Annotated in this window: 72 protein-coding genes and 1 pseudogene (2 of these 73 only partly in view); 3 read left to right on the forward strand and 70 right to left on the reverse strand. The window is 47.2% G+C overall.

Annotated elements, in window-relative coordinates:
• The 11 genes from ACXN9U_RS05965 to ACXN9U_RS06015 all read right to left on the reverse strand — a co-directional run.
• A protein-coding gene (locus tag ACXN9U_RS05965; protein ID WP_489202313.1) for a type I polyketide synthase crosses the window boundary here: on the reverse strand, window positions 1-9,324 show its 5' portion. 1,182 nt of this gene lie to the left of the window's left edge; the window shows 9,324 of its 10,506 coding nt (coding positions 1-9,324); its start codon is at window positions 9,322-9,324; the stop codon falls past the left edge of the window.
• 16 nt (window positions 9,325-9,340) lie between these two features.
• A complete protein-coding gene (locus ACXN9U_RS05970) occupies window positions 9,341-22,744 on the reverse strand; it encodes an SDR family NAD(P)-dependent oxidoreductase (RefSeq protein ID WP_489202314.1) in 13,404 nt (4,467 codons plus the stop codon).
• Window position 22,745: 1 nt separating this feature from the next.
• Window positions 22,746-37,679, reverse strand: a complete 14,934-nt coding sequence (locus tag ACXN9U_RS05975; RefSeq protein ID WP_489202315.1) for an amino acid adenylation domain-containing protein — start codon at window positions 37,677-37,679, stop codon at window positions 22,746-22,748.
• A gap of 28 nt (window positions 37,680-37,707) precedes the next feature.
• A complete protein-coding gene (locus ACXN9U_RS05980) occupies window positions 37,708-38,457 on the reverse strand; it encodes a polyketide synthase (RefSeq protein WP_016936044.1) in 750 nt (249 codons plus the stop codon).
• A 9-nt stretch (window positions 38,458-38,466) separates the two neighbouring features.
• The gene (locus tag ACXN9U_RS05985; protein ID WP_489202316.1) at window positions 38,467-39,240 is read right to left on the reverse strand and encodes an enoyl-CoA hydratase/isomerase; all 774 of its coding nucleotides are present in this window, start codon (window positions 39,238-39,240) and stop codon (window positions 38,467-38,469) included.
• Window positions 39,237-40,499: a hydroxymethylglutaryl-CoA synthase family protein gene (locus ACXN9U_RS05990; RefSeq protein WP_489202317.1), complete on the reverse strand. Its 1,263-nt coding sequence runs from the start codon at window positions 40,497-40,499 to the stop codon at window positions 39,237-39,239. Before ACXN9U_RS05990 ends, ACXN9U_RS05985 begins: the two co-directional genes overlap by 4 nt.
• Window positions 40,500-40,550: 51 nt before the next feature.
• Window positions 40,551-40,799, reverse strand: coding sequence for an acyl carrier protein (locus ACXN9U_RS05995; RefSeq protein WP_060962743.1), 249 nt, complete (start codon window positions 40,797-40,799; stop codon window positions 40,551-40,553).
• Window positions 40,800-40,866: 67 nt separating this feature from the next.
• Window positions 40,867-43,083, reverse strand: a complete 2,217-nt coding sequence (fabD, locus tag ACXN9U_RS06000) for an ACP S-malonyltransferase (protein WP_489202318.1) — start codon at window positions 43,081-43,083, stop codon at window positions 40,867-40,869.
• 1 nt (window position 43,084) lies between these two features.
• The gene (locus ACXN9U_RS06005; protein ID WP_489202319.1) at window positions 43,085-44,059 is read right to left on the reverse strand and encodes an acyltransferase domain-containing protein; all 975 of its coding nucleotides are present in this window, start codon (window positions 44,057-44,059) and stop codon (window positions 43,085-43,087) included.
• Between the two features lie 134 nt (window positions 44,060-44,193).
• The gene (gene fabD / locus ACXN9U_RS06010) at window positions 44,194-45,063 is read right to left on the reverse strand and encodes an ACP S-malonyltransferase (protein WP_489202320.1); all 870 of its coding nucleotides are present in this window, start codon (window positions 45,061-45,063) and stop codon (window positions 44,194-44,196) included.
• A 314-nt stretch (window positions 45,064-45,377) separates the two neighbouring features.
• Window positions 45,378-46,055, reverse strand: coding sequence for an MBL fold metallo-hydrolase (locus ACXN9U_RS06015; RefSeq protein WP_489202321.1), 678 nt, complete (start codon window positions 46,053-46,055; stop codon window positions 45,378-45,380).
• 701 nt (window positions 46,056-46,756) lie between these two features.
• Between ACXN9U_RS06015 and ACXN9U_RS06020 the strand changes: the two genes are divergently transcribed.
• The 3 genes from ACXN9U_RS06020 (at window position 46,757) to ACXN9U_RS06030 (ending at window position 49,396) form a co-directional block, all read left to right on the forward strand.
• Entirely contained in the window at window positions 46,757-46,966 is a 210-nt protein-coding gene (locus ACXN9U_RS06020) for a hypothetical protein (protein ID WP_489202322.1), read from the forward strand.
• Between the two features lie 421 nt (window positions 46,967-47,387).
• Window positions 47,388-49,100 (forward strand): ribonuclease YeeF family protein, encoded by a 1,713-nt coding sequence (locus tag ACXN9U_RS06025; RefSeq protein WP_489202323.1) that lies wholly within the window; start codon window positions 47,388-47,390, stop codon window positions 49,098-49,100.
• An 11-nt stretch (window positions 49,101-49,111) separates the two neighbouring features.
• Window positions 49,112-49,396 carry a hypothetical protein gene (locus tag ACXN9U_RS06030; RefSeq protein WP_060962750.1) on the forward strand — a complete coding sequence of 95 codons (285 nt, stop codon included), beginning with the start codon at window positions 49,112-49,114 and terminating at the stop codon, window positions 49,394-49,396.
• 200 nt (window positions 49,397-49,596) lie between these two features.
• Here ACXN9U_RS06030 and ACXN9U_RS06035 read toward each other — a convergent pair whose 3' ends face one another.
• The 59 genes and pseudogenes from ACXN9U_RS06035 to pyrH form a co-directional block, all read right to left on the reverse strand.
• Window positions 49,597-49,944, reverse strand: a complete 348-nt coding sequence (locus ACXN9U_RS06035) for a DUF8602 domain-containing protein (protein ID WP_060962751.1) — start codon at window positions 49,942-49,944, stop codon at window positions 49,597-49,599.
• A complete protein-coding gene (locus ACXN9U_RS06040) occupies window positions 49,941-50,195 on the reverse strand; it encodes a hypothetical protein (protein ID WP_235588396.1) in 255 nt (84 codons plus the stop codon). The genes ACXN9U_RS06035 and ACXN9U_RS06040 overlap by 4 nt, the downstream gene beginning before the upstream one ends.
• A 153-nt stretch (window positions 50,196-50,348) precedes the next feature.
• Window positions 50,349-51,083: a S1 family peptidase gene (locus tag ACXN9U_RS06045; protein ID WP_060962753.1), complete on the reverse strand. Its 735-nt coding sequence runs from the start codon at window positions 51,081-51,083 to the stop codon at window positions 50,349-50,351.
• A 574-nt stretch (window positions 51,084-51,657) separates the two neighbouring features.
• Window positions 51,658-51,930, reverse strand: a pseudogene (locus ACXN9U_RS06050) (tyrosine-type recombinase/integrase); the annotation flags it as partial.
• A gap of 88 nt (window positions 51,931-52,018) precedes the next feature.
• Window positions 52,019-53,896 carry a DNA mismatch repair endonuclease MutL gene (gene mutL, locus ACXN9U_RS06055; RefSeq protein WP_060962754.1) on the reverse strand — a complete coding sequence of 626 codons (1,878 nt, stop codon included), beginning with the start codon at window positions 53,894-53,896 and terminating at the stop codon, window positions 52,019-52,021.
• A 15-nt stretch (window positions 53,897-53,911) separates the two neighbouring features.
• Window positions 53,912-56,497: a DNA mismatch repair protein MutS gene (gene mutS / locus ACXN9U_RS06060; RefSeq protein WP_489202324.1), complete on the reverse strand. Its 2,586-nt coding sequence runs from the start codon at window positions 56,495-56,497 to the stop codon at window positions 53,912-53,914.
• A gap of 117 nt (window positions 56,498-56,614) precedes the next feature.
• Entirely contained in the window at window positions 56,615-57,160 is a 546-nt protein-coding gene (gene cotE / locus ACXN9U_RS06065; RefSeq protein ID WP_016936056.1) for an outer spore coat protein CotE, read from the reverse strand.
• A 253-nt stretch (window positions 57,161-57,413) separates the two neighbouring features.
• Entirely contained in the window at window positions 57,414-57,845 is a 432-nt protein-coding gene (gene ricA, locus ACXN9U_RS06070; protein WP_060962756.1) for a regulatory iron-sulfur-containing complex subunit RicA, read from the reverse strand.
• Between the two features lie 2 nt (window positions 57,846-57,847).
• Window positions 57,848-59,377, reverse strand: a complete 1,530-nt coding sequence (miaB, locus tag ACXN9U_RS06075; RefSeq protein ID WP_003154116.1) for a tRNA (N6-isopentenyl adenosine(37)-C2)-methylthiotransferase MiaB — start codon at window positions 59,375-59,377, stop codon at window positions 57,848-57,850.
• Window positions 59,378-59,518: 141 nt separating this feature from the next.
• Complete coding sequence (locus tag ACXN9U_RS06080; protein WP_489202483.1) at window positions 59,519-60,697, reverse strand: glycine C-acetyltransferase; 1,179 nt, start codon at window positions 60,695-60,697, stop codon at window positions 59,519-59,521.
• A 12-nt stretch (window positions 60,698-60,709) separates the two neighbouring features.
• A complete protein-coding gene (gene tdh, locus ACXN9U_RS06085) occupies window positions 60,710-61,756 on the reverse strand; it encodes an L-threonine 3-dehydrogenase (RefSeq protein ID WP_060962758.1) in 1,047 nt (348 codons plus the stop codon).
• Between the two features lie 256 nt (window positions 61,757-62,012).
• On the reverse strand, window positions 62,013-62,273 hold the full coding sequence (gene spoVS / locus ACXN9U_RS06090; protein WP_003154135.1) for a stage V sporulation protein SpoVS: 261 nt from the start codon (window positions 62,271-62,273) through the stop codon (window positions 62,013-62,015).
• Between the two features lie 199 nt (window positions 62,274-62,472).
• A complete protein-coding gene (locus ACXN9U_RS06095; RefSeq protein WP_489202325.1) occupies window positions 62,473-63,267 on the reverse strand; it encodes a TIGR00282 family metallophosphoesterase in 795 nt (264 codons plus the stop codon).
• Window positions 63,268-63,327: 60 nt separating this feature from the next.
• Complete coding sequence (gene rny / locus ACXN9U_RS06100) at window positions 63,328-64,887, reverse strand: ribonuclease Y (protein WP_016936061.1); 1,560 nt, start codon at window positions 64,885-64,887, stop codon at window positions 63,328-63,330.
• A 292-nt stretch (window positions 64,888-65,179) separates the two neighbouring features.
• Window positions 65,180-66,361 (reverse strand): serine hydrolase domain-containing protein, encoded by a 1,182-nt coding sequence (locus tag ACXN9U_RS06105; protein ID WP_060962760.1) that lies wholly within the window; start codon window positions 66,359-66,361, stop codon window positions 65,180-65,182.
• Window positions 66,362-66,527: 166 nt separating this feature from the next.
• Window positions 66,528-67,571, reverse strand: coding sequence for a recombinase RecA (recA, locus tag ACXN9U_RS06110; RefSeq protein WP_015417498.1), 1,044 nt, complete (start codon window positions 67,569-67,571; stop codon window positions 66,528-66,530).
• A gap of 171 nt (window positions 67,572-67,742) precedes the next feature.
• The gene (locus tag ACXN9U_RS06115; RefSeq protein ID WP_060962761.1) at window positions 67,743-68,993 is read right to left on the reverse strand and encodes a competence/damage-inducible protein A; all 1,251 of its coding nucleotides are present in this window, start codon (window positions 68,991-68,993) and stop codon (window positions 67,743-67,745) included.
• Window positions 68,994-69,010: 17 nt separating this feature from the next.
• On the reverse strand, window positions 69,011-69,592 hold the full coding sequence (gene pgsA / locus ACXN9U_RS06120) for a CDP-diacylglycerol--glycerol-3-phosphate 3-phosphatidyltransferase (RefSeq protein ID WP_016936065.1): 582 nt from the start codon (window positions 69,590-69,592) through the stop codon (window positions 69,011-69,013).
• A gap of 73 nt (window positions 69,593-69,665) precedes the next feature.
• Window positions 69,666-70,553, reverse strand: a complete 888-nt coding sequence (locus tag ACXN9U_RS06125) for a helix-turn-helix domain-containing protein (RefSeq protein WP_047474929.1) — start codon at window positions 70,551-70,553, stop codon at window positions 69,666-69,668.
• Between the two features lie 18 nt (window positions 70,554-70,571).
• On the reverse strand, window positions 70,572-71,363 hold the full coding sequence (locus tag ACXN9U_RS06130; protein ID WP_007409819.1) for a DUF3388 domain-containing protein: 792 nt from the start codon (window positions 71,361-71,363) through the stop codon (window positions 70,572-70,574).
• 129 nt (window positions 71,364-71,492) lie between these two features.
• On the reverse strand, window positions 71,493-71,750 hold the full coding sequence (locus tag ACXN9U_RS06135; protein WP_060962762.1) for a DUF3243 domain-containing protein: 258 nt from the start codon (window positions 71,748-71,750) through the stop codon (window positions 71,493-71,495).
• Between the two features lie 75 nt (window positions 71,751-71,825).
• Complete coding sequence (ymfI, locus tag ACXN9U_RS06140; protein ID WP_489202484.1) at window positions 71,826-72,554, reverse strand: elongation factor P 5-aminopentanone reductase; 729 nt, start codon at window positions 72,552-72,554, stop codon at window positions 71,826-71,828.
• A 58-nt stretch (window positions 72,555-72,612) separates the two neighbouring features.
• A complete protein-coding gene (yfmH, locus tag ACXN9U_RS06145; protein WP_016936068.1) occupies window positions 72,613-73,899 on the reverse strand; it encodes an EF-P 5-aminopentanol modification-associated protein YfmH in 1,287 nt (428 codons plus the stop codon).
• Window positions 73,896-75,176, reverse strand: a complete 1,281-nt coding sequence (gene yfmF / locus ACXN9U_RS06150) for an EF-P 5-aminopentanol modification-associated protein YfmF (protein WP_489202326.1) — start codon at window positions 75,174-75,176, stop codon at window positions 73,896-73,898. The genes yfmH and yfmF overlap by 4 nt, the downstream gene beginning before the upstream one ends.
• A 151-nt stretch (window positions 75,177-75,327) precedes the next feature.
• Window positions 75,328-78,447 (reverse strand): MMPL family transporter, encoded by a 3,120-nt coding sequence (locus ACXN9U_RS06155; RefSeq protein WP_489202327.1) that lies wholly within the window; start codon window positions 78,445-78,447, stop codon window positions 75,328-75,330.
• Window positions 78,447-78,902 (reverse strand): MarR family winged helix-turn-helix transcriptional regulator, encoded by a 456-nt coding sequence (locus tag ACXN9U_RS06160; protein WP_060962765.1) that lies wholly within the window; start codon window positions 78,900-78,902, stop codon window positions 78,447-78,449. Before ACXN9U_RS06160 ends, ACXN9U_RS06155 begins: the two co-directional genes overlap by 1 nt.
• 105 nt (window positions 78,903-79,007) lie before the next feature.
• Window positions 79,008-80,237, reverse strand: coding sequence for a bacillibactin exporter BcbE (bcbE, locus tag ACXN9U_RS06165; RefSeq protein WP_489202328.1), 1,230 nt, complete (start codon window positions 80,235-80,237; stop codon window positions 79,008-79,010).
• A gap of 111 nt (window positions 80,238-80,348) precedes the next feature.
• Entirely contained in the window at window positions 80,349-81,074 is a 726-nt protein-coding gene (locus ACXN9U_RS06170) for a GntR family transcriptional regulator (protein ID WP_060962767.1), read from the reverse strand.
• 124 nt (window positions 81,075-81,198) lie between these two features.
• On the reverse strand, window positions 81,199-83,565 hold the full coding sequence (locus ACXN9U_RS06175) for an FtsK/SpoIIIE family DNA translocase (RefSeq protein ID WP_489202329.1): 2,367 nt from the start codon (window positions 83,563-83,565) through the stop codon (window positions 81,199-81,201).
• A 134-nt stretch (window positions 83,566-83,699) separates the two neighbouring features.
• The gene (locus ACXN9U_RS06180; RefSeq protein WP_016936075.1) at window positions 83,700-83,909 is read right to left on the reverse strand and encodes a YlzJ-like family protein; all 210 of its coding nucleotides are present in this window, start codon (window positions 83,907-83,909) and stop codon (window positions 83,700-83,702) included.
• Entirely contained in the window at window positions 83,906-84,643 is a 738-nt protein-coding gene (locus ACXN9U_RS06185) for a ClpP family protease (RefSeq protein WP_047474942.1), read from the reverse strand. The genes ACXN9U_RS06180 and ACXN9U_RS06185 overlap by 4 nt, the downstream gene beginning before the upstream one ends.
• A gap of 117 nt (window positions 84,644-84,760) precedes the next feature.
• On the reverse strand, window positions 84,761-86,428 hold the full coding sequence (gene rnjB, locus ACXN9U_RS06190; RefSeq protein ID WP_016936077.1) for a ribonuclease J2: 1,668 nt from the start codon (window positions 86,426-86,428) through the stop codon (window positions 84,761-84,763).
• A gap of 178 nt (window positions 86,429-86,606) precedes the next feature.
• Window positions 86,607-87,476, reverse strand: coding sequence for a 4-hydroxy-tetrahydrodipicolinate synthase (dapA, locus tag ACXN9U_RS06195; RefSeq protein ID WP_003154166.1), 870 nt, complete (start codon window positions 87,474-87,476; stop codon window positions 86,607-86,609).
• 30 nt (window positions 87,477-87,506) lie between these two features.
• Window positions 87,507-88,721, reverse strand: a complete 1,215-nt coding sequence (gene dapG, locus ACXN9U_RS06200) for an aspartate kinase (RefSeq protein ID WP_060962769.1) — start codon at window positions 88,719-88,721, stop codon at window positions 87,507-87,509.
• An 88-nt stretch (window positions 88,722-88,809) separates the two neighbouring features.
• Entirely contained in the window at window positions 88,810-89,850 is a 1,041-nt protein-coding gene (gene asd / locus ACXN9U_RS06205) for an aspartate-semialdehyde dehydrogenase (RefSeq protein WP_060962770.1), read from the reverse strand.
• A 136-nt stretch (window positions 89,851-89,986) separates the two neighbouring features.
• Complete coding sequence (gene dpaB, locus ACXN9U_RS06210) at window positions 89,987-90,574, reverse strand: dipicolinate synthase subunit B (RefSeq protein WP_060962771.1); 588 nt, start codon at window positions 90,572-90,574, stop codon at window positions 89,987-89,989.
• A 2-nt stretch (window positions 90,575-90,576) separates the two neighbouring features.
• Window positions 90,577-91,467 (reverse strand): dipicolinic acid synthetase subunit A, encoded by an 891-nt coding sequence (gene dpaA / locus ACXN9U_RS06215; protein WP_016936081.1) that lies wholly within the window; start codon window positions 91,465-91,467, stop codon window positions 90,577-90,579.
• A 154-nt stretch (window positions 91,468-91,621) separates the two neighbouring features.
• On the reverse strand, window positions 91,622-91,879 hold the full coding sequence (locus ACXN9U_RS06220) for a YlmC/YmxH family sporulation protein (protein ID WP_003154176.1): 258 nt from the start codon (window positions 91,877-91,879) through the stop codon (window positions 91,622-91,624).
• A 74-nt stretch (window positions 91,880-91,953) separates the two neighbouring features.
• Window positions 91,954-93,189: a M16 family metallopeptidase gene (locus ACXN9U_RS06225; protein ID WP_016936082.1), complete on the reverse strand. Its 1,236-nt coding sequence runs from the start codon at window positions 93,187-93,189 to the stop codon at window positions 91,954-91,956.
• 40 nt (window positions 93,190-93,229) lie between these two features.
• Window positions 93,230-94,189 (reverse strand): polysaccharide deacetylase family protein, encoded by a 960-nt coding sequence (locus tag ACXN9U_RS06230; protein ID WP_060962772.1) that lies wholly within the window; start codon window positions 94,187-94,189, stop codon window positions 93,230-93,232.
• Between the two features lie 111 nt (window positions 94,190-94,300).
• Window positions 94,301-96,424, reverse strand: a complete 2,124-nt coding sequence (gene pnp / locus ACXN9U_RS06235; protein WP_016936084.1) for a polyribonucleotide nucleotidyltransferase — start codon at window positions 96,422-96,424, stop codon at window positions 94,301-94,303.
• Window positions 96,425-96,598: 174 nt separating this feature from the next.
• On the reverse strand, window positions 96,599-96,868 hold the full coding sequence (gene rpsO, locus ACXN9U_RS06240) for a 30S ribosomal protein S15 (RefSeq protein ID WP_003154182.1): 270 nt from the start codon (window positions 96,866-96,868) through the stop codon (window positions 96,599-96,601).
• A 165-nt stretch (window positions 96,869-97,033) separates the two neighbouring features.
• The gene (gene ribF, locus ACXN9U_RS06245; RefSeq protein WP_016936085.1) at window positions 97,034-97,975 is read right to left on the reverse strand and encodes a bifunctional riboflavin kinase/FAD synthetase; all 942 of its coding nucleotides are present in this window, start codon (window positions 97,973-97,975) and stop codon (window positions 97,034-97,036) included.
• Between the two features lie 19 nt (window positions 97,976-97,994).
• Window positions 97,995-98,924 carry a tRNA pseudouridine(55) synthase TruB gene (gene truB, locus ACXN9U_RS06250; RefSeq protein WP_060962774.1) on the reverse strand — a complete coding sequence of 310 codons (930 nt, stop codon included), beginning with the start codon at window positions 98,922-98,924 and terminating at the stop codon, window positions 97,995-97,997.
• A gap of 83 nt (window positions 98,925-99,007) precedes the next feature.
• Window positions 99,008-99,361 carry a 30S ribosome-binding factor RbfA gene (gene rbfA / locus ACXN9U_RS06255; RefSeq protein ID WP_003154185.1) on the reverse strand — a complete coding sequence of 118 codons (354 nt, stop codon included), beginning with the start codon at window positions 99,359-99,361 and terminating at the stop codon, window positions 99,008-99,010.
• Window positions 99,362-99,377: 16 nt separating this feature from the next.
• Window positions 99,378-99,656, reverse strand: a complete 279-nt coding sequence (locus ACXN9U_RS06260; protein WP_016936087.1) for a DUF503 domain-containing protein — start codon at window positions 99,654-99,656, stop codon at window positions 99,378-99,380.
• Window positions 99,653-101,806 carry a translation initiation factor IF-2 gene (infB, locus tag ACXN9U_RS06265; RefSeq protein ID WP_489202330.1) on the reverse strand — a complete coding sequence of 718 codons (2,154 nt, stop codon included), beginning with the start codon at window positions 101,804-101,806 and terminating at the stop codon, window positions 99,653-99,655. Before infB ends, ACXN9U_RS06260 begins: the two co-directional genes overlap by 4 nt.
• A 19-nt stretch (window positions 101,807-101,825) precedes the next feature.
• Complete coding sequence (locus ACXN9U_RS06270) at window positions 101,826-102,128, reverse strand: YlxQ family RNA-binding protein (RefSeq protein ID WP_003154192.1); 303 nt, start codon at window positions 102,126-102,128, stop codon at window positions 101,826-101,828.
• 1 nt (window position 102,129) lies between these two features.
• Window positions 102,130-102,405 carry an RNase P modulator RnpM gene (rnpM, locus tag ACXN9U_RS06275; protein WP_003154193.1) on the reverse strand — a complete coding sequence of 92 codons (276 nt, stop codon included), beginning with the start codon at window positions 102,403-102,405 and terminating at the stop codon, window positions 102,130-102,132.
• Window positions 102,406-102,418: 13 nt separating this feature from the next.
• Complete coding sequence (nusA, locus tag ACXN9U_RS06280) at window positions 102,419-103,540, reverse strand: transcription termination factor NusA (protein ID WP_047474959.1); 1,122 nt, start codon at window positions 103,538-103,540, stop codon at window positions 102,419-102,421.
• A 39-nt stretch (window positions 103,541-103,579) separates the two neighbouring features.
• Entirely contained in the window at window positions 103,580-104,050 is a 471-nt protein-coding gene (rimP, locus tag ACXN9U_RS06285) for a ribosome maturation factor RimP (protein WP_489202331.1), read from the reverse strand.
• A gap of 240 nt (window positions 104,051-104,290) precedes the next feature.
• Window positions 104,291-108,604: a PolC-type DNA polymerase III gene (locus ACXN9U_RS06290; protein ID WP_489202332.1), complete on the reverse strand. Its 4,314-nt coding sequence runs from the start codon at window positions 108,602-108,604 to the stop codon at window positions 104,291-104,293.
• A 111-nt stretch (window positions 108,605-108,715) separates the two neighbouring features.
• Window positions 108,716-110,410: a proline--tRNA ligase gene (locus ACXN9U_RS06295; RefSeq protein ID WP_060962776.1), complete on the reverse strand. Its 1,695-nt coding sequence runs from the start codon at window positions 110,408-110,410 to the stop codon at window positions 108,716-108,718.
• Window positions 110,411-110,441: 31 nt separating this feature from the next.
• The gene (gene rseP / locus ACXN9U_RS06300) at window positions 110,442-111,710 is read right to left on the reverse strand and encodes an RIP metalloprotease RseP (RefSeq protein ID WP_095240712.1); all 1,269 of its coding nucleotides are present in this window, start codon (window positions 111,708-111,710) and stop codon (window positions 110,442-110,444) included.
• A gap of 6 nt (window positions 111,711-111,716) precedes the next feature.
• A complete protein-coding gene (gene dxr / locus ACXN9U_RS06305) occupies window positions 111,717-112,868 on the reverse strand; it encodes a 1-deoxy-D-xylulose-5-phosphate reductoisomerase (protein WP_438421938.1) in 1,152 nt (383 codons plus the stop codon).
• A gap of 55 nt (window positions 112,869-112,923) precedes the next feature.
• Window positions 112,924-113,721, reverse strand: coding sequence for a phosphatidate cytidylyltransferase (locus ACXN9U_RS06310; protein WP_016936095.1), 798 nt, complete (start codon window positions 113,719-113,721; stop codon window positions 112,924-112,926).
• 3 nt (window positions 113,722-113,724) lie between these two features.
• Window positions 113,725-114,507: an undecaprenyl pyrophosphate synthase gene (gene uppS, locus ACXN9U_RS06315; protein ID WP_060962778.1), complete on the reverse strand. Its 783-nt coding sequence runs from the start codon at window positions 114,505-114,507 to the stop codon at window positions 113,725-113,727.
• A 125-nt stretch (window positions 114,508-114,632) separates the two neighbouring features.
• Window positions 114,633-115,190, reverse strand: a complete 558-nt coding sequence (frr, locus tag ACXN9U_RS06320) for a ribosome recycling factor (protein ID WP_016936097.1) — start codon at window positions 115,188-115,190, stop codon at window positions 114,633-114,635.
• Window positions 115,191-115,192: 2 nt separating this feature from the next.
• On the reverse strand, window positions 115,193-115,343 hold the final stretch of the coding sequence (gene pyrH, locus ACXN9U_RS06325; protein WP_003154213.1) for a UMP kinase. It continues 572 nt past the right edge of the window; the window shows 151 of its 723 coding nt (coding positions 573-723); the start codon falls outside the window, past its right edge; its stop codon occupies window positions 115,193-115,195.

The raw sequence follows: 115,343 nt of genomic DNA on the forward strand, positions 1-115,343 counted from the left end.
CGTAATGAGATATGTGCCCCCGGTTCTGATCCTGCTGTTTTCTTTTGTCAATCCAGTCGGTTCAGTGTGATAGACATATCGTTTCCCTTGTTCCAAGAAAACGGTGTGGTCTGTTTCAGCTTTCAGCTCGTCCCAAATGGTTCCCATCCAGTCTGTCATGGCTGCGCCGGCTTTTCTGAAGAGGCCGGTAATGTCCGTTTTCGGGAGAACCATGCCGAGCGAACGCTCAAAGCCGATCCATGATTCCAAGTAGCATTTTTCCAGACCGGATGCATATTCACCCGCCAGTAACAGTCTTTCCGGCTGCAGACCGGTCTCAGCCATAGCCTTGAGAATATAGACGATACATGAAAAATCTTCGATGCAGCTTTTATCTTCAAGCGCCCATAAATACAAAATGGCAGATGCTTCACCGTACTCTTTTTGAATGTCCGCAAAAGCGTCTACATATGATTGCGGATCTTCCCGCACCACTTGGCAGCGGCCGGCTGTTAAGCCCTCGTACCGGTTTCCCTGAGCGATAAAAATAACGTCAGCTTCACTGTCATACGATTTGATCACAGAGACGGCTTCCTGCTGCTTCTTCTGATCCGTTAAGAAAGAAATCACCGTTTTGATTTTCTTTTCTCCGGCAGCAGGCAGAGCCTGTTCTTTAAGGACTTCTCTAAAAGCCATCACTTCAAACTGCTCGGCCGGATCACTTTCATCAGCCGGCGCCTTAACGGGCGCTGTTTTACTTTGTACAGGCGGCTGATGCCAAAAGCGTTCTTTCGCAAACGGATAAGCAGGCAGGCTGATGCGAACCGGAGGACGGTCTCCGTATAATTTCGCCCAATCGATGTCCAATCCTTTTACCCAAAGCTCAAGCAGCTTAGAATATTTCCGTTTGCTGATCCAAGCGTCTATGATGGTTTCCATGTCATCATCGGCCGCAAATACGGCAAGCATCCGTTTGTTTTCTTCCGTGCTGTCGCGGTGCAGTCCGGCGCTGTCTTGTCCGGCGATAAATCCATTCAGTTTTTCTTCAAGTTCAGGCAGTGAATGAACAATAAAGCCCAGGCGCTCTTCCATCGGCACACGGCCCGTCTGGAGAGTATAGGCTATGCTCATAAGGTCACGGCCGCTGTATCTTTTTTCACGGACGGCGTCTCTAAGCTGTTTTGCTTTTTCGGTGAGCCGTTCGCTGTTTTTCGCAGACAGAACGATGATGGCAGGCTGATCTGCCGGCGTCTCATCAGGTTCTTTGTCTGCCATATATTCTTCTATGACGAGGTGGGCGTTTGCTCCCCCCGCGCCGAAGCTGCTTAACCCGGCCCTTCTCGGAAGCTCTTTTCCGCCGATGACGGGACGCTTCCACTCACCGAGCTCCTGTTGAACGGCAAACGGCGTATACGCGAACTCAATATTCGGATTCAGCTCTTTCGCGTGCAGGGACGGCGCAATTTGGCGGTCTTTCAGCTGGAATAATATTTTTGTCAGACCCGCAATGCCTGCGGCGCTTTCACAATGGCCGATATTTGATTTCGCAGAGCCGATGGCGCAAAACTGTTTGTCTGTTGTATCCTCTTCAAATGCTTTCGTTAATCCGGCGATTTCAATCGGATCGCCTAATGCGGTCCCCGTGCCGTGGGCTTCAATATAACTGACGGTGCGCGCCGGGACGTTTGCCCTTTCGAAAGCTTCTTTTATTAAGGCGGCCTGCGCATTCGGATTCGGAACGGTGTAGCCGTTCGTTTTGCCCCCGCTGTTAATGGCGCTTCCTTTAATTACACCGTAAATGTGATCGTTGTCGGCGATCGCTTGCTCCAGCGGCTTTAATACGACCGCGCCAACCCCTTCTCCGTCGACAAAACCGTCCGCGCGGTCTCCGAACGATTTGCACGTGTCGCTTGCAGAAAGCATGTTCATGACTGACAGATTCATATAATGGACCGGGTCGGTTACAAGGTTTACGCCGCCGGCAATCGCGCATTCGCTTGAACCGCTGTATAGGCTCTCAAGCGCCAGATGAATGGCCGTCAAGGAAGAAGAGCAGGCTGTATCAACGGCAATGCTCGGCCCTTGGAAATCAAAAAGGTAAGATACTCTATTGGCAATGGACCAGTAGCCGTAGCCTGTCGGGTAGTTTTTGTTCATGGCTCCGGCAAAAACGCCGATTTTTCTGCTTTGGCACAGGTTGTCAGGCGTATAGCCGGCATCCTCGATACTCGCATACGCCGTTTCTAAAAATAATCGCTCCTGCGGGTCCATTCGCTCCGCTTCCAAAGGAGAAATCTGAAAGAACAGCGGGTCGAACTTGTCCATATCCTCAATGAAGCCGCCCCATTTCGTATAAATAGAGCCTTCTTTCCCTTTTTCTTCATCGTAGTAATCCTGCCAGTTCCAGCGCTCCCGCGGGATTTCTTCTATGCAGTTTTTTCCTTTTTTAATGTTTGCCCAAAGCTCAGCCGCGGTTTTGGCCTGCGGGTAGCGGCCGGATACGCCGATAATCGCCACGTCGCGAACTGAACTTTGCCGGACGGTCTCTTTGGCTGTCTGTTTTTCTTTCCGCCGCCAGTCAGTGCGAAGCGGCTTAGCCGGCTGTACAGCCTGCGGTTTTGATGCCGCCGGTTCTTCCTGAACAGGCGTTTGTCCCGTCAGTTTGATCATCTCGTCTTTTTTCGTTTTGATTAAGTGGCCGACGAGAGCCTCAATCGTCTGGTATTCAAAAAATAAGGTACTGCTGACTTGGTCTAACACATTTCGTAACGCATTTGTCAGCTGTACGACGACGATAGAATCAATTCCGAATTTTTCAAGCGGCGCTTTCGGATCAATTTGAGCCGGCGGAATTTTTAACGTTTCTCCGATTAACGTTTTCAAGTACTCGGTGCTTTTTTCTGTTAAGGCTGTGCTTTTTTCGGCCGTTGTTCGCGGTTGAAGTTCGGGCGCTTTTGGCGGTGCGGTCCGTTTTCCGGCCTCAGCTTTAAGCGTTTTTTGGCGCACAATGCCATTGCTTTTTGCCGCTATAATCTGATGGCTTAATTCATGTGCCGCTTCTGCCGGGAAGAAGACAGAATGCCAGCCTTCACTTTCTAACACGCGCTTCCAGCTTTCCGGATACAAGCCCGGGCATCCCGGAATTCGAAGGCCGGAATCTTCATGCAGCCACCAGCCTTCAAGCAGACCGAAAGTAATATGCGGGAACAGGCTGTTGCCCGCCATCTCATTTAAGAGCAGCAAACCGTTGTCTTTTAAAACGGCTTTGGCGTTTCTCAGCGTCTGTCGTATGTCTTTTGTCGCGTGGAGCACATTGGCGGCAACGGCGATGTCGTATGCGCCCGGCTCTATGTCCTGACCGGAAAGCGGTTCTTCTGCATTAAAAAGTTTATAAGTCAGATAAGGATTCTGTTTGCCGTATTCTGTCTCCGCATGCACGAGAAAAGCTTTCGATACATCGGTGTAACAGTACTCTTTGATATGGTTTTGATACGGCTTAAGCTTTTCAAATATGCCTGCGCTTGTGCCGCCAGTGCCCGCTCCGATTTCCAGGATGCGGATCTCGGCTTTTGGATTTTTACTGATGTTTTCTTTCACATAGGCCGTTAAAGTATCTGACAGGGCGCCGTTGAAGTAATCCGCAACTTGGTTGTGTTTATAAATTCCTTCAACGAGTTCCATTGAAGAGTGCGGGAACATGATGTCTGTCGCCGGCACGTTTTTGCGAAGAATGTCCGGCAGTGCTTTAAGCATCGTCTCGGCCAAAACAGTCATCGCTTTTGTATCGGCATGATTGAGCCATTCCGCCTTTTCCTGCTCCCACTTCCGCCATAACGAGGCGGTTGTGTTTTCAGCGCGGGCTGACAGTGTAAATGAATCGGCATCCCCTTCCAGATAGCCGTGTTCCAGCAGAAAGGCGATCGTTTGATTGAGCCATTTTTTAAAATAGCCGTGTTCAGGCTTATACGCTTTAAGGCTTTGCGGCGTCAGCAAGTCCGCCTCTTTTAGCTGGGCGATCAATAGCTGATACAGAAAACCATCAAGCTCCTGATGCCCGGTCTCTCTTACAAGACGTGCGCCCGGCGGAGCAACCTTCAGCTGTTGTCCGGATACAAGCGGCTGAGGCGGATAAACAGACATCTTTTCTCGTTCATTCATACCCTCTACTGCGACAGGTTTTGTCGTATGAATGAAAGCAGCCTGCTCAACCCGAAGCGTCATAAGGGTTTCAAGCGCCTCCATCGCTGCGTCCGGTTCGATCAATCCCAATCCGATCTGATCCATCAGCTGAATAAAATTGCCGTCTTCAGCCGCCTCGCTGCTGCCCCAGTAGCCCCAATTCATGACTTTGACCGGGCAGTTCCATTTCTGAGCAAGTTCCTTCGCAAATGCGTCACTGAAGGCGCACCCTGCGGCATAATGGCTTTGTTTCACATTATGGATAAATGCCACAAGCGAGGAGAAGAAGAGCGCAAAGTCAAGCGGCTCCCGTCCAAATACCTCCGCCATGGACACACTTACATCGGCTTTTGCCCGCAGCACCGATTTGAACTCTTCCGTCTCCATATTATTTAAGCTTTGCTCAGACAGATCCATTGCCGAGTGGATGACACCGTTAATTTTTGTGTGACGCTCTTTTATGAGCCGATAAGCCCGCTCTAAGGAAGCCCTGTCAGCGGCATCGGCGGAAACATATTCAGGCGCCGGGCCGAATGCGCTGAGCCGGTCGAGTTTCGCCTGTATCGAATCATTCAGCGTGCTTCTTCCGATCCAAATGACGCGCGCTTTGTAGCGGCGGATCATATATTCACTCCATGCCTCACCGAGATACCCGGCGCCTCCGATCACGGCATAAACCCCGCCTGTTTGGTACAGGGTGCCGTTTTTCGGCATATTGTCAAGCGGTATCAGCTGCCGCTCATACAGCTCTTCATTGCGGTATGCCCAAACTCTTCCGTTTTTCCCGGCAGAAAGAGAAAGCGCCTCGCCGATCGGCCAGATGCCGTCCGTCTCTGTGTCAATCATGCGGATATTCCAATGCGGATATTCTTTCGCCATTGTCCCGGCAAGTCCGCTGACCGCTGCTTGTGACGGATCAGCGCTGTCCTGATCTGAAAACGGCTGGGCATTTGCTGTGACGAAGCACCAGTCCAAATGTTTCTCTCCGTATCCTAAGGCAAGCAAAGCTTTCATCAGCTTGAACACATGAAAAACGTTGCGCTCCTGTTCCTTAAGGATGTCAGCACTCTCAGCCTGCGGCGCGAGCCAAATGATTTGCTCCAGTTCTTTTTGTCCTTCAAGCAAGTGCGTAAGAGATGTGATATCATCCGTGCTTCTGATTGGATAGTAAGAAGCATTCGGCAGATGCTCTTTGATGCGCGCATGGCTTCTGTCAGTTCCTCCGAAAACAGCAGTCTGCTTATCCGCCGTTATCGCTTTCCCGGTATTTATAAGTGCAGCGGGCTCCCATGCCGGAATCATCATCGTATGGCCGACAGGAGCCTCTGGGGTTTTACCGACTGCTGTTTGGCTTGGTTCAAGCGCCCGGACGGATGCGCCTTTCATTCGAACATAAACCGTACCGGCATCATCGCACATATCAATATCAAATTTTCTTACGTTGTCATCTGCTTTGCTGCCTTCTGTGTACCGGATATATGACCAGATCTGTTCAGGACACGGCCCGAACACTTCCACTTCCTGCATCGCAAACGGCAAAGAAAGCTCGTGACTGTCTGCATCGTCATGAATCGAGCGGACAAGCAGACCGACGGAGGCGTGAAAAGCGGCGTCCATTATACTCGGGTGAAGCGTATACAGCTCTTTATCGTCTTGAACGGAAGCCGGGAGTGAAATACGGGCCAGTAACCGGTCTTCCCCGATCAGCAATTGCTGTACGCCCCTGTATGCCTCTCCGTAATCCAGGCCGATCTTTTCAAAAGCACTGTAACATTCTTCCTCCGTCACGATCCCTAAATCGCAGGAAGCCTTGACAGACTCAATATCTAACTGAGCACTGCCCTGTGCAGTAATGACCGCTTCACCTTGGCTGTGAATAACCGGATCTTCGCCGTTTACTTCTGCCTCACTGTATATTTCATAGGTAATCTCACCGTTATCTTCTGGATAAAGGGCAATATGTATTTCCTTCGGTTTGTTTTCAATCATGACCGGCCGGACCCAAACGACCTGTCTGAGTGTGACGCTATGGCCTTTGTCCGTCACAGCCGCGGCCTTTTTCACCGCCTCTGCGGCCATTTCTAAATAGGCGACACCGGGCAGAATTTTTTGACCGTTGACGACATGGTCAGACAGGAAAAATTCATCTCCCGTAAAAAGAGAAGTAAAACGCTGCTGTGAAAAATCTGACGTATTTTCTTGTAAAAGCGGATGCAGCACAGTGCCTGACAGGCTTTTCCCGTGTTTTTTCTGCTGCGGAATCCAATAGCGCTCTTTTGCAAACGGATATGTCGGAACGCTTGTTTTACGCGGTTTATCCGCATCGTACAGCTTATTCCAATCTACTGTTTTCCCTTCTGCCCATAAACCTGCAAGCTGTATCGGATCATCTGTTTCAGGAGCAGGTTCGCTCAGTTCCGGCATCTCGGCTTGTCCGCGCCAAAATCCGGGGATGTTTTCATTTCCTTTTACGAAATCATTCAGCTTTTGCTTCAATTCGCTGGTGTCATTTGCAAGGAAGACAGCTCTCTCCTCCATTGCTTCGCGTCCTGTCTGAAGCGTGTAAGCCAGTTCAGACAGCACCGTCTTTTCGGAAAGCGACCCGGCTATTTTTTCCGCATAGGCCAGAAGCCTGTCTTTATTTCTTGCGGACAGCGGGATGATTTTGGCTGCATCGTTCTCAGGTGCAGGCGCTTTGTGTTCCGGCTGAATGTATTCTTCTAAAATGATATGGGCATTCGAACCTGATGCCCCGAAGGAACTGAGCCCGGCCCGGCGCGGATAATACGTGACTTTTCCGTTTTCTTCCGCTGCCGGCTGCTTCCAAAGAGCAGTCTGCTGCTGTACGTAAAAAGGAGACTTCTCCAATTTCACGTATGGATTTAATTCCGCTGAATGCAGAGATTTGACAAGCGTTTTGTGATGAAGCTGCAGCGCCGCCTTTGTTAATCCGCTGATGCCCGCCGCCGATTCTGCATGGCCGATATTTGATTTGACTGAACCGATGGAACAAAATTGCTGATCCTGCGTCCCTTCGCTGAACGCTTTTGACAGACCTTCAATTTCAATCGGGTCACCTAACGAAGTGCCCGTTCCATGAGCTTCCACATAACTGACGGTCCGCGGGCTGATCCCTGCTTTTTTCAGACATGTCTTAATGACTTCTGCCTGTGCAGCAGGGCTCGGGACGGTAATCCCGCTTACTTTCCCGACGTGATTAACGGCGCTTCCTTTAATGACCGCGTAAATCCGGTCGCCGTCCTGTTCGGCTTTTTCCAGCGGCTTGAGTAATACCGCACCGACTCCTTCTCCGGAAACATAGCCGTCACCGCCCTCGCCGAACGTGCGGCAGCGGCCGTCGCTTGAGTGCATGCCGACGCTTCCGTAGCTCAGATATTTCGCCGGGTGGAGCGACAAGTTCACCCCTCCCGCAAGCGCGGCTTCACATTCGCCGCGGCGGATGCTTTCAATCGCCAGATGAACGGCGGTCAATGATGAGGAACAAACGGTATCGACCGCGATGCTCGGCCCGTGGAAGTCACAATAATAGGACACTCTGTTGGCGATCTGCGCATAATTCAGCGAAACCGGAAAAGGATCCGTTTCCGATAATTGTTCTGCGCCGATTAAGGAATAATCTTTATGCATCACTCCTGCAAAAACGCCGATCGGATGCTGTTTCGCCCCTTTATTTCCAAGCGTTTCAGGCGTATACCCCGCGTCTTCAATCGTTTCCCAGCAGGTTTCTAAAAACAGGCGTTCCTGCGGGTCCATCATTTCCGCCTCACGCGGTGAGATTCTGAAAAACTGCGGATCGAAGCAGTCGGCATCGTCGATGAAACCGCCCCATTTTGATACGGTCTTTCCAGATGGGGACGTTACGTTTTTATATGTTTTCCAATCCCAGCGGGACTTCGGAACTTCAGTGATGCAATCCGTGCCCGCCTTTAGGTTTTCCCAAAACTCCGCCACATTTTTCGCTTTCGGATAGCGGCCGGCCATTCCGATAATCGCAATGTCACCGGTGTTTTCATGATGTTCTGGCACGCCCGGTGATTCGGCTGCACGTTCCGCATATTCAAATGAAACGGTCTTTTTCAGATAGGCTGCCAGTTCTTTTATATTCGTATATTCAAAGAGAAGAGTGGGCGCGAGTTCCGCACCCGCCTTTTTACTGATATCCTGCACAACCTCAAGCAAAGAAGATGAATCCAGCCCGAGCTCGTAGTAGCCGGCAAGAACGTCCAGCGTCTCCCAAGGCTGACCAAGCTTATCAGCCAAAAGCTTCTTCAAAAACAGAATGATGTCTTTTTCATCTGCGCTTTCCGGCTCTTTTGCATCCTGTTTATTCTGTCCTGCTGCGTACCCGTTTTCTTCGAGCCGAACCGCTTTTCCCGTCATGTTTTTAAGCTCAGCCACCTTCTGTCCGGAACGGCTGAAGTACTCGATTGTCATCGTTGTAAGTTCTTTTTCCTGACGGACGCCGGAAGCGGCAATACGCGCCGTGCACTCTGATTGAAGCCTGCCGGCGGCTTTGAACGATTCATAATATAAAGGCAGGTGAAGCCGGTTTGTTTCAGAAAGCAAACCGCTCGCCCCGATGCCGCTCGCATCCAAAAGGGCGGGATGGAATAAAAAGAAATCCTTTCCTTCTTCGCAAGAAAGCTCAGCCAGCATGCCGTCTTCTGTTTCGTACAATCGTCCGCTCGATTTCATCATCCCGGAATGGACCAGGTCATGACCCAGGCAGCGGTTATACATGTCATCAAGATCCAGAGATCGGACTGACTGCTTCAGCTCGCCGAAATTAATGGTTTCGTCAAATGTGACTGCGTCTCTTTTTACCATTTCAGCCGTCGCATATTGTATATTGTCTGACAGCTCGTCATCTTGCTGTTTCTGTCCGGAAAGGGAGATGAGCCACTTTCCATCTCCGCTTTCAGAACATTGAATGGTCAGAATGATTGCAGCCGTTTCACTGACGGTTAAAGGCTGATAAATCGTGACATGCTTCAGTTCGAGCTCATTGTATAAATAACCGTGCTCCTGAAAAACCTGATAAATCAAATCGATATAACTAAGACCGGGCAATACCGCTTCACCAAAGACCGTATGGCCCTTCATGATAGGATGATCCAGTGAAATATTGATTTTTTCCGATATCATTTCTTCCCACTCCTCTCTATTTAAATGCTTTCCAGAACATTTTCTTGGCAGGAAGCTCTTGTTTCTTCACCGGTGCATCAGGTTCTTTTACGAGACCCTTACGTCTTAATGACGGTGCAGGCAGCGGCTTTCTTTTCAGTCGGGTATCTTTTTCTTCCCAAGCTTCCAGAATGACGTGGGCGTTCGTTCCGCCGTCGGCAAAGCAGTTGATGGCCGCAGACGGTCTGGCTGCATCCCATTCGCCGGCTGTTTTATCAAAATACAAATCGGTCTTTGTTATATCAAAATGCGGCATCGGTTCATCCCCTGAGAGAAACGGAACCGTTTGCCTGTGTTTCAGCATTAATACGACTTTAATGAAGCTTGCGATGCCTTCTGCGCAAAGCGGATGCCCGATGTTCGGCTTGATTGACCCGATGCCGAGCGGAACATGCTGACCTGAGCGGTATACAGATTGAATCGCCTTCAGCTCAAGTAAATCAGTCACAGCGGAACCCGATCCGTTTGCTTCGATATAAGTGATATCCTCCGGCTTTTTGCCGCTTTTTAAAAGCGCGCTTTTCATAACGTCTTTTTGCGCCTGAACATTAGGGGCTGACGGTCCTGCCGTTCTGCCGTCATTATTCATGGCGGCGGCCTTAATGACTGCGTGTATCGTGTCGCCGTCTTTTTGCGCCTGGCTTACCGTTTTTAACAGCACCATGCCCACGCCTTCTCCGAGGACAACGCCGCCTGAACGCTTATCAAATACATGAAATGCCGGTTTTTCGTTTAACAGCCCGCGCTCTTGGAACATTCGGTGCGCCGCATCCGTGTTCAGCATACTGACACCGCCGACTACCGCTATTTTGATATCGCCGCTTCTCAGTGCCTGTACGGCCATATTCATTCCTGTCAAAGCCGATGAACAAGCCGTATCAAGCACGATGCTCGGCCCCCGCAGGTCAAAAAATTGCGAAACGTTTGCAGCTAAATAGTTCTGCCCGCCCGCAACGATCGGATTGCGGGTATTCGCAAGAATTTCAGGATCAGGCTGATGCTGGCTGCGGCCTCCGATATACACACCGGCTTCTATGCCCTTGATTTCTTCACGGGTATAGCCGGCATGACACCAAAGCCTTACGCTTTCTTCCAGCACCGCCAATGCCTGAGGATCCATCGCTTTCGCGTCGTTTTCCGGTATGAAAAAGAAATCGGAATCAAAGTGATCCATATGTTCAATCAAGCCCGCAACATACTGATTTTCGTAACCGAATCGTTCGGCCGGCACGGAGCCGATCGCGGACCTGCCGTTTCTCAGCAAATCCCAATATTGTTCTAACGATTCCGCTCCCGGAAAGCGGCAGCTCATTCCAACGACGGCAATGTCTTCATTTTCGGCATATCGGTTTTGTTCAGCTTGAACGGTTTGCACATTGGCGGGAACCGCGGTTTCTGTGACAGATTCCTTCCTTGTGAGCAGCGGCTGACTGTTGGATACAAGCCATTCGGCAAACGCGTCAATCGTCGGATGTTCATATAAAACAGACGGATCTAAGTCCTTTTTGAGCGCTTGATTCATTTGCTGTAAAAGCTGCGCTAAAATGATCGAATCAACCCCGTAATCCTGAAACGGTTCGTCTGTTTCCAGTTCATCCGGAGCGATTTTCAGCTCATCAGAAAACAGTTTTACAAGCCATGCCTTCGTATCAAAAAGAAGGTCTGAGTCTGATTGTTTTTCCTCGATTTGACCGTTTATTTCTGCTTCAGCCTCTTTTTGTTTTTTCTTTTGACTGAGCAGCCTGTCAGGATGCCATCCGCTTCGATCAACGATGGCCGGCAGAACGGCCGGGCGGATGTTTTCAGACAAAATGCGGTCCAGCAAGTCAATCCCTTCCGCATTCGTCAGTCCTAAAAGTCCGGTCTGCTTCAGGCTTTCTGTGCGGACTTCACCCAATCCGGTTTCCTTCCAATTCGGCCATTGAATGCTGACCATCGGATATTGATGCTGATGAGCAGCCGCGAAATAATCCATGTACGCATTTGCCATCGCATAATCCGACTGCCCTGCGGCAAGCGCCGGTATGACAGCAGATACGGAAGAAAATAAGACGAAGAATCGCAAAGGATCATTTGTAAAAAGGCTGCTTAAGGTTTGAAGCCCGGCGACTTTCGGTTCCAGCACTTCTTGTATGTCGTCAGCAGTCTTTCTGATAAACGCCGGATTTACTGAATTAACCGAGCCTGCACAGTGAATGACCCCGCCGATCGGTCCCATCGTGCGCCGGATCGTTTCAATTTCCGCAGCCGCCGCATCACGGTCAGACAATTTCAGACTGATGACCGCTACTTGCACACCTTTTGCTTCTAGCGCTTCAATCGCCCGTATTTTCTCTTTCAGCCGTGTATTCACAGCTGACCGTTCATGGCGGGGAGGAATCGGCTCCCTGCCTGTCAGCACCACTTTTTTCACGCCGTGTTTTTCTGTGAAATGACGCGCGCATAAAAGACCGAGCCCTCTCGTCCCTCCGGTAATGAAAAGCACATGATCTTCCGGGAACGGTGCGGGCTGTTGTTCTGATCGCTCCCATTTTGGAATCTCCCTGAATGCAGCGCGGTATCTCTGTTCGTTTCGGAGGCAGACTTCCGGTTCTGTGCTGTCCGCTGAAAATTCATCCGCAATCTGTTTGGCAAGTGTCTGCTGATTTGTATCGGTGTCGGCATCCATGTGTCTTGATGTCACGTTTTGATACTCACTTTGCAGCATTCTGTACAGGCCGCTTTTTGCCGCTCCTGCGAGATGAATCGTTTTCTGCTGAAACGGCTCCAAGCCTTTTGTTACATACAGCAGCGTCAGCGGCCGCGCTTGACGGCGGCTTGTATCAATCAGAGTCTGGAGCCGGCTGATCCCTTCCAGTGAAAGGTCTTCGTCTCCGCATCCCGTCAGATCGATTGCGCCATCTATGCGATTCCAATCGCTAGCTGCAGTGTCAGCCGAATCGACCGGGAGAATGAACGAGTCATCGAAATGCTTTGCAGTCTCTTCGGCAAGTCCCCTTGTCCTTGCATCAGCCAGAATCATGACCTTCTGAACGCTTTTTTCATCGGCAGACTTGATCTTACACGGAACCCACTGCTTTTCTAAAAGCACAGCTTCGCGCCGGTCTTCCGTTTCCTCCGATGCGGATTTCACTTGAGGCAGCCAGTACGGCTCCTTGGCAAACGGGTAAGCCGGCAGACTGATTCTGCGTGGTTTTTCGTCTTGATAAAGCCTGTTCCAGTCCACGTGAAGCCCTTTTGCCCACAATTCCGCTATATTGCCGTATTTTTTCTTATCGAACCATGACCTGACAAGCTGCTTCAGATCATCGTCCGTTTCAAATGCTTTGATTTCTTTTTTTGCCGTTTTGATGTGGGCTTCATATATCCCTTCACCCGTATTGCCGTATACAAAATCGGTTAAACGGCTGATCAGCTCTTCTCTCGAACCAGCTGTAACCGCAAGACGGCAGTCCATTGCGTCACGCCCGGTTTGAAGCGTGTACGCCATATCTGAAAGATGGATATCCTGATTGGCTTTTGCAAAATCGATCATCGACTCGGCATAGGCTTTTAGCTGCGGCGCTTTTTTCGCCGACAGTACAAAAATGTTTGTCTCATCAGGCTTTCGGCTGCCCCGGTCTTTCGGCTGGTACTCTTCAATGACGAGATGAGCGTTTGTGCCGCTGTAGCCGAATGAGCTGACACAGGCCCGCCGCGGTGCTCCGCCTGTTTCCCAAGGTTTGAGTTCGGTATTGACAAATAAAGGCGAGTCATCGAAATCAAAATGTTCATTCGGCGTGCTGAAATGAAGACTCGGCACAAGCTTTTGATGCTTCATCGACAGCAGGACTTTCTGCACGCTTGCTACGCCTGCCGCCGCCGACGTATGTCCGATATTCGATTTAACCGAACCGATGGCGCAAAATTGTTTTCGGTCCGTTTTTTCCTTAAATACAGAAGATAAAGCTTCTAATTCAATCGGATCCCCCTGCTTTGTGCCGGTGCCGTGCATTTCCGCATAGGTGATGCTCTCAGGGTGGATGTTGTGCGTTTCATACACTTGGCGCTCTAAATCCATTTGGCTTTTCGCGCTCGGCGCGGTAATACCGTTTGTTTTTCCGTCCTGGTTAATTCCGGATCCGATAATGACTCCGTAAATATGGTCTTGATCGGCTTCCGCATCTTTCAGCCTTTTCAGAACGAGCGCCCCCGCGCCTTCGCCAGGCACAAATCCGTTTGCGCTGTTATCAAATGCTTTGCATTGGCCGTCAGGAGACAGCATTCCGGCTTCACACATGCTGATGTATGATTCAGGCGTTATATACAAGGTGACGCCGCCGACAAGCGCCATGTCAATTTCATGATTCAACAGCGCCTGACGCGCCAAATGAGTCCCGACAAGAGACGATGAGCATGCCGTATCGATCGGAATCGCCGGCCCTTTCAAGTTGAGATAATACGCCAGGCGGGCCGCCGCGATGCTGAAACTGTTGCCCGTTGCGCTTCCTCCTGTCTGATGTTTATTTAACATCATGCCGTATTCATTGTTCATAATCCCTAAATAAACGCCGCAATTTTTCCCGCTTAATTCTTTTGAGCTGTAGCCAGCATCTTCAAAGGCTTTAAAGCCTTCCTGTAAAAATATCCGGTGCTGCGGGTCCATAAGTTCCGCTTCAGACGGAGAAATATTAAAAAACAGCGGATCAAAATCTTCAATGCCGTCAAGCATACCGATTGATTTGCAGTATACTTTGCCCTTCTTGTTTAAGGCCGGATCATAGTATTGGTTTACATTCCAGCGGGAAAGCGGGATGTCGCGAATGGCGTTTTTCGCACGCACTAAATTGTCCCAATACGTCTTAAGATCCGGTGCGTCGGGGTATTTGCCCGACATGCCGACGATAGCTATCGCGTCCGCCATCTCGTCATTAGGCTCCTGTTTGGCCTGCACCGGTTCAAGTTCCTTTTGAACCGTTAATCTCTCCGGCTCGGCAGGTGTTTTCTCCTGCGGGGCGTCTTGCTGCGTAAGCGGCTTCGGACGTACGGGAACCGCCTGTTTTTTTCTACCGCGGACGGACGGCTGCGTGCGCAGAAAATCGGCAAATTGACGGATTGTCGGATAATCATACACTTTCGTTACGTTACAGTCCGTGCCGTACCGTTTATTGACGGCTTTTATCCATTCAAGCCCGGTAATCGAATCCATGCCCAGATCAATAAAGGCCTCATCAATATCTACTTCATGCCGCTCCATGTACAATACATCAGCAAGTGCTTTTGATAACTCGTCATGCACCGCTTCAATCTGTTCTTCCGGTTCGGCGGAAGCTGCCGTTTCAGACATCGCCTCGAGAATAGCCGCTTCTGCCTGTATCACCGGCTGCTTATGAGCGTTTAAAGGCTGCAGAAGTATGTTGGACGGTTTGTTCACGGCCTCCGTTTTCTTCGGTTCGGTTACTTCCTCAAGGATCGGTTCTGTCCCGAGCTCTTTTTGCAAGAAGACCGCAAACTGGCGGATTGTCGGATAATCATATACTTTCGTCACCGTAAGGGACGTGCCGTACGTTTTATTAACGGCCTTTATCCATTCAAGACCGGTGATTGAATCCATACCGATATCAATAAAAGTGTCGTCTGCGTCGATATCGCCAGGATCCATATATAAAACGTCCGCCAAACTTTCCGTTAATTCGGCACTTACTTTTTCAGCGGAAACCGCCGGACGGTCAGCGGACTGTGCCATTCTTTTTGGTCCCGCGCCGCTCAAAGGCTGCAATGTAATATTTGACGGTTTTTCTTTTGTAATCTCCTCGGAAAGAGGTGCTGCTTCAATGACCGGTTCCGGGACGGCCGCCGGTGCGATCGGTGCAGGCTTTGTTTCCACCGTTTTTTTGACAGCTGCATCAGCTGATGTGTCGATCCAATAACGGTCCGTTGCAAACGGGTAAGCCGGGAGACTGATTTTTTGCGGTCTGCCCATTTGATACAGCTTATCCCAATTCAGCGGAAGGCCCTTTACCCAAAGCTCTAATACCTTTGCGGCTTTGCCTTTTTCAAGCCATGCCTCAATGGTTTTTTCCATGTCCTCATCAGCCGCAAACAGCGCCATCGTGTCTTTATTCTGTTTGACTTGTCCGCGGTAGAGCTGATCAATTGAATCTTTGCCTCCCGTAAATCCGTCAAGCTTTTCTTCAAGCTCGCGCAAATTGCTGACAATCAGACCGAGACGCTCTTCCATCGCTTCACGGCCGGTTTGAAGCGTATAGGCGATCCGGCCCAGATCCGCTTCCCTGTAACGCCCGCTCCGCAGTGCATCAAGAAGGCGTTTCGCCCGTTCTTGAAGCCGTTTCTCATTTTTCGCGGAAAGAATGATCATCGATGGATGAGGTGCGGCAAAAGCCGTCTCCTTATCCACATCAGCGGTATATTCTTCGATGACGATGTGAGCGTTGACGCCGCCGGCTCCGAAAGAGGAAAGCCCCGCGGTTCTCGGCAGTTCCTTATCATTTATGACCGGTCTTTTCCACTCTTCAAGCGTCTGCTGCACTTTAAACGGCGTACTCGGAAAATCAATATTCGGGTTAAGCGTCCGGGAATGCAGTGACGGCGCAAGCTTCTTGTGTTTCATTTGCAGCAGCACCTTCGTCAGCCCCGCGATGCCTGCTGCGCTTTCACAGTGCCCGATATTGGATTTTGCTGAGCCGATGGCGCAAAACTGTTTATCCTGTGTTTGTTCTGAAAAGACTTTTGTCAGACCCGTGATTTCAATCGGATCGCCGAGTGAAGTTCCGGTGCCGTGGGCTTCGATGTAGCTGACCGCCCTCGGATCGGTTCCCGCGTCTTTTAACGCCTGTTTGATTACCGCAGCTTGGGCGTTCGGATTCGGGACGGAATACCCGTTTGTTTTTCCATCATGGTTCACGGCCGTTCCTTTGATCAAGCCGTAAATATGATCACCGTCCGCTTTCGCTTTAGAAAGCGGCTTGAGGAGTACGGCGCCCACTCCTTCACCGGGCACATAACCGTCTCCGCCTTCTCCGAAACTTTCACATCTGCCTTTGCTTGATAAAAATCTGTTCTGGCCGAGCATCAAATATTTATTCGGATGGATGGATACATTGACGCCCCCGGCAAATGCCGCCTCGCATTCCCCGTTCCGCAAGCTTTGACACGCCAGGTGAATGGCTGTTAAAGAAGAAGAGCACATCGTATCAAGAGCCATGCTCGGACCGTTAAAGCCGAATACATAGGAAGCCCGATTCGCGATGGATGACGGATTTCCGGTCAAAGCGAGCGATTTTCCGCGCGCCTGTTCTTCGGCTCCGTAAAGCTGGTATTCCTCATACATGACGCCGACGTAAACACCGACATTGGCGCCCTGCAGGTCACCCGATTTTCCGGTCAGCTTTTTGCGCGTATAACCGGCATCCTCCATTGTTTCGTAGACACATTGCAGAAATAACCGCTCCTGCGGGTCCATCAATTTTGCATCCCGGGGTGAAATAGAGAAGAATTGCGGATCAAATTTGTCCACGTCTTTCAAAAATCCTCCCCATTTTCCGTACGTCTTGCCTTCTTGATCTTTATCAGCGTCGTAATAAAGGCTGTGATCCCAGCGGCCGCTTGGAATTTCGGTTATGCAGTCAACGCCTTCACTTAAGTTCTTCCAAAATTCCTGGAGATTTTCGGCCTGCGGATATCGTCCTGATATACCGATAATCGCGATATCCTCACGCTCCGGCACTGGATTTTCCCGCGTGTCTGTGCGGACTTGCGCAAAGCCTTTTTTGCCTTCACTGCGATAGGATACAGGCTTTTCTTCTGTTTTCTCCTGCAGATCCGTTTTGGCTGCAGGGGGTTCTTCCGTTTTCATCCCGGTCGCTTCCAGCAGCGTGCCGCGGTGAGCTTTCATAAAATATTGCGCCAGCGATTCAATATTCTGGTACTCGAAAAACAATGTTTTTGATAATGAACCGAAGCTCTTTTCCAGCCGTCCCGTCAAATGCATAATCATAATCGAATCAATTCCGTAATCTTCCATAGGTGCCTTGGCGTCAATACTGCCGACAGGAAGTTTGGTTACTTCCGAAAGCACCTGTTTCAAGAAATGCTCCGTTTTTTCCGCAAGCATGTTTTCTCTGCCTGATGAAAAGCCTGCCGGTGCTTCTGGTTCGCTTTCCGTTTCTTCTTGATCTTCCGCTGATTTTTTCAGAAACGCCCGGATTTTTGCAGCGTAGCCTTCCGTCACCATGATCTGGGATGTCTTTGCTGCCCACCCGCGGTACAAAGCTTGAATGCCGTTTTCTGTTTTCATAGGGACCATGCCGCTTTCTTTTGTCAGCATGGCTTCCGTTTCGGCGTCAACCGTCATCCCGCCGTCTTTCCAAAGCGGCCAGCAGATTGAAAGAGTGTGTCCATGGCGTTCATTTCGGGCCTTTTGCCGGTTTCTTTTTTCACTGAAAGCGTTCATAAACGCATTGGCCATCGCATAATCTGCTTGGCCCGCGCTTCCGGCGCTTCCCGCTCCGGAAGAGAAAAGAATCAGAAAATCAAGCTCTATGTCCTTACATGCTTCATCAAGGTGAACCAGCCCGGAGACTTTCGGTGCCAGCACATCATGGATTTCATCCTTGTGCTTTTTCAGAATGTAGTTGTCTTTTATCGTTCCGGCGCTGTGTATGATGCCGTTTAAGCCGCCGTACTGCCGGCAGATATCCGCTGTGAGCGATTGGACTTCTTGTTTTTCCGTCATGTCCGTTTGTTTGTATACGGCTTGCGCGCCAAGATCGGACAGCTCTTGCAGCTGGGCTTTTTTACGGTTATCCAACAGAGAACGCCCCGTTAAAATAAGAACGGCGCCTTTTGCATGCCGGGCGATTTCTTTGGCGAACAAAAATCCGAGACCGCCCGCACCGCCTGTGATCAGATAAACACCTTTATCCTTCCACGGCTTTTCGGCGCCCAACTGTTCAAGACCCGATTCCTGCCATTGCGCCGTATAGCGCCTGCCGTTTTCATAGCGAATATGCTTGTCATCAGGATGAGCGCTGCATTCTTTTACATATCGTGACAGCGTGTCTGCCTTGACGTCCGGCTCCGCTTCAATCAGCTGGCCGGTCAGGTTCGGGTTTTCAAGCGCCGCTGTTTTCAAAAGCCCCGTTAAGCCGCAAAGGAGCTGCGTATCAGCTTCTTGAGGCACGACAATCTGAATAAGCTCGCGCCCGCCGGATTTTGAAGCGAGGATTTTCTTCACTTCTTCAAAAGCCTGAAGCGCACAGGCTTCAAACCGTTCGTCTTCACTCTTATGCTGATCACGGAGCACGTGACAGCTGAAGTCTGTCTGTATGCTGTTCATCTGTTCTGTAAACCGGTCAGATATCATCACGTGACGGGCTTTGAAATGGATTGGCGCTTTTTCATGTACAGCAGCCTTCTCTTCCCATACGTGCTCAAAAAATAGTGTATCTGTTTTATTCGTTTCAATTTCCCGTGCGGAATAACCAGTCATTTTCACACATACATTGCCTTGTTCGTCACATACATCAATATCCAGCTTCTGCACGGCATCTTCAGGCTTGCTATCACCGCTGTACGCAATGGAAACCCACATATTGCTTTTACAGCTTTTCAGCACATCAATCTGTTCGAGAGCAAACGGCAGCATCGGCCTTATGTCAGTCCCGTCTCTATCAAGCATCAAACCGATTGTCGCGTGGAATGCCGCGTCTAAGAGACTCGGATGGAGGACAAACTGATCTTTTGTATAAGAAACAGATGACGGGAGGGAGAGTTTTGCGAGCACTTCGCTGTCTTTTGCATAGATTTCCGTGACCGCTTTATGAGCATCCCCGTATTCAATCCCCATCTGTTTATAAGCTTGATAGCAAGCGTCAGGTGTGATCAGACGGCGTGATTCTCTCAATTTGTCAATCTCGATTTTCGCCGGTTCGCCCGCCCGGACAAACGCCGCGCTTCCTTGCGCATAGAGAACGGGCTCTTGTTCTGATGAAACCGATTCACGATAAACCGTAAATCCCATCTCCCCATTTTCTTCGTCATAAAGACGAAGATACAATTCTGCGGACTCATCCGCCGCTGTAAACGGGCGTATCCATACGACATGCTTCAGGCGGACTGTTCCTTCTTCCTTCGTTTCTGCCGCGTGTTCAACGGCTGCCCGGACCATTTCCAGATAAGCCGCGCCCGGTAACGTCCGCTCGTTTTTGACGACGTGATCTTTCAGGAAAAACTCTCCGCCGCTAAAAGAGGACCGAAAACGGACGCCTGACATGTTTGATACATTTTCATGCAGGAGCGGGTGCAGCATGCCTGCATTTTTTTGCGGCAACGAATCTCTTTTCTCCGCCTCGGGCACCCAATACCGTGTTTTTTCAAACGGATAAGTCGGCAGGCTGATCCGATTCGGTTTGTTTTCACCGTATAAGAGATTCCAATCCATCGTTCCTCCGCCGGACCACTTCTCAGCAATCATCTCCAGACTTCCGGAAGAAAGCCATTTATGTATCAAGTCCGGAGCAAGCTCTGCCTGTTTCGTTTTATCAGCTCTGTTCCGCCAGCATCCGCCGGCCGTTTGACCCGCCAGAAAACCTCCCAGCCGTTCTTTAAGCTGTGTTATATTCTGTGCGGTGAAAACAACCCGCTCCTCCATCTGCTCACGGCCGACCTGAAGTGTATATGCCGCATCCTCAAGCGGCACGCCGGGATGAATAAATGCAGACAGCTTCGCAACATACGCTTTAAGCCGTTCTTCATTTCGGGCGGAAACCGGGAAAATGAATGTCTGTCCTTCCGCAGGTTCAGCATTTGTTTTGTGTGATTCTTCCGGAATAAATTCTTCCAGGATGAGATGCACATTTGAACCTGTCGCCCCGAAAGAACTGATCCCAGCACGCCGCGGATATACGGTTTCGTTTCCGTCTTCCGTCACTGAAGGCTGCTGCCATGCTTCGGTTTGATGCTGGACATAAAACGGTGATTGTTCAAAATCTAAATACGGATTCAGCTCCTCGGAATGCAGAGACGGCACCAGCGTTTTATAGTGAAGCTGCAGGGCGACCTTGCTTAAGCCGCTGATGCCCGCCGCCGATTCAGCATGGCCGATATTGGACTTCACTGATCCGATGGCGCAGAACTGCTTGTCCTGTGTGTACTGGCGGAACGCCTTGACAAGGCCTTGAACTTCAATCGGATCGCCGAGAGACGTTCCGGTCCCGTGCGCCTCAATATAACTGACCGTGCGCGGATCGATTCCCGCTTTATCCAGGCATTCCTCAATTAAATCGGCCTGCGCGACCGGGCTCGGCACGGAAATTCCGCTCACTGTCCCCACGTGGTTGACGGCACTGCCCTTTACTACCGCGTAAATCCGATCTCCGTCTTTTATCGCTTCTTGCAGCGGTTTTAATAAAACGGCACCGATTCCCTCAGCCGGTACATAGCCGTCTCCGTCTTTCCCGAACGTATGACAAACCCCGTCTGTTGAAAACATGTCCCATAAACCGTATGTCAGATATTTATTCGGATGCAGCGACAAGTTGACGCCTCCGGCAATCGCCGATTCACATTCTCCGCGCCGAATGCTCTCCGCAGCAAGGTGAACCGCAGTCAGCGAAGATGAACAGACCGTATCAACCGCCATGCTCGGCCCGTGAAAATTGCAAAAATATGAAACTCTGTTTGCGATCTGCGCATAATTAAGAGATAGCGGGAATACATGATCTTCAGAAGAAGCCTCAGCTCCGACCAACGTATAGTCCTTGTGCATCACCCCGGCAAAGACGCCGACGCGCTGTCTCTTATTTTGTCCGCGCGCCTCCGCGAGCGACTTCGGCGTATATCCGGCATCCTCAATCGTTTCCCAGCATGTTTGTAAAAACAGCCGTTCCTGAGGGTCCATTGTTTCAGCTTCCCGCGGCGTAATCCTGAAAAATTGAGGATCAAAGCAATCCGGATCATCAATAAATCCGCCCCATTTTGAAATGCTCTTTCCGGAAGGCGACTTTACATTTTCAAATCGGCGCCAGTCCCAGCGAGACTCCGGAATTTCGGTGACACAGTTTTTTCCTTCTTTCAGGTTTTCCCAGAATTCGTGAATATTTTCGGCCTGCGGATAGCGGCCGGCCATCCCGATAATGGCGATATCTTCATCTTGCGCCACACTGATTTTCCGCCTTTTTTCTGTTTGCGGCTGCTTCTCCATTTTTGCCGGAGGTGCGCTGAAATGGCTCCCGTGCTGCTCAGTCAGGAAAACCGCAAGCTCTGCTGCCGTCGTATATTCAAACAGCAAAGTCGGTGAAAGGGTTTCGCCGATTTTTTCGCTGATCGTTTCGACGACGTCAAGCAGTCCGGACGATGTCAGCCCCATTTCATAGTAGCCGACTTGAGAATCAATCTGTTCAAGCGGCTTGCCGATTTTTTCCGCCATCAGATTCATGACATACCGTTCTGCTTCCTCATGCGGGTGTCCGCCTTCAAGCGATACCGCAACTTCCGGTAAACCGGCTTTTTCAGGAGGTTTCTCAGCAGGCTTTCGGTCTGTATTAATCAGCTCGGCATCCCGCACGAGCTTGCTTGTGAAATCTTTCAGCTCGGCTACTTTCCGGCCGGATGCGTTAAAAAACTCCAGTGTAATGTAAATGAGCTCCTTTTCCGGCCGGAGCGACGAACGTTTGATTCTCGTGATGCAGCCGCCCTGCAAAGGTTCGGAAGCTGTAAAAGATTCATAGAAAAGAGGCAGAAACAGCCTCTTTTCCCCATTTATCAGCGATGAAATCAATAGGTTTGCGCCGACGCCGCTTCCGTCAAGAAGAGTCGGATGGAACAAAAACCCTCCGGCCTGTCCCATCGCGTCTTTTCCGAGTGATAAATCAAAGGTGACGCCGTCCCGCTCCTCAAACACTTCTCCTTCTGCTTTCATATATCCGCTGTGAACCAATTCCTGACTTCTGCATTGTGCATACAGCTCATTTAAATCGATGGTGCGTTCCGCCTCGCGTTTGACAGAGTCAAGATCAAGCGTGTCACTGAATACTGCGGGAGCCGTCTCATGCATTTCCGCTTTGACGTAAATACGTTCGTCCGGCTGGACTCGTCCGCCGCCCATCTCAGTCCCTTTTGCGGTCAGTTTCCAGCGCCCTTCTTTTACCTTTGTACATTCAACCGTAAGCTTGACGGCGCTGTTTTCTTTCGCAATAAGCGGCTGATATATGGATAAATGACGCAGCTGAAGCCTGTCATATAAATAGCCGCGCTCTTTGAAAATCTGATAAAACATATCAATATAAGCCAATCCCGGAAGGACTTTTTCTCCGTAAACGTCATGATGTAAAATAAACGGATTTTTCAGCGATAAAGTGATTTGCTTATTGAAGTTCTTCACGTTAAACCTCCACTTCATAGGTATCCCAGATGTTTGCCGCAGCTTTTTCGTTCGTTTCTTCTTTGCCCGGCGAAATCAGCCGCTTATTTAGTGCAGGCGGTGTTAAAGGATGGCGCTTGATTCGTCGTCCTTCATCTTCCTGCCACGCTTCCACAATGACATGGGCGTTTGTTCCGCCGTCGGCAAAGCAGTTTATTCCTGCCGCCGGTATCGATGACGGCCAGTCTGTCAGAGTGCGGCTGAACTGGATATTGGCCTTTTCTCTGTCGAAATGTGTAAGTTCATGCTTACCTGATAAAAACGGGATAAAGCTCTTTTCTTTCAGCATGAGCACAACTTTTATGAAACTTGCAATTCCTTCCGCACAAAGCGGGTGCCCGATGTTCGGTTTCACAGATCCGATTCCGAGCGGTCCGCCATCTGTTGTGCGGTAGACGGATTGAATGGCCTTCAGTTCTAACAGATCAGTGACGACCGTACCTGAACCGTTCGCTTCAATATGAGTGATGTCTTCCGGCCGTTTTCCGCTTTTTTCAAGAGCTGTCTTCATGACGGCCTTTTGCGCTTCAAGGCTCGGCGTAGCCGGCCCCGCTGTTCTTCCGTCATTATTGACAGAAGCCGCCTTCACCACGGCATAAATGGAATCTCCGTCTTTAACGGCCTGAGACACGGTTTTTAAAAGAACCATTCCGACACCCTCGCCCAGTACGACTCCATCGGCGCGTTCGTCAAATACATGGAACGACTGCGCTTTACTTAAAATGCCGCGCTGTTCAAACAATTTATGGGTTTCTTCAGATTCAAACAGGCTTACACCGCCGACAACGGCCGCTTTTATTTCTCCTGTTGTAAGGGCGTGAACGGCCATATTCATTCCGACTAAAGCAGAAGAGCAAGCCGTATCGAGGACAACACTCGGGCCGCGCATATCAAAGTATTGAGAGAGGTTTGCGGCCAAATAGTTCTGGCCCAGCGCGACGATCGGATTTTTCGCGTCCAGCAGTTTCTCTTCACCCGGTCTGTGCCGGCTCCGTCCGCCGAGATACACACCAATTGCCTCTCCCTTTATCTCATCCGGCGTATAGCCGGCGTGATACCACAGGTTAAGGCATTCTTCCAGAGCGGCCAAAGCTTGAGGGTCCATTGCCTTTACATCTTCTTCAGCCAGTAAAAAGAAGTCCGGATCAAATTGATGAATTCCATCAAGCATTCCCGCATAATAAGGCGTCTTCAAACCCCAACGCTCATCCGGGACAGGACGGACGGCCGAACGGCCTTCAGCCAAAAGCGACCAGTACGCTTCTAAGGAAGCCGCCCCCGGAAACCGGCAGGACATGCCGACGACCGCGATATCTTCCCCGTGAATCTGTTTTCCGGCCGGCTCTTCTTCCGCCTTAACGGCTTGTGTTTCAATGACCGGCTCAGCCGGTGCCTTCATAACAGGCCCCGCCGCCATATCAAACAGATCTGACAAAACTTCTGTATATCCATCGAGAAGCCAATTTGCGAAAGATTGAATCGTCGGATATTCATACAGAATGGACGGGTCAAGCGATGCTGAGAGATTCCGATTGATCCGCTGCAAAAGCTGGGCAAGGATAATGGAGTCCACTCCGTAATCTTGGAATAATACGTCTGTCTCAAGCTGATCCTGGTCAATCCGCAGCTCTTCAGAAAATAATCCTGTCAGCCACTCTTCTGTTTTCTTTGTTAATTGTTCGCTGTCCGCGGCCGAATCAGCTGTTTTTTTCGGTTTTACCGCAGCCGGACTTATCGGCTTATCCTGGCTGCTTTGCCGCATGAACTGCTCCGGTTTCCACAGCTTAGGATTCAAAACGGCCGGCAGCACCGGGCCCCTTGCTGATGCAAGAAGTATGCCGGCAAGAAGCTGTAATCCTTCTGCATTCGTGATGCTGTATAACCCGCTCTCTTTATAAGCTTTGTTCGTTACTTCTCCCATTCCGGTTTCTTTCCAGTTCGGCCACTGAATGCTTACGATCGGCAGCTGCTCTTTGTATGAGTTTGCAAAATAGTCCATATACGCATTAGCCATGGCATAGTCGGCCTGTCCTGCTGAAAGCGCCGGTATCGCAGCTGACACGGAAGAAAACAGGACGAAAAACTTGAGCGGTTCTTCGCTTACAACATTGTATAACGCCTGAAGCCCGGCTACTTTCGGCTCAAGCACACGCTGTATATCCTCATCGGTTTTTCTGATGAATGCGAGCGTCTCTTTATCGGTCACACCCGCGCAGTGGATAACCCCGCCGATCGGTCCGAGCGTCTGTTTGATCTGATCCAGTTCTTGTCTCAGTCCGGCTTCATCCGCTAACGGGACGGACAATACCTTCACTTGTACACCTTTGGATTCCAAGTCGAGAACAGCTTCAATTTTCGCTTTTACAGAATCCGGCACCTCATTCAGGCCGCCCGTCCACTCATTTCGCGGCGGAAGGGTCTCACGGCCGGTAAGCACCAGTTTTTTCACTCCGTAATGTTCGGCAAAATGGCGTGCGCATAAAAGACCGATCCCCCTCGTGCCCCCGGTAATCAACAGCGCATGGCTGTACGGAAAATCAATTCGCCCGCCTTTCATCTCTATGTTTTCTGAGGCTCTCAATATGGCACGGTAACGCACGCCGCCTCTTCGGCAAACTTCCGCATCATCAGCACGGGCATGAAACTCATCGGCAATTTGCTGCGCCAATATGTCGTCCGAAAGCGCTCCTTCAAGATCGAGATGCCTTGATGACAGATGGCTGTATTCGTACGCCAGCATTCTGTACAGACCGGCCCGTTTTGCTCCCGTTATTTGATTGGCCTCTTTTTCTATTGACTCAAGGTCTTTTGTGACACAAAGCAGTGTCATCCCTTCTTTATGTCCATGCTCAATCAATTGCTGAAGCCATTGGATAGCGGCCATGTCTTCAGAATCTTCTTTCGCTGCGCCGAGGAGGTCGATGACTCCGTCAAACGCCTGCCAGTCATATTCACCGCTAAAGCCTGATGCGGTGATGATACGGTGATTCGGGATATGCGCTGCGACCTCTTCTGCGAGATTGATCATGTCCCCGCCTGTCAAAATCGCAACGGGGCGTGCACACGGTTCACGCAGTTCGAGCGGGCTCAGCTCCCATTGTTTCGTCAGAATACGTTTGATCCGTTCTTCTATATGGACCTTATTATTTTTGTCACGATTCTCCGGCACCCAATACGTGTCTGTTGCGAACGGATAAGACGGCAGACTGAGTAAACGCGGTGTGCCTTTTTCATACAGCCGGTTCCAATTCAACACGCCGCCTTTCACCCATACCTCGGCCAGCTTGGCGAATTTTCCTTTTCTGACCCAGGCATCAATGACGATGTCCATATCTTCATCCGCCGTAAACAGAGCGAACGTATCTTTGTTGCGGTGAGACTGGCCAGTATACAGTCCGGCGATGTTTTTCTCATTTTCCGTAAATGCTTCCAGCTTTGTTTCCAATTCCGCCATCGTCGCTGCAAGAATGGCAAGGCGCTCTTCCATTTCGTCTCTTCCGGTTTGCAGCGTATAAGCGACAGCCGCCAAGTCTTGATCTGTGTACGGCGTTTGGCGGATCGCTTTTTGCAGCTGCTGCGCCTGTTCAAACAGTTTTTCTTTTGATTTGGCGGACAGAAGGATGATCGCCGGGTTTTCCGGACCGTGCTCAGGCTGAGCGGTTTCTTTCGGGACATACTCTTCAATGACAATGTGGGCGTTGACCCCGCCGATGCCAAATGAGCTGACCCCGGCCCGGCGCGGAATCGCATTTCCGTTTCTATCTTCAGCAGCGGTCCACTCCTGATTTTCCCGCACGATGTAGAAAGGACTGTCATCCAGCTGAATGTAAGGATTGATCGTCTCGCAATGAAGGCTTTTCACCAGCGTTTTGTGCTTCATTTGCAAAAGCACTTTCATGACGCCTGATACTCCCGCGGCAAGCTCTAAATGGCCGATATTGCTTTTGACCGAACCGATGCCGCAGCGATGACCGGAGACTCCAGGCTCTTGATTTGTTTTCGCCAGCTCGTGAAACGCTGCTTTCAAACCGTTTATTTCAATCGGATCACCCAATTCCGTTCCTGTACCGTGCGCTTCAATATAAGTGACGGTGCTCGGGTCCACTCCCGCTTTCCGGTATGCTTTCACCAATAAGTCAGCCTGCAGTTTCGGATTCGGCGAGGTTAACGTATTCGCCCGGCCGCCGTGGTTTTCAGCCGTCCCGCGAATCACGCCGTAAATCGGATTTCCGTCCCGTTCGGCATCTGTCAATTTCTTCAGCATCAGAATGCCCGCGCCTTCTCCTCTGACATACCCATTGGCGTCTTTGGAAAAGGTTTTGCATTTTCCGTCTTTGCTGAGCATGCCTGCTTTGCTGTAGCTGATATGCGCTTCTTCAGTCAAAATCGTGTTGATCCCTCCGGCAATCGCCATGTCGCATTCTCCGTTTTCTATGGCGGATACCGCCCGATGGATCGCCACAAGCGAGCTTGAGCATGCTGTTTCAATCGGCTCGCTCGGCCCGTGAAGATTTAACAGATAACTCAGACGGTTCGGACCTATGGAAGGAATCATGCTGCCTGTCGCCGCATGTCCTTCCGGCGCAAGACCTGCTCTTGTGAACAAATCTTTATAACCGGTATTTCCGGTTCCGATGAAGACGCCAGTATTTGTGCCGGAAAGGCTCTCCGGCTTACAGCCCGCATCTTCTATCGCCCGCCACGCATAAGTCAATAACAGCCGCTGCTGCGGATCTAAATATTGGGCTTCCCGCGGTGAAATTCCAAAGAACAGCGGATCAAATTCAGCTATTCCGTCGATAAAGCCGCCCCACTTGATATTCGTTTTATTCCCTTCAAGATTCGGGTCGCCATCAAACACTTCCCAATCCCAGCGGTCTTTCGGAATCGTTGTGATAGAATCTTTTCCTTCTTTCAGATTGCGCCAAAATTCCTCTATATCTTTTGCGCCAGGGAATCTGCCGCTGATTCCGACAATCGCAACCGGATCAAAGCGGCGCGGTTCTTTTGTCTCTGCCGCAGCGTGCATTACCGTCGCGAAACGCTTTCTTCTCTGCGTTTTCGGCTTATGGGCTTTTAGCTGCTCTTTTTTCGGCGACTCTTTCTTCTTTTCGCCGAAACGGCCCGGATGCTCTTTTGCCAAATATCCGGCCAGATCGCTGATCGTCCCGTGCTCAAAGAAAATCGTCGGCGCCAGCTCCAGCTGATACGCTTCATTTAATTGATTTGTAAAGACGGTGAACGTTACGGAATCAAAACCGTATTCACTCAATTCCGTCTCAATCTCAATATCCTCACGGCCGACTTTTAAAATTCCGCTTACCATGTCTGTCAAAGCGGTATGAAGCATCGGAAGAGCTTCCTCTTCATCTTGTTTTTCTTCCGGCTGAGAAGGAAGGCCGGCATCCTCACCTGTCAAATATTCCGCTAAACTGCGGATCGTACCGTGCTCGAAGAAGATCGTCGGCGCCAGCTCCAGCTGATACGCCTCATTTAATTGATTCGTAAAAACGGTAAATGATACAGAATCAAAGCCGTATTCACTCAGCTCCGTATCGATATCAATCTCATCTTGGCTGACTTTTAAAATCGAACTGACCATTCGGATAAGCGAATCGTGCCATTTGCCTGATGAAACGGCTGATACAGGCTCTGCCGTCTTCTCCTGCTGCTTGTCAGCTTCAGAAATGGATAGGAACGTCTGTTTTAATTTTGCCTTGTAGCCTTCAGCTGCTAAAACTTGCGGCTTTTCCTGAGCCAGGCCTTCATAGAATGCAGCAAAGCCGGCCGCCTTTTGAAGCGGAACCATGCCGAAAGCTTTTTTCATCATTCTCTCCGTCTCGTCTCCCGCCTGCATGCCGCCATCTTTCCACAGCGTCCAGTTGAAGGCGATCGTTTTTCCGTGCCGCAGGCCATTCTCCGTAAGGGACTGCCTGTAAGCGGCGTACGCATCCATAAACGCGTTGCCGGCTGCATAATCAGCCTGCCCGACATTGCCGAGAACGCCGGAAACACTGGAGAACAATACGAAAAAGTCAAGCCTGCAGTCTTTGCTGGCTTCATCTAAATAAGCGGTGCCGATCACTTTCGGATCCAGCACTTCCCGGAATTCTTCCTTCGTTTTTTGCAGCAGGAAGCGGTCTTGTATCACGCCCGCAGCGTGAATAATTCCGTTAAGCTCCCCGAATTCCGCCGTAATCTCTTTTATCAGCGCCTCATTTTCCCGCCGGTCTGCCGCATTCAGCTTTTTGTACACAACATTTGCGCCCGCATGCCGAAGCATGTCGAGCTCACGCTGTTTAGCTTCCGTCACATTTGAGCGGCCGGTCAGAATGATCTTCGGGTGTTTTACGCGATCAGTGATTTCTTTTGCAAACATCAAGCCTAAGCTTCCGGCGCCTCCGGTAATCAGGTATACGCCTTCGTCCTTCCAGACGGTGCCGCCACATGCAGGATACATTTCTTCCCAGGCCTTCACATACCGTTTCTCTCCTTTATAACGGATGTGTTTATCATGCGGCCGATGACTGTCGTTTTTCAGTTTTTGAGCGACAGCCGGCATTTCGCCGATTGAATCTATTTCGAGGAGCTGACAGTCAAGTTTTCCGTATTCCAGCTCGGCTGTTTTTAGCAAACCGGTTAACCCCGCAAACAATTGCTGGCTGCCGTCTGCTGAAATAACGGTCTGAATCAGAATGCGGCCCTGCCTTTTTTCGCTCATGATCCGCCGAATGTGTTCAGCGATCGTCTGCGCATAGGTTTGGAAGCGTTCAGCGGCTGTTCCGCCCTCACCTTCCGCAATCAGCAGTTCGGCGTCTTTCAGACCGGATGCCGCTTCATTTTTTAGATGGACTGCATCTTCACAAAGAATGATCAAATGCTCATCAGCATGGACAGAAGCTTTCTCGGATGCCGCAGCTTCTTTCCACACCGGTGCAAACAAGGCCTTTTCCGAGCCGGATGGCTGAGCCGATTCTGCATCGCCTTCAAGCACTCTCGTAGAGAAGCCTCTCACCTTCACGCAAAGCGCTCCTGTTTCGTCATACAGGTCAATGTCGGCTTTTTGCACGGAATCGCCGGCTTGATATCCTTCGCTGAAGCGTGCATGCGCCCGCATAGTCGGCGTGCATGCTTTGATGACTTCAAGGTATTCCAGCGCAAACGGCAGAATCAGCTTTTGTCCGGAAAACTCCTGCATAATGCAGATCGTCGCCGTCTGAATCGCCGAATCAATGATGCTAGGATGAAGCGTAAATTGTCCGTTCGTATGAGAAACAGAATCCGGAAGCTGTATGGCAGAAAGCACTTCTCTTTCACCGATAAAGGCGGACTTAATGCCTTGGAAGGCTTTTCCGTGGAACATTCCCCTGCTCCTGCCTTCCCGATAAAAGGCCGCCGGATCAAGAATGTCCGCTGTGCACCTGCTTTGTATGGCAGAAAGGTCTGCCTCAGGCTCTCGGTCTGCCTTTATGATTTCAGCCCGGCCTTGGCTGTGCAGCACTTCTTCATCGTCAGCGTTTACGCTGTAAATGTCATACGAGATGATGCCGTCTTCTTCAGGAAACAGCGCAATATGGACTTGGCGCTCTTGTTCGTGAACGACGATCGGTTTCATCCAGACCGTATGATGGAGCGTTATTCTATCTTGGTCTTTTAATAAACCGCCAAGCGCCCGTTTTACCGCTTCATAAGACATTTCCAAATATGCCGCTCCCGGCAGCACCGCTTTTTCTCTGACCACATGATCCTTCAGGAAAAATTCAGAGCCTGTAAACCGTGAGCTGAACCGCTGAACGGCCAAGTCTGACGTATTTTGCTGCACGAGCGGGTGTAAAACTGAGATTCCGGTATGTGCGGCAGATGTTTTCGTTTCAGCTTTTTTCGGCCAGTACGGTTCCTTTGCAAACGGGTAGACCGGCACACTGATCCGCTTCGGATACTTGTCTTTGTAAAGCTTGTGCCAATTGATGGCGACACCTTTACTCCACATTTCACATAGCTTCGAACCTTTTCCTTTCGCAAGCCATTTCTCAATGAGTTCAGCGCTGTCATCATCATCAGAAAGCCAGGCGATGTCTTTTGCCTGCTGTTTTTCTCCCCTGAAGCAGCCTGTTACAGCCGGCTTATCATTGATAAAATCGGCAAGCTGCCGCTTCAGCTCCGCAGCGCCGCTTGTGATAAAGGCCGCACGCTCCTCCATCGCTTCCCTTCCGACTTGGAACGTGTAGGCAAGATCCGCAAGATCGGCGTCCATTTTTGCATCGAGAAAAGCCAGCAGCCGTGTTGCGTACTCCTTCAGACGGTCTTGTTTTCTGGCAGACAACGGAATAATGTACGGACCTGTCCATTCTGCTGCTTCAGACACCTCGGGATATTCTTCAAAAATCGCATGTGTATTTGTTCCGCCAAGCCCGAAAGAGCTTAAAGCCATGCGGTGCGCTGTGTTCTCACGCATTAACTCTTTTTTTCCTTCCGCAACGTAAAACGGAGAGTCTTCTAAATGAAGATGAGGGTTCGGCTTTTTGTAATTGATGCTCGGCGCGATTTCCTGATGATATAAGCTCATGACAACCTTGATGCAGCCCGCCATTCCGGCCGCTGTATCCAAATGCCCGAGATTTGTTTTGACTGAACCGATGCCGCAGTATTGTTTTTTATCTGTGTACCGGCCGTACACAGATTGAAGCGCGGACAGTTCGATCGGGTCGCCGAGTTTTGTTCCCGTCCCGTGAGCTTCGACGTACGCGATCGTTTCAGGATGAATGCCCGTCTGATCAATGACCTTCTGGATGACCTCAGCCTGTCCTTTGACGCTCGGCGCGTAAAATCCGACCTTATCCGCTCCGTCGTTATTGACGCCGATTCCGCGCAGCAGCGCATAAATATGGTCGCCGTCCTTAACGGCATCAGACGCTTTTTTCAAAAGCACGGCACCGGCCCCTTCACCGCCGATCATTCCGTCAGCAGCCGCGTCAAACGCTTTAATATGCCCGTCGCTTGAAAAATTCAGCCCAGGCTGATGAACATACCCGGCACTTGATTCCGTATGAAGGGTCGCACCGCCGACAAGGGCGTACTTGGCTTCGCCGGACTGCAGGCTTTGAAAAGCCGAATGCAGGCCGATTAAAGAAGATGAGCAGTTGGCATGGACAAAATAGCTCGGCCCTTTCAATCCGAGTTTATGAGAAATCATCGTCGGAATCGTCCCGCTTTGGGCAAGCACCCATGACACATAGCCATCCGGCGTTTCCAGCTGTGCTGTCGTCTCCTCCGGCAGCAGGCTGCGGTAAGAGTTGGCGCTTGCAGACATATACACGCTTGTTTCCGGAATGTCTGTTGAGACATATCCCGCATCCTCAATCGCCTTCCATGAATGGAGCAAAAGCATTCTCAGCTGAGGATCCATATATTCCGCATCTTTTGGTGAAAAGCCGAAAAAACCCGGATCAAACATTTCTTTTCCTTCTAAAACGGCTTTAGCCGGAACGAAGCCGGGATGATCAGCCAGTTCTTCGGAAACACCGAAACGGCGGAGCTCCTCTTTTGAAAAGAAGGTGATGCTTTCTTTGCCTTCTTTGATGTTATTCCAAAACTCATAATGGTCTTTCGCTCCCGGAAACTCACAGGATATACCGATAACCGCGACGCTTTCTTCATAATAATCGGGAAATTTTCCCGTCAGGTTTTCGCGGTTTTCTGCATTCACTTTCTTTTCTGATACAGATGCAAAAACGGTTTCTTGCGGTTTTTGTTCAGCGATATACCGGCTGATGTCTTTTACCGTCGCGTATTCAAACAGCTCCGTCACACTGAAATCACAATCCAGTTCCCGCGTCATCCGGTCAGTGACAGTTACGGCAAGGAGCGAATCCCCTCCCGCATCAAAAAAGCGGTCATCAAGCGCTATGTCACTGCTTTTTAATACGTCCTGCCAAATCGCAAGCACCGCCTGCTGAATATGAGATGAAGAGTATGTTTTTGTTTCCGGCTTTTTCTCTGTCAGATCGCGCGCTGCAAGAAGCCTGCGGTCAACTTTTCCGTTCGGCGTAAGCGGCAGCTCTTCAAGACGGATAAAGGAAGCTGGCGCCATATAGGCCGGCAGCGCTTGTTTCAAATGCCCGCGCAATTCCTTTGAAGACGGAAGCTTCTCTCCGTTTTTCAGGATATAAAATGCGCAAAGCTTTTCATTTCCGGAGTGATTGTTTACAACAACGACGCTTTCCTGTACGGCCGGATGGGCATTCAGCCGGCTCTCAATATCTCCGGGTTCAATCCGATAGCCGCGGATTTTGACTTGGCTGTCCATCCGTCCCATGTATTCAATGCGGCCGCCGGGAAGAAACCGCGCCATATCGCCTGTTTTATAAAGTTTTGATCCCTGTTCCAGCCGGTGGCTGACGAAGGCTTTGTCCGTCAGCTCAGGCTTGTTGAAATACCCTCTTGCCAATCCGTCTCCCGCAATACAAAGCTCTCCCGGCACCCCTTCTAAAACAGGGTTGAGGTTGGAATCCATCATATACACACGGGTGTTGGCGATCGGGCGCCCGATCGTAAGCGCGCTCTCACTTTCCGTTATACGCTGCACCGCGGACCAGATTGTCGTCTCTGTCGGCCCGAACATATTCCAAGCCTCACTTTTCGTATCGAGAAACTGCTGCTTCAATTGCTCGTTAAGCGCCTCGCCGCCGCAAAGGATTTTCACCTTTTCTTCATTTGTCCATCCGGAATGAAAGAGCATTTTCCACGTAAACGGCGTCGCCTGCATGATCGTCGGTTTGTACTCCTTAATCAGTTCTTTCAGCTTCCGGGCATCTTTTGTGACTTCCGTCTTACAGATATGGCATTCCGCTCCTGTGATTAAGGGAAGGTACAGCTCCAATGCCGCGATGTCAAAGCAATATGTCGTGACGGCAAGCAGTTTATCTTCGGACGAAAGCCCCGGTTCATGCGCCATCGAGATCAAGAAATTGGTCAGCGCCCGATGCGGAATCATGACGCCTTTCGGTTTGCCCGTGCTGCCCGACGTGTAAATGACATACGCCAGATCTTCAGGCGTCACCAGCCGTTTCAGCGCCATTCTTTCCCCCGCCGTCTCTTCAATATCAGACCAATCGCGGTCAATGGCTGCTGTCTGCACGCCTCCCCAGTTCAAAGAGTGCTCTAAATCAGCTGTCGTCAGGCACATTGAAATCCTGCTGTCAGCAATCATATATTCCAATCTGTCAGCTGGGTAAGAAGGATCAAGCGGCACATACGCTCCCCCGGCTTTTAAAATGCCGAGAAGGCCGACAGCCATATGCAATGAACGATCTGTATAAATGCCGATGAGATCATCAGGCCCCGCGCCGTGCGCCTGCAAATAGAGCGCCAGTTTCGTGCTTTTTTCATCAAGTTCACGGTACGTCAGTTTTTGCTGTTCGTACACAACCGCACAGGCATCAGGCGTTTCTGCCGCCTGACGTTCGAATAATTCATGGAAGCAGGCATCCGGATACTCGCGGTTTGTCTCATTCCAAGTCTTAAAAATCTTTTGCTCCTCTCTTTTTGCCATGAGAGAAACATTCTCAAGCGGCATATCCGCGTTTGCCGTCAAAGATTCTGCTGCCTGTACAAATTGGTTAAAAAGTCTGACTGCCCCTGCTTCATCAAATAATTCGGTGCTGTATTTAATCGTCAGATCCATCCCCGATGCTTCTTCCCACATTTCAAATACAAGATCATATTCCCCTTCCTGATGAATGCCTTTTACAAACTCACAGGAGAATTCCTTATATTCATCAAGCATCGATTGATAGCTTGAATGCTGCAGAAAATTCTGATAGAAAAAAGCATTAGTGAAAATAGGCGAACCGTTCTGCCGGGGTGTCGCATGAACATCACGCACCATTTTCGGAAACGGATAAAAGGAGTGATCCAGTCCGTCCAAAACCGCATCCTGCACCTTTTGAACAAAGTCAGCAAATGTTTCTTTCCGTCCGGCTCTGCCTCGTATGGGAAGCATGTTGAGGAAATGGCCGATCACCCCGTCAAAGCGTTCTTCCGGTCTGACCATTGCAGGCATGCCTGTCACAATATCTTCCTTATCCGTATACTTGCTTAAAAGCACCATGTAGCAGCTCAGCATGACGGTGGACAAATGAATCGAACGCGATGCGGCAAATGCCGTGACATTTTTCAGCAGCCGTTCGGGAAGACGGCGTGTCAGCGTATCTTCTGTAAACTCCGGAATACTGCTGTCCGTGCGCATCGGCGGAAGCTGAAGATCGGGCAGGTCGCCTCCGAGCTGTTTCATCCAGTAAGCGCGGTCTTTCTTGCTTTCCTCACTTGCCAAGTACCGCTTTTCCCAAACCGCGTAATCGGAATGTACGGAAGCACCAGCTGTAAATTCTTCTCCCTGCAGCAGCGCCTGATAGTGATCCAGCAGACTGTGAATAAATGTAATGGATGAAATGCCGTCAAACACGATATGGTGAATGACCGTCAAAAGATAATGTTCCGAGACGGATTTTGATAGCAGCTGCACACGCAGCAAAGGCCCGCCTTCTTTGACAAACGGCTCTTTCACTTTTTTTCGTATCAGAGTTGGTATTTGTGATTCATTTACGTCAGAAATATCTTCTTCCGAAAATACAAAAGGATCAGCCGCTTCTCTGAAATAAAACCCGCCGTCTGTTTCTTTTACGGCGCTTTTGAGTATCGGGTGCTGTTTTAATACAAGCTGAAACGCCTGTTTCAGTTTCTCTTTGTCGATTTCTGATGTGAATCGGAAACAGAGCGGGACATGGTATGCAGCCGTTTCAGGCGACATTTTCTGCAATGTCCACAGCCCTTTTTGAACTTCTGAAAGCGCTGGCGCCGTTTGCTTGCTCTCCCGTTCTGCCGGCGGTTCGGCTTTTGCCGGGTGATGGTCAGCGGACATGCTTGCCGCTTTTTCAGCAGTATAAGCGGATAAAGCGCCAATCGTCGGGTTTTTGTGCATCTCTCTTGCCGTCAGCCGGATATGGTACGTTTTTTCGATTGATCTGGCGAGTTTCATCATTTTAATCGAATTGACGCCAAGACTTTGAAGCGGTGTATTTGAATCAACAAGTTCATCCGCGATGGAAAGTTCCTCTTTCAGAAAGCGGATAAAATCCCGTTCAATTTCTTTCTCTATAGAAGCTGATTCCGTAGTGCCGTCTTCTTGCCCGTTATTATGTAATGAAGCAAATTGCCCTTGTTCGAATGAATGTTTCAGCTGGGTGCGCTGGATTTTCCCGATCGCCGTCTTAGGAATGTCTTCTTTCGCGACCGGAAGCAGATAATCAGGGGTGACGCCGATTCTCTGTGTCACATGCTGGTGAATGTGATGAAGCAGCTTCGTCATGCGGCTCTCATCCAACGGAACGGATGTCACAAAGAAAATCGCCAGCTCATCTGTCGTGCTTTGATTCGGCCGGACGGCGCATGCCGCTGTATAAGACGTTTCGATTTCCGGTAATTCCTCAACGGCTGATTCAATGGCGTGGCTGTAATAATTCACACCGTTGATAATGATGGCATCTTTCGTGCGGCCCGTTATCGTCAGGCGGCCTTCCCGCAGAAATCCGAGATCTCCCGTTTCAAACCAGCCGTCTTCTGTAAAGACAGTCTCATTTAAGTCCGGGCGCTCATAATATCCGCTCGTCACAGTCAGACCCGACACTTGGAAGCGGCCGATTTCTCCTTCTTCCACCACCTGATTGCGGTCATCCGCAATTCTCATATTAAACCCCGGAATCGGCAGACCGATCTCCACGAAGCGGTCGTCATCACTCGTGTTTTCCAGAGTGAATTCATCTGAGAAAATAACCCCTGAAGACGTTTCAGACATTCCCCATGCGGGACGGATGGCATTAGCCGGCAGACCGTGCGGCTCTAAAAGCTCCATAATTCTGCGTCCGACTTTCGCAACCGCGGCCTCCCCTCCGTTCAGCATATAACGCATAGAGGATAAGTCCCATTTCCGCTTTTGAATCTCTTCTGCGAAATCGGCGAGGAGTCCGAAGGCAAAATTGGGCGCCCACGTGACCGAAGCACGGTAATGATCAATCAGATCGAGCCATTTTAAAGGGTCCATCAAAATGGATTCACTCGGTATGTTGATTTCTTCACACCCGAGATAAACATCACGAAGATGAAGCATTCCGATGCCGCCGACATGGTCAAAAGGCATCCAGTTAAACGTGACATCCTCACTTGTATAGCCTTGCATCTGAATATTTCCTTTGACCATGCAGACGATGTTTTCATGACTGAGCATCACGGCTTTCGGCGTGCCCGTGCTTCCCGAGGTCAACAGCAGCATCGCCAGATCTTCCGGACGGGGATAATGGCAGTCTGTATCCATTTCATGCGCGGAAAGATCTTCTGCCGCCAAAGCGCAGAACCCGGAAAGCTCCTGATCCTTCGCCCATTCAGTCATCTCCGTCAGCACTTCACGGCTTGTGATGACATACGGCTGATTCAAAAGCGTCCAAGCGTCTTTCAGTTTTTGCGTCCCGCTGTTCATTTCTGTATAAGCCGGAGCGGCCGCAAGCGGAACCGGGATCGCTCCTAAAAAAACACAGCCCCAAAAAGCAGGAATCAGCTGAGAATTGTCACTGAGCTGTAAAATGACTTCATCATGGGCTTTCACGCCTGATTGGCGGAGTCCTTTCACAATCGAAAGAGCGATCTTTTTCAAACCGCTGTAAGTCTGATACACTTCGGTGCCGTCAGGCTGTATATATGTGATGCCCTTTTGATCTTTCACTGCCGCGGCGGTTTTATGCAGGACTTCAGGAATCGTCATCGGCTGATCCGCTGAAAGCCGCAATGATTTTCCATAGCTGACAGATGGCTTGAGTAACCCGCTTGCCTTCATATCACTTTTCATAGAGCTGCCTCCATTTCATCTGTATGTCTTATACTCCGTACATCGTCGTGATTCGTTTTTTCACTTCATCATCATGAAACGTCTGGTCATGCATGATTAACTCCTTCTCAATGACGGCCGGAAGCTGCTCGCGAAACGGCGTCACCAAGTGCCTTTTCAATGTGATTAACGAGTTTCTCGGTTTTTCCGCAAGCTCACGGGCCAGTTCCTGTGCGTATCCCAATACTTCCTGCCTCGGAAGCACCGGAAAAGGCACCCCTCTTTTCTCCAGGTCACCGCCGCGGTAATGGCCTCCGTTTAACAGCATTTCATGTCCGAGGCTTGCCCCAAGCTTCTGCGGAACGATAAAGGTAGCGCCCATTCCGGGGGTGAAGCCGTATTTCATAAAGTTTGCGGTATACACGCTTTCTTTGCTTAAAATGACAAAATCACTGAAAAGCCCCATGACAAACCCGCCTCCGATTCCGTGACCCTGCATCGCGGAAATGACGGGGATATCACATTCCAGCGCCAAAGAGTACATGCGGTCTTCCGTAAATTTCGTGATGCCCTGCTGAATCCTCAGTAAGCCTTCCTGTGTGCCTCCGGAAGCAAAGTAATGGCCGTAGCCTGTTAAAATCACAGCTTTATAGACAGACGATTTTTTAATACGGGCGAAGGCCTCCATCAATCCATCCGTCAGCTCTTTGGAGAAGGCATTTTTGTGGGTTTTATCCTGCATTGTCACTTGGATAATTTCCGGTTCAATTTCGAGCAGTTCAACTGCGGCGTTCGGCATGATATCCTCCTAACTGTTCTCCGTTTCCCAAGGAAGCCGCCCCGTTTCTGCATAACGGATGATGGCTGATTGGTTATCCGGATCTGAAAACATCGCTTGATTTTCGGCTAAAGCAGCGGATTTCGAACGATGAACAAGGTCGTTTAAGGAATCCATATATCGTTTATAGCGGATGACTGCTTTTTTCGACAGCGGGCGAAGGCGCAGCAAATGCTTTCTCAGCTCTGTTGCGCTGTCCGAAACGCATACGTCACAAAGTCCCCATTCAAGCGCCTGCCTTGCCGGCACGGGCTTTGTCATAATCGTCATATAATGCGCCTTTTGAAATCCGATTCTTTGAATTAAAAACGGCAGAACGCATGCGGGATACAGCCCGAATAACAGCTCAGATAAACTGAATGAAGCACTCTCGTCTGCGATGACGATATCGCACGCGGCAGCAAATCCGACACCTCCCGCATTTACTTTTCCGCGCACGCGGGCGATGGTGATGTACGGCCCGGATTTTAATGCCAGCCACAAACGGTAAAGCGGCTCCTGTGATTCCGCATGCTGCATGCCCTGTCTCATTTTCTCGTACATCTCATCGAAATCCGCCCCGAAACAAAATACCTCCGGCAGCCCTTCAAGCACTACGGAGGTGACGGAGTCCCCACATTCAGAAAGAACATGCAGACATTCCTCCACTAAACGCTCATTAATCGTATTGTTGGCTTCAGGCCGATAAAAGGTGATGAAACAGACATTTTGCTGAAAACGGACCTTTATCGTCTCATAGGTCACGGGATCCACCTGTATTTCCGATGAAATTCCGTGATTTCTTCCAAATATAAACGGGGGCTTCCGGTATGATGGTCTAAAATGTTCGGAATCATATTTATGTCCAATTTGACATTCCGGGTTCCGAATTTGACCAAACCGCTGCCTTTAAACAGTTCTTCATACTCCTCCATGGACAGCCTGTATCTGTCGTTCAGATGCTCTTCTATCTTGAAAGAATGCTGCCGCGCCTGTCCCTCAGGCGTCACAACGCCGCTGTAAAATTCCGAACAGCATCCTGACCCGTAGGAGAAACAGCCGATCCGTTTAGAAGTGCCGAATGCCCCTTGGTCAATCGTACTGGCAAGAGCCAATAAAGAGGCTGCGCCCATAATGTTTCCGACTCGTTGGCAGTAGCGGAGCCCCGGCTCTACCCTTGTTTGAAAATCCTGTTCGATCTCAGCGTTTTTCGCTTTTGCAAGCTTGCGCATCATCGTCCGGTGGGCTCCTTTTACCATGCCGCCAAACGGTGTATGGAAGGCAAGGTAGTGAAACGTCTCTTTGTAGTCGGCGCCCGGCACACGTTTTTTGTACTCGCGAAATGTCTGTTCACAGCAATCAAGGTAAGACATCAATGACAAGTCGGCGTCACCGGCTTCACTGTCCGGGATCGGGCGGCATGTATCCATCACCTCATAGCCGTAGTAGCCGTTTGCGCCTGCATCCGCCTGAAATACGATCGGATTTTCACCGATCAATAAGGCGACGGCACCCGCTCCGGCGCTCGGTTCTGCGTAAGACCAATCTTCGCTTAACGCATCGCCGCCTTCGGCAATTAAAAACCGGGAAATATCCGTCGCAACGACAAGCGCTTTCGCTCCTGGGGACGTCTGTGACAAAATAAAGTTAAGCGCCATCTGCAGGCCCGCCGTTCCTGAATAGCAGGCTTGCTTCAGTTCAAATAAACGGCAGTTCCGGTTGAGGCCTAAGTAATCATGAATATATGTACTGAGTGATTTTCCGAAGTCGATGCCGGACTCCGAGCAGGTAATCAGCAGCTCGATTCTGTCTTTTTCAGCCTCTGTCAATCGGTCGATAATCGGCTTTGCCGCGTTAACGCCGAATGTAACGGGGTCTTCATAAGGAAGAGCCACCGCTTTTTCTTTCATCAGTAAATTCTCAAATCTGGCAGGGTCTAAGTTTCTGTACTCCGCCAGCTGCATGACATCGAGGTATGCCGTCCCGCCAAACACATTTATCGCTTCTATTCCGGCAGCAGTCATGAACTTCGCCTCCAATATGAATTTTGAGCTTCCGATTTTTGCGCCGTTTTATCAGACGGCCTGTACCTTTTCATAAAGCTTTTCAGCCAATTCGCCGATGTTTGAGACTCCTGTCAGCTCCACACGCGGGATCTGCAAAGATAATTCCTCCAGCATCATTGTGATAATTTCTGCACGATCCACTGAATCCGCCCCCAAATCAACTAAACGGTCTTCATGTGAGAGCTGTTCGCCTTCTAAATCAGGCAAAACCTCGTAAATTGTGTTCTGCAGCAATTCAAAGATTCTATCTTTACTCATTGTCAGTTCCTCCCTGTTTCATTCTTTTTATGAATATTCCATGTTTTCAATCTATCATTTCGTCTTGTCAACACGTTTGCAAAAATGAACGTAACTTCTGATTCAAAAGCGAGGCCGTCTCTTCCATCAGCAGCAGGCCGATTCCATCAGCATGGCGGTTTTTCCAGGATTCCAGCTCCGTACCTTTCACCCATTGATTAAAGGCTCCCAATGCCGGACCGCAATGAATCTGGTAATCTACCTTGGCATCGGGATCTCCTTTAATCGCCGAGGCGGAGCTTTGCCTGAAATACCATTTGAATATGAGCGCCATTTTCTGTTTCGGATTCCGTTCGGCTTTTGAAATGTCTTCTCTCGAATAGTGCGCCTTCACTTTTTCATAAACACTGCTTACACTTGCCTTAAAATACTTCTCTTCTATTTGTCTGATTGTCTTTTCATCAATTTCTTCAATTGAGCCGTGACGCTGATACAGTTCATGCAGTTTAGCCGCGCGGGTCGGGAAGAACAGTCCTTTCTTTAATACCTGCACTTTGCTGCCTGATTCAAACATATCGCCGGCCGGCGCGTAAGCCGTGTCCTGTACATTCATCTGCTGAAGCAGATCCTTGACGGGAATGCTTGTCGCCGCTTCAACGGTGCATTGGTTAATGGACCCGGTCACAATAAAATCAGCGCCGAGCATAAATGCGGCCATCGCTGCCTCAGGCGTTCCGATTCCCCCTGCGGCTCCGATACGGACGGTTTTGCCGTATCGATATTTTTTCATCATGTCATCTCTTAAACGGACGATCGCCGGCATGAGGCTGTAAGCAGCTCCGCCGTCAGTATGGCCGCCCGAATCGGCCTCCACGCAGATGTCATGCGCAACGGGTATTTCTCTCATCAGATTCGCTTCTTCAGCGGTAATCTTGTTTTCGGCTGCAAGCTTTTGCAACATATGATCAGGCGCCGGGCTGAGAAACGCTTCCGCTACTTCCGGACGGGACAGTTTGGCGATAATCCGCTGACGCGCTGTCACTTGTCCGTCAGCACCTCGCTTTAACCCCTTAGCGCGAAACCTGACTAAAGCGGGAGTAACCGTTAAAAATGCTGATGCTTCCAAATTCTGCACCCCATGCTTCAGTAAAAGATCAACCATTTTTTCTTCAGAATCTGCATGCTTCATATTATGTACAACATTTATGCCGAAGGAACCGCCGTCACGAAGCTCATGCTGAATTGACAAAATGGCGTCCTCCGTCTGTCCGATGCTCAATCCGCCCGTTCCGAAAAAGCCCATCATTCCTTTTTTGGCCAGCCTGACGACCATCTCCTTCGAAGCGATTCCTCGGTACATGCCGCCGGCCAGATAGGCGTATTTCAGCCGATAATCACGTTTAAACTCTTCATTGCCTAAAGATGCCGCCGTAATTGAGCTTTTTTCATCTGTTATCGGCTTCGCTTCAGCAGTAATTCTTTGGATCAGCCCGGTCAGCACTTTTCCGGGACCGATTTCTTCAAAGCTCATGTTCTTTCGTCCCATTAAGAAACGGATGCTGTCTGTCCAGTTCACAGATCCCGTTATTTGCGCGGCGAGTGTCTCTTTCAGCTCTCTCTGCTCATAAGGCCTTGCCGTCACATTTGAAATGACCGGAATGGACAGCGGCTTAAAATGGAAAGATTCAATAAACCGTGAAAACTCCTCCTTCGCCTCCAGCATGTATCTGGAATGAAAAGCGCCGCTGACATTTAAGCGGTGAACCATTTTCACGCCATTTACAGATTCAAATACGGCTGCGGCTTTTTCAATATCTTCTTTATATCCGGAAAGGACAATTTGCTGCGGTGTGTTCATGTTGGCGATATCAATCAGATGTAATTGATATTCTCTTAAAACGTCCGTCACCTGCATATGAGTCAGGCCGATCACTGCTGCCATGCCGCCTCCTTTTGCGCGGCTCATCAGTTCGCCCCTCTTTTTGACCAGCTGCAAGCCTTCTTCGAAATTAAAGGCTCCCGAGGCGTATAACGCGTTATATTCTCCTAAACTGTGTCCGGCGGTAAAATCCGGTTTCAAGCCGGTTTCTTCTGTTTTTTTCAAATAACTCAGGGCATTGACGACATAGAGTGCCGGCTGAGTGAATTGAGTCTGATTGAGACGTTCTCCGTCCCTGCACAGCTCCTGAACGGAATATCCGAGAATATGATCGGCCTTTGCGGTTAATTCAGGGTAGCGGCCGAACAGCTCCTCTCCCATCCCTATTCTTTGTGAACCTTGGCCGGGAAAAACAAAGCTGATCATCTTACAGTCTCCTTCCGGGCGATGATAAAATGATGTCTTCGATTTGCTGCAAATGGGTTTGTTCTTTATGGAACGGCGTCATAATGGTACGGATGCGTTCAGCCGATCCTGCGGGAAGAATCTGTTTGCCAAATGCGGCCAATGTTCCGGAAGGCCCGGCATCAATATACAACCCCTTTTCGCGGCTTTCAGCAAATTGAAGCGCTTCGCGGAATCGAATCGGCTTTCTGACGGCATTCCAGAAAAAGTCCGCTTGAATATCCGTCTCAGCCTCTCCAGTTGCACTGGAAATGAACGGAATAAACGGAGTCCGGATTGATTTCTGAGCCAAAAAGCGCTTGTACGGACGCTCCGCCTGATCAACCATCGCTGAGTGAAACCCGTATGATACCGGCAGCAGCTGATGAGGAATCTGCTTTTCTCTCAGGTCGTCCATGATTTTTCTGATGTGTCCCCGCTCTCCAGAGATGACAAAGTGAGATTGATAGTTAACAGCGGCCAATTCACTATTTTCATGGAGCAGCGGATCATCTTGGTATAATTTCGGATTCCCCAGTACCGCAAGCATGCTGCCGTTTCGGCATGTTTCCGTAATGATTTCGGCCTGCTCCAGCACGCAATCTAAAGCGTCTTCCGGGCTGAGCACACCCGACACAGCGGCCGCCGCATATTCACCGAGGCTCGCTCCGATTACACAATCGGGACGTATGCCTTTTTGTTCCAAAGCATACGCGAGTGCGTACTCAGCCATAAAAATGGCGGGATGGCTGAAAAGAAGGCGGTCAAATGGATCGGACAGACGATTGGCTGTCTGATAAATCTCTTTAAGGACAGAAACACCGAAACGGCTGGCGGCAACATCGTCCAAGTCGAGCATTTTCTGCCGAAAACCGGCGTTGTGTGCAAACAGCTCTTTTCCCATTTGATAATATTGGGAACCCTGTCCGGAAAACATGAAAACAATTGGCTGGCTCATTTGTTCTCCTTTTCGCTGCATATTTTTTTAAAATATTGATTTGTGAGTGTTTCGTGATGTCGTGAAGTGAAGTGATCGTGATGTTGTATGACTGGGCAATGTTGTGTGAGAAAAGAATTTTGTCTTATGTTCCGCTACATCGCGGGTGAAGTTTCAGTTTCTTTTTTGATGCGGTGAATAAGTCCTGTCAGCACATGGCCCGGGCCGACTTCTTCAAATTCCATCTGTCCGATGTTCAGGAGATAGCGGATGCTGTCGTGCCATCGTACTGAATGATCGGTCTGATCAGCCAGAACGGAGGGGATTTCGTCTTGTTCATAAGGTCTGGCATGCACGTTAGAAATGACAGGAATTGATATAGCAGAAAAATGAAATGACTGTAAAAATTTTTCGAACTCTTGTTTGGCTTCACTCATATATCTCGAGTGAAAAGCGCCGCTTACGTTTAACGGATGAAACATTGTCACATCTTTTATTTCTTCGAATACGCTTTTGGCTCTTTCAATGTCTTCTTTTCGTCCGGCGATGACAATTTGATGAGGAGAATTCATATTGGCAATATCAATCGTATGTAATCCGTTCGTTTGAAGGACGTCTGCCGCTTGAGGTGCAGTTAATCCCATAACGGCGGCCATTTTTCCGTCAGTGGCCATACTCATTAATTCGCCTCTTTTACGAACAAGCTGCAAGCCCGTAATAAAATCAAAAGCGCCTGCGGCAAACAGCGCATTATATTCTCCCAAACTGTGACCGGCCACATAATCCGGCTTTATGTCATTGTCTTGGATTTTTTTCAAATAGCTTAACGCGTTGACTACATATAAAGCGGGCTGAGTGAACTGCGTCTTGTGAAGGTTGGAATACGGATTCTCAAGGCAAAGCCGTTTCATAGAATATCCGAGTGTGTCATCAGCCTGCTCAGTTAAGTCTTTAAATTCATCAAACAAGGAACTTCCCATTCCCTGTTTTTGAGAACCTTGTCCTGGGAATAAGTATGTGATCATTTTCTCAGCCATCCTTTCTCGGATTCAGATAAGAAGCATATTCAAGTTGATAGTAACTTCACAAAAATACCATGTCAAGTTAATTTATCCTATGCGGACTCCTGAAGAATGCCTATTTTTTCCTGGGAGAAGGCGTATTCAGGTCTTTCGGAACAGATATAAGCAGAATGTCCCACCCGGCCTGCCCTGCGCTCCTTCCCGCAAACCCTTGTTACTCAGGCATAAATCGACAAAAAGAAAGCAATTACTATCTTTTCATTTCAGACATTTCTAATCCCGAAAGAAAAAGCAGTTAAATAGAACTAAATTATACGCTACTTAAAATGAAACAGCCCTTTTTGATTTTTTCTGTTGCGAAAATTCACGAAATGTTCTTTTTTGTCAATTTGAAAGTAAATATTGTTTTTCAAAAGACTCTCCATTTTTTGACCCGGCTTCTCCCCGAAAGAATGCCCGGGATATACTCGTACATGCGGCGGAATGGAGGCTTTGATCCGCTGTATACTGTTAAACATATCTTCCGCAGAACTGCCTCTGTCCTCACATATACCGCAACCCTCGGTAAACACGGTGTCACCGGTAAAAAGGTGATCAGAAAGCAAATAGCACATCCCTCCGGCCGTATGTCCCGGAGTCAGTATGCTCTTGATGATAAATCCCCCCGCCGCAAAGGTCTGTCCGTCTTCAAGCGCTATTAAGTTTCTGCACCGGAATTGATAGTAATCGATTTCAGCTGACGACATGTATACATCAGAGTGATAGATTTGCTGAAGCGGCTCCGCCAAGTTTACATGGTCATAATGTGAATGTGTTAATAAAACAGCTGATAAATCAACATCCAATTCATGCAGTTTATCGGTTATTTTGCCGATTTCCCAGGACGGGTCCACCGCTATCGCAGATTTTTTTGATCGGTCTGCGATAATATAACAATAGTTGGACCACATCTGGTGATAGGTTTTAATTTGATGCACTTCATATGTATGATCCATTGTCACCATTCCCATTCAAAAGATCCGGACAGACTGCTGCCGCCGCCCAGCCGGCTGTAACCACTTTACCAGATGACACCCCGTTTTTCCATGGATTTTCCGGTAAAGATGAAAAACTGTTCAAATCAACCAAAAGAACCAGCCGCCGGTTTTTAAAATTTATTATCGTAATATATAAGGAAATAAGAATATTCATTTACATGAATACTTTAGGAGATTTTATTCAGAAAATGAAGAATGGTATAATTTTCGGATAAAAAGAATAAAAACAAATCGGGAAAATCAGTCTTTAAATGACTCTCAATCTTGATTCTTATTTCAATCCTTTTCTTCAAGCCAAACTAAACCCTTTCGGCTTCCCCAAAATATATCAGAATACCTTAGTTCCTGACATCGAATTTCATTGTTATGCTTATGAGCTGGCATTAACGCACAATTCGAATCAAAAAAATACGACGTAATTCACACACAAGATGTTGTTTCTTTACTTTCTTTTGCCAGAGTACAGTCCAAAACTTGGAACAGCCGGTGCATTCTCTCCTGAGTAATCTTTTATGCCAGAAAGATAAAGTATCTTCTGAACCAAACGGCACGTACGCCGCTTGATGGATGACTTAAACTCTTATGTTTTCCCTTTAAACGGGACTATTGTTGGTGATGATCAAATTTAACCTGTGTTAAGCTTTAGACGGGAGGTAATTATGGAAAATAAAAGAAACACTGAACCAAGCCCAAAAGCGATAAGAATTCTAACTTACATCATTCCTATAGTTTTAATAGGGCTTATCCTTGTTCTTAAGAAGATTAACACCCCAGCAGCAGAAATTTCATTTTATATTGTTGCTGTCGGTGTCGTTCTCTTAGTGGTTTTCAGTTTAATCAAAAGCAGAAAAAAACGCAGGAAGAACTAAATGTAAGGGGGCTAATTACCAGTCCCCTTTGACTCTTTTAGATTGTCAGCTCACCAAATTCAAATTTTATTTCAATTCTTCCCCCATCTCCCTGTGAATTTGTAAAAGGAGGTACTCATAAAACTCATGATAATCATGTAGCTTTCCGATTACTTTTATAATCTTTTGACCCTTTAAACAATGATGGAAACGTTAAAACAAGTTTAAATCGATGTTGCTCATATATTTTTTGTATCCTTTTAAGAAAACCACTTGCTCATGATCTTCTCGGTAAGTCCTTTTGACATTTCCCTCATTATATTAACCTCGGATAAACTATATCAGAACTTATATTCTCGGTGAATTCTTAACGAATTCATTTTACTCCGGCTATCATCATGGTAAAATTTTGAATAACATCTTATCGCGAAAGGATATGATCATGAAAATCTTTGAAGCAACCACCCTGCTTTCTGCCGCCAAACAACGCGCAACCGAATACAAAGAATTGCGCAGTCAAATGACGAATCTAAAAAAAGCATTACAAGGCATGGCTGACCTCAGCAACAATGATTTTTCGGGCAAAGGCGCTGATAACATCAAAGCTTTATTTCAAGATCATGCAGGCGTCACAGATGAATGGTTGGAATTGATTGATATGAAAATCGCGTTTCTCACAAGCATAGAAGCCATGATTGGAGATGCCGGGCTTTCAGATTCTTATGTGGAAGAATCGTTCCTTGAGCATGAATTGACAAATGCACTTGATAAATCAAAAGCGATTATGCAAGAGCAGCGCAATGAAATGAAAGGGATCCTTGATGAAATCGCAGATATACTGCCGCTCGATCTCTTTTCAACCGATAACGCAGATCAAAAATTAGATGATTCGGATACAACAAAAAGAGAAACAATACAAAAAATTGGTGAGCTGGATAACAACCTTTCAAATGAGTATGCGCTGACAGAAACTAATGAGGCGTTTATTATGGCAGATTTTCAGGCATTACAAGATGCCACAGAGAAAGGCAAAAACGCCACCCCGCTCAACTATAATGCCAAGGCGTACCGAGAAAGTGAAATCCATCAGATGCAAGCAGGATTACATAAACAATCATCGGAATATCTTTCGTTCAAAAAACAGCAGGCAGAAGAAAGAAGAATTGCGAAGGAACAGGAAGAGCTTGCAAATAGACCCTGGTACGAAAAAACGTGGAACGTTGTATGTGATTTTACAGGTGAGGTTACTGGGTATTATGATTATAAAAGAGCGGCTGATGGAGTTGACCCAGTCACAGGTGAAAAACTCACTGCTGGTCAGCGAGTCGCAGCCGGGGGAATGGCAGCCGCTGGTTACATTCCAATTGTCGGGTGGGCCGGCCGTATCTTTAAAGGCGGAAAGGCAATCTATTCAACTGGAAAAGCAATTTACAAAGCAGATAAAGCGCTCGAAATATATAAAACTCCAAAAACCTTTAAAGCTCTTCATAATTCAGAGAAAGGATTATACGGGCTTGCGTCTGCAAATGGGTTTGGCGAGGCTGTAACCGGCCGGGATATGTTCGGGAATAAAATATCTGATGAGAGACAGGAAAACGGATTCCATCAAGCATTGGCTGCAATCAGCCCTATAGGTATGATTGGGACAGGAAAAGTGTTAAAGGCAAACGCTGGAACAGGAAAACCTTCTAACCTGTACAGAGGAGAAAATTTCCCCTATGCTGCAAAAAGGGAGAATGGCATCGGCAAATCTTATATATCACCTGAAACCGGAAACTTAATACCTGCTAACAAAAGTGGAATGTATAAAGGTCGTCAGGTAACTGTAATGGAACATATTTTAGGAGGATATAGAAGAGGCGGAAAATCAAATAGTCCATACACCAGCTTTACAGTCAACAAAAAGATTGCAAAAGGTTACGGAGATCATACTATTGAATTGGACATATCCTCTCTTCGAAAAGCAATACGTTCTGGTGAGCTAAAAGGAGTTGCCATCCTTAATCCTAAACAAATTGAGAGACTTATAAAAAACGATACGAGACAAACAGACAATTGGAAAAATAAAGCCCTCAAATGGACAAATAGAGATACTGAATATTTTGTTAAAGGTGAGATACCAAAAGAATACTTCAAAATGTTTTCTAAGGAGTGACGCATACGCATATGTTTCTTTACTATCAAAATGAGTGTTTAGGTAAAATTGAAGGGGTTGCAGTAGAAGGGCCTTGGGCTTATGGGAAGATCATCCCTAATGAGAAGATGGAAAACTTCAAAGACTTTTTTAGAGCTGTAGTAGATGAAGATAATCCCTCTGCAATTGAGAAGTTTGACGATGATCTATTAGACGATGATAATTGGTTTATTGTTGATGATGAGTATAAAAAAGTAGGCATTTCCTTGCCCGGTATCTATGAAGAAGATAACGAAATAAATTGGAGATGGAGATAAATCGGATTAGGGTCCTCATAAAGAGAGGGCCCCTTTTTGATTTCAAATTGTACTCCGCAATTTTCGTCTTCGGACCAACAGGAAAATGCAGCACATACATCCTCTAAATCACTGGAAGCTTGCCGGTATTACTTAAATAGCTTGTCCTGATTGATTAAAAGCTTGGTAAAGTAACAAATCTAAAGGTTGCCGCGGTCTGGTCATTCCCTCACCTCCTTGGCTGTCTTTCGGCCGTGGCACGGGGGCACAATGTAGGGGCTGTATTTACTTGAATCCCAGAATAGTTTCACATCACCTTTATGCGGAACGATATGATCGCCAACTGTTGCCGGGGTTCTTCTGCCCTGCATCAAGCAAGCGGCACATAACGGATGTTTGGACAGGTAGCCAGCACGCGCCTGCCTCCACTTGCTGTTATACCCCCTTTTGGCAGCAGACTCCCGGTATTGATCATAGGCCGGCTTGGTTCGCCTGTGCTGTTCGCAGTAACCCTCTCGCATTAGGCTAGGACATCCTGGTTCATTACAAGGCTTCAATGCTTTCTTCAATCTGCTTGACCCTCCTTTAATAGCTCCAGTCTTTCGTCACGATTAGAAGTTTTTGCCCAATTATTGAATTCCTGAATTCCTATATTCACGCGTTGCAGGTGCAACTGCTTTTGTTTCTCGTTCAATTCGATTTTCCTTTTACTGATTTCAATGTCATAATTAATCTGTTTTAAAAGAAGTTCTTGTTCAGTGCGCCACGCTTTAAATTGATCAACGTACAAATTGTCTTCGGACAAGGTTAATCCCTCCAATTAAAAAGCGCCCTCCCTATTGGGAAAGCACTTGGATATATTCTTTCTAAACTGCACCCGCACTCAAGCCGTTAACCGCCGATTGTCTATCCTGAGAATTACCGGACGCAGTTTACAGAGAATATAAAAAAGCACCTAGTTAAGGTGCTTTTTTTATTTTTCATTACTTTGCATTCTTTCTAGAAGTCGGAATATACATTCTGCCTTTTTTATATAAGTCATTGGGTATCTGATAAGAGTTATAATTTCACCATCTTGGTTAAACAAAGGATTTGCTTCCTGAGAAACACAGATTCCACTTATTTTGTTATTCCAAATAACTGGGCCTCCGCTAAAACCACCGTAGTTAAAAATATTGCCTAGAAAATAATTAAAATCTTCATGGTACATCGCAACTTTCCCAGAGGATAAAATAGGTAAATGATAGTTACCTAAAGCTGGATTAACTCCCCCCAAATTACTGAAAAGTGGATAGCCTATTAAATAGATATCGTCTCCTTCTTTTATTTTTTTATTATTAAAATATACCAAATCTAACGGCTTGTATCCTGCAGATTCTAGATGGCGTGCAAACCCTTTTGTTTCTTCAAAATTTAGCGATATTATCGCTAAATCCATATCATACACATTTTCCTCATAAACTACGTGCTTCAAGCTGAAATTTCTAATTTCGTCCAACCCAAGACTGTCTCTTTTTTCATTGTAATTCATTCCTTTCATGACAGTGTTAAATAATTCTTTAGTCTTATTACTAAAAATTAAATGCCTCACAGTAATTAAGTACGTTTTATTCTCTTTTTTAACAAAGAGAGCTGTACCAGTATCTTGATCATCATCGCTAAAACATTTCAAATATACAACTGACTTCTTTATAGTTTCTAAATTCATTTTATCACCCCTGCTTTATTATCGGTGAAAGAGCGTGACAAAGGAACTGCTTGCAAAATTTGTCGAACGATTTACCGGGAACAGTTTACAGGGAACATAAAAAAAGCGACCCCGCTCATCAGCAGTGCCGCTCCCTTGATTTATTACCTACTACCATAATAACTTATCTAAAACAAAATGGTGTGCCGTTATCGTGCCATCTTTCTGCCAAAATTGTTTTAGTACATTCCTTTTTGCTCTGCTGCTGTCATCCCGCTCACCCCTTCATTACTTAGTATCGTTCTATCAAACCATGCCTTTCTCTTCTAACGCTGAACCTGTTGCGCCTCTACTCATGCCGCTCACCTCCTGTAACACGATGATACCACGAAAAACGCCCAATTTTTCCATTTATCCACACAATCCACGAATTACTCATATCTTATATACTGTGCAACTGCCCGAAGTGCCGTCAGCCCTTTCCACCCTTGTTTTCAAGCGATATCCCTAAAATGAATTCCACGTTTGCTTTTTGAAGGGAATCAATAAAAATATGCAGAAAAAAAGACTCATCTTGTTTATGAGATGAGCCTGCTTATATTTTAAATTTCTTCATAGCGTTGTTCATGGCAGCCTGATTGATTCCAATGTATCGAAGGGTTGTCCGCTGATCTAAGTGATTAAAAATCTCCTGCAGCATGGCAACGTCTTTTGTTTGCTTGTAAAAATGGCACCCGAATGTTTTCCTCAGCGTGTGCGTGCCTATATCATCCAAATTGACATACTCAGCAGCAGCCATCAGAATCTTATAAGCCATCGACCGGGAAATAGGCTTGTTGATCCTTTCTTGGCTTTTGAAAAGATATTCAGCATTAATCGGTTTGATGAATACCTAAACAGCTAAAAATCAGGGAGCAAAATGTGGGCACGAGGGGTACATCCCACACAGAACCCTGCTACATCACACGTTTAAACATCTTTTCCATCTCATACGTGCTGTGATGAATAATAATCGGCCGGCCGTGCGGGCATGTGAACGGGTCTGTCGTTCGGCGCAGATCGTCCAAGAGCGCTTTGATTTCATCGTTGCGCAAATGGCGGTTCGCTTTGATCGAGCCTTTACAGCTCATCATAATGGCCGCTTCCTCCCGCAGCTTTTTAATGTCGATCCGTTTGGCGTCAAGCACCTGCTGAATGATTTCTTCAATCAATTCAGCTTCTTCTCCTTTTGGAAACCAGGCCGGATGACAGCGGACGATATAGCTGTTCGTGCCGAATGCTTCTAAAAATACCCCGACGCTTTCAAGCTCCTGCTGGTGCTGTTCAATAATCAGCGCTTCATTTGCCGCATAATGAAAGGTGAGCGGCACGATCATATCCTGCACTTCAGGCTCAACCTGCCCGACTTTTTCCCGGAAATATTCGTACTTAATCCGCTCTTGAGCAGCATGCTGGTCAATGATATATAACCCGTTTTCGTTTTGGGCTAAAATATAGGTCCCGTGCATTTGGCCGATCGGATACATCACCGGCACCCTTTCTTCCCGTATTTCTTCAGAGACAGCCTCCTCTTCAGGCTCCGGAATATCGGAAACAGGCGCTTCCGGTTCCGGCATGCTGATCTCCGACAGCACGTCATCATCCGCTTCCTTCGGGAGGAACTCTTCTTCTATTACCGAAGCCGGCTCTTTTACGACCGAACTCAGCTTCATCGGCGAGTACGACGGTTCCGGCATTTTTTCCGGCAGTTTCCGCTCAGGGGCACTTTCCTCGAACGTTATGAATTGCTGTTCGTTTTTGACCGGCGCCGGCGCTGATTTTTTCGGAAGCTGGGCGCTCGGAATCAGCCGCTGCTTTTGAAATACTTCCTTTATCCCGTCACGGATCAGCTCATGCAGTTCCGTCTCTTTGCTGAGGCGGACTTCAAGCTTCGACGGATGGACATTGACATCGACCAAAATCGGGTCCATCGTAATTTCGATAAACGTAATCGGATGGCGGCCGATCGGCAGAAGCGTGTGATAGCCCTCGTGCACCGCTTTAACAAGCGGGAAATTCTTAATGTATCTTCCGTTAATGACAGATGACATGTAGTTTCTGGATGCACGCGTGATTTCCGGCAGCGCAATGTAGCCCTTGACTTCAAAATCAAGCGAGCTGACATGGAGCGGTATCATTTTTTTCGCAACCGCCGTCCCGTAAATCGCGGCCAGCACATGGCGCACGTCTCCATTGCCGTTTGTCTGCAGAAGATTTTTCCCCTGGTGGCGGAGGCGGATGGATACTTCCGGATGCGCAAGAGCGATCCGGTTGACGACATCCGTAATATTGCCGAGTTCCGTATGCACGGTTTTCATATATTTTAATCTGGCGGGTGTATTGAAAAACAGGTTGGTAACGATGATCTCCGTTCCTTTTCTGCTGGAGGATTTCTGTTCAGAAATGATATTCCCGCCTTGAAGAATGAGATGAGTTCCCGCTCCCTCGCCGATGCTCGTTTTGATTTCCAGATGAGAAACAGACGCGATACTTGGCAAAGCTTCTCCGCGGAAACCGAGTGTTCTCACCCGGAACAGGTCGTTTTCATCTTTGATTTTACTGGTCGCATGGCGGCGGAAGGCCCGTTTGCAATCATCGGTTTCCATACCTTCGCCGTTGTCAAGCACCCGAATCGACGAAAGTCCCGCTTCCTCTATATCAATTTCAATGACTGTGCTGTTTGCGTCGATGGCGTTTTCCACCAATTCTTTAACGACAGATGCAGGCCGTTCCACCACCTCACCGGCCGCTATTTTATTTGAAAGTTCATCTGACAGCTGGATGACTTTTGCCAAGTCCGTCACCTCTTTCTATTTTAATTTTTTTTGCAGCTTGTACATTTCATTCATCGCCTCAAGCGGCGTCATATCAAGAATATTGATTGACTTGAAGGCTTCAAGCACTTGTTTTTCTTTTTGAGAAACAGCCGGTGCCTTCTGTTTTTTATCACTGTCAGCAAAAAAGGACAGTTGTGCCGGTTCTTCTTTGACGGCGGGCTTTTTCTCAGGGGCCGCCGGAAGCTCCGGTTTATCTCCTGTCTGCTCAAGCTGTTTTAAGATCTCCTGTGCGCGGCTGATCAGATCATCCGGGAGCTCGGCAAGCTGGGCGACATGAATGCCGTAACTTTTATCTGCGGCTCCTTCTTTAATTTGATGAAGAAACACGACCGTGCCGTTATATTCCTCGGCGCGCACATGAACGTTTTTCAGCTGAGGGAGCTTATCTTCAAGCACCGTCAGTTCATGATAATGCGTGCTGAACAGTGTTTTAGCGCCGATATGATCATGAACATATTCAATAATTGCCTGTGCCAGCGCCATTCCGTCGTACGTTGATGTCCCGCGTCCGATTTCATCGAACAGGATCAGGCTGTCTTTTGTGGCGTTTACAATCGCGTTTTTCGCTTCCAGCATTTCCACCATAAAGGTGCTTTGTCCGGAAATCAAATCGTCCGCAGCCCCGATTCTCGTAAAGATTTGATCAAAAATCGGCAGAACCGCTTCTTTTGCGGGCACAAAACAGCCGATCTGAGCCATGATGGACAAGAGTGCGATCTGTCTCATATACGTGCTTTTACCTGACATATTCGGACCCGTAATCAGGAGCATTTCCCGTGAATCGCCCATCAGGCAATTGTTCGGCACGTATTCTTGACTGTCCATCACTTTTTCAACGACAGGATGTCTCCCTTCAATGACTTTGACCTCGTTATCAGAAAAGACGGGCTTTGTGTAATGCCTGTTTTCACTGATCGTGGCAAAGCATTGCAGCGCGTCCAGCTCACTCATTTGCTTAGCAAGACGCTGCAGACGAGGAATAAATTTCTTAACTTTTTCCCGCAGTTCGGCAAAAAGCTCATATTCCAGCTCGCAAATGTTGTTTTCCGCCTCTAAAATAAGCGCTTCTTTTTCCTTTAATTCCGGCGTAATGTACCGTTCGGCGTTTGTGAGCGTCTGCTTCCGCTCATACCGCCCGTCCTCAAGCAGATGAATGTTTGCTTTTGTGACTTCAATATAATAGCCGAACACTTTATTAAAGCCGACTTTTAATGAACGGATGCCTGTATAAGCGCGTTCCTGCTGCTCCAGTCTGGCAATCCAGTCTTTTCCGTTTTTGCTGGCGTCACGGTACTCATCGAGCTTCTGGTGATAGCCGTCTTTTATTAAGTTGCCTTCTTTTAAAGATAACGGCGGGTTTTCATGAAGCGCATCCTCTAACAAATCAAGCAGATCTCCGCACGGATCAATCAAGCCGGCGCGTTCTTTTGCTTTTTTATGGTTAAGAGACCCTACAAGCTCTTTAATGCTCGGCACCTGTTTTAATGATTCTTTCAGCTGGATTAAATCCCTTGCATTGACGTTTCCGAATGCGACCCGGCCCGCAAGACGCTCTAAATCATACACTTCTTTGAGGCGCTCGCGCAGATCTTCACGCTCAAAGAGATGATTGATCAGCGTCTCAACCATTTCCTGGCGTTCTTCGATTTGGGATGCTCTGATCAGCGGACGGTCAATCCATTGTTTGAGAAGCCGGCCGCCCATTGCTGTCTTCGTTTCGTCCAAAAGCCAAAGCAGCGAGCCTTTTTTGCTTTTTGAACGGATCGTTTCCGTCAGTTCAAGATTCCTCTTGGAATACAGGTCAATTTTCATCGCTTCTTCCAATTCATACACTTGAACCGGCTGCAGATGATCCAGACTCCGTTTTTGCGTTTTCTGCAAATACGTATATAAACGCATAAACGTCTTTGTCAGCTCTTCGCCCGGCAAGTGCTTTGCGATTTCGATCTGTTCTGTCATTTCTCCGTCTTCGATGGAAATCGTTGCGCCGCACCGTTCTTTCAGCTGGGCTGCTGTCTTTTCATTAAACTTGCTTGAGACGACAATCTCCTTGGCGCCGACTGAATAAATCTCTGACATGACATCTTCAATCCGCTCAATAAATACGGCCAGGTTTTCTCCGGTCGTTAAATCCGATAAAGCGAGGCCGTATCCGTCACGAAATTCGGAAACGGAAGCGATAAAGTTGTTTTCCGACTCATGAATGCCTTTTCCGTCCATCACGGTTCCCGGCGTGATCAGCTGGACGACTTCCCGTTTCACAACGCCTTTAGCCGCCTTCGGATCTTCCGTCTGCTCACAGATCGCGACTTTATAGCCCTTTTTAATCAGCTGTTCAATATAAGCCGCCGCAGAATGATAAGGCACGCCGCACATCGGAATTTTGTCGGCTGAACCTCCGTCTCTGCTCGTCAGTGTAATTTCAAGCTCTTGTGACGCTTTTTTTGCATCTTCAAAAAACATTTCATAAAAGTCACCTAGCCGAAAAAATAAAAAGGCATTCTGGTGCTCTGCCTTTATTTTCAAGTATTGCTGTATCATAGGCGTGTAACTAGCCATCATTTAATCCCTCACTATGTATCTTCTGTTTTCCGCATCCCATTATAACATAAACAAAAGAGTGATATCTTTATATATAAAAAAGAGACTTGGGGTGCTGACTCCCCCAGCCTCTGCTTATTCTTCAGGATCTCCGACTAAAAATTCAGGGTTAATGTCCTCTAATTCTTCGTCAAGATCGTCTTCCCAATCATCATCATCGTCTTCTTCCCAGTCTGGATTTACTTCTACGACTACTTTCGTTTCCCCGACCACTTCCGCTAAAAACTCCCGCTCGGCCTGAACGACGATTTTATTTCCGTTAGGAGAAATGGTGACTTCAAGGCAATTCGGCTGCTGCAGCACTTTGGCAATGACTTCGTGTTCGTCATCTAAGTAATTAGTATCTCTGTATCTGAGTTTAATTACATCAACATATTTCACTCTCTCGGTTACAACTTCCGTTTTTGTATTATCAGCGTAAGAGTACCAGACGTTTATATCATAATACCCTTCAATTTCTACAGTCTTCCCGATCTTTTCGGCATCATATTTGTGATTGATAATCCAGCCGCCCAATATACTTGACGGTTTTTCATCAGGTGAGATTGTATTCGTGCACTGGGTGAATTTTCTGCCTTTCGCAACTACCGCTTTCGTAATAATTTCCCTGTATTCAGACATTCCGATAGGCCTCCTTGTTCTTCTTCGTGTTATCTTATGCTGGGCATTTGTCTCATGTGCATTTTTATAATAAAAATATAAAAATACAAAGTTTCTGTTTCATTGTATGCAGCCTCGCCCAGAAACTTTACTTTTAAGTCTGATAAAACTTTTCAGGGGAAATGGGCCGAAACAGCAATATGATGAATATTTAGTACATATAATAATTAGTTCTAAATGGACAAAAAAACACGGGCCGATGATGGCCCCGTGTTTAAAGAGAACAGCTGTTATTCGAATGTTTTACTTTTGAACCGGTTTCTCCTGTCAGCAGGTTGCCGCCGGTAGACGTAATGATTTCATTTGTCACCTGATTGGAAATCGTATGGGCGACAAGCTGAAGAAGATCATTGACCTCAATCTGGGAATCTCTGAATTCCTGAATGATCGGAATTCCTTCAAGCTCTTCCTGCAGGGCGTCAATTTTACTTTCCACTTGTTTCAAAGCTTCAAGCTTTTCATAATGCTTCAGGTTAACGGCTTGCTTTTGCAGAGCTTTAATCTGATTAATAATCGCAGAGACTTTTTCATTTCCATTAATCTGCGCCTCGGCGCGTTTGAAAAAATCAACTTCTTCTGTTTCAGAAATCATTTTCGCAAGGTTTCTTGCCTGCTGGACAATGTCTTTCTTAGAGTAAAGCGTCATTATTATTTCACCTCGATTGCTTCTCCTGCCATCACACCGTCAAGCGACCATGTTTTCGCCTGTTCGATTTTGACGCGTACAATCTTGCCGATGGCGTCTTTCGGCCCTTTGAAGTTGACGAGCTTGCTTTTTTCCGTATAGCCGGCAAGAATGTCAGGGTTATTTTTGCTTTCTCCCTCAACTAATACTTCGACAGTCCTGCCTTCATATTCCTTCATTTTTTTGGCTGAAATTTCTTTCACCAAATCATTGAGGCGCTGAAGACGTTCTTTTTTGACCCTCATCGGAACATTGTCTTTCATCTTCGCTGCAGGCGTGCCTTCACGAGGAGAGTAGATAAACGTATATGCGCTGTCAAATTCCACTTCGCGATATAACGAAAGCGTTTCTTCAAACTGTTCATCCGTTTCATTCGGGAAACCGACAATGATATCGGTAGTAAGTGAAGCATTCGGCATCGCCGCTTTAATTTTTCCGACAAGCTCCAAATAGCGTTCTCTGTCATATTTGCGCGCCATCATTTTTAACATCGCCGAGCTTCCTGATTGAACCGGAAGATGGATATGGTCAAGCAGGTTGCCGCCTTTGGCGAGCACTTCGATCAGATGGTCATCAAAGTCACGCGGGTGGCTCGTCGTAAACCGGATTCTCGGAATATCAATTTTACGCAGTTCGTCCATTAAATCACCGAGTCCGTACGTCATGTCCTCAAAATCTTTTCCGTACGCATTAACGTTTTGACCGAGCAGCGTGATTTCTTTATAGCCTTCGCTTGCAAGTCTTCTGACTTCCTGGATGATTTCTTCAGGACGGCGGCTCCGCTCTTTTCCGCGGGTATACGGCACGATGCAGTATGTGCAGAACTTATCACAGCCGTACATAATGTTGACCCAGCCTTTAATTTTCCCGTTGCGGACCTTCGGAAGGTTTTCAATGACATCCCCTTCCTTCGACCACACTTCAATAACCATCTCTTTTGATAAGTAGGCTTCTGATAACAGTTCCGGCAGGCGGTGAATGTTGTGCGTGCCGAAAATCATATCGACAAACGGGTGCTTTTTAAGGATGCGGTTTACGACTGATTCTTCCTGTGACATACAGCCGCATACACCTAGAATCAGATCCGGATTATTTTTTTTGAGCGCTTTTAAATGGCCGAGCTCACCGAACACTTTGTTTTCAGCATTTTCCCGGATGGCGCAGGTGTTTAATAAAATGACATTCGCATCATCGACCGAGTTTGTCGCTTCATAACCGAGCGCCATAAAAATACCCGCCATGACTTCCGTATCATGCTCGTTCATTTGGCATCCGTACGTGCGGATATAAAACTTCCTGCCTTCGCCGAGACCTTTAAATTCTTCTGAGATTTTAAAATCGTTATGATATTGAACGGATTCTTTGCCCCGTTTTTTCGCATCTTTTAAAGAAGGCGGAATATATACGGCTTCGAAATACTTACTGTAATCCTTTTCGGATTTTTTGTCCGCTGGATTTACTTGTCCGCTTTCCTGCTTTTGCTTTTCATTCATGTTCGAATGTCTCCTTTCAACCGAAACTTCCACCCTCAAGTATACTGGTTAAAAGCGTTTGGCACAACCGCCAGCCTATTATTGTACACCTTATTGAGAATAAGAATCAATAAGAAATAAAAAGAGGGAATCATTTCCCTCTTATACAAGCTGAAGCTCTTTTGCCGCTGAACGGATCACTTCAAGCGCCCGGTCAAGCTCCTCTTTTGTATGCTCCGCTGTAATAATGGTGCGGATTCTCGCTTTTCCCTGAGCGACGGTCGGATACACGATGCTTTGTGCAAAGACGCCGCGGGTCAATAAAAGGTCTGATAATGCCTGGGCTTTTTCTTCCTCACCTATTAATATCGGCACGATCGGTGTTTCGCTTTTTGTAAGAGTCAGCCCCATTTGAACCAGTTGGTCTTTGAAATACGCCGTGTTCTCCCATAGCTTTTCCATATGTTCCGGCTCTTCCAGCAGGACGTCAATGGCTTCTATGCATGCGGCCGTTACCGCAGGCGGATGAGACGTGCTGAATAAGAAAGGACGGCCTTTATGGCGCAGGTAATCGATCAGAACCTGCGACCCTGCAGCATATCCGCCAAGAACCCCGATGGCTTTGCTTAATGTGCCCACCTGAATGTGGACTCTTCCGTCAAGCCCGAAGTGATTAACCGTTCCCCTTCCGTTTTTTCCGAGTACGCCGGAAGCATGTGCATCGTCAACCATGACAAAAGCATCGTACGCCTCTGCAAGTTTGACAATGTCAGGCAATGGAGCGATGTTGCCGTCCATTGAGAATACGCCGTCCGTGACGATGAGGCGCATGCGGTAATTCATTGACTTTTTCAGCACCCTTTCCAAATCGTCCATATCGACATGGCGGTACACCTTTTTATCTGCTTTCGTCAGCCTGATCCCGTCGATAATGGAAGCATGGTTCAATTCGTCAGATATCACGATATCTTCTTTTGTAAGAATGCTTGATAAAACGCCTTGATTGGTTGTAAATCCTGATTGAAAAACAAGTGCCGCTTCTGTTTTTTTAAAGTTTGCCAGTTTCTTCTCCAGCTCATTGTGCATCGTAAATGTTCCCGCGATTGTCCGGACGGACCCCGTACCCGCTCCGAATTCCTCCGCAGCGCGTTTGGCCGCTTCGACAAGCCTTGGGTGCGACGTCAGACCGAGATAATTGTTCGATGAAAGCTGAATCACGTTCTCCCCTTTGACTGCCACCGACGGCCCCTGCTTCGTTTCAATTTGTTTCATTTGCTGCCATGTGTTATTTTCTTTCATTTTATCAAGCTCTGCTTTTAGATATTCAAATTCTTTCATTATAGAACCCTCCCTTTATGGAATCAAAATGACTTTGCCGCACTGGCCCTTTCTCATCAGGTCAAATCCTTTTTCAAATTCTTCAAGCGGAAACTGATGGGTAATCACCGGAGTCAGATCAACAAGGCCGGATTCAAGCAGATGCGATACCTGACGCCATGTTTCAAACATTTTTCTGCCTGTGATGCCCTGAACGGTCAGCCCTTTAAACACCACGTCATTTGTCAGGTCAATCGTCACCGGGTGTTCCGGCAGACTCAGCATATGAAATCTTCCTCCATTGGCCGCCATCTTTAATCCTTGTATTATCGCTGCAGGGTGGCCTGACATTTCGCAGACAAGGTCTATTCCTTCTCCGCCCGTTAAGGCATCAATGACCTTAAGCGGATCTTCCTTGTCAGCTGAAATCGTAATTTCGGCTCCTAATTTTTTTGCAAGAGCCAGTCTGTAATCATTTTTATCAATGGCCGCAATGCAGGATGCGCCGGCCGCTTTAGCCACAGCCACCGCCATGAGTCCGATCGGCCCGCAGCCGATAATTGCAGCGGTGCCGCCCGCCAGATGGCCGCTTTCCAGCACCGTGTGCACCGCGTTGCCAAGCGGCTCTTGAACTGAGGCGACTGCAGGATCCATGTCAGCAGGGTTTTTCCAAATGTTTTGAGCCGGCACTTTGACATATTCAGCGAAGGATCCGGCTGTATCCACGCCAAGGATCTTTGTATGAGTGCACACATGATGTTTTCCTGTTAAACAGGGGACACAAGTTCCGCAGACGAAGTGGGTTTCCGCCGATACATAGTCGCCTGTTTTGACATTTGTGACGTGCTTGCCTGTTTCTGCTACGATACCGCTGAATTCATGTCCGAATACTTGAGGTGTTTTGATTCGTTCCTGCGCCCATTGATCCCAATTATAAATATGCACATCTGTACCGCATATAGATGCGGCCTGTACTTTAATGAGAACTTCATTCTCATTAATGGAAGGTATGGAAATTTCTTTCAAAGTTGCTCCGAAAGCGTTTTCATTTTTAACGACAGCTTTCATCTTTCCTTCCAACATGTACACTCCCCCTCAAAAAAACACTGTAATAACTGGATTGTAACATGGCTTAAGAAGGAGGTAAACAGCAGTGTCCATTCAGTAAATACAATTGCTTCCGTCCGGAAAAATGGGCGGGATTTTTTTTGAATATTATATGAATAAAGCCGTTTATCATCTCTTCGTACTATCAATATAATATTGTGAGAAAATATGACAGCAATAAAAACAACCTGCTCGCCTTATGCAAGCAGGTTGAGAATGAACAGGTTTTGGTTTAACGGGGTTCGACAATTAACTTAATCGCCGTTCTTTCTTCTCCGTCAATCTGTATATCTGTAAAAGCCGGAATACAAATCAAATCTACGCCGCTTGGCGCGACAAAGCCTCTGGCAATCGCAACCGCTTTAACAGCCTGATTTAAGGCACCCGCCCCAATTGCTTGAATTTCGGCGGCTCCGCGTTCCCTCAATACGCCCGCAAGCGCGCCTGCCACTGAATTTGGACTTGATTTTGCTGAAACTTTTAAGATTTCCATTTCTGCTCCCCCTTAGTTTTACAATGGATAAGTGAGTGTTCATTAGAACAATCATTATTAGATGTTGCTATCCAAAAAGCCATCCCCACAATGCTTTTCAAAAATAGCGGGCTACCTTCCATTTCTACTATATTCACTAAGAAGTTGCTATATTCCTGCTTTTCCTTTTAATATTTTTATAAAATAAACACATGATCACCTATTCAAAGAACATATGGTCATCATTGATTAAAATCCGTTCGATATTTACGGCTTTTTTCGTTTGCTCGTCGATGTCGATGAGCACTCCGCTCAGCGTTGTTTTCCCTTCCGCAACGGTAAACCGGACAGGAAGATTGGTTTTAAACCGCTTGATGACCGTTTCTCTGTCCATACCGAGGATTCCGTCGTACGGACCCGTCATGCCTACATCAGTAATATATGCCGTTCCTTTCGGCAAAATGCGGTTATCTGCAGTTTGTACGTGTGTATGCGTGCCAACCACGGCAGAGGCTCTTCCGTCTGTGTACCAGCCCATCGCAATTTTTTCGCTTGTCGCTTCGGCGTGAAAATCAATAAAAATGTACGGTGTGCGCTTTTTCGCTTCTTCTATTAACTCATCCGTTTTAGCAAACGGATCATCAAGCGGCGGAAGAAACGTCCGTCCCTGTAAATTCATGACGGCAAGCTCTTTTCCGTTCGATTTAATATAGGTAATGCCTTTTCCCGGCGTACCTTCCGGGAAGTTCGCCGGCCGGACAAGATGCGGCACATCATCAATAAAGTCAAAGATCTCTCTTTTATCCCACGTATGGTTTCCCATTGTAATGGCATCGGCTCCGGCTTCCATCAGGCTATGGTAGATCTTTTCCGTCAGTCCTTTTCCGTGTGCTGCATTTTCTCCGTTAATAATCGTAAAATGCGGTTTATGTTTCGCTTTCAGTTTCGGGACATATTCTTTTACCATGTCGCGGCCCGGGGAACCGACAACATCCCCGATAAATAAAATTCTCATACATTCCATTCCTTTCTTTTCTGGGGCTCAAAAAAATAAAGTGATGCGCTAAGCATCACTTTATTTTGCATACTCTACGGCTCGAGTTTCTCTGATCACGGTCACTTTAATGTGGCCCGGATAATCAAGCTCGTCCTCAATTCGTTTTCGGATATCACGCGCCAAACGATGGGCTTCTAAATCATTAATGGAGTCCGGTTTCACCATGATGCGAACTTCACGGCCGGCCTGAATCGCAAATGATTTTTCAACACCTTCGTAAGACTCGGAGATTTCTTCAAGCTTTTCAAGTCTGCGGATATAATTTTCGAGCGTTTCACTTCTCGCACCCGGTCGTGCGGCTGACAGTGCATCAGCGGCAGCGACCAGAACGGCGATAATGGAAGTCGGCTCTTCGTCTCCGTGGTGTGACGCAATACTGTTAATGACGACTGGATGCTCTTTATATTTGGTCGCAAGCTCCACTCCGATTTCCACGTGGCTTCCTTCCACTTCATGGTCAATTGCTTTTCCGATGTCATGCAGAAGACCGGCCCGCTTGGCAAGCTTTGCATCTTCTCCAAGTTCAGAAGCCATTAAACCGGCTAAAAACGCCACTTCCATGGAATGTTTCAGTACGTTTTGCCCGTAGCTTGTACGGAATTTCAATCGGCCGAGAATCTTGATCAGGTCCGGATGAAGTCCGTGAACGCCGACTTCAAACGTCGTCTGTTCACCCATTTCCCGGATATAGTCATCAACCTCGCGGCGGGATTTTTCAACCATTTCTTCAATGCGCGCCGGGTGAATACGGCCATCCTGCACGAGTTTATCAAGAGCGATTCTTGCCGTCTCCCGTCTGATCGGATCAAATCCGGAAAGAATGACTGCTTCAGGGGTGTCATCAATAATCAGGTCGATACCTGTAAGCGTTTCAAGCGTACGGATGTTACGCCCTTCACGGCCGATGATACGTCCTTTCATCTCATCATTCGGAAGATTGACGACCGATACCGTCGTTTCGGCAACATGATCTGCTGCACAGCGCTGCAAAGCAAGCGACAGAATGTTTTTCGCCTTTTTATCCGCCTCTTCTTTCGCACGGTTTTCAGTTTCTTTTGTCATGATGGCGATATCATGTGAAAGCTCATTTTCAACCCGGTCAAGAATGATTTGTTTCGCTTCATCCCGTGTCAGGCTCGAAATGCGTTCGAGTTCTGACTGCTGCATACGAATCATCTCATCCACTTTGCTTTCCATCTCTTCAATATGTTGTTGTCGTTCATTCAGAGAATGATCTTTCTTCTCCAACATCGCTTCCCGTTTATCAATTCCTTCATGTTTACGGTCAAGATTTTCTTCTTTTTGAAGTAAACGGTTTTCTTGTTTTTGAAGCTCATTTCGTCTTTCACGAACTTCCTGTTCAGCATCTATTCGAAGTGTATGGATTTCGTCCTTTGCTTCAAGCAGAGCTTCTTTTTTCAGTGCTTCAGCATCACGCTTTGCATCTTCAAGGATTTGCTCGGCAGCACCGCGTGCGCCCGCAATCTTTGCTTCGGCAATGGTTTTACGAACATAGTAGCCAACAACTAAACCGAGCAGAGTCAGCAAAATGGAGATGAGAACCGTCATTAGGGTCATACTTTCACCTCCTCTTGCTATGAACTTGGTTGTTGCTTAAATAAGTGCCGGCATGTACATTGTCAGATTTTCTCAACATACAGAACCTTCACAGGGAATGAATCTCTCATGCCCTTGTCAAGTTTAAATGGTTTAACAATCATGTTAAAAAAACAAATGTTACAACTTCATTGTAATTGTGTCGGAAATACTTGTCAAGCTTGCCAGCTTAACGATTCGCCTTCGGCTCAGAATCTTCGCCATGTATATATCATACCACACCTTCATCTGCTTTTCGCAAATGACGGCTCGTCTAGTCCGGCTGGTTAAGCAATTGGTAAATTCTATTGTTTACCTGCCCTAATTTGGCGTTATTCTGAATATTTGACAGTAAAATGACATATTTGCCTGCCGAATGGCTGAAGCTGTTCAAAATGTTGTAACCGGGCATCACACCGTGATTGGAATAGCTTCCCGGATCAATGTAAAATCCCATGCCGTAAGCGGAACTGCTTCCGGCTGTGAACATTTTTGTAAAGCTTTGTTTTGAAAGGAGCGTGCCGTTGACGACCGCTTTATCAAATTTATAAAGATCTTCAGCACTCATATACATGTCGCCCGCCCCATACAGCTGCGATAGGTCCAAAATGTGAGGCGTTACAAGCTGTCCGCTCTCATCAACTTTGTAGCCGACGGCAGGATATTTGGCTTCAGCAAATGTTTTGTAAAATCCGGCATGCTTCATTCCGGCCGGTTTGAATACGTGGTCTTTTATATATTGTTCGTATGACTCCCCGCTGACCTGAGATACGATATAGGCGAGCACTGAATAATTGGAATCTCTGTAATCCCAAACCCCAGGCTGCCGTTTAATTCCGCGGTATTCTATATCCTTAATTAAATCAATGGGAGAAATCGGTCCCTGACCCTCAATATGTCCGTTTATGCCGGACGTATGATTGAGCAGGTTTTTCAGTTTGATGCGCGTGCCGTTAGGAAAATTCGGCAAGTATGTACTGACGGGGTCACTCGTCTGAAGCAGCCCTTTTTCTTCAAGCTGCAGGACAGCCGTCGCAATTAACGCCTTTTGTGAAGAACCGATATAATATGATGTTTCCGGATTGTTTTTGATTTTTTGTTTTCGGTCCGCATAGCCAAAACCTTTTTTCAGCACAACTTTTCCATCTTTTACGACCATTGCTGTGCCGCTGAACCCGATCTGTTGCAAGTAATTGCTGATCCGTTTATTGTGATCGATTGATTTAGGTGTTTTCTCTTTTTGCGTCTTTTCTTTTTTTTGTTGAGTCTGGTCATTTGAAGAATCAGATTGAGCGGCGGGAGCACTTTTAACAGAATCCTTCTCCCGGTGATGCGCTGTGACGGTCCAGATCATAATAAAAACAGTGACAAGCAGCAGAAAAAGAAACAGCCCTCCCGTTTTCATCAATTTCTTCTTTCTTTTTTTGTTAATTCTTGTGCGGCGGGGGCTCGTCATCTTTTTTCCTCCTCAGATATAATTTCAACTTTCGCCATGATGTTAGACGAGTGAAGGGTGAAAAAAGTTGTAACATTTCAGATAAAATTTTCCGAAACAGCCAGTGTTTTTTTAAACACACAAAAAAAGAGCGGAAATTGCTTATTCCGCCCTTTTGATCGTGCTTTTATTCTTCAAATTCAAGCTCTTCCTGAGTTTCTTCCGATTTTTCCGTAACACCGTTATTGTCCAAACCGTAATGTTCACGGATTTGTTCTTGAATCATCAGCATGATGTCTTTATTTTCTTTTAAGAACTGCTTGGCATTTTCACGGCCCTGTCCGAGGCGTTCTTCTTCATAAGAATACCACGAGCCGCTTTTTTGCACGATATCAAGTTCAGTCCCAAGGTCGATGATTTCCCCTTCTTTGGAGATTCCTTCACCGTACATGATGTCCACTTCAGCCGTACGGAACGGAGGAGCGACTTTGTTTTTTACGACTTTAATTCTCGTTTTATTCCCCATCACGTCGTTGCCCTGCTTTAATTGCTCGGCACGGCGCACTTCAAGACGCACGGAAGAATAGAATTTCAGCGCGCGTCCGCCCGGTGTCGTCTCCGGATTTCCGAACATAACGCCGACTTTTTCACGAATCTGGTTAATAAAGATTGCGATTGTTTTAGATTTATTGATGGCCCCGGAAAGCTTACGGAGCGCCTGAGACATGAGACGCGCCTGTAAACCGACGTGTGAGTCACCCATGTCACCTTCAATTTCAGCTTTTGGAACAAGCGCCGCAACAGAGTCAACGACTACGATATCAACAGCTCCGCTTCGCACCAGCGCTTCAGCAATCTCCAGCGCCTGCTCTCCCGTATCCGGCTGAGACAGAAGCAGCTCTTCGATATTGACACCGAGCTTTTGCGCATAAACAGGATCAAGGGCATGCTCAGCATCAATAAATGCTGCCTGTCCGCCTTTTTCCTGAACCTCAGCGATGGCGTGAAGCGCTACGGTCGTTTTACCTGAGCTTTCAGGTCCGTACACTTCAATAATCCGTCCGCGTGGGTATCCGCCTATTCCGAGAGCGGTATCAAGTGCAAGGGAGCCGCTCGGCACCGTTGAAATTCTTGTATCCGTTTTTTCCCCGAGCTTCATGATGGAACCTTTGCCGAATTGTTTTTCTATTTGCTTAAGAGCCATATCTAAGGCTGCCTGACGATCACTCATTTATTTTTTTCCTCCTTTATCTTGCCACTACATATACTATACCTTGTTTACTGACATTTGCCAAGAAAAAAGCGAACGCATATTCGGATTTTTTCCGCGTTCGCTTTTCTTCAAAAGAACATAATTCCCTTCGTAAAAATTAAAAATCAGAGAAAATGCCCTTTTAAAACTTTATTTTTGATCCAGCATTTTTAAAATGAGATGGCAGCCGTATTTAGCGGCGCGCTTTCTGATTCCGGTTCTTGATCCGGCAAAGTTAAATTCATGCACCTCTTCTTTTCCTTCCGCGGAAATGCCGATAAAGACACGGCCCGGGGCATGCCCTTCCTGCGGATCCGGGCCCGCAACTCCGGTAAAGCTGATACCGATATCGCTTCCGGTCAGCTTTCTGACACCGGCGGCAAGCTCGCGCGCGCACTCTTTGCTGACCGCTCCGCTATCTGCCAGCGTCTCAGCTTTCACGCCGAGCACATGCTGTTTCACGCTGTCGGAATAACAGACAACGCCCCCTGCAAAAAGTTGAGACGCGCCGCTTAAATCAGTCACCCACTCTGAAAACAGTCCGCCTGTAAAGCTTTCGGCAGAGGAAATCGTGATTCCGTTCTGTCTGCATGCTTTTGAAAGCTCCTTCACCAGGGACGTATCATCATATCCGTAGAAAAATTCACCGACACGTTCTAAAATGGAGGCTTCCGTTTCTTTTAAAAGCCGTTCTGTTTCTTTTTCATCGGCATGTTTCGCCGTTAAACGCAGCGTGACCTCACCGTCAGCGGCAAGCGGCGCAATCGTCGGATTCGTCTGCGCGTCAATGATATCTTCTAAATCAGCTTCAAGCTGAGATTCACCGATTCCGAAAAACCGCAGCACGGTTGAAACGATTTTCTCATTTGAACCGAGCTTTTTAAGAAGCAGCGGCTTCGCTTCATTTTCAAACATCGGACGCAGCTCGCTCGGCGGTCCGGGAAGCAGCATATAAAGCCTTGATCCGTGCTCTGCAAGCATTCCCGGCGCCATGCCGAAATGATTCGCCAAAACGTCCGAGCCCTCAATAACGAGCGCCTGTTTGCGGTTATTCGGCGACATGGTCCGTTTTGTTTTCGCGAAATACTCTTCAATCGACCGGAACGCTTCGTCATTCAGAACGAGCGGGCGTCCCATTGTGTTTGCAATGGTTTCTTTTGTTAAATCGTCCTTGGTCGGTCCGAGGCCGCCTGAAAAAATAATCAGGTCCGAGCGCTCTTCGGCAGTGCGGATGACTTGCTTAAGCCGCTCCGGATTGTCACCGACAGCGGTGTGGTAAAACACGTTTACGCCGATTTCCGCCAGCTCTTTACTGATAAACTGAGCGTTCGTATTGGCGATCTGGCCGAGCAGAAGCTCTGAGCCGACTGCAATGATTTCCGCTTTTTTTGCTATTTCCATGTTCAAGTCCTTCTTTCTTAGTTAGATGTTTTTAACGCATCCCAGTTCTTCGCAAAATAATCCCAGCCGGAAATGACTGTGAAGAGCACGGCCACCCATAAAGCGATATCCCCGAACGGGAAAGAAACGAGCTCAAACGGGAGATTATGAAGTAAAAGCGCTGCAACAGCGATGATCTGAGCCCATGTTTTAATTTTTCCCAGCATATTGGCGGCTACGACTTCCCCCGTTCCCGCCAGCACAAGTCTTAGTCCCGTTACGGCAAATTCGCGGCTGATGATGACGATGACCATCCACGCCGGCGCAAGGTCAAACTGCACAAGCGTAATTAATGCCGCAGACACAAGCAGCTTGTCAGCCAGCGGATCTAAAAATTTCCCGAAGTTTGTCACGAGGTTCAGCTTTCTGGCGTAGTAGCCATCCACCCAGTCAGTCGTTGATGCGATAATGAATAAAACAGCTCCCGTAAGATGTGCGACCGGAATCGATTCATCCCCTATATGAAGGCTGCCCCACTGAAAAGGAACAAGCATGATAATCATAAATACAGGAATTAAAGCGATTCTTGCCAGTGTGATTTTATTCGGTAAGTTAAACATAAAGCCCCTCCAATAATATGTACTCGGACGTGAAGAAAAAGTCATCTTAATCGTTCAGATGACTTTTCCCCTTTTATTTTTTCATCTTGATTGTTATGGTCTGCGCCATCACATCATGCGGATTGAGTTCATAGGACAGAACCTCTCCGTTGATTTTAATTTTCAGGTTAGGGGCATAGCCCGTGCGTATTTCAATCTGCTTTTGATCTGTGATGTCTTTTTTGTAGGTTTCGCCTTTTTGCAGCGTCCCTTCTTTTAATGAACCGCCGCTGTCATCCCGGACGCGGATCCAAGCGTTGTCGGAAGCAATCAGTTCAAGCTTGTACTTATCAGCTCCGGAAACGTTGTATGAAGAAGCGGAGCCTTCTGTTCCGGCCGCTTTGATCTCTGTCTTTTCACTGCTCTTTTCTTTCTTTTTCTGCTCTGGCGCTTTTTTGTCTTTTTTGCTGTCAGTCTGCGCTCCGTCATTTGTATTGCCGTCGTTTTTCAGCGCAGAATCCTTAGGAATCTCATACTTGCTCTCACTTTGGGTGACGGCCTTATTGCTGTCAGTCTGCCCGGACTTGCTTATTCCAAACTGAATAATCGCATACAGGATCGCAATGACGATAATCACACCGATGACAATAAGAACGGTCGGAAGCCATTCCGCCGCCTTTGAGGACTTAGGCAGCTCCCTTTGCATGGCGAGACCGGAGATTTTCTCCGACACATCGTCATGATACGTGTTCGGGATGTCTTTTTTATATTCTTCAAATAATTGGTCTGAATCAAGCCCGACAGCTTCAGCGTATTGCTTGATAAACGCCCGCACATAAAAATTGCCGGGAATGACATCATAGGAGCCTTCTTCCAGAGCGGTTAAGTATCTTTTCTGAATTTTCGTCGCCGCCTGGAGTTCATCCAATGACATCCCTTTTTCCTCTCTGGCTTCTTTAAGCCGGATTGCTAATTCTGTCACAACAAACACCTTCCAATATTAAAAATCAAAGCTTGAAAAACCGGTCTGATCAAATATTTGCGGTTCTTCTGCATGTTCATATGTAATGACTTCGTCAGGATCATTTCTGAGTTCGATAATATAATCGAAATCATCGAGCGTATACTCCGAATTTTGAACAAAAATATCCGGGTGCTCCACGACCTTTGTCGCCGGGAGCCTCATAATTTCACTGACGAGCTGAAGATGGCGCTCAGAGCCCCGTCTTGTCGAAACGATGCCATCAAGGATAAATACGTTTTCCGTGCTGTATTCATCGGCAACCAGCTGGCTGCGGATCGTTTGCTTTAACAGCGTTGAAGATACGAAAAGCCATCTTTTGCTGGCGCAGACGCTTGAGGCAACGATGGACTCCGTTTTTCCGACCCGCGGCATTCCCCGGATTCCGATCAGTTTGTGTCCTTCTTTTTTAAACAGCTCAGCCATAAAGTCAACCAAAAGGCCAAGCTCGTCCCTTTCAAAGCGGAAGGTTTTTTTATCATCGGCATCACGCTGAATGTATCTTCCGTGACGGACTGCGAGACGGTCGCGAAGCCTCGGTTCTCTCAGCTTCGTTACTTTAATGGTCTCCATTGTTTTTAAAATTGATTCCAATCGTTTAATTTGATCTATATGCCGGCATCTGAGCAGCATTCCCCTTCTGGAAAGGTCGACACCGTTAATTGTGACAATATTAATTGACAGCATCCCGAGAAGAGATGAAATATCCCCGAGCAGGCCGGGGCGGTTCACTTGAATTTCATATTCAAAATACCATTCGAGCTTTGCCAAATGATATACCCCCTCCATTGTGGCAAATTTTTACCTTCCTTTATCATAAAACATTTTTCTCTAATTAGAAAGAAGAATGTTGCTCTATAGAGGAAAACATAAAAAAAGAGAGGAGAAAATCCTCCCCTCTTAATGAGTGCTGTTATTTTCAACAAGCTTCACCATCATATTTGCAATGGCGCGCTGTTCATCTTCAGAAGCAACGCTCCAAAGATCAGCAAGCACTTTTTCCTGATGGTTTTTCGAGTCGACTTCGTTCGCAAGGTAACCGCCGATTTCTGTAGCGAGATCAGTGACCGTTTCATCACTCATCCCTTTTTCCTGTGCATAGTTCAATCTGTCGCCAAGGAAATTCTTCCAATTATCCCAGTTTTCTAATACTGACATGTTGGCTTCCTCCATTTCATCTGTCGTTACAAAATTATTTTGTCCGTGCAGATGCAAACTATACACACATTTTTTTCAGCAGTGCCAGCCGCCGTTTACCGATAATATATGTCCGGTAATATAGGAAGCCTTCTCCGATAATAAAAACGCTGCCGCTTCGGCGATTTCCCCGGGATTTGCCAGCCGGCCCGCGGGTATTTCCTCTGCCAATGCTTCTTTTTCATCAGACGTAAACTGATCAAGCATATTCGTATCAACGGCGCCCGGTGAGACTGCGTTCACGCGGACGCCGCTCGGAGCAAGCTCTTTGGCAAGCGCTTTGACGAACGAATGCTGCGCTCCTTTGACCATGCTGTATAACACTTCGCACGATGCGCCTGTTTCTCCCCATACGGAACCGATCGCGACGATGCCTCCGCTTTTTTTCCGGATCATGCCGGGCACCAGATTACGCGCCAGCAAAAACGGGCTCGTCACATGCAGCTGCACCATCTCCCGCGCCGTGTCATCCGTCACGTCCGTAATCAGGCCGAAATGACTTTTGCCGCTGTTTAATATCAGAGCGTCCACAGGCTGTTTAACGGAGCGGCTGAGTGTCTCTGCGCCTTCCGGTGAGGACAGATCCGCCTGAATAATAGAGGCTTTTACACCGAATGATGCGCTCAATCTTTCCGCAAGCCTGTGTGCGGCTTCTTTATTAGAATGATAATGCAAAAGCACGTCATATCCGTTTTTTGCGAGGACTTCACTTATACTTTGTCCGATTCCGCCGCTTGCTCCGGTGACGAGCGCTGTCTGTTTCATCAATCAACATTCCTTCTTTCCCCAGAAAAACATCCCTCAGGGCGTGAGGGATGTTTTTTTATGATTTTGGCACGACTTTGCAGACTGTCAGCCTGTCTTCTGACACTTCTTCTTTAATGACCCGCTCTACGTCTTCCAGGGTGATCTGCTCCAGTACAGTTACGACATCAAACAGACTCATATCTAAAAAGGCGTAACGCGTGAATTGGTTGGCGATGTATTCAGGCGAATTGAGCGCTTTTAAAAATGACCCGATTTTCTTTTTTCTCGCCAGGTCAAGCTTTTCCGCAGTCACGGCTGATCCCGCATCAAGCAGCATCTGTTTTAATTCGTCAGCAAGCTTATCCGGCTCCGGTGTATCTCCTCCGACTGAGGCAAAACCGAATCCGTATTCAGCCGTATAATCAAAGCTGAAGGTTTCATCAATGTAGCCTTTGTCGTACAAGTCGCCGTAATGCGGTGAGCTTTTTCCGAAGAGACATTCAAGCATGAGGTTCATGCTGAGCTCGTGCTTCAACAGCTCCCGCCCCGTTTTATAAGGGTTTTTCGCCTTTAAGCCGACAAGACATTTTGAGCCTTGGACGTTCATTTTTAATTCCTGCTCCCGGCGGAAAACCGCTTCCTGCTCCTGAACTTCTTCACGTTTGATTTCAGGCTGATCTGTAAACGGCTTTTTCTCCTGGTTTTTCCGCACCTGGCTGATGATCGCTTCAGGATCTACGGGACCGACGATAAAGAGCAGCATATTGCTCGGGTGATAAAATGTTTCATAGCACTCATAGAGAAGATCTTTCGTAATATGTGAGATGCTTTCTACCGTTCCGGCAATGTCAATTTTCACGGGGTGGTCTTTATACATATTTTCGATAAGGCCGAAAAACAGCCGCCAATCCGGATTATCATCATACATGTTAATTTCTTGGCCGATGATGCCTTTTTCTTTTTCCACTGATTTTTCCGTGAAATACGGATCCTGAACAAAATCCACGAGTGTTTCCAGGTTTTTCTCTACATTTGAAGTGCTGGAGAACAGATAAGCGGTTCGTGTAAATGAAGTAAAGGCATTTGCCGACGCCCCCTGCTTACTGAAGTCCTGAAACACGTCGCCGTCCGCTTTTTCAAACAGTTTATGCTCAAGAAAATGCGCGATTCCGTCAGGGACGTGAACCATTTCTTCCTTATTTAAAGGAACGAACTGATTGTCAATGGAACCGTACTTTGTCGTAAACACGGCGTATGTTTTATTAAAGCCCTGTTTCGGCAGCACATAGACATCAAGGCCGTTTGCCATTTTTTCATGATACAGCGTTTCTTGCAGCTGTTCGTAGTTTATCGGTTTAGTCAAGATGCTCCCCCCGTCCCTTTTAAGAAATAAGTCGTATCCAGCTTGATGTTCTTTCCGACATTGATAATGTCCTCTTTCGTCACTTTCTCGATATTGTCAAGGAAAGTTTCGATCGGTATCTCCACTTGGGCTGAAGCCTGCTGATACAGAAATTCCGCTAAGCCGTATGCCGTATCAATCGTTTCTAACACTTGGTTTTTAATAACGGCTTTCGTTTGGGCGATATCGTCGTCTGAAAAGTCACCGTTTTGCATAGCTTGAAATTGTTCTTCAATAATGGTGACGGCCTGCTTATAATTTTTCACTTCAATGCCTGACATGACCATCAGGAGCCCCTTGAAGCTTTCCACCCTTGAGGCTGCATAATAGGCGAGACTCGCTTTTTCACGGACATTTATAAACAGCTTTGAATGAGAGAAACCTCCGAACAGCCCGTTAAACACTTGCAATGCCGGATAGTCCGGGTCTGTGTATGTCGTATTGGTCCGGAATCCGATATTCAGTTTGCCTTGTTTGACGTCCTCTTCATCAATGACTTCCTTCGGGTCAGGCTGTTCATTCGCCGTGCTTCTTTCTAAAGGCTGCTGCGCCCGTTCGTCCGTTTTAAAATACGTATCAACAGCTGTTTTCACTTGATCTGTGTCAACATCACCGATGACATACAGGTCCAGCTGATCTTCGCGGATGGCTTTTTGATAGGCTTCATACAGATCTTGCGGCGTAATGTGTTCGACATCATCGATCTCGCCGTTGACGTGAAGGGCATACGGTTCGCTTTTGCACATTTCCTGAACGAGACGGAGATTAGAATATCTCATTTTATCGTCATATACGGCTTGAATCCGCTGTTTCAGCGTCCGTTTTTCCTGCGTGACATAAAGGGGCAGGAAGGCGCCGTTTTCCAAAGCAGGCGAAAAGACAAGCTCTGATAAAAGCTGAAGCCCTTTTTCCAATAATGGTGTGCGGTCCTTCAGATATTTTTCATTGGGAATCTCAAGCCGGAACGTAATAACATGACGTTCTCCCTTTTTTGACAGATCAGCGGAAACGGATGTCCCGTACAGCTCATCGAAGTAAGAACGCAAATCAGCGGTTTTCGGCCGGCTTTCTGTACCGCGGAGAAGCACATGAGGAAACAGCGCCCTTTTTGTTACGAGCTCTTTCGTTAAAGGAGCCAGCATTTTAAACGTCAGTGAAACGGTTTTAAATTTCTCAGTCTTTACGATGTGGGCGGTGATTCCGCCGTGCTTTGACTTCATTTCATTTACGTAAGTCATGTGAAACCTCCTTCGTTCATTCTTTAATAGTATGTATTATGACCAAAACTCAGCATTCGCAAAAAAGAGTGTGCAGATGTAATTATATCAACTGGAGGATTTATAAGGAAACAAAAAACCTCTGCCCGAAAACAGGCAGAGGCATTGTACGTTATTTTTTCAAATTGAAAGGCCACCAGTTGGCTCTTCCGAAGATTTTCACCATGACCGGTACAAAAAACGGAAGGACAACAATTGCATACATGAGGAGGCCGGTTAATACCACGGTTGCAATCTCCAAAAGGGAAAGAACGCCTGACGGCAGCATGGCCGCAAAGGTTCCCGCTAAAATAATGGCCGCCGAAATGATGACCGAGCCCATATTTTTCATACTGCTGATCATCGCGGCTTCCGTTCCTTCTTTTTTCAGCTCATTAAAACGGTCCATTAAAAAGATGGAATAATCCACACCAAGAGCCATCAGAATGACAAAGCCGAAGAACGGCACGGCCCAGTTTACGCCCGGATACCCGAAGAAGTGAGTAAAGATGTATTCCGTCACCCCGATGGATGCGAAATACGTCAGGACGAGCGAAGCCACTAAATAAACCGGCATAATGAGGGAGCGCAGCATCACGATGAGAATCAGAAAAATACCCGCCAACATAAACATTGCCGTCCGTTTGAAATCTGAATCCGATACTTCTTTTAAATCGGCATTCATACTGGAAACCCCGGAGACGCCGAAAGAGGCATTTTTCAGATCGGTGTTCGGAATGATTCTTTTAACGCTCGCTTTGATCGCTTCAATATCTTGAATAGCCGTATTTGAATAAGGGTTGTTATCAAGAACGACGGTTAATTCTGTCGTTTTTCTGTCATCTGACATGTACGTATTAAACACGCTTGTGAAATCGCTGTTTTCCAAGGCTTCTTTCGGCACAAACCAGCCGGCCATTTCTTTGTCTGACGCCTTATGAAGCTCACCCAGATAATCATTCGCCCCCATCATGCCGCTCGACACTTGCTTAAGCCCTTTTACACTATCGTTAAGTCCGGAAGAAAGATTGCTGAGCTGGGAAGAAAAATCACCGAGACCGCTCTTCATTTTTTTCTGCCCCTCCGCGAGCTGCCCTGCCGCCGATTCAAGGCGCGGCATTTGTCCGGCAAGAGCCCCCTGGCCGTCTGACACTTGCTGAAGGCCGTTTTCAATTTGGGTCAGACCGTTAATCATTGCGTTAATTTGGGTGTCAATTTTTTTCTGGGCGGCTGACAGTCGGGAAAATTGTTTTTCCGCTTGCTGCAGATGATCCTTTTGACTGTCAACCTCTTTAGAAAACGCTTCTGCGTCTCTATTTGCTTTGGAAACGGCTGACTGTACATCTGTAAAAGCCGATTTGATCACTTGATAGGACGGATCAGCTTTCACTGCCGGTATCGATGCTTCCAGTTTTGCAAACGGCAGCCGGTTAAGCTGTTTGTTCAAATCAGCAAGCTGCCTGCTCGCTTCATTTTTCATTGGCAGAACGGTTTTGACCAGCTTTAAAGCGTTTTGCGTTTCTGAAGCGAGACCGCTGTTTTGGCTGAGCTGCATAGAGAGCATTTGTTTCTGTTCTTCAATCTGCTTTCTCATTTGAGCGACGCCGGCTTTATTCTTATTGACGCCCGCCTGCAGTTTATTCAGGTTTTCTCCTATATCAGAAAGCCCGGATTTCAGAGACAGTGTTCCGTCAATAAGCTGATTGACGCTTTTTCCCGACTCTTCGATCTGCGGCTGTGAATCAGCTAACGACTTTGCGGCATGCCCTAATCCGTCCGTGATTTTTTCAAGTCCTGTATTGCCTTTATCAAGCCCTTCTTGAAGCTGTTTTGCCTGATTTGTGACAAATAATTGATTCAATCCGTTTCCCGCAGGGCGCGTGGCGCTTCTGACCGTTTTCACACCTTCTGTCTTTTCAAGTTCTCTGCTGATTTTTTCGATATCAATCAGGTGTTTTTCGGTATTTAATTTGTCGTCATTTTTGATGACAACTGTCGCCGGAAGAAGTTCTCCGGGGCCGAATGCGTCTGAAATCGTATTAAAGGCGCGGACGGATTCATATTTATCCCCGATTTCGTCAAGGCTGTTGTAAGATAGAGCGCCCTTGTAAAGAAGGATAGGCGGGACGGTAAATACCGCCACGATTGCCAGACTGATGAGCGGCCTTTTAAATGAAAACCGCCCTGCCGTTTCCCATGCTTTGCTTTGCGGATGGGAAATATCGCCCTTAACAGGCCAAAACAGTCTTTTTCCTAAAACAGCCATAAAAAACGGCACAATCGTCATGAGTGCAAGCAGCAGCACCGCGACGCCGACCGCAACGGCTGCTGCCGACTGATACAGTTTAAATGTCGCAAATCCGATGCAGGCAAATCCGATCAATACCGCTCCGCCGCTGTATAAAACCGTCTTTCCGGCCGTTTTATAGGTCACAACGATCGCTTCTTTTATATCAGCGCCGTGAGACAGTTCTTCTTTAAAGCGGCTGAGAAGCAGGATGCAATAGTCGGTGCCGATTCCGAACATAATCGCAACCATAAAAATCTGCGTAAAGGTTGAGAGCGGGAAATCCAGCTGATCGACTAAAAATGCGACAATGGACTGGCTGACTAAATAAGAAATTAATACAGATAAAAGCGGCACAAACGGTGCAACCACTGACCGGAATACAAGAATCAGCACGATCAGGATAAAGGCAACCGTAATATATTCGGTCTTTTTTAAGCCGTCCTGCGAGCTTTTTAACACATCTTCGTCAATCAGGGACTGGCCTGTGATGCCGTATGATACGCCGTACGGTTTCAGTTCTTTATCAATTTTGTCTTTTATTTTGATGATGTCATTTTTTGATGTATCAAGCTGAAGCTGAACGAGCATCGTTTGTCTGTCTTTTGACAGCAGCTGTTTCTTGACGTCTTCATTTTTTTCCCCGAAATATGAGGTCACCGTTTTAATATGAAGCGCTTTTTTATGTTCAGATAAAGTGTCCACAGCCTCCTGCAAACGAGCTTTTTTGTCTGTCATTAAGCCTTTCTCGTGAAATACGATGACGGCTGAAGAAGACGGTGCGTCTGAATCAGACATTTCATCAAGCAGTTTATGGGCGTAAGAAGAGGAATATCCGTCCGGTACGGAAATCTGGCCTTTCTCCCGTGTCAATTCAGCCATATCAGGCGCTGTAAGCATAAATATCACCGTTGCGGCGATCCATGCCGCGGCGATGATCCAGCGGGCTTGGATAATCTTTTTCATTATGTCTGCCGATCCTCCTCTGTCATCATCAGTCGATATAATTTTTCGTATGTATTAACGAACATTTCCGCCTCGTCTTCATCAAAATGCATAATGTATGAACGGACGAGATCCTCAATCCGCCGCTCCACCCGGTGAAATACTTCCGTCCCCTTTTCCGTGACGTTTAACAGAATGCTCCGGCGGTCGCTTTGGCTCCGTTCTCTTTTGATGTATCCTTTTTCATACAGGCGGTTCGTCATGGATGTAATGGCGCTTTTGTTGACGTGGCATACCGCTGCCAGTTCAATTGATTTGCAATCGGGATTGAGCATAATATAGCGGAGTATGTAATATTGATCCAATGTCAGCTCTTTGTTCACTTTTTCGGCGATAATGCTGTCAATTTTTTTTAAGACGTGCAGGTATACATCGGAATAACGCTGAATGAGCTGTTTTACTTTTTCTTCATGCACCTTTTCCCCTCCTTTAATAGTAGTTAATATGTTTAACTATTAAAGAATAACGAGCTGACGGTATCATGTCAATATTCAGAATCAAATAAAAAAAGACAGTGCAGATTACACCGTCTTTAATGATTCCTTTTTTTCTTTTGCTTGTGAAGAGATATTTAACAGCGCTAAAAATACTGATACAATGCCGCAAAAAGCGGATAAAATGAAAATCAGCCAGCCTGCATTTGACATCAGCCCAGCAAATATCGGCGGTCCCGCCGCTACTCCGATAAACCGCATGCTGTTATAAAATGAGGTGATGGTTCCCGATTCCTCGTTGTCTACGCCTTCTGTGATGACAGCGTCTAACGCCGGCAATGCCATTCCGATTCCGGTACCGCTTACACAGAGGAAGATAAATAATAAATAAAAACTGTGATTCCACCACAGGCCGATAAATGACAGTGTCACGGCACTCATTCCAAAAACAATGCAAAACTTCATTCTGCCTTGGTCTTTCCCGATTTTTCTGCCTGCTATATATGAACTAACGGATAGAAATAAAAGCGGGATTGCTAACAGCGCTCCTTTAGCCACACCGTCAATTCCGTACTTCTTCTCCAGCGAGTCTGATAAATAAAACAGAACCCCGAACAGCAAAAACATAATCACGCAGCCGATGATAAATACCGTAAAGAGCCAGCGGCCGTCCCGCTTAAATATGTGACCCACATTTTTCACGAATTCGGAAATAGAAGGCACTTCTTTTTGTTTCTCCGGCTTTGCCACCAAAAACAAAACGAGAAAAAAACTGATGAGCGAAAAAAACGGAATGAACCAAAACGGCATAAACCAAAACCAAGCAGCCAAGAGCGACCCGAGAATCGGACTTAGAACTTTCCCGGCTGTGTTAGACGTTTCAATGTCGCCGAGCCCCGCGGTAATCCGCTCATCATCCCCCTTGAACAAATCACCGATAAACGGCATCACAACAGGAGCCGCCCCTGCCGAACCGATTCCCTGAAGCACCCGTCCCGCCAAGATAATGGGATATGGATGCTTGAATGCGGTCGAAGCTATCGCAGCAATGGCGCCGCCCGCACCGGCTATGAGAAGACAAGGCAGAAGGACCTTTTTTCTTCCGAATTTATCGGACAGATATCCGGCAATCGGAATACAAATAATCGCCACAATCGAATATACCGTTATAATTAACGATACTTGAAAAGACGATATGGACAGCTTCTTTTCAATCATCGGAAGGACGGGAATCAGCATCGAATTCCCGAGTGTCATGACGAGCGGTACAGAAGCCAAAGCAATGATATTTTTCGTTCCATTTTTCTTCTTACTCAACTTATTCACCCATTCACTATACTTGGTTGTTTCCTGTTTTATTGTGCCTTGCGGCAAACAAAGTATGTACGAACGGCGCAAATAAAAAAACAGACACATGACGCGTCTGTCTTAAAAACGTTTTCTGACAACATGAAAGCTGAACTTATCAGCCCGGAAATAATTTAATGAATACAGCACAGGCTCATCATGCTGATTATAGTGGGTTTGTTTCAGCAATAAAAGCGCCGTCTCCGGTTCGCATTCCAAAACCGGTGAAATCGTATCGTGGTATCCGATCGGTTCAATATCAGCAACGGCATAGCTGATCACAGATCCGGAGTTTTTTTCCAAGAGATCAAAAATAGACTCCTGTTCATGACAGAAAGAATTCGGCAGAATGTCCATCGGAATCGTATCCAGACAGTAAACGACCGGAGTGCCGCTTGCCGTTCTCACGCGCTCCAAATAAAAAAGCTCCTGCTCAGGCTCAAGCCGGAATCTTGCGATATCTTCATCAGACGGTGTAATAACCTGAGACGACAAAAAAATCGTACCCGGCACCATGTTCGCTTGCTGAATCATTTTCGTCACACTGTTGAGCTGTTCAATACCTGAAAGAAACAGCGGTTTTGTATGGACGAAAGTGCCCACACCGTGCCTTCTGATAATCACATGCTCCTCTTCAAGGATACGTAAAGCTTCACGCAGAGTTGCCCGGCTGACACCCATCGATTTTGAAAGCTCAAATTCAGAAGGAAGCTTTTCCTTTTCGGTGTAAATTCCGTTTTGTATATCCTCTTTGATTCGCTCAATCACTTTTAAATACAAGTGACGATTGTCAGCTTTTGTAGACATGTTTCCCCTCCGTAAACCACTTTCATAAATTATTGAACAATTGGGACAACTATATCATGTTTTGATAAAAAAATAAATAGGAATGATTTTGGCGGTATCATTTTAAGCGAAAGCTCTCTCCTTTTTAAGAAGAGAGCTCATCATATTGTTCTTTTGATAATAGTACTTCCCTCGGTCTGCTTCCTTCATACGGCCCGACGACGCCCCGTTCCTCCATTGCGTCGATCAGACGCGCGGCCCTCGTGTATCCGATTCTGAACCGTCTTTGAAGCATGGAGACAGATGCCGTCTGCATACCGATAATCAAATCGACCGCTTCGTCATACAGATCATCCGTCACTTCACTGTGTGTTTCCGCGGTTTCTTCCGGAATCATTTCTTCTTGGTACTGTGCTTTTTGCTGTGTGATGACATGATCTACGACATGCTCAACCTCTTCATCCGATAAAAATGCTCCCTGGACCCGCACCGGCTTATTCGCGCCTACAGGCAGAAACAGCATATCTCCGCGGCCCAGAAGCTTTTCAGCGCCGCCCATATCTAAAATCGTCCGTGAATCGGTCTGAGATGAGACGCTGAAGGCAATTCTCGACGGAATGTTGGCTTTAATCACTCCGGTAATGACATCGACTGAAGGCCGCTGTGTCGCGATAATCAAATGAATGCCTGCCGCCCGGGCCATCTGTGAAAGTCTCGTAATCGAATCTTCCACGTCGGAAGAAGCGACCATCATCAGATCGGCAAGCTCGTCAACGATAACGACGATGTACGGCAGTTCGGGCTGCTTTACTTCTTCTTCGGCATTTGACCGCTTGATATGATCGTTATAGCCTTCTATATTTCTCGTGCCCGTATGGGAGAACAGTTCATAGCGGCGCTCCATTTCATTGACGACCTTTTTCAAAGCCTGTGAGGCCTTTTTCGGATCTGTCACGACCGGCGCAAGCAGATGAGGAATGCCGTTATACACATTCAGCTCAACCATTTTCGGGTCAATCATCATCATTTTCACTTCATGCGGTTTGGCTCGCATCAGGATGCTCGTAATAATACCGTTGACACAGACGCTTTTCCCGCTTCCCGTGGCCCCAGCGACGAGCAGATGGGGCATTTTGTTCAGTTCGGCAAGCACAGCCTCCCCGGAAATGTTTCGCCCCAACCCGATCAGAAGTTTCGCATCCGGCTTGTCGTTAAGCTTGGATTCGAGCACTTCTTTTAACGAAACCATCGCGACTTCAGCGTTCGGCACCTCGATGCCGATTGCTGATTTCCCCGGAATCGGCGCTTCTATCCGGATATCCTTCGCGGCAAGCGCGAGCGCGAGGTCATCACTCAGATTCACAATTTTACTGACTTTGACCCCGACGTCCGGATAGACCTCATATTTTGTGACCGCCGGACCGAGATGAACCTGTGTCACTTTTGCCTTTACGCCGAAGCTTTGAAAAGTCCGTTCGAGTTTTCTTGCATTCTCGTAAATGTTCTTCTTATCGGTCTGCTGGCCTGTATGTTTCGGGTCAGCCAGAATGTCCAATGAAGGCATTTGGTAATCCTTATTTTCAAGCTCCGTAAACGTCATGGGCGGAGGAGCCGCAGCTGCCGGTTCGTCACTGTCTTGAGCGCCGCCGGAGGGCTCTTCTTTTACCATTTGAGCCGTCTCCTGCGTCTCTTCAGGAATCACCGGTTCGTCACGCTTCTCCTGACGGTCTGAAAAGCTTGAAATAATCGGCTCTGAATGGATGAGCGGCGAAATGATTTCCTCATCCTCTTCTTCGGGCTCAGGCACTTCTTTTTTCTTTTGAACCCGTTTTTGTTTTTTGCCCGATTTGGTTTTTGTTTTCGGCGAAGACATGTTCGTTCTGACCGTTTTCATATCCTCAAGAAATGCCTGCCATTGACTGCGGATAAACCGGCCGACGGGGCTCGTCCACTTTTTGAGCGTTTCCTGCAGTGAACGCCCCGTTACAAGAATCAGCCCCATTAAGATCAGCACGATCGCCATGATCTGTGAACCCGTTGATGCAAATAAAAAGTGGGAAGCTGCAAACAGTACCGCGCCGATCATACCGCCGCCCAAATCAGGCGAGGCGGCCTGCTGTTTCATATCCATCATAAACAGCTCCCACGTGTTGCCTATGACACTTGCGGACCGAATCGACCCGTGATGAGACAGATTTTTAAAGAGCTGTACGTGAGACAGCAGCAAAATACTGGCGATAATGCAGTACAATCCGGCTTTCCTTCTCGTTAAAAGACTTGGACTCTTCTTTTTCCAAAACAGCGAAATTCCCAGAAGGAAGAGCGCAATTAAGCATAAAATAAACCACTCTCCGGCAAAAAAACGGAACAAGTACACAAATGTCTGTCCCACAACGCCGAGCTGCAAAACAGCAATAATCGAGATTGCAACGCAGAGCAGTCCGCTTAGTTCGTATTTTAGATTGAGCTTACTCTCTTGTTTCTTTTTAGATTTCCGTTTTTTCTTTGCCACACTCATCACCTTACTGCGTTAAAAAATGTAAAATCATACATCATGAAGAAAAGCAGCCTTTTACCGGCTGCGTTTTTCTGTAGGATTCCCCTATTATAGCATATTTTGCCCCCGAGAAACGGACTGAATGCCGGTTAGATTTTCAACTTGATTTTTTGTCCCGGGGCGATGTCCGGATTCAGAAAATCCATCGGGTTCGTACTTAAAATCTGTACGACTTCAGCTTCATTTCCCTTCATTTCGACTAACAGCGGCACACCGGCATAGTCTACCTGTTCATGCGCGCTTTGCTCTCTTTCCTGACCGTAAACGACTTCTTGAGGCATGACGGTATAAAGGATCATTGAATCATCATTCCTTCCTCGCCCTTTCGTTCTTCAATCAGCTGATTCAGCTTTTTTATCGCCTGTCCGACGCCGCCGACGGCATCAATTAATCCGTAATCAGCCGCATCTTTTCCGACTACGTTCGTTCCGATGTCCCTGGTCAGGTTTCCTTTTGAAAACATCAGTTCTTTGAATTTTTCTTCGGAAATATTTGAATGATGGGTCACAAAGTTGACGACCCGCTCCTGCATTTTGTCCAAGTATTCAAATGTTTGCGGAACCCCGATAACCAGACCTGTAAGCCGAACGGGGTGAATGGTCATAGTCGCTGTTTCCGCGATAAAACTATGATCACATGACACGGCGATCGGCACACCTATCGAGTGTCCCCCGCCGAGTACGATTGAAACGGTCGGTTTTGACAAAGATGCGAGCATCTCTGCAATCGCAAGCCCCGCTTCCACATCACCGCCGACGGTGTTTAAGATAATCAGAAGTCCTTCAATTTTCGGATTTTGCTCAATGGCGACGATTTGCGGAATGACGTGTTCATATTTGGTTGTTTTATTTTGCGGCGGCAGCTGGACATGCCCCTCAATTTGGCCGATGATTGTCAGACAGTGAATATTGGTATCTTGCGACATTTGCGGCAGAGATGTCTCTCCCAGCTGCTGAATTTTGCTCATAATGCTGTCTTTCGCATCTGATTTTTCGGGCTGCTGTTCTTCGGTGTTTTCCATACGATGATCCATTTTATCTTCACCCTTTCCGAATGTCTCTTTGTATTATGAACAAAGAAGCGGGTTTCCATCCGGGAGATGAACAAAAACAAAGCCGGAGCATCATGTGCGCTCCGGCTTTTGTGTACATTATACTTCCATAATGATCGGAATGATCATCGGTTTGCGTTTTGTTTTTTCATAAAGGAATTGGTTCAGCGCATCGCGCATGGCTTGTTTCAGCGTGGACCATTCTACGGCGGATGTTTCCGTCGCTTCTGTCACGATTGACCGGACGAGCTCAGTAGCTTGTACAATTAAGCCTTCTGATTCTCTGACATATACGAAACCGCGCGTAATGATTTCAGGACCCGATACGAGGTTCTTTTTCTGCTTATCAAGCGTAATCACGACAATGAGAATGCCGTCTTGTGACAATAAGCGGCGGTCTCGCAGCACGATGTTGCCGATGTCACCGACACCTAGGCCGTCAATCAGAACGTTTCCGTACGTGACTTTATCCCCGATTTTCACATTCTGGCCGCGGAATTCAACGACGTCGCCTTTTTCAATTAAGAAAATGTCGCTGCGTTTCATGCCGATTTCTTCAGCGATTTTGGAATGCGCTTTTTGCATTCTGAATTCACCGTTAACCGGAATTAAATATTTCGGTTTTAACAAATTAAGCATGAGTTTTAATTCTTCCTGCGAACCGTGACCGGACACATGCACGCGTTTTTGGGCGAAAATAACTTGAGCCCCGGCGCGGACAAGCTGGTTGACGGTTTTGGAATATACCAATTCATGTCCCGGAATCGGTGTTGATGCAATGACAACGGTATCTCCTTCTTCAATGTTAAGCTGCTTGTGCGCCTGCTTGGCCATCCGCGTAAGAGCGGCTAACGGCTCACCATGGCTTCCGGCTGTAACAATTGCCACTTCCCGTTTCGGATATTTTTTCACATCCTGCACCGGAATGAACAATTCATCTTCTGCTTCAATATAGCCGAGCTTGCGCGCAAGCTGAAGCACGTTTTGCAGATTTTTTCCGGCGATTGCGAGTTTGCGGCCGTTCTGGGCGGCAGCCTGAATCACTTGCTGAATCCGGTTGATATTAGACGCGAATACGGCAACGATGACGCGGTTGTCTGAATTGTACATCGCATCGGAAATTTCACCGCTTACATGTGCTTCTGACGGAGTATATCCCGGGCGCTCCGCATTGGCGCTGTCAGAAAGCAGGGCAAGCACACCGCCGTTTCCGATTTTGGCGATTTCGCCGATATCACATGATTGGTGATAAGCAGGCGTCTGGTCAAATTTGAAGTCTCCCGTGCATACAATAGAGCCAAGTGATGTTTTAAAGCTGACTCCCACTGAATCCGGAATGCTGTGGATCGTTTTAAAGAACGATACTTTTGTTGATTCAAATGTAATGACTGATTTGGAGTGAACTTCACGCAAATCAGCTTTTCGATTATGCCCGTACTGCTTGAGTTTTTCTCTCAGCAAAGCAAGCGTTAGCTTCGTTCCGTATACCGGCACCGACAGCTTGTTCAATAAATAAAAGACGCCTCCGATGTTTTCATCGTGTCCGTGTGTCAGAAAAATGGCCTTCACGCGGTCAGCCCGTTCTACCAAGTAAGAAATATCCGGAATCACGACATCAATACCGAGCATTTCATTTTCAGGGTGCATGAGCCCCGCGTCTACTACAAATATGTCCGAGTCAATTTCAATGACATATAGGTTCTTCCCAATTTCTCCGACACCGCCAAGGGCGATAATTCTGACGTTTTCTGTATTTTTCTTTTTCAAAATCTGTATCCTCCTAGTCTCATACCCGTCCATCATCACTTGTTCCTATTATAACTGATATCAATTTTAGAAAACAAGAAGAAGCGGAAGGTTTAGGGAAAACCAATATGTAGACAAAACGGTCAAACTCACGATAAAAATGAGAATGACCGCGTATTTTAACTGTATAAATTTTTTCTTACAGTTCGCTGATGACGCTGCTCAGGCTCAGGCGTTCATCTTCATTCAGCGGAATAAGAGGAAGACGCACAGATCCGACATCAAGGCCTTTCAGCTGAAGCGCCGTTTTGACGGGAGCCGGATTAGGCGCTTTAAAGAGCTCCTTCATGATCGGGAGAAGCTTCTGATGAATCAGTGCCGCGGTTGCCGTCTGCCCGTTTGTATAGTTTTTAATCATTTGCTGCATGTCAGAACCTACAATATGGCTGGCCACTGACACGACTCCTCTTCCGCCGACCGCAAGAATAGGAAGGGTTAACCCGTCATCACCTGAATAGACGTAAAAATCTTCCGGTGTTTCGGCGATGATTTTCGTAATCGCGTCAAGATCACCGCTCGCTTCTTTAATCGCAGAGATATTCGGAATCTCCGCAAGTCTGATGGCCGTTTCCGGCGCAAGCGAAGCGACCGTTCTGCCCGGCACGTTGTAAAGCATAACAGGAAGAGACGTTTCTTCAGCTATGGCTTTAAAATGACGGTACATGCCCTCTTGGGAAGGCTTATTATAATAAGGCGTGACAAGCATAACGCAATCGACGCCGGCTTCTTCAGCTTTTTTTGTCAGTTTGATGGAGTCTTTCGTATTGTTGCTTCCCGTACCCGCAATAACAGGCACGCGTCCGTTCACTTCTTTGACTGTAAATTCAAAGAGTGCAATCTTTTCTTCAGTTGAAAGTGTCGGAGATTCGCCGGTCGTCCCTGCGACGACTAAAGAATCCGTGCCGTTTTTCAACAAATAGTCGATTAATGTAGACAGTTTTTGAAAGTCTACATTCCCTTTACTGTCAAAAGGGGTAATCATCGCTGTAGAAATATTTCCGACATTCATTTTTTTCACCTCATCATGATTCAATCACATTTACTTTGAAAGTTCAAACACTTCATGCAGCGCATTTACGGCCGTTACCATATCTTTTTCATGAACGAGCACCCAGATTGTCGTATGGCTGTCGGCGGATTGCAGAATCGGAATGCCTTTATCTGAAAGTGCGGAGACGATTTTTGACGTAACACCCGGCACACCCATTATTCCGGCACCGACCGCTGACACTTTCGCACAGCTTTCCGTCACTGTCGGTTCATAGCCTAATTCGGCCAAAATGCTGCGCGCGGCTTCCGTTTTACTGCCTGATACGGTATAAACGATTTCACTCGGCGTAATGTTAAAGAAATCTACGCTGATGCCGGCGTTCGCCATTGCTTTAAAGACTTCTGTCTGAACATTGTATTGCCCCATTTTGGCGGGAACTTTAAATTGCGTTACGTCTTTTACATGAGCGATTCCCGTGATCAGCCGTTCGAACACATCGCTGCCGACGTTAGACGAATGATGGGACGTCACCAGAGTTCCTTTGTCTTTTGAATAAGTCGAGCGCACGCGGATCGGCACCTTTGCCTGCATGGCGATTTCCACCGCGCGCGGATGAATGACTTTCGCGCCCTGATAGGCAAGGTTGCAGATTTCCGTATATGTGACATTCGGAAGCGGCTTAGCATTTTCCACGATTCTCGGATCAGCTGTCATGACGCCTTCCACGTCCGTAAAAATGTCGATAAACTCAGCATCAACCGCCGCGCCGAGCGCCGCTGCTGATGTATCGCTACCTCCTCTGCCGATCGTCGTCGTGTCGCCTTTTTCAGTCGCTCCCTGAAATCCTGCCACAACGACGGCTTCATGGCTGGCGAGTGTCGCGAACAGCCGCTCTGTTTTCATTTCTATAATTTTGGCGTCAGTATGCTGGGCATTGGTTAAAAAGCCAGCTTGGGCTCCTGTTAAAGCTGCGGCTTTTATGCCGTTTTCCTTCAGCATGCTGGTAAAAACAACAGACGAAATCGTTTCTCCGCAAGACAGAAGCATATCCTGCTCTCTAGGAGAAATGTCGGACTGGCTGCCGTAAAGAAGCCCGATCAAAGAATCCGTCGCGTACGGGTCTCCTTTTCTTCCCATCGCCGATACGACAACAACAACTTTATATCCTTCACTGATGGCATCTTTAATGTGTGCTAACGCAAGCTTGCGGCCTTTGTCATCTTTTACGGATGTTCCGCCGAATTTTTGAACAATGATTTTCACTATTTTCACTCCAAATTAGTCTGACGTAACAGAAGAGAGCAGGCAGAGCCATACTCTCTTCTGTTCGCCTATAGAAAATACGTTTGTTTTATACGAGGTTCAGTTTTTGCAGGCTTTCCGCAATTTGAACTGAGTTCCAAGCGGCGCCTTTTAACAGGTTATCAGAAACAACCCACAAATGAAAACCGTTTGCTCTATCCAAATCTTTACGGATTCTTCCTACAAATACATCCCGTTTGCCGACGCAATCAGCAGGCATCGGGTAAAGCTGCTCCGCCGGATCATCCTGAAGCGTAACACCCGGAGCCTCTTTTAAAAGCTGTTTAATGTCTTCTGCGGTTGCGTCATCACGGTCAAGCTCAATGTAAACAGATTCTGAGTGTCCTGTTTCAATCGGCAGTCTGACACATGTCGCAGCCACTTCCAGCTTCGGCATATGCATGATTTTTTTCGTTTCATTAATCATTTTCATTTCCTCAAACGTGTAGCCGTTATCTTGGAATTTATCAATTTGCGGAATGGCGTTAAAAGCGATTTGATAATGCTTTTTGTCCCCTTTAACCGGCATAATGGACGGTTCTGCAGGCTCATTGTTTAAAATCGCCTTCGTCTGGCTGTACAGTTCTTTCGCCGCTTCATTGCCGGCTCCGGACACAGCTTGGTAAGTAGATACAATGACTTTTTGCAAGCCGTATGCTTTGCGGATCGGTTCAAGCGCCGCCACCATCTGAATCGTTGAACAGTTAGGGTTGGCGATAATGCCGTTATGTTTATGCAGATCACCTTCGTTCACCTCAGGCACTACAAGCGGTGTATTTTCATCCATGCGGAATGCGCTGGTATTGTCAATTACGATGGCTCCCCGTTTTACAGCCTCAGGCGCCAGGCTTTGTGATACGCTCCCGCCGGCGCTGAATAATGCGATATGAACGCCTTCGAAGCTTTCCGGAACAGCTTCCTGCACCGTATACTCTTCGCCTTTAAACGTTACTTTCGTACCAGCAGAACGCTTTGAGGATAGTAGTGTGAGTGTTTCGATTTCAAAGTTTCTGTCTTCCAATGTTTTCAGCATTTGCTGCCCTACGGCTCCCGTCGCTCCGACAACTGCTACGTGTAATCCTCTTCCCATCTGTAAAACTCCTTCCGCCAATTAAGCATCATTTGTTGAATTGACTTTGCATTTTACGTTTTATTTTACCATAGAATAGTCACGGATTGACCGAATTTTTTTATTCCGGAATGATTTTATGTGTCTTGATTTTTTATTACTGATGCTGTACAAGCACAGGCTGAACCTGCTGATGCAAAAGCGCTTTTTCTACCGTAATCGGAAGGAGATCCATTCTGGCGACAAGAGATGTCGGTTTTCTCACGTGGTCATCCTGGCCGAACGGGATGAAAAATATGTTTTTTGCGGACATCAGCCTCATTAAATTCGTCCCGTTTAAACCGAGGCCGTCATTTGTCGAAATTCCGAGCACGACCGGGCGGCTGTTGCGGATCGTGGCTTTCGCAGCCATAAGGACGGGGCTGTCAGTCATCGCATTTGCGAGTTTGCTCATTGAGTTTCCGGTTAAGGGGGCGATGACCATGCAGTCGAGCGGAAGTTTCGGCCCGAGAGGCTCCGCTTTTACGATGGAATCAATTACCTCAAAACCTGTTGCTTCTTCAATTTTTCTGATCCAATCTCCCCCCTCTCCAAAGCGCGTATCGGTCGATTGGACGGTCGACGTCACAATCGGCCGGACTTCAGCCCCTTGACTGACAAGTGCTTCTATTTGCGGAAAAACCTCCTCATATGTGCAATGCGAGCCGGTTAATCCGAATCCGATTCTTTTCCCATTCAGAGACATGGCTAATTCCCCTCTTTCTTTAAGTCTGCCAAAAGCTTGCTCAATACGTTCGCAATAATCTGTCCGGCTGTTTTCGGAGCCACAATTCCCGGAAGCCCCGGAGCAAGCAGCGCTTTAATGCCCTGTTTTTCAGCATATTTGAAATCCGTTCCGCCCGGACGGGATGCTAAATCTAAAATCAAGGTCTTCGGCGTCATGCGCGATAAAACGCTTTGATTCAGAATCAGACTCGGTACGGTGTTAATACAAATATCAATATCATTTACATGATCAGTAAGTTCTTCAATTTGAAAAGGAGAAAGCCCCATTTCCGATATACGGGCCAAATGAGCCGAACTCCGCGCGCCCACTTTTACCTTCGCTCCCAATGCTGCAAACGTCCGGGCGATCGTCATACCGGTGCGCCCCATGCCGAGAACGGCGACATTTGACCCGTGAATGGTATAATCCGTATGCTGAATCGCCATCATGATTGTCCCTTCAACTGTGGGAATCGAGTTGAATATCGCGATGTCATCTCGCTCAAATAATTTAACAAGCTTGCGGCCGGCTTCGCTGGCGATGCCCTCAAGGTATGCATTAGAGATGCCTGAATAAATCACGCAATGCTCCGGTGTCTGCTCAAGATAGCTCTGCTTTAATACCACTTCTTCATTTGAAAAAACCGTTGAGACAATGCCTTCTCCGGTCGTTGCCGATACAGGCAGGATGATACTGTCTATTTTCGGAAATGGAATCTCATCAATTTTACATTTGACGGTTCCTGTAAAACCGTCATCCAATTGGTCAAATCCTGCAAGATAAATATCAGCATGCTGTTCTGTCAGCTTCCTTATAATCTCAAGCTGTCTTGCGTCACCGCCAATAATCGCAATTGTCAATCCGGTTAACATTTGAAACGTTCACCTTCTTTACAGTTACTGGATCTTTTAAGTGTCATCCTCCTCATCATCGTATGTGCAAAGAGAAAGGGCGGTGAATGTACAGCGTCTTTTTCATAAAAAAAGCACCGGCTGTTTTAGCCGGTGCTTGCAAAAAATGAATAGTCTACTCTTCAGGAGGAGTGATCTCCCCGGGAACGTCTAAAATGATCATGTCTGACCCGATTTTTTGAATATGGTTCCAGGGGACACGGATGTCGTGGCCTTGTTTTCGCAATCCGAACCATTTCACCGTCGGGATCAACAGCGCGGTAATTTGCCCGTCCTGTTCATTAATTTCCAAATCAGTCTGGCCGAGCACGCCGAGCCGCTCCGCCCGTTTAATGTCTACAATTTCTTTACCTGACAGTTCACTGAGCCTCATGATAGCCACCCCCTTGTACTATATGATTCCGGGCAAAAAAAAATGCCTGCCCCTTAGAGAGGCAGACTTCCCGTTTAAGATGAGGCCGGCATATTTCCGGTCGGACTGATGAGCGATAATGCGTAATCATCCGTAAATAACCGGCGGCTGAGACCGTTGACGCTTTCCAGGCTGACTGCATTTAATTCAGCGATAATTTCATCCATCGTCTTATGCTTTCTGAGCAGAAGTTCGTTTTTCCCGTTCCGGCTCATTTTGCTGTTTGTGCTTTCTAAGCTGAGCATTAAACTTCCCTTCATTTGCTCTTTGCTGTTTTCCAGTTCTTTCGGGGTAATGCCGTCACGTTTTAACACCGATAACGTTTCTTGAATGGTTTCAGACAGAAGATCGAGCTGATTGGCGCCGGTGCCTCCGTAAATCGTCAGCATACCGCTGTCTTCATAAGAACTGTGATAGCTGTATACAGAATAAGCCAGTCCTTTATCTTCACGCACATCCTGGAAAAGACGGCTGCTCATGCTCCCGCCCAGCACGTTGTTTAAAACGATTAAATCGTAAACATCCGGATCTCCGACTTTCAGACCTTTGAAACCAAGGCAGAGGTGCGCCTGTTCAGTGTCTTTTTTTCTGGTGAGCTTTTCATAATGAAACTCAGGCTCGCTGATGCCGCTAGCTTTGCCCTTCGCTTCGTATGTACCGAACCATTTCTCCACGTCTTTAATGAATTGTTCCGTAACATTTCCGGCGACAGAAATGACGACGCGGTCCGGTGTGTAAAAGTCATCCATATGCTGTCTGAGAGAATCGCCGTTAAACGATGAAAGGGTTTCCTCCGTCCCGAGAATCGGGTAGCCGAGCGAATGATTGCCGTATGTCGCTTTGCTCAGCAGATCGTGGACAATGTCGTCCGGCGCGTCTTCGTACATTTTGATTTCTTCATATACGACGTTCTTTTCTTTTTTGAGTTCATCTTCGTCAAAAGCAGAATGAAAGAACATATCAGCAAGCACATCAAGTGCGTAGTTGGCATGCTCATCCAGCACTTTGGCGTAATAACACGTATATTCTTTTGAAGTGAAGGCATTCACTTGGCCGCCTATCCGATCGAAGGATTCTGCGATTTCCCGTGCGGACCTGGTATTTGTTCCTTTAAAAAACATATGCTCGAGAAAGTGCGAAATACCGTTTGTATCCGGCGTTTCATGGCGTGATCCCGTTCCGATCCAGACGCCGATTGCCACAGACCGCACCGTTGGATTATTTTCAAGCACAACTCTTACACCGTTTTGGCATGTATAGCGTTTTATCAAGTTTGTTCCTCCTATTCAAAGACAGGCAAACTGCCGCCTGCTACTTCATCAGCCTGTTTTCATCCATTAAGTCAGACACCGAGCCGAGCGCATAGCCTTTTTCTTTGATTTTTGTAATCAGTGTTTCCAGGCTTTTCGCTGTCGGATCAGTCGGATGCATTAAAATCATGGCTCCGTTATGTATTTTGCTCAACACCCTTGTTTGTAAAACAGCCGGAGACGGTTTTTGCCAGTCTATGGTGTCAACGGTCCACATGATGGTGCCCATTCCTTTTTCCGCCGCAAGGTCGACCACGGCTTTTCTGAAGCTGCCGCTTGGCGGCGCAAACCATTTCGGCTTTATGCCGAGCGTCTCGCTGATTTGTGCATTGGTTTTGTCAAGCTGTTCGGAAATGCTTCCTGAAGTCAGTTTGCTCATATCTGGGTGATTGTATGAATGATTTCCGATTTCATGTCCGTCTGCCGCTATTTTTTTCCCAAGTTCCTGATTGTTTTTCAGCCATTTCCCTTCAAGAAAGAAAGTTGCTTTGACCTGATGCTGTTTCAGAATAGGCAGCATTTGCTCCACGTATTCATTTCCCCAGGCGACATTGATCAGGAAAGCGACCATCGGTTTATCGGGATTTCCTTTATAAATGGGTTCGGGCGCAAGAGAATCGAGATGGACTTTCGGTTTTACCTGCTCATAGACAAGATCATCTTCATGAAATTCTCCGTCCTTTTTCATTTGTTTATAGGATTTTTCCACATTGACCTTTAATCCGTTATATCCCGGTATACTCTTCCATATTTTATCAATCCTTGCATCTTGCGGCTTCACTTCATACTCCGGCGCTTTTTGCAGCAATTCCTCATAAAGCGGATCTTTTGATGCTGACACAGTCACTGCATCTTTTTTCATTGCGTCTATGTAATCAACTGTATACGGGTTTTTTATCATTTCAAACGAAACAAAAAAAAGAAATAAAAAAACGGCAAACGGCACGAATTTTTTCAACATGTCCTTCCCCCCTCATCACACATTATGTATGAAGAGGACAAGGTAGAACCAGCTGTTGTCTTTCTCAAAATAAAGAAGCCGGGTCTCCCAGGCTCCTTGTTAGGTTTTCATTTAAGATTGTTGTTGTTCCTGCTCTTTTTCTTTCTCTTCGCGCAGTACTGCTTTACGCGACAGGTTGACACGTCCCTGTTTGTCAATTTCCGTTACCTTCACAAGGATTTCGTCACCGATTTTCACAACATCCTCAACCTTGCCGACCCGTTCGAGCGCAAGTTCAGAGATGTGAACGAGACCGTCTTTTCCGCTGAAGATTTCAACGAAAGCGCCGAATTTTTCAATCCGTTTGACTTTACCGAGGTAAAGCTGGCCGACTTCGACTTCTCTGACAAGATCTTCGATGATTTTTTTCGCTTTTTGGTTGCTGCTTTCATCAGTAGAAGAAATAAAGATGGTGCCGTCTTGTTCAATGTCAATTTTAACACCGGTATCTTCAATGATTTTGTTGATTTGTTTGCCGCTCGGCCCGATAACGTCACGGATTTTATCCGGATTGATTGTCATCGTTAAAATTTTCGGTGCATATTGAGAAAGTTCTTTTCTTGATTCACCAAGCGTGCTGAGCATGCTGTTCAGGATTTCCATTCTTCCTTTTTTCGCCTGCTGAAGCGCTTCTTCAAGGATTTCTCTGGAAAGACCTTCGATTTTAATGTCCATTTGCAGCGCTGTTACGCCTTTTTCCGTACCGGCTACTTTAAAGTCCATGTCACCGAGGGCATCTTCCATTCCTTGAATATCCGTTAATACTGTGTAGTACTCGCCTGATTTCACAAGTCCCATTGCGATACCTGCAACAGGCGCTTTAATCGGAACACCGGCGTCCATCATGGCAAGCGTGCTCGCGCAAATGCTGGCCTGTGAAGTGGAACCGTTTGATTCAAGCACTTCGGATACGAGGCGAACCGTATACGGGAAGTCTTTTTCATTCGGAATGACCGGCTCAAGCGCACGCTCTCCAAGAGCCCCGTGACCGATCTCACGGCGTCCCGGTCCGCGCATCGGGCCTGTCTCCCCTACGCTGAATTGCGGGAAGTTATAATGATGCATAAACCGTTTTGATTCTTCCACGCCTAAACCGTCAAGAATCTGAACGTCGCCAAGAGCGCCTAATGTACATACGCTGAGCGCCTGGGTCTGTCCTCTCGTAAACAGCCCTGAGCCATGCGTTCTCGGCAGAAGGCCGACTTCTGAAGAAAGCGGGCGGATTTGATCGACGCCGCGGCCGTCAGGACGGACTTTTTCTTCTGTGATCAAACGGCGCACTTCGTTTTTCACAAGTTTAGACAGTGTCTGTTTCACTTTTTTGATCGTATCTTCATCGTGCTCTTCTTCTTCAAATTTCGCGACGACTGCATCTTTCACTTTACTGATCGCATCTTCGCGCGCATGCTTTTCATGAACTTGAATGGCGCTGAGCAGATCCGGCTCCGCAAGACTTTTTACTTTTTCGCTGAGCTCTGCGTCAATTTCATACAGTGCGATTTCCGTTTTTTCTTTGCCGACTGCCGCAACAATTTCTTCTTGGAAAGCGATCAGGCGCTTAATTTCTTCGTGGCCGAACATAATCGCTTCAAGCATGATTTCCTCAGGAACTTCATCCGCTCCCGCTTCCACCATGTTGATGGCGTCTTTTGTGCCTGCGACGATAAGGTTAATATCACTTTTTTCAAGCTGGTCAACCGTCGGATTGATGATGAACTCCCCGTCAATGCGGCCTACCGTCACACCCGCAATCGGGCCTTCAAACGGAATATCAGAAACGCAAAGAGCGAGTGATGAACCGAACATTGCAGCCATTTCAGATGAGCAGTTTTGATCGACACTCATGACAATGCTGATGACCTGTACTTCGTTACGGAATCCGTCTGCGAAAAGCGGGCGGATCGGGCGGTCAATCAAACGGCTGGCTAAAACGGCCTTTTCACTCGGACGGCCTTCTCTTTTAATAAAGCCGCCCGGAATTTTACCGACTGCGTATAATCTTTCTTCATAATTAACGGTAAGCGGGAAAAAATCTAGCGGTTTCGGTTCTTTTGATGCGGTTGCTGTGCTGAGCACTGCGGTATCGCCGTAGCGGACCATAACAGCGCCGTTTGCCTGTTTGGCAAGCTGGCCGGTTTCTACTGTAAGCTGTCTGCCGGCCCAATCTATGGTAAAGACATGTTTCTCTTGTCCCATTCGATTACGAGCTCCTCTCTTAATGTGTGAAATAATCAATTACTCCTATTATGAACGAAATGAATTGAACATATCAATGTCAAAGTAGTATGTAAAAGGATTTCATTGTTTTTTTATTATTATTTTTTTCGCTTTAATACGATAAAAAAGCGGGAATCCTCCCGCTTTTTACGATTATCGACGTAAGCCTAGTTTGTTAATTAACTCACGGTAACGAGTTACGTCTTTATTACGCAGATACGTAAGAAGATTACGACGTTTACCTACCATTTTAAGAAGACCGCGACGTGAGTGGTGATCTTTCTTGTGAGTACGTAAATGCTCGTTCAAGTTGTTAATTGAGTCTGTTAGGATAGCGATCTGAACTTCTGGAGATCCAGTATCAGATTCGTGTGTTTTGAACTCACTGATGAGTTGATTTTTACGCTCTTGAGTAATTGCCATCCTGTTTCACCTCCATATCATAATTAGCCCCAGTTACCTAGCAACCGTCGGTGACTTCGGATTGCCAAGCAATGGTTTTAAGACTACGAAACATATGATACTAAAAATCGCGCCCATATGCAAATCTTTTAGAATAAAATTTGTGTACTTTTGATGTTTTTTCCGTTATTTGCTGAAAAAACGGATCGCTTCTTGTTTGTCTTTCTCAATCTGAGCCGTCAGTTCGTCGATGCCGTTAAACTTCCGTTCGCTCCGGATGCGTTTATACCACTCGATTTTAACGTCTTCTCCGTATACATCCTGTTGAAAATCAAATAAATGAACTTCAATTGACGGCTGATCGGGACGCTTTTCATAAAAGGTCGGTTTGTAGCCGATATTGCAGACGCCTTCATACACCCTGCCTTTTATTTCGGCCTTCACGGCATACACGCCTGTCGGCGGCACGATATAACTGTTGTGCAGACCGATATTCGCCGTCGGAAAGCCGATGGTGCGGCCTCTTTTGTCTCCGTGGATCACAGTGCCCCTGATAAAATACGGCTGGCCGAGGAGCGTGTGCGCCAGCTCAACGTCTCCATCCTGCAGCGCTGACCGGATATAAGTGGAGCTGATCTTCCTGTCCTGCTCGGTCTGTTTTTCGACAGTCGTGCATTCGGCCTTGCCGTCTAAATCGTCCGGCAGCGTAGCCATCGTGCCTTTTCCGTATTTTCCGTACGTAAAATCAAAGCCTCCCACCGCGTGCCGGGCGTTCAATCCTAAAATATACTCCTCGGCAAACTGTTTTGGAGAAAGAGCCGCAAACGATTCATCAAACTTTACGATATACAGCACATCAGCGCCTAAACGGCTGATCTGGCTGATTTTATCTTCAAGCGGCGTAATCAGATCCTTTGGCTCTTTGTCTCTGCCCAGAACATGGGAGGGGTGCGGATGAAACGTCATGACGGCAAGCGACAGGTTTTTTTCTTCGGCAATTTGTCTGGCTGTTCCGATTACTTTCCGGTGTCCCAAATGAACGCCGTCAAAGTAGCCGAGGGCCATGACAGACGCCGGCTGCTCTTCTTTTTGTAAATGATGCGGATGAGAAATATGTATCGTCTTCACAGAACGGTCACCTTTTTTCTTATTGTTCGCTTTTTTGCATCAGCACTTTAGCCGGTTTCAGCAGTCCGTGTTTTGAAGGGTGCGGCATATAAATGGCCACACATTCTCCGGCTTCGGTACAGACAGCTATACGGGCGTCAGCTGTCATTGCAGAAAATTCCGCCGGTATGTCAAACACTGACCCGTTTTCAGCTTTCTTAGCTAATGTATCACTTATGACCCATTTCGGCAAATGATTGAGCGCTCTTTCGATAGGCACCGCATGCTCTGCAACCGTGCCGGCTGAAACCTGCTGCTCAAGCTCCTCAAACGTAAAACACTCATCCAGGCTGAAATCGCCGGAAGCGGTGCGGATGAGGTGGGACATATGAGCGGGATAGCCAAGCTTTTCACCGATTGTCACCGCCAATGTTCTGACGTAAGTGCCTTTTGAGCACGTGACTGTGAAACGGAATGACGCTGTATCATCCTTATAAGTGACAGGTGAAGTAAGCGCGATATCCTCAATCGTGATATTCCGCTTCGGCCGCTCCACTTCAATACCGGCTCTGGCATATTCGTAGAGCTTTTTCCCGTTGATCTTTACCGCGGAATACATCGGCGGCACTTGTTCCTGCGGCCCCTTCAGTTCGTCTAAAACAGCTTTGATATCCGCTTCTTTTATCGGCTCCTTGACAGGTTTTACGCTGACGGTTTCCCCCGTCTGGTCTTCAGTCGATGTGGAGAAGCCGAGAGTGATCTCAGCATCGTACGTTTTTGATTTGTCGGTGACGTACTCAACAATCTTTGTGGCCCGTCCGACACAGATCGGCAGTACGCCTGACACTTCCGGATCAAGCGTTCCCGTATGCCCGACTTTCTTTGTTTTTAACAGTTTTCTTATTTTCATTACACAGTCGTGAGAAGTCATGCCGACCGGTTTATGTAAAAGGAGAACTCCGTTAACCATCTGTCTTTCGCTCCTTCGTTATCATTGTATCCCTGTAAAGCGCAGAAAAGAGGACAGACGACAACGCCCATCCTCTTTTCCCGTTATTCAGACGGTTTATCTGAATGCAGTTCGTGAATCAGTGTTTCAATACGGTTGCCGTATTCAATTGATTCATCAAATTCAAATTCAAGCTCTGGCGTTTTGCGGAGTCTGATTCGGCTGCCGATTTCAGAACGGATAAATCCCTTCGCTTTCTCAAGCCCTTTCAGCGCCTCCTCTTTCTTTTTCTCTCCGCCGAGAACGGAGATATACACCTTCGCTATTTGCAAATCACCTGAAACACGTACGTCTGTTACAGTCAGAAATCCGATTCTCGGATCTTTCAGCTTTCGGCTGATAATATCTCCGAGCTCTTTTTTCATCTGTTCGCCGACACGGTTTGCTCTCATACTCAATTCAATCACCTCTAAGTTAAAACCACTCTGTTCTAGTGATCGTCCGTTCTATTTCGGGAAAGGAGTCAATAAACGCGAGTACGCGCTGAATCTCCTTTTCCGCCTGAACGTGAGAGGAGGAGACGACGGCGATTCCGAAGCTGGTCCTCTGCCAAGTGTCCTGATAGCCGATTTCTGCGGCCGACACGTTGAACTTATTCCGGACCCTCGTTATAATCCGCTTCAGAACGGCGCGTTTCTCCTTTAATGATCCCGCATCGTAAATGATGCATTCACATTCCGCAAATCCGATCACTTTCTTTCGATTTCCTGCATGACATACGCTTCAAGGATATCACCTTCGCGAATGTCATTGTATTTCTTAATTGTAATACCACATTCATATCCTTGTGAAACTTCTTTCACATCATCTTTGAAGCGTTTCAGAACGTCTACTTCCCCTTCGAAGATGACAACGCCGTCACGGATCAAGCGGAGTCCGCTGTCACGTGTAATGTGGCCGTCTGTTACATATCCGCCGGCAATCGTGCCAATTTTCGACACTTTGAATGTTTGGCGCACTTCAACCTGGCCGATGACTTTTTCTTCGTATTCAGGATCAAGCATTCCTTTCATCGCCGCTTCAATTTCTTCGATGACTTTGTAAATGATACGGTGAAGGCGGATATCTACATTTTCTGCTTCAGCCGTGCTCTTAGCATTTCCGTCTGGGCGCACATTAAACCCGATAACGATTGCATTTGAAGCAGATGCGAGAATGATGTCTGATTCCGTAATCGCACCGACGCCTGTGTGAATGATTTTCACTTTTACGCCTTCTACTTCAATTTTTTGAAGAGCGGCCGTTAATGCTTCTGCAGAACCTTGAACGTCCGCTTTTACAATTAAGTTGATGTCTTTGACATCGCCTTGTTTAATTTGTTCAAACAGATCATCGAGGCTCAGCTTCGCTTTGTCGCTGCGCTGTTCGTCTAATTGTTTGGAAGCGCGCGCTTCACCGACAGAACGGGCTGTTTTTTCGTCTTTAAAGACGAGGAATTGATCGCCAGCCTGCGGTACGTCGTTTAAGCCCGTGATTTCTACAGGTGTGGACGGTCCGGCTGTTTTCACGCGGCGGCCGAGATCATTGACCATGGCCCGCACGCGGCCGAATGTGTTTCCGACAACGATCGGATCTCCGACATGCAATGTTCCCGTTTGAACGAGAAGTGTCGCGACAGATCCTCTTCCTTTATCGAGCTCAGCTTCAATAACCGTTCCTTTTGCCTGACGGTTCGGATTGGCTTTCAGCTCTTCCACTTCACTGACAAGCAGAATCATTTCGACAAGCTCGTCAATTCCCTTGCCTGTAAGCGCGGACAGAGGAACGAAAATCGTTTCTCCTCCCCATGCTTCAGGTACGAGTCCGTATTCAGTCAGCTCCTGCATGACACGGTCAGGGTTCGCGCTCTCTTTATCCACTTTATTCACGGCAACGATAATCGGAACCTCAGCCGCTTTCGCATGGTTGATGGCTTCGACTGTTTGCGGCATAACGCCGTCATCGGCCGCTACGACTAAAATGGTAATATCGGTTACTTCCGCTCCGCGCGCGCGCATTGTTGTGAACGCCGCGTGTCCCGGTGTATCCAAGAACGTGATTTTTTTGCCGTTTTCTTCGATCTGGTAAGCCCCGATATGCTGGGTGATTCCGCCCGCTTCTCCTTCAACAACCTTTGTTTTTCTGATGCTGTCAAGAAGGGTCGTTTTCCCGTGGTCAACGTGGCCCATGATCGTCACGACAGGCGGACGGATTTGAAGATCTTCTTCTTTGTCAGCCTCTTCATACTTTTCAAGCTCAGTTTCTTCAAGCACAATCACTTCTTCTGTTTCCACACCGTATTCAGATGCGATCAGTTCGATTGTGTCTTTGTCAAGCTCCTGGTTAATCGTAGCCATTACGCCCAGAAGCATCAGTTTTTTAATGAGTTCAGACGGCTCTTTGCCAAGTTCCTCGGCTAAAGCTCCGACTGTTAAAGAGCCGGAAAACGTAATTTTCTCAGGAAGCTCTTTTTTCGGCTTCAGCGGTTTTTGCTGATACTGATTTTTGTTGTTATGATTGCGTTTGTTTTTGTTTTTGTTGTTGTTGTTATTCTTCTTGTTTTTGTTAAATTGATTATTCTGCACGTCATTCTTCTTTCCGTCTCGAATTTTGTTTGGTTGATTTCCAGCAGGCTGCTGATTAACCCCTTGCGGCTGCTTGTTTTTGTTCGTTTCCGCAGGCTTTTGAGATTTAACGCCGGCGCCGCCTTTTTTAAATTTCGCATCAAGCTGCTTAATGGTCTTTTCTTCAAGCGTTGCCATATGGTTATTTACTACTATATCCATGTTTTTCAGCGCAGTCAAAATTTCCCTACTTGAAACATTGATGGCTTTTGCATATTCGTATACTCTCATTTTAGCCATTCGTTCACCCCCAAAAATATTAATCGAGCAAGCTGATCAGCTTATTCGCAAAACCTTGGTCAGTGACGGCGACAACGACACGTGATTCCTTGCCGATAGAGCGGCCGAGATCCGCGCGGCTTTCGACTTTTTTATAAGGTACTTTATAATAATTGCATTTATCGGATACTTTTTTTGCAGTATTCGCAGATGCATCTTCTGTCAGCAGAACAAGTTTTGCACGCGCATTTCTAATTTCTTTTATAACCAAGTCCTCGCCCGACACGACCTTACGAGCTCGATTGGCCAGACCCAGCAAGGGAAACCATTCCATTCCAGACATGTTATTTTTTCACCTTTTCCGCCAGTTCCAGCAATTCTTCGAAAATCTGGTCATCGATTTGTGATTGAAATTGATTTTGCAATGTGTTTTTCTTTTTCGCAGCTAAGATGCATTCTTTCTCAAGGGTGATATAGGCACCCCGCCCGTTCTTCTTGCCTGTCGGATCGACTGAAATCTCTCCTTCTTTTGAACGGACAATTCGGATCAGTTCCTTTTTAGGCTTCATTTCCCCCGTTACCACACATTTACGCAGAGGAATTTTTTTTCGCTTATTCACCTAAAGTCACCTCTTATTCATCCGATTCGGCTGTTTCAGGCTCCATAAAGAGCGGCTCTAAATCGTCATCTTCTTCATGCTCTCTCGGATAGATGCCAAGTTCTCTTGCATCCGTTTCACTTTTGATATCAATTTTCCAGCCTGTCAGTTTCGCAGCTAAGCGGGCGTTTTGCCCTCTTTTTCCGATCGCCAGAGAAAGCTGGTAATCAGGAACAACGACAGTCGTGGCTTTTTCTTCTTCGTTGACGATGACATCCAGCACTTTAGATGGGCTGAGCGCATTGGCAACAAATTCAACCGGATCATCAGACCAGTTGACGATATCAATTTTTTCGCCTTTCAGTTCATTGACGATCGCCTGCACGCGCTGGCCTTTAGGACCGACGCATGAACCGACGGGATCAACGTCAGCATCATCAGTGCGGACAGAGATTTTAGATCGGTCGCCCGCTTCTCTGGCAACGGATTTCAGCTCGACCGTTCCGTCATAAATTTCCGGAACTTCGATTTCAAAAAGACGCTTCAAAAGACCGGGATGCGTTCTTGATACATAGATCTGCGGCCCTTTTGTCGTTTTTTCGACTTTTGTGATAAATACTTTAATCCGATCGTGAGGTTTATAGCTCTCATTCGGCATTTGTTCATTAACGGGCAGCAGCGCTTCAATCTTGCCGAGAGACACGTAAATAAATTTGCTGTCTAAGCGCTGAACAATTCCCGTCATGATGTCTTCTTCACGATCGATAAATTCTGAGTAAATCACGCCGCGCTCAGCCTCACGGACACGCTGCGTCACAACTTGTTTCGCCGTCTGCGCGGCAATGCGGCCGAAGTCTTTCGGCGTTACTTCTATTTCAACGACATCTCCGACAAGATAGTTCGGATGGATGTGCTGGGCGTCGTCAAGCGAGATTTCAAGCCTTGAATCGTATACCTCGTCTACGACATCTTTTCTTGCGAACACGCGGATGGTGCCCGTTTCACGGTTCAGATCAACCCGTACGTTTTGCGCCTGGTTAAAATTTCGCTTATACGCAGAAATTAAGGCAGCTTCAATTGCTTCGATGATAATGTCTTTACTGATGCCTTTTTCTTTTTCAAGAATCGTGAGGGCATCTAATAGTTCACTGCTCATGTTAGCGGTCTCCCCCCTTAAACACTAATACTTCATTCATTAAAATGTTACAGCTAATCTTGCGTTAGCTATTTTTTCATACGGAATATTGACCCGTTTCTTTCTTGTTTTAATCGTCATCTCTATTGTAGCAGTTTGTCCATCAAATTCAGCCAATTTGCCTTCAAACACTTTTAAACCGTCAATCGGTTCGTACGTTTTCATGTACACACTTTTGCCCAGTGATTTTTCGAAGTCGGCTTTTTTCTTTAATGGACGCTCGGCTCCAGGAGAAGATACTTCAAGAAAGTAGTTCTGAGTGATCGGATCGGCCTCATCCAGCTTTTCGCTTAACGCTTCGCTGACTTTGGCGCACTCCTCAATATCAACACCGTTATCGGAATCAATAAACACGCGAAGGAACCAGTTTTGACCCTCTTTGACAAATTCAATGTCTACGAGTTCAAGCTGAAGGTCATCCAGTATGGGCTGAGCCATTCCTTGAACGGTATCAGTCACTTTTTTGCTCATGTTTTTCCTCCTTGTGCTGTCGATATCATATCAGCCGTTCCTCTGCATAAAAACCCTGCTTCTAAAGAGCAGGGGCTTTGAGAAAACGATGGACATGTCGAGGCAAAATTGCCTGTTCAATACAAAAGAGCGGGTTTCCCCACTCTTTGCCTCGGTAATCGTTAGCATTTCCAATAAAACTATACCATAAACATATATTTAATGCAAATCAAACTCCGCTCAGACGGCTGTGCTCAAAGCTTAAAACAGAGACAGCTGATTTTGATCCGGGAGCGACTCCAGACAGCCGTGGCGGTCTAAATACTCTAAAATGGTTTTTGACACTTTTCCGCGTTTTTGAAGGTCCTCTTTTGAAAGGAACTCTCCTTCTTCCCGCGCTTTTACAATATTGAGAGCGGCATTGGTTCCAAGCCCCGGAATCGAGTTGAACGGCGGAATCAGACTGTTGCCGTCAATGATAAATTCCGAAGCGCTTGAACGGTATAGATCGACCTTCTGGAAAGAATAGCCGCGTTCACACATTTCAAGCGCAAGCTCTAACACGGTCAGGAGGTTTTTTTCCTTCGGCGAAGCATCAAGCCCTTTAGAGCTGATATCATCCATCACCGCTCTGATGGCAGTCGAGCCTTTAATCATCGTATCAATGTCAAAGTCATCTGCGCGCACAGTAAAATACGCAGCATAATATAAAAGCGCGTGATGTACTTTAAAGTATGCAATCCGCACCGCCATCAGCACGTATGCAGCGGCGTGGGCTTTCGGGAACATGTATTTGATTTTTTTGCATGAATCAATATACCAGTTCGGCACATTGTTCTTTTTCATTTCTTCTTCCCATTCCGGCGTCAGGCCTTTGCCTTTACGGACAAATTCCATGATCTTAAAGGCCAGTGAAGGCTCAAGGCCCTGATAAATCAAGTAAACCATAATGTCATCGCGGCAGCCGATCACTTCGCTCAGTTCACACGTATTGTTGTGTATCAGTTCCTGTGCATTGCCGAGCCATACGTCCGTTCCGTGGGAAAGCCCGGAAATCTGGACAAGCTCAGAGAACGTCGTCGGCTTTGTATCCTCAAGCATCTGCCGCACAAATCGCGTCCCGAATTCAGGAATGCCGAGCGTCCCCGTTTTACAGCCGATCTGTTCTTCAGTGACGCCGAGCGATTCTGTGCCTTGGAAAATCTTCATGACTTCCGGATCATCTGTCGGAATCGTCTTCGGATCAATTCCGCTTAAATCCTGAAGCATCCGGATGACTGTCGGATCATCGTGCCCCAATATATCAAGCTTCAGCAGGTTGTCATGAATGGAGTGGAAGTCAAAGTGAGTCGTTTTCCATTCAGACCCCGTCGCATCAGCAGGGAATTGAATCGGTGAAAAATCGTAAATATCCATGTAATCCGGCACAACGATAATGCCCCCAGGGTGCTGACCGGTCGTTCTCTTAACGCCGGTGCATCCCTGTACAAGGCGGTCGATTTCCGCGCCGCGCATATGAAGGTTGTGGTCACCCGCATAGCCTTTCACATATCCGTAAGCCGTCTTTTCCGCAACGGTGCCGATTGTTCCCGCGCGATAAACATTATCTTCCCCGAACAGCACTTTCGTGTAGTTATGGGCATGCGGCTGATATTCACCTGAGAAGTTCAAATCGATATCGGGTACTTTGTCACCTTTAAAGCCTAAGAACGTTTCAAACGGAATATCATGTCCGTCCTTTTTCAAAGGAGTGCCGCAAGACGGGCAGCTTTTATCCGGAAGGTCAAAACCGGAACCGACTGATCCGTCATTAAAGAATTCGGAATACCGGCAGCTCGGGCATACATAATGCGGAGCGAGCGGGTTCACTTCAGTAATTTCCGTTAAGGTCGCCACAAGTGATGAACCGACGGACCCACGGGAGCCGACGAGATAGCCGTCATCCAAAGACCGTTTGACAAGCTTATGTGAAATGAGATAAATAACGGCGAATCCGTGGCCGATGATGCTTTTTAATTCTTTTTCTATTCTCGCTTCAACAATTTCAGGAAGCTCCTCACCGTAAATGCTTCTCGCGCGCTGATAGCTCATTTCACGGATTTCTTCATCAGCACCCTCAATTTTCGGCGTGTACAGATCGTCTTTAATCGGCTTGATCTCTTCGATCATCGAAGCGACTTTCTGCGTATTATGAACTACGATTTCTTTCGCTTTTTCCGCACCCAGAAAAGAGAAAGCCTCCAGCATTTCATCTGTCGTTCTGAAGTGCACTTTTGGCAGTTCGTGCCTGTTTAACGGGTTGGCGCCGCCTTGGGAAGAAATTAAGATCTTCCGGTAAATTTTATCCTCATCGTTTAAATAGTGGACATTCCCCGTGGCAACGACCGGCTTATTCAATTTTTCCCCGAGCTTCGTAATGTTGGCGATGATTTCTTTCAGCGCTTTTTCATCCCGGACGAGCTCAAGCTGCAGCAGGTGTCTGTATACTTCCGGCGGCTGCACTTCAAGATAGTCATAGAATGATGCGATATCTTCAACCTCTTCAGGTGATTTTTGCATCATGCCTTCAAAAACCTCTCCCCTGTCACAGGCAGAGCCGATTAACAGGCCTTCTCTGTATTTATTAAGCTGTGACCTCGGAATACGCGGCACTCTGTAGAAATATTGAATATGAGAAATCGACACGAGCTTAAACAGATTTTTCAGGCCGGTCTCATTTACGGCAAGCAATGTTGCGTGATAAGGTCTCGATCTTTGGTAAGCATTGGATTGTCCCATATTCTCATTCAGCTGATCATGATAAAAAATATCTTTTTCAGCCGCGTCTTTGAGCATTTTCAACAGCAGGTATCCCGTTGCTTCAGCGTCAAAGACCGCACGGTGATGCTGGGTTAATTCAATATCAAACTTTTTACATAACGTATTTAAGCGGTGATTTTTAAATTCAGGATACAGGAAACGCGCAAGTTCCAGCGTATCAATAACCGGATTTTTCGCTTTTTCCGTTTTCAGAAGGCGCTTGTACGCTACATTTAAAAATCCCATATCAAAGCTGGCGTTATGAGCCACAAGCACATCATCGCCGATCCATTCTTTAAAATCCCGGACGACGTCAACGACATCGGGAGCGTCGCGGACCATATCATCCGTAATCCCGGTAAGCTCTATCGTCGTTGCTGACAGCGGATGATGCGGATTGGCGAACGCTTCAAATTTATCAATGATTTCTCCGCCTCTTATTTTGACTGCGGCAAGCTCAATGATCGTGTCATACACCGCGGACAGACCTGTCGTTTCAACGTCAAAGACGACATATGTGTCCTCTTCCAGGAGACGGTGAGCGGGATTGTATGCGATCGGAACGCCGTCATCTACGATATTGGCTTCCATTCCGTAAATCATTTTAATACCGTGTTTTTTCGCGGCGGAATAGGCATCCGGGAAGGACTGCACAACGGCATGATCAGTTAAGGCAATCGCTTCATGCCCCCATTTTTTCGCCTGTTCGACAAGCTTTCCGATTCCCGTTACAGCGTCCATTTGACTCATCGGGGAATGCAGATGAAGCTCTACCCGCTTTTCGCCTTCAGGAGCGGTGTCTTCACGGGTTTCGGCTTTTATTTCATTTACGTCATTTGCAATCATGACGAGGTCTCTGACGAATGTATCGTTTTGGATGCTTCCCCGCGCTTTCACCCACATGCCCTTTTTCAGTGTTTTCATCAGGGCGGCGTCTTCTTTTTCTCTTGCAAACATTTTTACTAAAATACTGTTTGTATAGTCGGTGATTTTGAAAATGCAGAGCGTGCGTCCGCTTTTCAGCTCGCGTGTTTCAGCATCAAACACATATCCCTGCACCGTAATTCTTCTTTCTTCATCCATGATGCTGTCAAGCGTCCGGATTTCTTCGTTCTCTTTAATTTGATAGCCGATGACAAGCGGTCCGGACGGCGCTTGATCCTCATCGCCCTCTTTTTCCTTCTTCTCCATTTCGATAAGCGCCTGCATCGCCCGTTCCTGATCTTCAGCAAGCTTTTGCTCGCGGAATTTCTGGACTTCTTGGTCAGACACGAAAGTTTCGGTATCCAGCTGCAGTTCCGGAAAACCGAATTGGCGATAGCTGTGCTGAATCAGAGCGCTGTATTTATTTTTGAGCGCCGATGCTTCTGTATCTGTTTTTGTTTTCACGATCAGCTTGTTTCCCTTGAGCTTCGGTTTCTGCTGATTCAAAAGTGCCACCATCGGCGGCGAGGTTCCTTCAAGCTCTTCGATACAGCGTGTCCAATAATCCTGTACAAGCTCCTCTGACACTGTAGGATCAATGACTTGAATGGACGACGTGACCCGAGCAATGTGAGCAAACGATTGTGTTAACCTCATCATGAATGAGTCATATATTTGATACGGCAAAAGAGCCTTAAAGCGAAATTGAAAATGCCAGGCCTTTTCTGCTTTATGGATTGTCAGTTTATCAATCTCTCCGTCTTCAAAGTATGTCATGAAGGTATCATCTGTCATATTAAGCTGCTGAAGAAGAATCTGAAACTGTCTTCTGTTTACTGATAACTGTTCCATTCAGACAGTATCCCTCCCTTAAAACATCATAAGTGAAGGTACCTCCGCAGGTGATGAGGTACCTTCTTTTTTCTCTATTTTAACATGATTTTGTACGATTCGTTATGGTGATTACTTCGTCTTGATAAATTCAGAAAGCTCATCCACTGAAACTTCGGCAGATTCACCGGTTTTGCGGATTTTCACTTCTACGATGCCTTCATCTGCACGTTTACCGACAGTGATGCGGATCGGAAGGCCGATCAGGTCAGAGTCAGCAAATTTCACGCCTGCGCGTTCAGCGCGGTCATCGTATAACACTTCATAACCTTCGGCTTGGAATTTACCGTATAGCTGCTCGGCAAGCTCTTTTTGCGCTTCGTTTTTCATATTCAGCGCCAAAATATGAAGATCATACGGAGCAACGCTTTTCGGCCAGATCAGGCCTTTTTCGTCGTGGTGCTGTTCGGCGATTGCTGAAAGCGTTCTTGATACGCCGATTCCGTAACATCCCATCAGCATCGGCTGCGCACGCCCGTTTTCATCAAGGTATGTCGCATTCATCGCTTCAGAGTAACGCGTACCGAGCTTAAAGACTTGTCCGACCTCAATTCCTTCAGCGAAACGGATCGTGCCTTTTCCGTCAGGTGACGGATCGCCTTCCTGAATGATTCGAAGATCGGCATATGCTTTTACGGACGCATCGCGTTCGATGTTTACGTTTCGGTAATGGCGGTCTTTTTCATTCGCGCCGCTTACGGCGTTTACCATGACTTTCACAGCCTGGTCGGCATAAATCTCAATGTCGCCGGCAGCGCCGATCGGCCCCGCAAATCCCGGCTCCGTGCCAAGCTTCTCCGCTACCTCTTCATGAGACGCAAGCTCAACCGCTTCTGCGTTCAGAAGGTTTTTCACTTTTACGTCATTGACCTCATGATCGCCTCTTACTAACACGAGAACAAACCGGTCATCCGCTTTAAACAGCATGGATTTGATGCATGCGCTCGGTTCAATCTGAAGGAAAGAAGCCAGCTCTTCAATGCTTTTAACATTCGGCGTATCAATTTTCTCCAGCGCCTCGGGTTTTTCATTGGAAGGCTCGCTTTTCATGACAACTTCGGCCATTTCCGTGTTGGCTGCGTAAGAGGATTCATCGGAATAAGCGATGGTGTCTTCCCCTATTTCGGAAAGAGCCATAAATTCATGCGTGTCTTTTCCGCCCATTGCGCCTGAGTCAGCGATAACGGGACGGACGTTTAATTCGCACCGTGCGAAAATGCTGCTGTAAGCACCGTACATGTTTTGGTATGTTTCCTCCAGGCTTTCTTCAGAGGCATGGAAAGAATACGCATCTTTCATGATAAATTCGCGTCCCCGCAATAACCCGAAACGCGGGCGTTTCTCATCTCTGAATTTAGACTGGATCTGGTAAAGAGTGAGCGGCAGACGCTTATAAGATTTCACCTCGTCGCGCACGAGAGAAGTAATGACTTCTTCATGTGTCGCGCCTAAAGCAAATTCACGGCCGTGACGGTCTTTCAGACGCATCAATTCAGGCCCGTACGTATACCATCTGCCTGATTCCTGCCATGTTTCAGCCTGCTGAAGGGCCGGCATCAGCATTTCGACCGCGTTGATTTTTTCCATTTCTTCACGCACGATCTTCTGAATGTTTTGAATGACCCTGTAAGCAAGGGGCATGTAGCTGTAAACCCCGCTCGTATTTTGTCTGATAAATCCCGCTCTCAGCAGAAGCTTATGGCTTTTTGCTTCAGCATCAGCCGGCACTTCTCTCAGGGTCGGAATAAGCGTCAAACTTTGTCTCATGTCTTCGCACCTCTGATTTTTTACTAGTCAATTATAAGAATAAACGCTGGATATCGTTCCATGTGACAACCAGCATAAGAAGCATTAAGAAAGCTACGCCGATAAATACGACAAATGCTTCCTTGTCACGGTTAATCGGCTTACCGCGGATTGCTTCAATGAATAAAAACAGCAGTCTTCCGCCGTCAAGCGCCGGGATCGGCAGCAGGTTGACGATTCCAAGGTTGATGCTTAAAAATGCCGCAAACTGGAATAGATTGATGATGCCGGTTTTTGCAACCTGATCCGTCATATCATAAATCCCCACAGGACCCGAAAGCATATCAAGCTTAAACTGGCCTGTCACGATTTTGCTTAAGTTGGTCAGGATCGCCTTTGTGACATCAACCGTAGATGTCGCGCCGTAAGCGATCGCTGCGAACGCGCCTTTTTCAGTCGGCGCATAAGAGCCGAAGCGGCCGATTGTTTTTTTGTTTTCATCTTTTACGGCTTCAGGAGTAACCGAGATATGAAACGATTTGCCGTCCCGCTTGACGGCGACATCGATTTTTTTCCCGGGATTGTCTTTTACCGCTGTCACGATGTCAGTCCATGACCGCATTTTTTCACCGTTAATGCTCTGTATATAGTCGCCTTCTTGTAAACCGGCAGCCGCAGCACGTCCATTGTCTGTCAGCTTCCCGAGCTCAGGCTGATTCGAAGGCACGCCCTGAATAAATCCAAGCATGACGAGAATGACATACGCTAAGATGAAGTTCATAATCGGACCGGCAGCAATCGCCTTAATCCGCTGCCATACGGGTTTTGACCCGAATTGACGGTTGTAAGGCGCAATCTGCACTTCTTCTCCGTCTACGATGAAAAAAGAGGTCTGGCTGACAGTAAAGGCCGCCAGCTCATCTTCTTTCCCCTGCTCGTACCCGGTAATCTTCATTTCGTGCTCAAGATCAGCCGTCTCTACCTCGATAATTAAAGCGTCGGGGTATTTTTCCTTTTGATTAATGATGACTTTTTCCACTTCGTCGTCTTTATTAAAAAGAAGACCGACGGTATAACCCGGTTTGACTTCAATCATCTCCGGATCTTCACCGGCCATGCGGACGAATCCGCCGACCGGAAGGAGCCTGATCGTATACACGGTTTCATTCTTTTTAAATGAGAAGATTTTGGGCCCAAAGCCGATCGCAAACTCACGGCAAAGGATTCCCGCTCTTTGGGCGAGCAGTAAATGCCCCAGCTCATGGAAGAAAACGAGCGTTCCGAAAATAATAATAAACGCGATAACTGTATTCACGAACATACCACCTTATGTGAGTATTGAATTAACGTATCCCCGGGTGTCTTTGTCCACTTCTTGGATATCCGCAAGACTCGGATCCTGAATTACGCTGTGGCGGTTCAATGCTTTTTCAATCAGATCCTCAATCGTTAAGAACGAAATCCGTCCGTCAAGAAAAGCGGCAACTGCTTCTTCATTGGCCGCATTTAAAACCGTCGGCATCGTTCCCCCTATTTTACCTGATTCAAAGGCAAATTGTAAGCAGCGGAACCTTTCAAAGTCAGCTTTCGCAAAATGGAGGCTTCCGATCTCCCATAATTCAAGCCTTTTTGTTTCAGGCAGAGGCAGCCGGTCCGGATATGTCAGCGCGTATTGAATCGGCACCCTCATGTCCGGATTTCCGAGCTGGGCGATGACGCTTCTGTCGTGAAATTCAACCATCGAATGAATGATGCTCTCCTTATGTAAAACAACGTCAATCTGTTCATACGGAATGTCAAACAGCCAATGCGCTTCAATGACTTCAAGCCCTTTATTCATCATTGTAGCCGAGTCAATCGTAATCTTTGCGCCCATCGACCAGTTCGGGTGATTAAGGGCGTCGGCAATCGTTACAGACTCAAGCTCCTGCCGCGTTTTATCTCTGAAACTGCCGCCGGATGCTGTAATGATCAGACGCTCGATATTTTTGCTCTGTTCGCCTTGCAGCGCCTGAAAAATAGCGGAATGTTCGCTGTCGACCGGCAGAAGAGGAACGCCGTATTGTTTTGCGTGTCCTTTCACTATATGCCCGGCAGTGACGAGAGTTTCCTTATTTGCAAGCGCAATTGTTTTTTTCTGTTCAATCGCTTTCAAAGTCGGAATTAAACCGACGCTTCCGAGCAGCGCATTGACCACGATATCCACTTCATCCATGACTGCCGCTTCAATCAGGCCTTCTTCTCCGATGCCGATTTGACATTCATGAGAAAAAGACGCTTCTTTCACTTTTTGATATGTATCCATGTCGCCGACTGCTACATATTTCGGCTGAAACGTTCTGATCAACGGTATCGCTTTCTCGGCATTTTTACCGAAAGTCATCGAGACGAGACGGAATTGATCTTGATGCATGCGCAATACGTCTAACGTCTGCTCTCCTATTGATCCTGTTGCTCCTAAAAGACAAATATTCTTCAAAATGCCACTCCCATTCTATGCGTCCAGATCGGTCTTGTTTTCATATTAGCCTTTCTCATGAAAAAAGCGCAAGCAGAAAGTATAAGAACGGCATGACAAACAAAAAGCTGTCAAATCGATCTAAAATGCCGCCGTGCCCGGGAAGGATTTTTCCCGAATCCTTCACATCATAGTGCCGCTTAAGCGCTGATTCAACCAAATCCCCGATCTGTCCGAAAACAGACAGAACAAGTGTGATGACCAAAAGAATCGGGTATGAAATCGGAAGGTGCGCAAACAGCTGGAAAACAGCCGTAAAAATAAGAGCGATCGCAATACCGCCAAGAAACCCTTCCACCGTTTTGTTGGGACTGATTTCAGGCCACAGCTTCCGCTTCCCGAGCGACTTTCCGACGAAATATGCGCCCGAGTCTGTTGACCATATGACAACGCAGGCATAAAAGATATACAAAAGCCCGTTTGTTTCAATGTTTCTGATTTCAATAAAATAATGAAAACACAGTCCGATATATACCGTCGCGAGGACGATGAACCCGACTTCGTCAAACGTAAAGGTGTTTTTCACAAGCACCGTATAGCTGAGCAGTATCAGTACGGCGAAAATCGTCACTTCCATTTTCGCGTCAAAAAAATGATACTCATCCGGCATCATATACAGCCATAACAGCAAGAGGCTGATCAGCCCCGGAAAAGAAAAAAATCTGAGCTTTTTCATCCGCAAAAGCTCAAAAAGCGCTATACTTCCCATCACGTAAACAAATACGGTGAACGGCAATCCTCCGAAAATAACCAAAAATAAAAATAGTGCCGCTGCCAGAACACCCGTTAACAATCTTTGTTTCATTTCCACCATCCTCTAAATTCCGCCAAACCTCCGGCCCCGCTGCTGAAATTCTCCCACTGCCTGCAGAAAGTGATCTTCTTTAAAATCGGGCCACAGGACATCTGTAAAAACAAATTCACTGTAAGCCACCTGCCAAAGCATAAAATTGCTCAGTCTGATTTCTCCGCTCGTTCTGATAAGGAGCTCCGGGTCCTGAAGTGATTCTGTCATTAAATGCCCGGAAAAGAGCGTTTCATCAATGTCTTCGATATTCAGCGTGCCGCTTTTCACCTGTTCGGCCAATGCTTTTGCCGCATTGACGATTTCCGTGCGCCCGCCGTAGTTCAAAGCGAAATTGAGAATCAGCCCGTCATTTTGTTCTGTATCTTTTACGGCCTTCTCAATCGCCCTGTACGTATGAGAAGGGAGCGCAGATTCGTCTCCGATAATTTTCACCTGTACATTTTCCTCTATCAATTCAGGAAGGTACGTATTCAGAAACTCTTCCGGAAGCTTCATTAAAAAGTCGACTTCCATCTTCGGGCGCTTCCAGTTCTCCGTGGAAAACGCATAAAGCGTCAGAACTTTGACGCCGAGCTGATTTGCGAGCTTTGTCACCCTTTTTACCACTTTCATTCCTTCATGATGTCCGGCAATCCGCGGAAGTGAGCGTTTCTTCGCCCAGCGCCCGTTTCCGTCCATGATAATGGCGATGTGTGCGGGAATTTCACCCTTCAGTATGTCTTCTTTTGTATACCGTTCTAAGTTGGAAGCCGCATTCTGCTGATTCTTCCAATTTTTGAGTATGTTGAGCATGAGATTCCTCCGTCACCCAAAAAGGTTGCATTGCTGATGATCAATGTAATCAACAGTATTAACAAAAAAACCCCCTGTAAACATGAGAGGGTCTTTTCACATTATCTATTGTACATAGTTTTTCATTAAACTTCCATGATTTCTTTTTCTTTGTCCTTTGTGACGCTGTCAATTTTTGACACATATTCATCTGTCAGCTTTTGAACGTCTTCACTGGAAGCACGAAGCTCGTCTTCTGTAATGTCTCCGTTTTTCTCAAGCTTCTTGAGTTCATCATTGCTGTCACGGCGGACATTACGGACTGCTACTTTCGCTTCTTCCGCATATTTTTTCACGACTTTGACAAGTTCTTTACGTCTTTCTTCCGTCAGAGCCGGGATCGCGATGCGGATAATTGTGCCGTCACTTGTCGGAGTTACGCCAAGATCAGCTTTCAGGATCGCTTTTTCAATATCGCCGATTGCTGTTTTGTCATACGGTGTGACAACAAGCATACGTGCTTCAGGCACATTGATGGAAGACAGCTGGTTTAAAGGTGTTTGGGCACCGTAGTATTCTACTGTCACTTTATCCAATAGAGACGGGTTGGCACGTCCTGCGCGGACTGACGCCAATTCCCGTGAATAAGCGGCAACCGCTTTTTCCATGCGTTCTTTTGTTTGTGTTAATACTTCGTTTGACAACGTTATTTCCCCCTTACGATCGTTCCGATTGATTCGCCGATTACGGCACGCTTAATATTTCCTTCTTCCATAATAGAAAAGACGATCAGCGGAATATCATTATCCATACATAGTGAAGAAGCCGTAGAATCCATGACTTCCAGCCCGTCTTTT

It is taken from the genome of Bacillus sp. BACIII, from assembly GCF_057836745.1.

Coding starts and splice junctions, on each gene's coding strand:
- ACXN9U_RS05975 (WP_489202315.1), bottom strand. CDS start 37,679: ATGAAAAGTGATATGAAGGCAAGCGGGTTACTCAAGCCATCTGTCAGC.
- ACXN9U_RS05980 (WP_016936044.1), bottom strand. CDS start 38,457: ATGCCGAACGCCGCAGTTGAACTGCTCGAAATTGAACCGGAAATTATC.
- ACXN9U_RS05990 (WP_489202317.1), bottom strand. CDS start 40,499: ATGACTGCTGCCGGAATAGAAGCGATAAATGTGTTTGGCGGGACGGCA.
- ACXN9U_RS05995 (WP_060962743.1), bottom strand. CDS start 40,799: ATGAGTAAAGATAGAATCTTTGAATTGCTGCAGAACACAATTTACGAG.
- fabD (WP_489202318.1), bottom strand. CDS start 43,083: ATGATCAGCTTTGTTTTTCCCGGCCAAGGTTCACAAAGAATAGGGATG.
- ACXN9U_RS06005 (WP_489202319.1), bottom strand. CDS start 44,059: ATGAGCCAGCCAATTGTTTTCATGTTTTCCGGACAGGGTTCCCAATAT.
- fabD (WP_489202320.1), bottom strand. CDS start 45,063: ATGATCACATACTTATTCCCAGGACAAGGTTCTCAAAAACAGGGAATG.
- ACXN9U_RS06015 (WP_489202321.1), bottom strand. CDS start 46,055: ATGGATCATACATATGAAGTGCATCAAATTAAAACCTATCACCAGATG.
- ACXN9U_RS06020 (WP_489202322.1), top strand. CDS start 46,757: ATGGAAAATAAAAGAAACACTGAACCAAGCCCAAAAGCGATAAGAATT.
- ACXN9U_RS06025 (WP_489202323.1), top strand. CDS start 47,388: ATGAAAATCTTTGAAGCAACCACCCTGCTTTCTGCCGCCAAACAACGC.
- ACXN9U_RS06030 (WP_060962750.1), top strand. CDS start 49,112: ATGTTTCTTTACTATCAAAATGAGTGTTTAGGTAAAATTGAAGGGGTT.
- ACXN9U_RS06045 (WP_060962753.1), bottom strand. CDS start 51,083: ATGAATTTAGAAACTATAAAGAAGTCAGTTGTATATTTGAAATGTTTT.
- mutS (WP_489202324.1), bottom strand. CDS start 56,497: ATGGCTAGTTACACGCCTATGATACAGCAATACTTGAAAATAAAGGCA.
- cotE (WP_016936056.1), bottom strand. CDS start 57,160: ATGTCTGAATACAGGGAAATTATTACGAAAGCGGTAGTTGCGAAAGGC.
- ricA (WP_060962756.1), bottom strand. CDS start 57,845: ATGACGCTTTACTCTAAGAAAGACATTGTCCAGCAGGCAAGAAACCTT.
- miaB (WP_003154116.1), bottom strand. CDS start 59,377: ATGAATGAAAAGCAAAAGCAGGAAAGCGGACAAGTAAATCCAGCGGAC.
- tdh (WP_060962758.1), bottom strand. CDS start 61,756: ATGTTGGAAGGAAAGATGAAAGCTGTCGTTAAAAATGAAAACGCTTTC.
- spoVS (WP_003154135.1), bottom strand. CDS start 62,273: ATGGAAATCTTAAAAGTTTCAGCAAAATCAAGTCCAAATTCAGTGGCA.
- ACXN9U_RS06095 (WP_489202325.1), bottom strand. CDS start 63,267: ATGAGAATTTTATTTATCGGGGATGTTGTCGGTTCCCCGGGCCGCGAC.
- rny (WP_016936061.1), bottom strand. CDS start 64,887: ATGACCCTAATGACGGTTCTCATCTCCATTTTGCTGACTCTGCTCGGT.
- ACXN9U_RS06105 (WP_060962760.1), bottom strand. CDS start 66,361: ATGACGAGCCCCCGCCGCACAAGAATTAACAAAAAAAGAAAGAAGAAA.
- recA (WP_015417498.1), bottom strand. CDS start 67,571: ATGAGTGATCGTCAGGCAGCCTTAGATATGGCTCTTAAGCAAATAGAA.
- ACXN9U_RS06115 (WP_060962761.1), bottom strand. CDS start 68,993: ATGGAAATAGCAAAAAAAGCGGAAATCATTGCAGTCGGCTCAGAGCTT.
- pgsA (WP_016936065.1), bottom strand. CDS start 69,592: ATGTTTAACTTACCGAATAAAATCACACTGGCAAGAATCGCTTTAATT.
- ACXN9U_RS06135 (WP_060962762.1), bottom strand. CDS start 71,750: ATGTCAGTATTAGAAAACTGGGATAATTGGAAGAATTTCCTTGGCGAC.
- ymfI (WP_489202484.1), bottom strand. CDS start 72,554: ATGAAACAGACAGCGCTCGTCACCGGAGCAAGCGGCGGAATCGGACAA.
- yfmF (WP_489202326.1), bottom strand. CDS start 75,176: ATGACTTACGTAAATGAAATGAAGTCAAAGCACGGCGGAATCACCGCC.
- ACXN9U_RS06155 (WP_489202327.1), bottom strand. CDS start 78,447: ATGAAAAAGATTATCCAAGCCCGCTGGATCATCGCCGCGGCATGGATC.
- ACXN9U_RS06170 (WP_060962767.1), bottom strand. CDS start 81,074: ATGTCTACAAAAGCTGACAATCGTCACTTGTATTTAAAAGTGATTGAG.
- ACXN9U_RS06180 (WP_016936075.1), bottom strand. CDS start 83,909: ATGATCCTTTATACCGTCATGCCTCAAGAAGTCGTTTACGGTCAGGAA.
- ACXN9U_RS06185 (WP_047474942.1), bottom strand. CDS start 84,643: ATGGATCATCGTATGGAAAACACCGAAGAACAGCAGCCCGAAAAATCA.
- dapA (WP_003154166.1), bottom strand. CDS start 87,476: ATGAATGTCGGAAATATTTCTACAGCGATGATTACCCCTTTTGACAGT.
- asd (WP_060962770.1), bottom strand. CDS start 89,850: ATGGGAAGAGGATTACACGTAGCAGTTGTCGGAGCGACGGGAGCCGTA.
- dpaB (WP_060962771.1), bottom strand. CDS start 90,574: ATGTCTCTGAATGGGAAAAGAATCGGATTCGGATTAACCGGCTCGCAT.
- dpaA (WP_016936081.1), bottom strand. CDS start 91,467: ATGTTAACCGGATTGACAATTGCGATTATTGGCGGTGACGCAAGACAG.
- ACXN9U_RS06220 (WP_003154176.1), bottom strand. CDS start 91,879: ATGAGGCTCAGTGAACTGTCAGGTAAAGAAATTGTAGACATTAAACGG.
- ACXN9U_RS06230 (WP_060962772.1), bottom strand. CDS start 94,189: ATGTTGAAAAAATTCGTGCCGTTTGCCGTTTTTTTATTTCTTTTTTTT.
- pnp (WP_016936084.1), bottom strand. CDS start 96,424: ATGGGACAAGAGAAACATGTCTTTACCATAGATTGGGCCGGCAGACAG.
- rpsO (WP_003154182.1), bottom strand. CDS start 96,868: ATGGCAATTACTCAAGAGCGTAAAAATCAACTCATCAGTGAGTTCAAA.
- truB (WP_060962774.1), bottom strand. CDS start 98,924: ATGGTTAACGGAGTTCTCCTTTTACATAAACCGGTCGGCATGACTTCT.
- infB (WP_489202330.1), bottom strand. CDS start 101,806: ATGGCTAAAATGAGAGTATACGAATATGCAAAAGCCATCAATGTTTCA.
- ACXN9U_RS06270 (WP_003154192.1), bottom strand. CDS start 102,128: ATGTCTGGAATGGAATGGTTTCCCTTGCTGGGTCTGGCCAATCGAGCT.
- nusA (WP_047474959.1), bottom strand. CDS start 103,540: ATGAGCAGTGAACTATTAGATGCCCTCACGATTCTTGAAAAAGAAAAA.
- rimP (WP_489202331.1), bottom strand. CDS start 104,050: ATGAGCAAAAAAGTGACTGATACCGTTCAAGGAATGGCTCAGCCCATA.
- ACXN9U_RS06290 (WP_489202332.1), bottom strand. CDS start 108,604: ATGGAACAGTTATCAGTAAACAGAAGACAGTTTCAGATTCTTCTTCAG.
- ACXN9U_RS06295 (WP_060962776.1), bottom strand. CDS start 110,410: ATGAGACAAAGTTTGACGCTTATTCCGACCCTGAGAGAAGTGCCGGCT.
- rseP (WP_095240712.1), bottom strand. CDS start 111,710: ATGTTCGTGAATACAGTTATCGCGTTTATTATTATTTTCGGAACGCTC.
- ACXN9U_RS06310 (WP_016936095.1), bottom strand. CDS start 113,721: ATGGTGGAAATGAAACAAAGATTGTTAACGGGTGTTCTGGCAGCGGCA.
- uppS (WP_060962778.1), bottom strand. CDS start 114,507: ATGCTCAACATACTCAAAAATTGGAAGAATCAGCAGAATGCGGCTTCC.